The following is a 98,028-nucleotide window of genomic DNA, read 5'->3' as shown; positions in this document are numbered from 1 at the left end:
TAAAAAAAAAATTGGGATCATGAATTTGATTTTTTTTTAAATTTGTGACACCCTCTCAATTTAAATAAAAAAAAATAAGAGTTTTTATTAAAATAAACTATATTTAGATAAAAAATCCATTATATGACTAAAATATTAATGGAAAAAAACATAAAAAACCACTATTTTTCATGAGCTTCCAGAAAATCATTCTGTATCTTTACAACTTCTTCACTTGTTTTTACATCGCTATAAGCTTCCAGCAAGTCAAAATTCATTTCAATAAATGAATGACCCCATTTAAACCCATCCATAATATGATGGGCCTCTTCTTTAAATCCAGTTATATAAAAGGTAGCTGCAATAGCTTCATTTGTTGATAGGATACAAGGCTTTCCAAAATTAACAGGATTTGCAGCAATCAAAAATGGAAGAGACCTATGGTATTTGGATAAGCTAAAAAAACTAGCAGAACTGGATACCTTATTCCAGGAACAGTCTAGTCCTACAATTCCCTTATTCTCAACAAGTGGCCTATCCTCATAGGAAACTGCCTTTTCGGAAAATGGATTTAAAACAACAGCACCTCTTGGAATTTGGTGAATCTTATATACAATTCTGCATTTTCCTTGCTTTTCCATTTTAAAAGCAGTACATTTCCTTTTATCACATTCATTAGCATGAAAAACAGTAACTTTCATAAAATCACTTAATTTTAAATAAAAATAAAAAATGAATAAATAGTTATTCTTTTAATCTTGAATAAATTAGTTATTCCTTAATCTAGAATAAATTTATTTCTTTTAATCTGAATAAATAGTTATTCTCTTAATCTAGAATAAATTTATATTCTTTTAATCTTGAATAAATAGTTATTCTCTTAATCTTAAATAAAATAAATAAAACGAATAAAATAATTGTTCTTTTAATCAAATAAAATAAAAAAACAGAATAATATTAATTATTCTGTCTTAACTATGTCCTATTGTTGAAGTTGATTTGGATCAATGGTTCCATTTAAAATACCATTTACATATTCCTGATTGAATTTAAACTCTTCTTTAGATAAATTCAATACTTCATACATTTCTGGAGCTTTTTTAGCATCTTTAAATTGAATGCTCTTAATTAAAGGATCAAGATAATCCTCAAACAATGGACAGAACATACTGCCGTCACATTCAGTCTTATTGTCATAAGCCATTACATTGATTGTATAAGCAGTTCCATTAATGTCCGCCTCACAAATGTATACATTGATTGTACTGTTGTCTCCAGATGAATTCTTCTTAGTGTCATTTGTACCATTTACAGTAGGAACAGCTTGTGAATAAAAGATTTTCCATGGTTGGTCATTGTATTTTCTCACTTCTGGTGCTCCTAATCCTTGCAATTGATATAAATCAGTGATAAATGAACCTTCTCTTACACAGGACATATTATAGGTTATATTATGTTCCTTATCTTCATAGGAATCAGTCCATCCTTTTACAGTGGCATCAGCATCCTTGATTTCATTTTGACTTACATTTCCAGTAAATGTACCTGACATGAACTTATTGTCAAAATCTGTGGTAGGGCCTCCGAAAAAGTCCATTCCAAATAATTCAAATGCTGAAGCAGGGCCTACTGATGCAATAATAAGTACTGCAATTGCTGTAGCCAGAATAGCTATTTTTTTGTTATTCATTCTTTTCCTCCATAATTTTTATAGAAAAAAATCATTTAGATTAATAAAATATTTTTATTAATATTATTAATTTTGATTGCTATTATAAATAAGTTTTTACTTTAGGATAAAAATGAAGATAAAAGATAAGAAATAATTTAAAAAATATAAGAAAAATTTAAAATATAAAATACAAATAATGGAAAAAATTTTAAAAAAAAATGAGACTGTAAAATTTTATAGGAGTATTTTAATTTTATTAGAGTTAATTATAAGTAAAAATTAATTTTGTGATTTTAAGCCTAAACTTTTTTACAAACTCAAAAAAAAAGAAAAAAAAGAAGTAGAGTTAATTAGAATCCTCTACAGTAAATTTAGGTCGGAATTTAGAACTTCTTTTAAGGTTTTTAAGTTCTACTTTAGTAGGACATTTATATTCTTCCAGCATCAAGATCTTATAATCATAGTCTACTGGCAATGAATCATCTTTTCCATCAATAAGTCCTCTGAAGTTTGCACCAATCCAACCAGTTCCACCAATATCATAGTTGATTCTATCTATTGCATTAAAGCTATCAAAAAACATTTCCAATTCAATTGTTCTTTCTATAGGAGCTTTATAATGAATCGCAATAACCTTATCTGAATTAGACCTGATTTTAATATATTTTTGATCCATTTTTAATTCATCTCCAGCCCTTACTTTCTTTATTGTAAAAAATGGGCTTATTTCACTTTCTGACATGTTCCACCTCAATTGATTTTTATAATTTTGACATCAAATTATGTAATTTCTTAATTTAATTATATTTTTGCATTTGTTAAATTTTCAATTGTTATATTGTTCAATTATTATTTAATTATTCTTAATATATAAAACTATTGTAATTTCAAATAACTAAATAATCAAAAATAGAAAAAATAGAAAGAATAGAAAATAGAAAGAATAGAAAAATAGAAAGAGAGATTTTTTGAAATTATTTTAACATAGAACCTACAGTTTCATACTTATAATCAATGTCCCTAACAACTAAAACATCTTTTAAGCCAGAACCTAATGATCGGTTTTCTACAATTTCACATTCAAATGTTTCATTTATAAAAGCATCATTTGCATTTAATACATGTATTTTTCCAATTTCTCCTTTGCTTATGACAACAAAAGCATTTGAAGATGATAAAATTTGATAATTATCATATTTATCAAGCCATTCTACAGTTTCATTATCATATCCTTTATAATAGGGATGTGTTCGAACTTCCTGGCAAAATTTGTCAACATCATAAGGCCCTTCTGATGCAACAGTTAATGTAACTTTTTGTTTTGAAGAAATAGGGTTGTCAGAAGGATTTTCATCCATTAAATAAAATAAGTATAAACCACCAACGACGAGTAAAATTATTAAAATTACAATCAAAACAACTTTAAAGTATTTATTTTCCATAATAATCCCCCATAACAATTATTATTGAAAACTATAATGAATAGATTATTGAAAATGATTATCGAATAGATTATTGTAATGAAAATTGTAATGATTATTGAATAGCTTATTTACTTGGCTTAATTTCCAAATCATCATCAATAGCTTCGCTATCATTTAACTGTTTCTTCTGTTCATCCCTGAATTCATAATAGCCTATTGTTTCAAGAACCTTTGAAACATCAACCTTTGTCTCAAAACAGCCAGAGGGGGAAAGCAATACTCCCTGAGGAGAGAATTTTTCCAATGCCATCATTGTTTGATTCAAGTCTACATGACAAGCTACACCAACAACTCCCTTGAATTTGTTCTGCTGAACAATCTTTTTAACGAAACTGGATCCAGGTACAATGAATACCTTATATCCCATTGGTTCAGCCTTTTCCTTAATGATTCCAATTGCACATTTGCCGCAGTAGGTACATTTAATTCCAGTTTCCTTTAAACTGGCTTCACATTGAGCTGATCTGAGACAATGTGGCAATACAATGATCTTATCTTCAGGAGGTATCTCATCGAATTTGGACTTATTAACCTTATTTCTCACTTCTATTCCAATATTGTCAACTAAAGCATCGTCTAAGCCTAAAAGCCCTACAAAACTTTTAAATGGAGAATAAAGGACATTTACTATGAAGATAATAAGTGATGGAAACAGCATCTTATTTCTTCTTACAAGAATAAAACCTAAAATAAGCCCTATAATTAAAATAATAACTATAAGGAATACTAAAAGTACAATACCTTCTCCAATTAATTGGAATGCTTGTTCATGGAGCAACATAATTCGTCAATCTTTAATTTTTTTTAATAATAATATTTTATTATTTTATTTTAATGTATATAAACTTTTTTTATATATTTATAAGCAATCAATAAAAAGATTAGCTATTTTTAAAAAGGATATATATAAGCAAACAATAAGAGATTATCTATTTTTAAAATCGGACAATATTAGAATGGCTCTATTTTATAGTTCTTCACTTCTCCTTCGATAACCACACCATCCTTTGATTTGACTATATTCAAACCTGATAGGTTGTCACATGAACATAAAATGTCCTGTTCTGGGTGAGTTCCAGGGACTATTCCACAGTCAAGCCTTACATTTTCACCTACTGACAAAACCATTTTAAGTCTTTTTGAAGAAGGATGGTCTTTAGGAAGAACAAGTATTGGTGATTCTATATCTCTTGTAAGATAAGCAAGTGATCTTATTCCCTTTTCATATTTTTCACCTAAATTAAAGGAAGAAACAGCTATTAAATCATCTTCTTCAAGATATTGTACGATTTCATCACTGTCTGGAGTTCCTATAAAGAGCATTTTATCCTCTCCAGCCTTAACTATTCCAACCATACCGCTTTCACCAAACAAAAACAGTATTTCATCCTTTGTAAATTTAATCTCTGTTTGCATAATATCACCAATAATTGATTATAATCCTTGAAAACAATAAAAGATAATCATAAAAAATTTTAAAAAATAGTCTAATTTAAGTTAAAATTAATAAAAAAAGTTAAGAGAAAATAAATTTACTCTTAACAATTAAAATAGCAATTCGTTTATTCTTGTGCTTCTACATTGTCACTTTGACAAGAAGGACAGATAACTTTTTTACCTAATCCCTTAAAGTCATTTCCACAATCTAAGCATTTGTATTTTTTGGTTTTCAATTTTTTCATTGAAAGGTCAGCCATTGGGCCTCCAGAACTACACATAATATCACCTAATATAGCTATAAAATATAACTATTGTTTTAAGTAATTGATATTATGTTCATTTTAGTAGTTAAAAACAATGCAATCATACTAAATATTAATTCTTAAAAAATGAGTTAAAAACAATGCAATCATACTAAATATTAATTCTTAAAAAATGAGTTAAAATCAATACAATCTTACTAAATATTGATTATTGAAAAAAAGTCAATATATTATTTTTGATACATTTATGAAAATACATCATTTTTCATAATATTTCATCAATTCATCAGATTCTTCAGTTGATTTGAATTCTTCAATAAATTCTCTCAAATCATTAAAGAATTCTTCCTTTCTTATATCAAAATCCTCAATTTTAGAATAATCTTTTTTAATGACTAAATTGATTAGAATATCATCGGTTTCAAGAGCAATGTTAGGAAAACTGCCATTTGAATCATAATAAAAATTGCTTAAATCATTTCCTGAATTGGAAAAATCCTCATTTTCAGATAATGAAATCAAATTATCAAAATCATTAAACTCAATGGAATCATCATCAAACATAGGTTTGCTCTTTTCCAATTCCTTTTTAAATTCTTCAAATTCCTTTTTAAAATCAATATACTCCTTCTCAGACATTTTAATCATCAGACAAAATTATAAAAACAGTGCATAAAAAACATTAAAAAATTTAAAAAACTTGAAATTTTCCATTTATAAAAAATTAATAAATAAAAAAGATAATTAAAAAATAATTATCTTCCAAGCTCTTGGTGAGCTTTAGCTAAATGACCTGCAGATATTGCAGCAATTAAAGATAATTCACCTGCTAAAACAGTTGAAATAACAATTTCAGCAAATTTGTTTACCTTGCCAGTTCCTGCACAGTCAATGATCTTTAATCCTTCATTAGCGGTTTCAAGCCTTGTTCCACCACCAACGGTAGCAATTGGCAAATCAGGCATATTTACAGAGAAATACAAGTCCCCATCCCTGTCTTCAGCAGTTGTGATTCCAAGGGAACCTTCAACTACATGAGCTTCATCCTGACCTGTTGCAAGGAAAATAGCTCCAATCATATTGGCAAAATGAGCATTGTAAGCCATGCTTCCTGCTGCAACAGAACCGATTAGGTTCTTAGCAACATTAACCTCTTCTATGGATTTTGCAGTTGTCTTAAGCTTTGCCCTTACAATCGCTTCTGGAATTATAATATCAGCAACAACTGTTTTTCCTCTTCCTTCTATAATATTGATTGCTGCAGGCTTCTTATCTACACATAAGTTTCCGCTTAATGCCAAAGCATGAACCCCTAAATCCTCATGCAATTTAGCCAAAACCTTTTCTGTAGCTATGGTAACCATATTCATACCCATACTGTCCCCAGTTGAGTAAACAAATCTTGGATAAACGTTATTTCCTACAATGATAATAGGATCTATCTTAACAAGCTTTCCATGGCTTGTAGTTGATTCTGCTATTTCCTTAAGCTCTTGGAAATTATCTTCAAACCATTGCTTTACCTCTACTGCTTCAACAACAGATTCAGTTTTAATAGCTGGAGCCCTTGTCATCTTATCTCCTATCACCCTTGCATTAACTCCTCCAGCTGCAGTGATAGCTGAAAAACCTCTATTGATTGATGCAATCAATGCACCTTCAGATGTTGCAAGAGGGACAAAGAAATCATCTTTTGCATATTCCCCATTGATTGTAACAGGTCCTGCTACACCAATAGGTATCTGTACAGTTCCAATAGGATTTTCAATGTTTTTATCAAAGGCCAATTCCATGTCCAATGTATAATTGGCTATTTGATTAAGTTCACAGTTAGAATATTTTTCTATAAACTCTCTTCTGATATCTAAAGCTTCTGTATGGTCATTTGTAAACTTATCAATTTGATAAAGTTTCATTTCACCAGCCAATAGTTTTTCAATGATTTCTTCCTTATCCATAATATCACTCAAGAATGGTTAATTTTAAAAAAATAGTAATTTGAATAGTAATTGAAATAATAATTTGAAATAGTGTTTTTGAAATAGTAATTGAAATAATAATTTGAAATAGTATTTTTGAAATATTGGTTTTTGCAAATTTTAAATTTCAGATTTTGTCTTTTATCAATGAATAAAAATAAAAAAAGTAAGGAGAAATATTATTCTCCACGAGCTTCTTTAATATAATCTACGATTTCAGAAGGCTTTTGTGCCACTTTTACACCAGCAGCAGTTAAAGCTTCCATTTTACTTTTTGCAGTACCTGAATTTCCAGCAATGATAGCACCTGCGTGACCCATCCTTTTTCCAGGTGGTGCAGAAATACCTGCAATATAAGCTACAACAGGTTTGCTAATGTTGTCCTTAATGTATTCAGCAGCAGCTTCTTCAGCTCCTCCACCGATTTCACCTATTAAAACGATTTCTTTTGTGTCAGGATCATTTTCAAACATTTCCAATACTTCAATGTATGGAGTACCGATAACAGGGTCTCCTCCAATACCGACACAGGTACTTTGTCCAATTCCTGCACGAGTCAATTGGCTTGCAATTTCATAAGTTAAGGTACCGCTTCTGGAAATAACTCCTACATCTCCTTCAGAGAAGATATGGATTGGCATGATACCAAGCTTACCTACTTTAGGAGAGATTACGCCAGGAGTGTTTGGTCCAATGACAGTAACTCCTTTTGCCTTTGCATATGCCATGATTTCCATAGTGTCATGAATAGGGATGTGTTCAGTAATTATAATGACTAAATCCAAATGGTCAATTGATTCAAATGCAGCATCCTTAGCAAAAGGTGCCGGTACAAAAATAATTGATGCATTTACATCAACATTTTCTTTAGCTTCTTCAATGGAATCAAAAACAGGAACTCCACATACTTCTTGTCCGCCTTTACCTGGAGTAACACCTGCTACAATGTTTGTATTATATTTTATCATTTGTTCAGTATGGAATTGACCTTGCTTTCCAGTAATTCCTTGAACTAAACATTTTGTATTTTCATTTAATATTATCATGTAAACCACATTCAAATTTATATTAAATAATTTTTAAGTAAATGTAAATAGTTAACAATTCTATAAAATTATTAATCAATATTATATATAGACTTTAAATATTAAATAGTTAACCATTTATTTCACACTATAACAGTGAAATATTTATTTCAAATAGCCATTTTAGAGAAAAATTGAAAATTTGGATTGAATTTGGATATAACTTAATTAAATTAAGAAATAATTAGTGCTAAATGTATATATTCATCAGTGAAAACTATTATATAAAGAAAAAGGAGCCTTTACAATGAAAAAATTTTTAAACATAAATGATATTGAAATATGCATAGATGATACAGAGCATGGTGAAAATGCATTGCTATTGATTCATGGACTTACAGGAGATAAAACTACAATGTATCCTGTAAGAGACATGTTTAAGGATGAATATCGTGTAATAACAATCGATACAAGAGGACATGGGGAATCAACACATCCAAAGGAATACACAATTGATGATCATGCAGATGACATACATGCAATAATCAAGGAATTGAATTTGGAAAAAGTGGATATCATAGGCTATTCCATGGGTTCATATATTGCCCTTAGGGCAGCTGAAGCAAAATGTGATGACATCAAGCACCTTGTTTTGGCCTGCACAAAGCCAAATGGAAAAACCTCCTCTGTTGCAAGGATTCTTAAGGAAGCAAATCTTGACATAACCCAAATCTCTCAAGAGGAAATGATGGGAGTCATATTGAAGGCAAGCCTTGCTCCAAGTTCATTTGAAAAGGTTGCAAAGGGAGAATTGAATGTTGAAGAATTCTTAAGTGGTGAAGAAAGCATAGAATTGAATGAAGAGGAAAAGGCTGCTGAAGATGCATCACTTGCTAACTTTGACAATTCAAATGATTATGATAAAGTCACTTGCAAAACATTGGTTATAGCTGCTAAATATGATGGCATAAATCCTCCTGAATTAGGTCGTGAAGTTGCTGATGGAATAAAGGATGCCAAATATGAATTTATTGAAGATGCTGGACATTTGGTAGTAATAGAACAGCCAGAACAATTCAAGAAAGTCATAAGCGACTTTTTAAATGAATAAAAAATTGAAATAATTCTTTAGATATATTGAAAATAGTTATTTATTAAAAATTATTTAATAATAAAAATTGTTTTTTGTGAATTGAATAAAAAATTATTTAAAAAAAACAGTTTTTCTTGAAAAAAATAATTAAAAAAATTAGTTTTTAGTGAATTAAATAAAAAAAAATAATTAAAAAAATATATTTTAAAGAATTAAAGAAAACAATTAAAAAATATTTTTTTGAAATGAAGTATTAAAATAATTAATTAAATAATTTAATTAGTTACTTTTAATATTTTCACTTTTCTTTAATGCTTTTTTGTAATTCGAATTGCACCAGCACTATGAATGCGAACTGTAGGATTCTCATCATTTTCTGCAACATATTCCAACTTTTCCAAATAAGGTTTTACGCAATTCGGCCTTGTTTTGCCGATCACCCTAAACATTTCAGGAGCTTCTATCCTAACCTTTTCTCCAGGGTCTGAAATCATTTCATAAAAGATTTCAAGCTTTTCACAGAATAGGTCAGGAGCATTTGTTGCTATATTTTCACAAGCCCAAATGAAAGCATGGCGGACATTGGCAGATTCATCATTTCTCATTTTCATCAATTTGTCCATATAATCGATTACTAAATCCTTATCTGCACGCCCTATTCTTCCAATTGCATTAGCAGATCTTTCCCTCAATTTAGGATTCTCATCCTCTAAATAGATTCCAATATCCTTAACATATAGTCCTATTTCCTTAGGATATTTCAAACCCATTTCTCCAAGAAGCCATAATGCCTTTGCCTTAACTGAATCGGAATAATCACCATTCAATATAAGTGCAACATCATCTAAATTAGTTTTCCAGCACTCCTTATCCTTTGTCAATTGCCTTAATTCCTTTAGAATCTCTTCATCATCCATATTTTCAAACATATTATTGACTCTTAAATGAATTCTTATTATTAAAACTTGGATTTAATCAACTTATTAAACATTATGAAATTTTTAAAACTTGGATTTAAACCTATTAATAATGATATTATTAAAAATAGGATTTAAACCTATAAATAATGATATTATTAAAAATAGGATTTAAACCTATAAATAATGATATTATTAAAAATAGGATTTTACCTATTAATAATGATATTATTAAAAATAGGATTTTACCTATTAATAATGATATTATTAAAAATAGGATTTAGAACCTATTAACATTATTATGAGGAATCATTAATCCAAGGCAAATATTTTCCTAAAACACGTACAATGATTACTGCAGATATTACTCCTATTACTCCACCGCCGATTATATCAATCGGATAGTGAACTCCACCGTACATCACTACAAATGCCAACATAAGCAAATAAATGATTGCTAAAACAATCAATTGATTTTTATACTTGTCTGCCTTCAATAAGATAACAGAAATCACAGTAGTTGAAATTCCAAAATGGCCTGAAGGGAAAGAATAAAATCCATTATCATGCACAGTTAATCGAATTCCTTCCAAAGCAATAAAAGGCCTTGGGCTTGGATAGAAAGTTTTAGAAATCATTATCAAAATAATGGAAAAACCATAAGCAAGAAGGCATAAGAGTGCAATCTTCTTAACCTTATCATTTTTCAATATCCAAGAGGCTATTAAAGCCAATATGATCAAACCCAATATCACTCTCACATCAGTAAGAGAATATATGATAGGTACTATCTTGTCTAAAATGGGATTTTGCAATCCATTATTTATAAAATATAATAAGTCTATCTGTATATTACTCATATTATCTCCAATACATAAAAATAATTCATATTATGAAATGATGCTAATTATAAGAAAAAATAAGAAAAAATTTCAATAAAGAATAATCTAATCTATGCATTATTAAATCAATACTTTATTAAAAAAAATAAAAATAATCATATCTAAAATCAATTAAAATGATACTTAACCTAAAATTCTTGTTTTGTTTTCAAATGGTATAGATAAGTCTATCATATTTCCATTCATTAGTGCAGTTACAGATACCAAGACACTTCCTGGAAGCACATTGCATGCTGTGTGCCTTCTTACAAGATAAGTGTTTTTATGTCCTAAAGCTGCTCCAATCATTGTACTTGCAACTACAGCAATCTGTTCCAATTCATTGACGGAAACCACTACTACAGGATCATCTGTATCGTTGGAGGACACATATCCAACACCAGGAATATCTGTTCTACTTCCTATCTTATCGCTTACTCCAGTAACTGCATTCATGCCACTTGCCGCTTCAATGGCAGAGTTTGCAACATCTGCTACAAAGGCTTCTCCACCATAGGTGTCAAAAGCCATTACTATTGCATCTTGATATAGTCCATCTTCAAGATTTGCTTCTGCATAGGAGATTCCTTCTCCTCCTTTATTTGGATCTTGTGATATTCCATCCAAATCGCCGGAATCCTCTGCATTATCCCTTAGGATTTTTACAATTCCTGCATTGACTGTTTCTAAAAGTTCATCTTCAACAAATGCTGTAATGACTATATCATCACCGGTTATATTTGTTAAAGCGGCTTTTCTTGCTCCCAATTCCAATAGATTTGGAATGTCTCTTTCAATATTTTCAACTAATGAGGGAGAAACAGAAACATCATTATTTGAAATATCCGCACCAATAGCTACCACTTTCATAATATCAATTATATCTTTTGATTTTATAGTTAATAATTATTTTTATAAATTCAATAAATTATTTAATACATAAATAAAGTGGAAAAAAGTTTTTACTTAAAATCCAGTTCAAAATTAATCAATAGTTCCAGAACTAAAATATTAATTAATAAAATAAAGTTTTTTCTTAAAATCAGTCTAAAATTAATCAATCAGTGTTAGAAATAGAATAATAATATTTAATAAAAAAATAGGAAAAAATTTTAAAAAAAGTAAAAGATGAAATTATTTTAAGTCATCTGTATTGATTAAATCGCTGTTCATTAATGATTTCATTGTGTCAATGTCTATTTGCCCTGGAGCAGTATTGTCATTGACTACAGCAAATGCGAATGGAGCATTGAATTTAGATGCAATCACTCTTGTATAGCTTCCTAATTCCCCCATGGAAATGGCTATAGTGTTATCAAAGTGAGATAAGATAGGAAGAATGGTTAAGATGTCTTCTAATGTGTTAGGCATTACAGCTATTTTTGCAATGTCTCCAATTTCCTTTTCCTGAATGACAATGTCCATCAATATATCCAGTTCTGGAGTTAGCTTAAAGTTGTGATATGAAATGATTGAGGTCACTCCAGTTTCAGTAATAGATTCAATAAGCTTCCTATCTGTTTGAAGCTCAACATCAACATAATCAGCTACATCACAGCATTCTCTAAGTATGGCTATTCTGTCTTCTTCACTTCCTCTAAAGGATCCTCCCTCTTTCATGGTCCTATTTGTAGCTATTGTAGGAAAATTGATTTCCTCTATAATCTCCTTAACGATTTGTGGATTAGGACTATCCATTCCATCTATTCTAAGCTCAAGAATATCTGCACCTTTAATTATGCATTCATTAGCCACTTTTAAGATATCCTCTTTGTTTCTTTGAAAAATTGGAATAGCTATTTTAGTTTCACTATACACGTTGTTACCTCATAAAATAAAAATATTGATGGGTTTTTGTTAAATGTTTTTTCGTTTAAATATTTTAAGTATTATTATATTGATTTTTATAAATAATAAACTTATTTAATTTAAATTATGAATTAATAAAAAAGCTTAATTATTCTTTAATAAAAAAATAGATTTTCAATTAATTAAAAAAAAAACATAATAAGAAATGAAAATTAGAATAAATAAATTAAAACAAAAATATTAAAAATAAATTTAAAATTCCTAAAAAAAGAAATTAAATCAAAATATAGATACATAAAAAAAGAATTTGAAAAAAATCATTTAAAAAAAAAAGAAATTAAGAGAAATAATTCTCTTAAATTTTAATTAAAACTTTCTACTTATTTTGTTACAGTCATAGTCTTAGTAAGGCTTTTTGCAGAATAAAGTTTGGTTGCAGGATTAGTAAGAACTATCTTATGTTTTCCTACACTTTGAACAACCTTTAAGTTTGCAATTCCTTTCTTATTGGTCTTAATAGTGTAGACCTTAGACTTTTTACCAGTGTATACTCTTACTTTGATCTTTACGGCAGAAAGCACTTTTTTGGTTTTTAAGCTAATTACTTTTACTTTAAAGTAGTTTCCTTTTTTGACTTTATAAGCAACTGGAGCAAATTTGATAGGATGTTTGTAAACTTTAATTTGACCGGTTACAGCTTTTGCAGTGTATCCTTTGTCATTATTGCTTACAACTACCTTATAAGTTCCAGGTTTGTAATTAACTTTAATGTTGATTTTACCGTATCCATCAGTTACACCAGTGTAGTTGTAGAATCTGTATTTGGAAATGTATACTTTGATGTTTACACTTGCACCATAGATATTAGCCTTGTTTTTAGTGTTGGTTAATCTAATGGAATAGATTCTACCGGATCTGTAGTATGTACCTATTTTAGGAGCAGTAAATTTACCAGATGCCTTTTTAACAGTAACATATCTTGTAATGCTGCTTGCAGTATAATTGCTGTCACCACTGCTGATGATAAGCTTGTGTACACCAACAGGTAATGCCATATTGAATTTGAATTGACCTGTTTTATTGGTGTAGAATGCTAAATCAGCGTATTTTTTGGAAGTAATGTATACTCTTACCTTTACGATTCCTCTGTTGATGTATTTACCAGTTGCTTTATCAGTGAATCTTACAATGGTAGTTGGAGCGGAACCGAAATAGATGGTTCTATTGTATGCAGTTAAAACTGCAGGTTTTTTGGTAAGGGTCATGTTTCTGCTTACAGAGTTCTTTACAAGGTTTGCACTGTTGGTTGCAATAATCACTGGATAGGTACCACCTGCTAAATTAATGGTAAATCCAGATTCACCAGACATGTTTGTGGTTGTGTTGTAAGTACTATAAGCTGAGCCTATTTTTACTTTAAATTGCATAGAAACTAATTTTACAGCTTCGCCGGTTTTTTTGTTAATAACTTTGAAAGTGTATTTTACACCGCTTCCTATTTGTTGCTTATAGTTTTTAGCTATAATGTCAACTGCAATAGGATTTACAGTGATTTCAGCATTTTCATTGGTGATATTATAATTACCACCACTAGTGTCGTTAAAAGTTAAATTATATTTTCCAGCAGCAAGAGCTGTGAAGTTGTAAATAAATGAGGTAAACTCATATTCTGAATTCAAATTAAGATTTTCAATAACTATGAGGCCGTTTGCATCAGTAGTGAAATCCTTACTTGGACTAAGGGAAGAACCATTAACAAAAGAGTAGAACTTTACTCCTTTGATTGTAATAGTGACATTAGGTAAAGTTGCATTTGTTTCAGCATCTTTCAATACAAAAGTGAAGTTTCCAGTTTGGAAATCTACAACAGCATTTTTTACCTCAATTAACACATTAGTAAATCTTGTAAATTTAATGGTCTTGTTTGCCTCACTAAGAGTGTCGTTTTTGTAGATGATTGTAAGTTCACCGTCATCTTTTAAGGTATCATTAGTGAAGCTAATTGTATAATTACCTGGTTGACCAGTTAAATTAAAATTACCTATAGGAATCACTTCAGTGATGTTTTCAGTTCCATTATTGTATTTGAATATTAAAGTTAAATCTTCTTTTTCTACAGTAAGGTTAGTTACAATTGTCTTATTGGTTTCAACATCAAAATATCCATTGGTAATGACTATAGGAATATTAATGTCTTTACTATCATGCACAGTCTTATTCAATGTATCATTAGCTTTAATTGTATTGTTATCAACAATAATGATTTTAATGATTTTTTCACAGCCAGTACTGATATTGGTTCCATTAAATACAACTTTGATATTGTGTTCACCCATTTCAGTTATGTTAGCTATTGTAATTTTTTTGTCCTTAAGAACAAATGTAAGCTTTTCTTCAGTTTCTGTAATATGATAAACTTTAATATCATTTTTGGTGAATGGAACATCGAAATCGTTTTCACCTTTGATGATAAGGTCAAAGCTTACTGTAGTACCATTTTTGATTTTTTCTTCAAAATTTACAATGGTAGTGTTGGTTTTCTCAATAGTTAAATTAACAGAGGTTGATGCGGCATTGTAAGTAGCATTACCTAAATATTTAATGTTAATTACATATTCTCCTAAATCTAATTGATTCAAGACAACATTGGATTCATTATCAAATGTAAAATTAATTGCTTCATTGCCTTTAGATACATTAAGATCCTTTTTTGCAATGGTTACATTATTGCTTTGTTTGTCTTTAACGATTACTGGGATTTTAATATCTTCACCATATTTATAGGTTTTATTCTCAGATTCGATGGTTGTATCGATTTTTCCACTATCCCCAGTAGAGTTAGCAATAATTTCTGTATTTTCTCCTTGAGATAATATATTATTATCTTTGCTATTATCACTAATATCATCAATATCCATATCATCAATAGTCATATCTGAAGCAGAATCAGCCATGACATGATTATCCATATCATCTGCAGCGGAAGCTGCACTAATACTTAACAATAGGAAAATAGATATCAATGAAATTAAGATAAAGGATTTATTTAATTTCATAAATTTTTATCCTCCTTAGAATAATTTCTAGATTTCATAAATTCTTAAATTAGGATTTTATATAATCTCTAATATCATAGTAATACAAGTGAATTTTAACATATTAATCCCGATTTTTAATATATAAAAATAGTTCACTTAATATTATATTATATTATATAATTTTTTATTATATATATCCTTTTTGCTTTATGATTTTAAAATTCAATGGATAAGAGCAAATATTATGGACAAATATCCATTTTCCATCAAGATAAGTTTAAAATAAATAGAAAAAAATCACTATATGGCCTTAAAATATTAGATTGAAGCAATATTAAAAGGTTTATTAAATATATTCATGATAAAAAATCTAATAAATGAAAATAAGATAATAAAACTAAATTTAAGAATTATAATTATTAATAATCTTAAAAATATTAAATAATAAAGAGCAATAATTAAAAATAAAGCCATATTTTCTTTAAAAATTAAAATAAAGTTAATTAAATCATTTTTTAAAAATTGATAAATTAAACAATAAATAATTAAAATCTATAAATTAAAATGAATATTCAAAATCAATAAAATTAAGAAAAAACAATAAAATCCCTAAATTAAAATGAATATTCAAAATCAATAAAATTAAGAAAAAACAATAAAATCCATAAATTAAAATCATTATTCAAAATCAATAAAATTAAGAAAAAACAATAAAATCTAAAAATTAAAATCATTATTCAAAAATAATAAAATTCACAAAAATAATAAAATAAATTCATTTAAAATATAGATAAAATTAATAAGAAACAATACTAAAATATATAATACTAATCTAATTGAAAATAAAAACCATCAAAAATTTGGTGATAAATTGAAAGAATTTAAACTGAAATCTCCATATAAGCCACTTGGTGACCAACCACAAGCGATTGAATCCTTATCTGAAGGAATAAAAAAAGGATTGCGTGAGCAAACACTATTAGGTGTTACAGGTTCTGGAAAAACATATACAATGGCTAACATTATAGAAAATGTGCAAAAGCCAACACTTATCATATCACATAACAAGACATTAGCTGCACAGTTATATGAAGAATTCAAGGTCTTTTTCCCTGACAATGCAGTTGAATACTTTGTCAGCTATTATGATTACTACCAGCCTGAAGCTTATGTGCCAAGAACTGACACATTCATTGACAAGGAAGCGTCAATCAATGAAGAGATAGACATAATGAGGCACTCTGCCACACAATCACTTTTGTCTCGGGATGATGTGATTGTAGTTAGCAGCGTAAGCTGCATATATGGTATAGGTTCACCTGAAGATTATGGTGAATTCGCATTTTCCATAGCTGTAGGTGACATTTATGACCGTTCCGACATACTTAGAAAGCTTATTTTCATGCAGTATGAAAGGAATGACATTGCCTTTGAAAGGGGTCAATTCAGAGTTAGGGGAGATGTTATTGAAATCAATCCGGTTCATGGAACTCCTCCAATCAGAATCGAATTGTTTGGTGATGAGATTGATGCAATTGGCTTAATCAATCCTGTAACCGGTGTCAAGGAAGAGTCTCTTCTAAGATACATGATATTTCCAGCAAAGCACTTCGTTGTAGGTGCTGACAGAATGGATCAAGCATTAAAGGACATTAATGATGAACTTGAATCAAGGCTTAGAGAGTTGAATCTCAATGGAAAATATGTTGAAGCTCAAAGATTAGAGCAAAGAACCCGTTTTGATATAGAGATGCTCCAGGAAATGGGCTATTGTCCGGGAATCGAAAACTATTCCATGCACTTGTCTGGAAGAAACTGGGGAGACATGCCATATTCATTGCTTAAGTATTTCCCAGATGACTATTTGACTATCATTGATGAATCCCACGTAACAGTTCCCCAAATCAGAGGAATGTACAATGGGGACAGGGCAAGAAAGGAAACTCTTGTAGAATATGGTTTCAGATTGCCTTCTGCAAAGGAAAACAGACCATTGAGATTTGATGAGTTCGAAGCTTCTCAAAATCAGGTTCTTTATGTTTCAGCTACTCCAGGACCATATGAAATGTCAAGAAGCCAAAATGTAGTTGAGCAGATCATTAGGCCAACAGGACTTGTTGACCCTAAAATCACAATCAGACCAGTTCAAGGACAAGTTGAAGACCTTCTCGGTGAAGTGCGAAAGAAGGTGGCTAATGACCAAAGGATTCTTGTTACAACACTTACCAAAAGAATGGCTGAAGACCTGACTGACTATTATGCTAAGATAGGAATCAAGGTAAGGTATCTCCACTCAGAGATTGATACATTAGAGAGGGTGGAGATCATTGATGACTTAAGGCGTGGAGAGTTTGACGTTCTTGTAGGAGTAAACCTCTTAAGGGAAGGTCTTGACCTGCCTGAAGTGGGACTTGTTGCCATATTGGATGCAGATAAGGAAGGATTCCTAAGATCTGAAACCTCTCTCATTCAGACAATAGGAAGAGCTGCAAGGAACGTTGAAGGTGAAGTGCTTATGTATGTTGATGACATGACAGATTCCGTTAGAAATGCTGTTGACATTACAAACAAAAGAAGAAAGCTTCAGATGGCATACAATGAAAAGTACAACATCACTCCTCAATCCACTTCAAGAACCCTTAAGGAGAAAAAGGCATCTGCTAAAAGGACTCCTTCAAGAGACGACCTTAAAGGAATGCCTAAGGATGAACTTAAATTGTTGATTAAAGACTTGGAGGCAGAAATGAAAGAGGCTGCCAACGACTTGGACTTTGAAAGAGCAGCAGTTTTAAGAGATCAAATAGTTGCCTTAAAAAGCATAAAGAGGGTTGATTAAAATCAGAATATTAATTGTTTTTAAGATTATAAAAAAAGTTTAAATTACTTAAAAATAGTTAAATATTTAATTGTTTTTAAGTTGAAAATAGCGAAAAAAGTAATAAATACTTAAAAATAGTTAAAATAGATTTAATAAAAACTAAAAATTAATAAAAAAAGAGTTGTACGATTAAATCGTACGACTTAATTACTTATTTTTTCATATTGCAAAAGCCAATAATTTTAAAATTACATTTCTTCTTTTTCTATAGCTTCTACAACAGTATGCCTAAATACAAGGATGGATTCGTCATCTGGATTTAATTCCAATGCATTGTCTAAGCATTTTAAGGCGTCTGCATTGTGATTCAATTGACTTAAGACCATTCCCTCATATTTCCAATAGGTAGGATTGTGAGGGTCTAAATTGATTGCCCTATCAAATGATGAGTCTGCTTCATTAAAACGATTTACAGCAAATAGGGTCATTCCCTTTAAAAACCAAGTCTGATCATTTTCCCATTCAATCTCCAATGATTTGTCAAAGCATTCGATTGCTTTGTCGGTCTCATTTAAAAGACCTAAAGTACTTGCTTTCATATTCCAAGCTTCAGTACGTCTACTGTCAAACTTAAGTGCAGCTTGGTATGCATCTAAAGCTTCTTCATACTTGTTTTCTTTTCTTAATTGATTTCCTTTCTCCATCAATTCCTCGAATTTCATAGAATCACCTGGAATAAGAATTATAAATAAAAATATAATCTTAAGATATTTTTCTATAATTAATTATGTTAACACGTGTTAATAAAATTTATCATTATATCGGAATATTTATTTTATGAACAATTACTCAAAATAAACTTTCAATTAAAATTAATGATATATTAAAAAAGAGAAAACTAGAAATCCTTGAAAAATGTTTAAAATAATAAATTGAAAAAAATTAAAGAAAAAAATTAAAGAAAAAAATTAAAGAAAAAAATTAAAGAAAAAAATTAAAGAAAAAATTTAAAAGATTGAAAAAAAATTAAAGAATCAATTAAGAGTATCAAATGAAATAATCATTAGGAGTATCCAAATAATGAAAAATCAATTATTTTGGAATTAAAATACGACCTCTTACAGGAGGTTCAGTCATTGTAACGAATTTATAAACTTCCTTATTGATTTGATGCTGATAATAGATTATATCAATCATTTCATCAGTTACATCATTTACTTTAATGAATTTTCTAAGAATTGGGTCTTCAAAAGGATTTTCAATTTGTATTTCATCCCCTGGTTCATAATTATTTTCTAAATGATTGTCCAATATCTCTTGAGCAGAAATCATTTTATCCCTTATTTCTTCTCCTTGCAATTCACCTAATAGAAATTCCTGATCCAAATCAAAAGTATAATATTCATATTCATCATTAAACTTTAAATTGCTCCCGGTTTTCATAGTCATATTATCACTCAAATTAGTTCAATAGAATATTTATTTTCAATATTTAATATATTTTAGTATTTGATTAAATTAAAGTGAAAATTTAAATTAGCTAAAAATATTTAAAATCATAAAAAGGATAGCACAAGTAAAAATAGGTAAAAATAAGTAAAAATAGGTAAAAATAAGTAAAAATAAGTAAAAATAAGTAAAAATAAGTAAAAATAAGTAAAAATAAGTAAAAATAGGTAAAAATAGGTAAAAATATGTTAAAATAGGTAAAAATAAGTAAAAATAGGTTAAAATATAAAAAATATGTAAAAATACTAAAATAATAAAAAAATAGGATATAAAAAATATAAAAATAAAAAAATAAAAAATTTATTCTTTATTTAAAAAATGAATAAAATAATTAAAAATAATTATTTATTCATAAGCTTTTACAGAACTGGTAACTCTTGAAAAGTCTTCAAATAGGTTTTCCAATTCAGTATCTGATTCTGATTCAACTTTTGAAATGTTTAAAACCAATTCTTCAGAGAGTTTATCCAACCCTTGAATAATTGAATTCAATACAAGAACCTTATTTTTAAGTTCATCTTCAACTTTTGTGCTGTATTCAGTACTTAAGTCAAGGATCTTTCTACCAGCATCCAATTGGCTGTAAAAGGTTTCATGTGAATCATCCACAACTTGCTTAAATCTTGTATAAGTCAATTGAGGAGGAGCAAAACGTTTTTCGATTAATTCCATAGCATTTTTCTCTTTTGCTGGATAGATTTCAGCTAATTCATTGAATTTTTTCTCATAGAATTTAAATGCTGGAACGACTCCTTCCTGTACATTGACAGTGCCTTTTTCTTCCCTTTCTTTTTTAACTTCAACTTTTTGCTCTTTTTTCTCTTTGAATTTAGCATCCTGAGCAAATGAATCCCTTTTTGCATGCAATGGTTTTGGTTCTGTAGCAACCATGATTGATCTGATAATGGATATGAAATAGAACACAAATGCCACTTCAAATGCAACGAATCTTACAGGTTGGAAACCAATGCCTATCAATCCAATTATCCATGGAAGTTCATAGACAATTCCTTCAACAAATAAAGATTTCTTAGGAATGGATTTTCCCTTATACATCAATCCAGCACCATTGAAGAATGGAATGAATGAAGCAAAAACCCATAAGGAAGAGATAAAGTCATTCACCTTATTTTCAAAGGATTTATCTGGAAGATTAGATTGATCCAATTGCTTTTGAAGAGTGAAATCAACCATAATACTGCGAATAATACAAACAATTGATGTTAAAAAGCCAAGTGTGAAAAATCCTGTTGCAAGTGCAATGTTAGGTATTGTAATCACACCGAGAATCAAAGGCAGTTCATACAATATGCCCTCTGCAAACCACTTGGAATTAGCGTATTTATTCCCAATATAAACAAATCCCAATCCATTGAATAATGGAAGGAATGAAACCAAAACCCATAAAGAGCTTGTAATTTTTTGTAAAATAGTTCGAGCCATAACACCCACCTTCTTACTATTTTAATCAAAATTTCTTAAATTTCTATAACTATAATATTTTAATGTATTTGTTAGGATATTATTATTTCCTAAAGTTACTTTAATATTTGTAGCATATAAGGTTTTGTATTTATTTTTTAAAAATGTATACTTTTTTATGAAAAAAGGGATTTTCTTATTAATAAACCATCGATTTTTGATGAAAAGTTATTACTTTTTTAATGATGATTCCAAAATTAAAAAATGTATACAATTTAATAGAGATAAAATTAATTATTTAAAGAACAAATAATAAAATAATTATTGAATTTTTTAAAAATTTAAATAAAATATATGTCAAAATTCAAAATTATTTTTAAAAAAAGCAGTGAAAGAGGCAATTATGAGCATTAGTCTAAATAATAAGTTTAATATGTTTTTATCCATATGATTATAATCGATTTGATTCTGATTACATTAACATTGATTTCCAATGTTCCTCAAGACATTTACTATGGAATCGTTGCCTTTGACACCGTTTTATGTATAATACTGTTTTTTGAATTCTTTACAAGACTAATGAGTTCTGATAACAAGAAACTATTCTTTTTAAAGAATTGGACTGAACTGATTGCTGCAATACCATTTGATTTGCTTATACTGCCATTTGTAATTAATTACGCACGTTTCATCAGACTTCTTAAAGTATTGAAGTTCATTAAGGTAATTGCTCTCTTTTCACAATTCTTTGAAACCATTGACTTTTTCCTGAAAAAGACACATTTAGATGAAATCTTAGGTGTAGCTCTCCTTGTTGTGCTTGCTTCTACACTTGGATTATATCTTTTTGATCCAAGCATAAACAACTTATTTGACAGCTTATGGTTTGTTCTCTCAACAATTACAACAGTAGGATATGGTGACATTTTGCCTCAATCCGGTGTTGGAAGGATTATCGGATTAATCATCCTAATCATTGGCGTATTGATATTCAGTACAGTTACAGGGGCAATGGCAACTTATTTTGCAAGAAGAGCATTTGTAAATGATGATTTCAATATCACTGAAAACGATGAGAACATTGAACTATTAAAGGATGACTTAAGCTCCAATAAGAAAAACCTTAATGAAGTACATGAAAAAGTGGATAAAATAGACAATGATGTAGAGTCTCTTAAAAAAGAATTGAATGAAATAAAAGAAGAATTGAAAGAGTCTAAAGAATTGAATAAGGAATTGAAAGAGGAAATTAGAACTTTAAATGAGAATTTGAATAAATAGCTGTTTTTAAAAAAAAAGTCTAATGAATCAAATAACTTAAAATAATAATTATAAAAAAAGTTAAGGAATTAATTAATTTCAATTTATTTAATTCCTTTTTATATTTTGTTGATTAAATTACTTATAATCCTTTAAATAACTTATCGAACATTTAAATTAGAATAAATTATTTATCATCTTTTAAATAACTTATCAATCAATTAAATAAGAATAATTATTTAAAATCATTTAAATTAGAATAAATTATTTAAAATCATTTAAATTAGAATAAATTATTTATAATCCTTTACAGAATTTATTAAACTATCCATATTAGAGAACAATTCATTTAAATCCTCTTTAGATTGTTCATCAGAACCATCATGGATAATAAACTCTTCAATAAGATTATTCATTTCCTTAATAATCCCTTCCAATGTACTGATTTTATCTTTAACACTTTCATCTAACCTTTCACTATATTCAGGGGCTAAATGAATTATGATTAAAGCTGAATTTGCTTGATGGTCAAATAGCTTACGGCAATTTTTTATAACTGATATAAACATATCATAGGTCAATTCTTCAGGATTAAACCTTTTATTGATTAAGCCAATGAGATTATCTTCCTTTTGATCAAATTCTTTCTTCAAATCATTTATTTGAGTATTGTAAGACTGGAATTCAGGTATTATTTCAGCACCAGCATTATCAACAATAGATTCTTCAATTTTAGGGCTTTCAATAGGCTTTGGAATTTCGGTAATAGTATTCAATGTAGAATAGCTGTCAGTTACCATTTTTCATCTTCAAAGTAGATTTTAAATGATAGTACAATGCCTAATATCAATCCTATCATGCCTAAAGATACAAAGAATGTTGTGTTGCCACCTAATCCTATTACAAGGAATACTAATGCCCATAGGAATTCAAAGAACATCCCTATGAAAAACCAATTTTGAACCTTTCTCTTATATCCCATATAGATTATTCCCAAACCGCTTAAATATGGAATGAATGATAATATAATCCATAAAGAATTGACGGATTTTTCAACATCAACTCTGCTTTCGTCATCATCATCAATCAAAACATCCTTATTTTGGGAATAAACAATAAATGATCTTAAAATGGACACTACCTGCATTAATAATCCAAGTCCTGCAAACATTGTAGCAGAATCATGATCTAAAACTAAGAACATTAAAAACCAAGGAGCCTCATAGATTAAACCTTCCTTAATCCAACTGTTATTGAATTCCTTTGCTCCGATATAGGCAAAGCCTAATCCATTTATACATGGAATAAATGAAACCAAAATCCATAAGGACTTTACTATTTTACTGAATATTGAATTTGCCATATAAATTCCCCCATGTTTTTTTTTAAAATAAAAAAGTCTAAATAATAATTTGTATTTCAATCTATAAAATTTTTTATGATTTTATTCTCATTGATTATCAAAAAATTCATATTTTATGATTTTCACCACTTCTTAAAAAAAAAAACATCTATAATCAATTATTTCCCACACCAAAAAAAAAAAAACATTTATATTCTAATGATTTCTCCATTCATTAAAATAAAGAGTTAAAATCTTATGATTTTTTCTAACTCTATAAATCAAAAAGATTTATATAAAATAAAAATCATTATAAGTTAAGAATAATCAAAATAATATTAAATAAAATCAAATAAGTTAAGAATGATATATAATTAATAAAAATCATAAAATATCAAGGTAAAATCATGTCAACTAAAGTAAACTCACCAGATGAACTTCCTCAAAAGCCAGGAATTTACATAATGAAGGATAAGAATGAGGAAATCATCTATGTAGGAAAATCCAAATCTCTTAGAAACAGAGTGAGGTCCTATTTTCAAAAAAACCTTGATAGGCCTAAGACTCAGGTATTGATGAGTCATTTCAACAGCCTCGAATACATTGTAACCAATACTGAAAAAGAGGCTCTTATTCTTGAAGCTAACCTAATCAAAAAGCATAAGCCAAGGTATAACATCAACCTAAAGGATGACAAGAGATACCCTTATGTTAAAATAACTGAAGAGGATTATCCTAAGATAGTCATTACAAGGGATATAGGTAAAAACGGTACATACTATGGCCCATTTACAGATGTGACTGCAGTGCGCCAAATCGTTAAGTTCCTAAAGCAGCTATTCAGGATAAGAACCTGCAAGAGAATGGATGGACCATGCCTAAACAGTCAGATTGACATTTGCTATGCTCCTTGCAGTGATAATATCTCCAAGGAAGAGTATCAGGAACACATCAAAAAAATAGACCTTTTCTTCCAAGGAAAATACAATAAAATCATAAGGGACTTGGAAGTTGAAATGAAAGATGCCGCTTCAAAACAGGAATTTGAAAAGGCAGCAGTCATTAGAGACCAGATCAATTCCATTGATGAAGTTATGAAAAAGCAGTTTGTTGAGCTTAACAATGAGCTTGACCAAGACATAATTGCAATAGTATACACCACTCAAAATGCTGTTGTAGTGGTTATGAACATTAGAAACGGAAAGATTATTGGAAAGGATGACTTCCTGATGGATGGTTCACAGCATACAACTTCTGATGAAGTCATTTCTGCATTCATAAAGCAATTCTATGGAATCAATAGACATATCCCAAAAGAGATATTGATTGAAGAGGAGATTCCGGATGCTAAACTAATTGAGGAATGGTTAGGAGATTTAAGAGGAAACAAGGTATCAATCAAAGTTCCTCAAAAGGGAAACAAGCTAAGGCTTGTTAGAATGGCTGGAAAAAATGCAGACATCATCAAAAATCAAAAACAAAAGATGGAAAACTCAATGATTGAACTTAAAAAGTACCTTAAGCTTGAAAAGCTGCCAAGAGTCATTGAAGGATACGACATTTCAAACATTTCAGGAAAACTGGCAGTTGGATCAAAGGTTTCATTCTTGGATGGAAAGCCTAACAAGAAGCAATACAAGAAGTTTAGGATGAACACTCCAGGACCTAACGACTTTGCAATGATGAAGGAACTATTAGAGAGACGTCTCAAGCCTCTTAAGGAACATTATGACAAGATAAGGATTAATGATGAGCATATAAAAAACAATGAGGCTGCAAATGAAATAGTCGAGCCATTAAAATTAGGTGAAGAGCCTAATCTTATCGTTATCGATGGTGGAAAAGGACAATTAGGTATGGCTGTAGATGTTTTGAAAGAGTATAAGCTTACACATATACCTATTATCGGACTTGCTAAGGAATTTGAGGAAATCTATATTCCAAACAGCAGTTTCCCAATAAGGATTCCTCAAAACAATGAGGCACTTCATCTCCTACAGCAAGTCAGAGACGAATCCCACAGGTTTGCTGTTACATATCATAGAAAATTAAGGTCTAAAAAAATTGAAGAATCTCCATTGGATAGCATTGAAGGTATAGGTCAAAAGAGAAAAATAGAGCTTTTAAAACACTTTGGAGATATAGAATCAATTAAAAAGGCAAGTGTCGATGAGATCAGGGAAGTTAAGGGAATGAACGAAAAGGTATCTACCAATGTTTATAATTACTTCCATAATGGGGATAATGAATAGAAACGTTATTTTCTATTTATTACTCTTTTTTTAAAATAAATTAAAATTAGAATATTTTTTTGTTTGATTTTTTTAACCAGTGCAATAATTTAAACTCATTTTCAATTTATTTAACTTTTTTAGCTATTTAACATTGTTTAAATAATCAAAAAAGAGATTAGCTAAGTTCTTATTAGTGAACATAACTTTATAAGCCACTTCATCACAGATAATATCAACTTTCTTTCCATCAATCCTGCAATCGATTATATCCTCCAAATTGATGATAATATCTGCTTTTTCCTTAAAAATCAACTCTTTTTTAGTAAGAAAGGCATATGTGCGAAGCCTTTTTGATTCATCATTTATTTGAAGAAGGCATTTTAAATCCATGTTTAAAAACCAATCGGAATTCAGGAACTCATTTACAAGTTTAGGGATTGTATTGAAATGATTGATTCCCTTTTTGTCCATAAACATATTCAGAAGGAATCTGTCTACATTATTTTCCTTAATAATGATTTCTGCTTCATTATGGGCTTTTAAAACTTCTTCACTAGGTTTCTTAACCATCAAATCATTGTTTTTTCTTCTTAGTCTGCTAAACATTAGTTTAACCTTCTTCAGCATGATAAAAATAGCAATTATTCTTTTTTTAAAAAATAGTTAAAATAATAACTGAAAATTAAAATTAAAAAAATAAATAAAAAAAATGAAAGATTAATAAATTTTAATTAATTTTCATTTAATGATTGTGACTTGGATCAGTACAGTTAGGATCATCACATGTTTCCACATCAAATAGCTCTAAAATAGATTTAATAGGAATCTCTACAGCATTTTCATGGAATGGATTAATGACAACTGCATCAAAATCATCATCAATGATTTCATGGAGGAAACTAGCCAGGTCTTCAGAAGAAATAACTAAACCGTATACATCAAAGTCCTCTTCATCATTTAGTTTTTCAATTTCATCATCATCTGTATAAATAGGGAATAGGATGCCCCCATCTTCGTCCTCAAGTTTCATGATTTCAAGGTCAATCTCTTCATCTAAAGCTATTTCCTCATCGGTTTTTCCTTCAAGAGCTTCAGCATCTGAATTTAATTCAGCAGGAATAATGAAAGTAGCTTCCATAAAAGCATCTACAAATGCTTCTAATTGTTCTTCATTCATTTCTTCAGGTTTAGTTTTCATGATTTCTTTTAATTCTGGATTTTCAATTCTTTCATCCATACATAATTCTCCTTAGAATAATTTTTTGAATTATTTAATAGTATATAATTTCTCATATAAATACAATACAATGATTAATTCAATATATTTTAGATTCAAATTAACTATAATTTTATTAATCCATTTAAATATAATATATAGCATGATACCAAAAACTCATCCACGTTATGAATCATTATTATTGAGAGACAAAGTAAAGAACGCATTTAAGGAAGGATACTTGGCAGATTCCGGCATGATTGCCCATGGAAGAGGAGAAACCTTTGACTATTTGATTGGAGAGAAAACTACAGAAACTGCCAAAAAAGCATGTGAAGCTGCTGTTGCAACAATATTGCTTGCTGAAAATCCAGTATTGTCAGTTAATGGAAATACAACAGCACTTGCAATTGATGAAATAATCGAACTTGCAAAGGCAACAGATTCCAAAATTGAAATAAACCTTTTCTATAGGACTCCAGAAAGAGTGGAAATCATTACAAGAATGTTTAAGGAAAGAGGTTGGGATGACATTTTAGGTACAAATGATGAAGAATTAGCCTATATTGACAACCTCAATAGCCCAAGAGCCACAGCAAGTAAGGAAGGAAGTTATATTGCAGATGTTATGCTTGTTCCTCTTGAAGACGGAGATAGAGCAGAAGTTTTAGTTCAAAACGGCAAGAAGATCATAGCAATTGACTTGAATCCAGTATCAAGAACAGCTAAAATGTCTACCATAACCATTGTAGACAATATTGTAAGAGCTGTGCCATTGATGACTAAAATAGCTAAGGAATTCAAAGAGTCTGGAAAAGCAGATGATAGGGAATTTTTAGAAAATATAGTTAATAATTTCTCTAATGAACAAAATCTTAAAGATTCTTTAGCAGCGATTAAATTAAAATAATAAATTATTTTTATTTAATTTAATTTTTTTAATTATTCTTATTTTATGGGTTTAAAAGATATATTTAATAATAATTAAAAATATAAATATTATTTTAATCTTAAAAAATTTAATAAATCAAAAAAAAACTAACAAAATATATTTTAAATGGGATTATAATGAAAGTAATAGGAGTGACAGGATTACAAGGTTCTGGAAAAAGCATATTTTTCGATACTGCGAAGGAAAAAGGTGCATTAGTAGTTAGCATGGGCGATATAATTAGAGAAAAAGCTGCAGAAAGAGGAGAAGATACAGGCACTACTGCTAGAACCTTAAGAGAAGAATTTGGACAATATATTGTAGCTGAATTAACAGTTCAAAAAATAAAGGAACTTTTAGAAAAGGAAGGAGATATAAAAACCATTTTAGTAGATGGAATAAGAAGTCCATATGAAATTGAATTGTTTAAGGAAAGCTTTGAAAATTTCATCTCTGTTTCAATTTATGCTAGCCCTCAAACCAGATTTGAAAGAATTTCCTTAAGGGGAAGAGAAGACGATACAACTGATTTTGATGAATTCATGGTTAGAGAGAATAGGGAATTAGGTTTTGGAATAGGAAATGTAGTTTCAACTACAGATTACCTAATTGAAAATGAATGTTCTCTTGAAGAGTTCAAGCAAAAAGTTGCTGAATTTGTAGAAAAAGAAATGGATTAATCCATTTTTATTACTTTTTTTATTTTTATTTCTATTTTTTTTATTCTATTTACATAAATTCGATTTTTAAGAACTTAAAACTTATTTTAAATATGATATTAATTTAATATTTGCAATTTTAAACCATCAAAAGCCGAATAATAAATTTTGGTTTTTATTTTTATTTTTAATTAAAAAAAAGAGTTAAATAATTATTTTTACTTCTTAGGCTCATTTAATAATTTTTCATCCAATTCATCTAAAATAACTTCAATTCTGCCAAAGATCTCTTCAGGTGAATCGTTGGCAGGAATGACATGCCAATTATACAAAACAGGTTCTGCTTTAGCTCTTACCTTAACGAAATCTTCGTAATTTTCAAATACCTCTTCCTTATCATTTCTTTTTTCTACACGTTCCATCAATATTTCAGGAGAAACATCCAAATAGAAGAAATATTCAGAAACAGGAAGTGCAAAGCATACAAGCTTATAAACTGGAACAGAAATAGACTTTTTCAAATAGGAAACAGCTAATGTATACCTTACAAAAATAACTGTATCTGCCTTTCCATAATATTTTATAACAGATCTGATTGCATCTGCACCATAGCATAAGGTTGCAATAATCTTATTCAATTTTGACTTCTTGCTTTGCAATGCAGATTTTGACTTGCGTCCAAAAAAGTTGTCTGATGTAGGATGTGAACGAATAATGACGGTTCCTTCCTTTTCATATTTTTCCTTGATAAGTCTAGCTTGTGTATCTTTACCAGAACCATCAAGTCCATCTATAGCAATAAACCTCTTCATTGTAACATCTCTCAGACAATTAAAATAAATAAAATTGTAATTGATTAAAATACATTGAATATTTATAAATATTAAAATAATTAATCATAAAGTTAATTAAATTGATTATGTTTCCAATCCATATTTTCAATCAAAAATCATCCATAAATCGGAATAATAACCTAATTAACTATTTATTGATAATATATTATAAAGTTTTATAAATTTATATCATAAATAGATAAAATCAAGCTTAAAAAGACCAAATATACAATCATTTAAACAATTTATAAAAAATGGAAAAAATTAAATATTTAAGAAAAGTATAGAAAAAGAAAAAAATTTTAATCAAACTTTTTTCAAAAGTTATAACCTTTTTATTAAACTTTCTAAAATGTGAAAAAGGTTTTGATCAAACTTTTTCAAAAAGTTTGAGAGAATATTCTAAAAGTTTAAATTTTAATGTTGACCGTTAAAAATACTGAATAAGGTATTAAACAGTCCATCTAATGAAAATCCTAAATCGGACCCGTTGCTGATGTTTGAAACTGAACTGTCTACAAAGTCGCTGATTTGATCTTTGTAAGCATTTGCATCATCTTGAGCCATTTGGATTTGTTGTATTGTTTCTGCAAGGTTTTCAATATCGCTATCTGAAATATTGATATTGTAATTTGTGCTGTAATCATTGATAATGTTTACAATCTGTGCATGATCTGTAATTTTTTCATCATTAACCTTTTCCTTAACATCGTCTACTAAATTAGACAAGTCATCAGCACTGACATTGGAATTGTTTAGGATTTCAGCTTCAGTGGAGATTTCCTGATTTGCAGCTTCCTTAACGTTTTCTGGAATTTCTACATCAGTTGCCAATTCATAACAATCCATAATTCCTGCAAGGGCAGATTCCCCTGTAGCGCTAACTGGGCTTGTTACATAGACATGTCCTCCTTGAATACCTGCAGTCTTAAGAGCAGACATATACATTTTAGGAGTGATTGTAGTGATTGAATTATCCACATCTACAGTAATTTCACCGTTTTGATTCAAATCCAGCAAAGCACATGAAACAATTTGATTAGAATTATATGATTTGCCTGAAAATCCACTGGAAATTGCATTTACATCTCCAGCAGTGATCACTTTTGATTCTACATCATTTAAGTTTACATCAATTTTACCAGCAAAGAAATCATCAACAAGTGATTTGTATTGCTGATTTGCATATGTAGTTTCACCATAGGTAATTACTACTTGGTCTGAAGTTCCAGCAAAAGTTGGAAGAACAGACATTGTTATGAACAATGTTTACTAAGCCTATAGCTAGAATTCTTTTGTGCATATTATCACCTCATATAAATTCCTAAATTTTATTTTGTCAAACTAGTATATAAATGTAATGTATTTTTTACATAATCGAAAGTTTTATAAGCATTTGACTGTTTTTTGTCAAAAAATAAGGAAAATAGGTTATGATAATAGTGCATATTTTTTAAAGAAATAGTTTTAAAAAAGCTTTTTTAAATAAAATAAGGACAATTGTCAATCTTTTATAAAAACAATAAGTTTTTATTAAAAAGATACATAAATATTATCTAAATCAATGCAAAATGTGAAAGAAATGAAATCATCCATTAGAAAAAAAGATTACTTGAAGATTTATAACATGACCAATAATGCCTCTCCTTTAGGTGAGTTTAACTGTGGAGAACTTTGTGATTCCATTTGCTGTACAGTTGAAAGCCAAAACAAAGAGGACATATATTCAGAAATGGTATTATATCTGCTTCCTGGAGAAGAAGAGATGCTGGAACATGAATCAGGTTGGTTTGAAATGTATTATGAAACCACTGATGAAATTGAATACCCTGACTCATGGGATGGTGAAGTATATTATATTAAATGCACCAATCCACCTTATTGCAATAGAAAATTAAGGCCAATCCAGTGTAGATCTTTCCCTGTTAGCCCACATTTGGATAAGGACAATAACCTGCATCTGATTTTTGATGTTGATGATGTAACTTACCAATGTCCTATCATTAGCGATAAGCTTGATTTGGATGAGGATTTTTTAAGAAAAATATATAAGATGTGGGAAAGTTAATTAAAGATAAATTAATCCTGGATTTAGTTAAAATGGATTCTGAAAAAAGGGAAAAGAATAAAATAGAATATAAGATAGTTTATTAATTATAATAAATGAATTGTTATTTTATTAAAAAAAAGAGAAAATAGAACTAAAATAATTGACATTTTTCTAAAATAAGAGAAATGGAACTAAAATAATTGACATTTTGCTAAAAAAAAGAGAAAATGGAATATGAAATATTATTTATATTCCTATTCACCACCTATAATTGTAATATGAAGCATCATCAAATGAATCGTCAAAAGAGTCATTATAAGCGTCTGATTCATAATAGGCATCATCATCAAAGTCATACTCACTGTTATGATATGGCTTATAGTCTCTCTGAGTTATTGAAGAGACAACATTAGATATCTTTACTCCTTTTACATGCAAATAAATCATATCGTCTTCAGATGCAAAAACAAAAGTCTTAACCTTATTTCTTTCATTATAAAATCCTGTAATGCCATTGATGGAAGTCTTATATAATTTTTCATCATTTAGATTAAATGAGCTGAATCCATCCATAACATTTTTATTGAAGCTGTTGGAATGTCTCTCCAAGATAATGTTTACAAATTTTTTGCCCTTTTGGAAATTCATGTAATTCAAATGATTAACTTCATCCCATCCTTCATTAACCTGTTTGAATGAACTTGGAACATTGAATCCATATCCCCTCATATAGTAAGTTTCAAATCCTTTTGGTGCATTGTCTGCAGCTGAAACTGAGTCTATAATCATCACTGTTGATAAAAGAATAGATGAAATGATAAAAATAGTTAAAATGCTTTTTCTAAAACCTTTTATTTGAATAATAACACCCCAATTGATTATCTATATAAATAAATGTCAATTGTAGAATATAAATCTTTGCAAATAATTTTGGCCAATATCCTCATTAAAACAGTTGTAATCATTGCAAAAATAAAAACAATAGAAAAATAATTAAAAAATGAAAAAATTATAGAAATAATAATAGAAAAATAATAGAAAAAGTAATAGAAAAATAAAAAAATATTAATTGATTGTGAAAGCAATCAGACTATTCCTTATCAACTAATTTTGCATTAATAACAGTATAAGTACCATTATCCAAGTGCCAATCTGTTTCAGCTTCTAAAATTTCAATTCTCCTTTTAAAAATAGGACCATCAATAACCAATGTTTCTGCTTCTCCACCTTCAAAAGCAAGATGCAGATAAGTTTTTTCACTTATCTTTTCAAGTTCTGACAATGCTTCCTTATCAATAAGCCTGCCTAGCCATGATTCATCAATCCCATAAGCAAACACTCCACTTATGATGACCTTGAATCCAGAGTCAATAACCAAATCCATATACTCCTTTGGATCCATATGCCAATATGGTGAAATGGCTTTCATATCCAGTTCATCAGTCAATTTCTCTATTCTTGACTTTTGATAAGTAGAAAACAATGCTCCAGTGTAAATGGCTTCAATTCCAAGACTTTTTAACTGCTTAAATCCTTCCTTCAAGTCTTCCAATTCCTCTTCCTTTACACCTGCTGTCTTAACTTCAATAAGAGAAATTTCCACAGCCTGTGATATAAGATCAGTCAAATGAATATTAGGAACATGAAACATATATGACTCATCGTTTTCAGATTTGATTGAGAGAAGATACTTTACATCATCCCCATTGTTTATGGCATAATTCAAAGCCATTACACTATCTTTTCCACCTGAAAATAAAACTGCAGATTTCATTTTTTTCACCATTGAATAATAAGAACATTTTGATTTCTATAAACTATAAAATTAAATAAAATTAAATTAAATAAATCACATTTTTACTGTTAAATCATATATTAAATAACTCACAGCATAATTAAATATCTAATGAATCGTTAGAACCATAACTTAAATAAATAAGACATAACCAAATCTTCTATGAACTATTAGAATCATAACTTAAATAAATAAGACATAACCAAATCTTCTATGAACTATTAGAATCATAACTTAAATAATTATAGATTGAATCATCATTACTAGAGCGATTATCATTAAGCTCTTCCATAATTGAAGACATGACATAATTGCCTGAACTATCCATAAATGAAGTTAATCCATTGTCTGAAGTAGGCTCTGTTTGAGTTGCATTGCCTATGAATCCAATAAGAAATAGAAGTATAAAAAGTATTGCAAATGCTAAAAAGCATTTGTTAAAGGATAAATTTGAAAGAAATCCATCAGAACCATTATTTGCATTATTTCGGCTATTGGAATATGAAGTCCTATTAGTTGAACTGGAATTGTTTTGATTATTTACATTAGAATAAGCTTGGGAATTAGGCCTATTTGCTTTAGAAACAGAAGAATTATTTTGACTGGAATTATCGAAAGCGTTAGGCTTGGAAACAGTAGACCCCTCATTAGAATCAATAGGCACAATGATTGAATCTGCATTCCTATTATCTATTTGAGAAAAGTCAAAACCGCAGTTTGAACAAAAATGAGTATTGTCATCACGTTGTTTAGTACCACATTCCGGACAGAATTTAGTCATTTAATCCCCTTTAATAATTTTTATCAATTATCAATAAATGAAAGTTAAAAAAAAATAAAAAAAAGTTAATTAACGTCTTCGAGACCGTCTATTAACACTTTTTTTCTTAAATCTTCTGGCGAATTTTGTTAAAGGTTCAACAAAAACACCTGCAATTGTAACAGCTACACCAATAATACCCGTGATAATCATAATTATATAATCAGGAAGCAAATTATCCTTCAAATAATGGATAGTGTTTTGAACAGGTCCTTCAATTGATATTATTGTAAAGCCTTCCTCTTTTAAATAATCCCTAACATCAACAAGGTCATTTGGATTTACAGAAACTTTAATATGAACAAATGCAAATTCAGAGCCTATTCCTGCTTCATTAGATAGCCATGTAACAAGTGAACCTAATGTTGTTGTTGAACTTGCATCATTTTTCAAGTCTACAGAAATTGAATTGTTAGTGATCTTATAAGACTCGATTTCTGAATCAGACTTTAAATGATACTCCACTGCATCCTTCGTACTGTTTTTAATGAATCCTGTTTTCAGCTCAAATCCATTGGTAGTGACAGAATGGACTCCTTTTAGATTTTTAATCTTATTTGTTATGTCAGTGATGTTAGAAGTTGATGGAATATTCAGATTAATTACTTCATCATCCATTGAAAACAGTCCCTGGAAATTTCCAACCACATAAGGACTTTCTTCATACATAGGGTAAATAAAGAAATATCCTCCAATAGCACCAAGAACAAATCCTATTACAACAATGGACACTATTTCCTTTCTACCTACATATGGAGATAAAAGCCCCATTGAGAAAGCAAATACCATTATTATAATGAAAAGGATTAAAAATATAATTCCAGTAATTAAATCCATATAATCAACTCTTTTCACAAAATTTCAATAAATCTATTTTTATTTAGTTTTTAATCTTTAAAATAAATTTATTTATTACTATAAATCAATAATAATCCCTAATTTATAAAAATAAATAAAATTATTAAATTTAATTAAGTTTTTAAACAATTTTAATTTAAAATTTGAAAAATTAAGAATTATTATCACTATAATTATATTTAAAATAATAATTTATAAATTTTATGAAATAAAACTAAAAAATCATAGCAGTGATTATTTTAATAAAATAACTTAAAGAAAAGGGAATGATAATTTTATAAAATTTACTTAAAGAAAAGGGAATGATAATTTTATAAAATTAACTTAAAGAAAAATGGAATGAATATTTAAATAAAATTAACTTTTAGAATAGGAATGATTATTATTTTAAAAAAAACTTTAGAGATGAAAAATTAATCCAAAACTCTTCTTATTTCAATATTATTTGAATCCTCATTCCACTCCACCATAATTTTATTAAAACCCTTTGTTAAGTGAATATTTTCATTTAAGCCTGCATAATCATATTCATCAATGATTTCCATAGAATCATCAGACAAATTTAGATTGATTGATGCAAATCCCTTTTTTTCCATCATTATATAATTTCATATTTGCATTTTGATTAAAATCCACCAAAACTATCTTTTTTGACCCTTTTCCAGAAGCATAACAGAAATCAATGGCTTCAGTAATCTTTGACATCTCATTTTTTGAATCAATAGAATCAATAATATCATTGGAATAATCTATTGTAGTCAATAATACTGGAACTGAAATAAGGCTGATTATTAAAATTATTATCATAGAGCTTAAGATATATTCAAGTGACAATTGGCCCTTATTATCTAAACAAGTTTTTTTCATACTAACCACCATATCTAATAAGTCTTTTTTATGATATATTCCTACTAATGATTAATTAAGATCATTTAATTTTTCATATGCTGATGATCTTTAAGATTCATTTAAGGAAAAAGCTTAAAAATATTTGAAATAACTGAAATGAAATCTCCAAAGACTAAAAAGCAGAAATATCCTAATGTTAAGAAAGGAACAAATGGGATTGCCCTTTTAACTTTAAAATTAGGATTCTTGATTAAACCTTCATAATAAAATTTATTTATTAATTCAATGTCATACTCAGTTAATCCCATTTTATTTGAAGAGGAAAAATAGAAAATTTCCTCATCTGAATAAGCATATAAATTGCAGATTAACACTTTTTCTTCTAAATCATCATCTTCCCCATAGTTTTCGTTAGTCTTCTTATTGATCATATTTATTCTGTCAAAAACTTTCTTGTCAGCAAAATAATATTTATCTAAAACCATTCCTTCACATAAATCATCAATAGATATGGATTGTGTAGTCAATTGATTAAACATTGATTTGAAATCAGCAATGGACAAAAGGGAATAGTATTTTAGCCTTTTAGTTATTAGAATATTGCAAATCAGCATTAATGCAATAATTATGAAAGCAATTAGAATTCCATTAAAAAGTATTGAAAAAACCTTAGGATAAAGGACATATTGGTTGATTATCGCTAAATTAAAGTCATTTAAGCAATTATTTAATGCAAAATAACTAATGTCATTGAAATAGTAAATATTCAATTCATTAAAGTCTAAAAAGGACAATCCCAATGACAATCCAATGAATAGCTTAAGGTCTCCTCCACCCCAGAATCCAATATGCCATAAAACAAATGCAATTATTGAAACTAAAGCAGTTAAGGCTATTGAAAAGATGAGAATGAATGAATTGTTAAACATAATGGCTAAAATCAAGTTAAAGATTAAACCATAGATAAATAGAGTTAAGCTTAATTTATTAGGGATTATTCCAGATTTTAAATCATAATATGAGGCAATTGATAAAAACAAGGATATTATTAATAAATTTACTACTAAATATGAGCCGATAAAACAATGCTTTTCGAGGACAAAAAAAGTATCTGGGTTAGTGCCATTTATGAACAAATCCAAAATAATCCTAATAAACGTGTAGTTATACAAGATGAAACCTCCAATAAGCAAATTCATTAATTAGAAACTTATAATCCTATTTAGGACCCTATTTTAAAAATTTAATATAGAATCGGGATCTTCTAATTAAATAGAATTATATTAATGGAGAATGTCTTAATAAAACCAGTTGAAATCATTCTATTAAGACAATTAAATATTAAAATTTTCTAATATTTAAATATAATGGTTTTTAAGACTAATGGAGCATTATATGATTGTTATATTAAAATTAGATAATAAAATTTAGTTATATTGAAAAATTAAGATTAAATAATTAGATTATAATGAAACTGTAAAATTTAAATAAAGAAAAAAATAAAATTCCATTAAAAATTCTAATGAAAATGTAAAATTTAATTAGATAAAAAAATTCAAATTCATTAAGATTTATAATAAAAAAAGAATATTTAGTCAAACTGTAAAATTTAATGAAATATAAAAAAAGTAAAGGGAAAAGAAGATAAAAAATAGAATTGAAATTAGATTGAAAAGCAATCATTTTACAAATGAATACCTTTGAGACAAGATTACAGTTGCATTATCAACAACTAATCCATTATTCTTAAAAATAGTTCCATAATTGCTGTTATTTCTTATGCTGATAAATTCATAATCCTTATCTCTTGATTCAATGATTATACGTTTTCCATCAACTTTCAGAATATTTTTTCTGTTTTTAGAATAATCGAAATCCTCATTCTTTATCATTCTCCCTTCAAAAAGGTCATCATCTGAAATTGCAACGACTTGGCCTTCTAAAATCAGGTCATTAATAATATTAAAGACCAATTCAAAATCCAACTCCAAATCAACTGCAATTTCATCCAGATAGCAATCATTATATTTTATAAAATAGCTAAGAACTTCCTTTTTAGCTTTAAAATAATTTATTTCCCTAAAGTTAGCTATTTTATAGGTTTTCAATTGCTCTCGAATCGCTTCTCTTAAAAAATCTGATATGCTTAAATAAGCGCCGCTTTCTATTAAATTGATTAATTGGTTATGTATATTTATTGGAACTTTTGTAGCTATTGTTTTTCCAATTTCTTTATTATTTTTATTTATTTCAGTCATATTACCCCTTTAATAATTTTTTTAATAAAATATGTTATTAAATAGTTTTTAATTCAATATAAAATGATTTGAAATGCGAAAAAAATAAAAATCTGAAAAACACAATTACACAAAATCACAATTGTGTAAAATCACACCAAATAAATATCTTAATAAATAGCTAAAATAAGAACAAATATCTTAAAATAGCAAAAAGAATGACAAATATTTTAAAAAATACTTAAATAAAGACAAATATCTCGGAAAATAGGAATAAAATTATAAAAATTATAAGATTAGAATAAAAAGGAATATAGGAATAAAATTTATAAAAATTATAAGAATAGAACAAAAAGGAATATAGGAATAAAATTTATAAAAATTATAAGAATAGAACAAAAGAGAAGTTAAAAAATAATTAAAATAAGTAAAAAGTAAAAAAAGTAAGTAAAAAGTAAGTAAAAAGTAAGTATAAAAACTTACAATAAAAATATTTTTCTTAAGCTTCTACCGACTGAAGTCGTTGAAAACTTGTTTATTTGTTTTCAAAAGAAGCCTTTACAAATGAAGCGAATAATGGATGTGCATTATTTGGTCTTGATTTAAACTCTGGATGGAATTGACATCCAATAAACCAAGGATGATCAGGCAATTCCACAATTTCAACCAAGAAATCATCAGGAGTTGTTCCTGCAATAACAAGACCGTTTTCAGTAAGAACATCCCTATATTCATTATTGAATTCATATCTGTGCCTATGCCTTTCTTGAATTAGGTCTTCACAATATGCATCTTTGGTTTTGGTGCCGTCTATCAATTTACATTCATAAGCACCTAAACGCATAGTTCCACCCATATTCTTGATTTTCTTTTGCTCTTCCATCATATCAATGACTGGGTACTTAATGTCTGTTCTGAATTCACTGCTGTTTGCATCATCCATACCCATTCTTCTTGCAAACTGAATGACCATACATTGCATACCTAAGCAAATACCGAAAATAGGAACTTCATTTTCTATTGCATAATCTACAGCCTGAAGCTTTCCTTCAACTCCACGGTCTCCAAATCCTCCAGGAATGAGAATACCGTCAAGCTTTGAAAGGGCTTCTTGGAAAGCCTTTAGCTCTTCTGCATTATTTACATCAACATCAGAGCTGAGATATTCAATATTCATCTTAGCTCCTATTTTAGCTGCAGCATGATGCAATGATTCTCTAATACTGATATAAGCATCTTCAAGCTCTACATATTTTCCTACAATACCAATGGTTACAACTGGATCTTGTATTTTAAGGGAATCTACAATTTCTTCCCAGTCATGAAGAGTATTTTTGTCATTTTCAAAATCAATTCCAAGGTTTATTCTATCTGAAATAAATTGTCCAGCGTTTTCTCTGTCTAATACTAATGGAACTTTGTAGATTGATTGAGCATCAGGAGTGTTTACAACAGCTTTTGGCTCTACATCACAGAAGTGAGCAATCTTTTTCTTGATGTCATCATCAATTGGCTTTTGACTTCTTAAAACAATCATAGTTGGGTTTATACCCATGCTTCTAAGTTCTTTTGTAGAGTGTTGAGTTGGTTTTGTCTTGAATTCACCAGCAGCCTGCAGATATGGAACAAAGGTTACATGAACAAACATTACATTATCAGAGCCTTCCTCATTTCTTAATTGTCTTAAAGCTTCTAAGAATGGTTGGCTTTCAATATCCCCTACAGTACCTCCTAATTCAACAAGGACAACGTCGTAATCATCTTTTGCAGAGATTTCACGTACCATTTCCTTGATTTCATTAGTGATATGAGGGATAATCTGTACACATGCACCTAAGAAATCGCCTTTTCTTTCCTTGCTAATAACTGATTGATATACTTTACCAGTGGTTATATTTGAAATTCCTGGAAGCTCTACGTCTAGGAACCTTTCATAGTGACCTAAGTCTAGATCGGTTTCCATACCATCATAAGTTACAAAGACCTCACCATGCTGATATGGGTTTAAGGTACCAGAATCCCAGTTCAAATAAGGGTCAATCTTAATAGCTGCAACTTTCAAGCCGTAGGAACGTAATATACGGCCGATAGATGCAGAAGTAATTCCTTTTCCAATGGAACTAACTACTCCACCAGTTATTATAATATATTTAGTCAGACAAATCCACTCCTAATAATTTAAATTGATTTTTTTAAATGAATTTACTTAATTTTTTATATATTAAATTCATTAAACAATACTCATTAAAATATTAGTTTAATTTATTATATAAAATTTATCTTAAAATTTAAGTTTTCAAAAAAAAATCCAAGATGAATTTGAAAATTCCTAAAAAAATCAGCAAATTTTCATACATTAAAAAACTAATAAAAGGGCTTAAAATTTAAAATAAAAGCAAAACAAGAAATTATTATAAAATTAATAATAGCTGAAAAAAATAAAAAAAAAGAAAATAAGAAAAAGAAGTTTTAAGAAGTAAACATATTTAAGGCTTGAGAAGAATTTACCCCATCTGATTCCACGCTTATGAGCTTGAACCTTCATTTCATAACTTTCATCAATGGTACCGTATTCCTTTTCCAGGATTTTAGCCTTAGCATCATAATCGTATTCGTCATTTGAAATTTTCTTAACGACTTCCAATTCCTTGTTTACCTTTTCCAATTCTGCAGATACATCCTTATCAGATTGCTCATTTTCCAATCTTTCTTTTTTGATATTTAATTGTGCAAGCCTTTCTTCAAGGAGTTGTTCATTACGTACACCATATTGATCACGCAAGTAAAAAATCAACTCTATAGCTTCACCAATGCTCAAACCATTTTCCTGCATAATCCGATAGTGTTTATATTGTTCATCTGTTAATTCCACAGTAATTTCCTTAGCCATAATAAAACCTCTAAAAATTAATTAGATTAATTTTATAATTAATTAAGTATATATTTTTTATTCTATTTAAACTATGATTAATTGATTTTGTTGATTGGTTGAATAAACAATCAAAAAAAATTATCAAATGACTATTTTTGATGAGTTTCCAAAAATGAAGAAGCTGCAAGGACATTTTCCTTAAACTGTGGATTGATTTCTCCTAAAAATCCCATAAACGATTCTGCAATATCTTCATTTTCGTAATCAATTTTATATTCCTTTTCAATTCCTAAAAAGTCATTTATCCATTCTTCTGGAACATTTATAAATGGAAAAACAATGTTCTTATCTTCAAAATCAGTATTGTAAACATTGGATAAATCAAATTTTCTATCCCAATCTATTCCCTTTCCTTCAAAGATATCATTTAAAATGTGATTTACCTCTTGATTTAGATTTAATGGAGAAATGACTGAATCAAAATCATCAACATTAATATCTTCATCATATTCGACAAATTCAATCCCATACTTTCTTGAATAGGGTTCTAATACAATGTACAATAGCTCATCGTATTCATTGTCAACAGGAGGGATAAGAACAGAATCTTTAGGATTTAGAGAATTTGCCAATGTTTTGGATGCTCTTGAACATATCTTTTGAAAAAGGGAAGATCTGACAACTTCTATATTAGGATAATATTTATTGAAAAGGTCTGTTCTCTTTTTGGAAAACTTGGAAAACCTTAAGTTTTCTATATATAGCTTTACAGTATCATCAATGATAGAATCATCTTCGATTGTATCCTTTTGATAGAAACTGACAAATCGAGTATCTACTCCAATCTGTTTTAAGAACTTCAATAAGTCCTTTTTAGTTTCCACCTTTTCTTCTTCCATGTTTTCCACTGTAAAGTTTGATAAAAAGTCTAAATCCATAAAATCACTTAAATTTAATAAAAAATCATATCATTTTAGTCATATTAACAAAACAATTAAATTAAAATCATTTTTTAATTCTTCTTAGCAAAAACAATTAATTTAAAATCATTTTTATAGACATCATAATAAAATAATTAATTTAAATTAAAATTAACTAATAAATTAATCAAATACCTAAAACATCCAATAATGCCTTTTCCATAACATCTACAGGTGCCTCACGACCTAACCATATTTCAAAGCTGCGGATTCCCTGATACAATAGCATCTTATATCCAGGAACAACTGTTGCATTTGCCAATTTAGCCTCTTTTATCAAGCTTGTTTCCATTGGAGTGTAAACAATGTCATTGACAAGCAAGTCTTCATGAAACATATCAGCACTTGCTATAGCCTTATCATCTACATTAGGATACATTCCAATAGGTGTTGTATCTATAAAGATGTCTGAATCAGACAACTCTCTTTTCAAATCATCAATCCCATAGGCATTAATACCAATGTCAATGCCAATAGATGCTAAATTAGTCTTTAAATCAGCTACAAGAGATTCTGCCTTGCTTAAATTACGGTTTAATAATGATAGCTCTTCAATTCCAGAACTTGCTATCTGAAATGCAACTGCTCTTGATGCTCCGCCAGCACCGGTTATGGTAACTTTTTTATTCTTTATTGAAGTTTTTTCTTCAATTGCACGAACACATCCATATCCATCAGTGTTAAACCCTTTTGTTGTAACATTGATTTCATTATCTTGATTGGATGATTCAATATCTTCATCATAAATAAATTGAATAGTGTTTACTGCACCAATCATTGAAGCTACTTGATCAATTTGATTAAGGTGTTTCATGACATTGGTTTTATGTGGAATTGTCACATTAAAACCTTGTATGCCTAAAGCCTTTGCACCATCTATTGCAAAGGATAATCTTTCAGGCTTAACATGAAATGGAAGATAAATGTAATTCATACCTAATTCTTTTAGTCCTGCATTATGCATTGCAGGTGAAAACGTATGTTCTATAGGATCTCCCATAACTCCCAATATCTTTGTTTTGCCATCAATCACATTATCACCTAATTACTTTAAATAATTAATCCTAATCAAATTATATTTTCTTTTAAAAATCCAACTGTTCAGCTATGCAAAGTCGGCATACAGAATTTGGAGTATCCATATTTGCCTCTTTAACAGGACAATAATAAACTCCATTTTCCATTATAACCTCTAAAGAACCTGGGAAAGGAGTTCCAATAGGATGAATAGGCTCATCAAGGACAAATGTAGTGTAAAGGGATACCACCAAATTAATAAGTGGGCTTTTGTTTTTTCTATCTGTAGAAATATGTTTGTAAATATCCTTTAGGTCTTTTAATTTTTCTACAAAGTCATCTCTATCTAAATAATCATTATAAACTGTATCATTGCTTCTTATTTCCTTAACTCTGTTTAAGAAAAAGTCTATGTAAATCTTTTTGCTTTTTTCCTGATAGGACTCTTGCACATATTTGTTGTTTTCAATGATTTCAGCAGATATAATCATCAAGTCAAAAACAGACACATCACTAAGTTCATCCTTTAGGACAACCATAAGATCGTCCTTTGATATTTTATCCTTTTCACTTACCAAAGCATCAAAATTCTCAAACATGCTATCACAAAGTATATTATATGTATTAAAATGATTCTTTTTAAAAAATATCCTTAACTGCTGGGATTTAATTTAGGATCATAATCAATCTCTCGTGAAATGCAGATATTGCAAACTGCACCTTTAGTATTCTTTTGAGATGCCTTAACAGGACAATAATAAAACTTGCCTAACTTTTTAATCTTCAAATTGCCAGGGAAAGGAGTATCCAGTGAATGAATAGGTTCATCCAATATAAAAGTGGCATATAAAGAGACTAAACAGTAAATGAGCCGTACCTTATCCTTGTCAAAGTCCACACCATCATAAACAATATGCAAATCATCTAATGACTTTTCAAACTGTTTCTTATCAATTCTTTCCTTTCTGCCTCTGCTGTCATAATCGGCATTGTCATTTTTAATATTGTTTATATGGCCAATGAATTGCTTAACATAAGCTTGACGGAAGTCATCTTGATACTTATCCTGTACAAACTCCACATCCTGAAGTATATATTGATTAGCATCCATCAAATCAAAAACAGAGATTTTTTGAGCTTTTTCCTTTAAAATAGCCAACAAATCATTCTTTGAAATCCTTTTATCATCTAACAGTTCATGCAATTCTTCAAACATAATTCACACTTAATTTTTTTATAATAAATTATAGTATTTTATCATTTAAAATTTTATGTATTATTAGATTTAATAAAAATAGCTAAAAACTCTTAAAAAAATAGATTTGAAAAAAAAATAGTAAAAACTCTTAAAAAAATAGAATTGAAAAAAAATAGCTAAAAACTCTTAAAAAAATAGAATTGAAAAAAAATAGCTAAAAACTCTTAAAAAAATAGAATTGAAAAAAATAGCTAAAAACTCTTAAAAAAATAGAATTGAAAAAAATAGCTAAAAACTCTTAAAAAATAAGATTTAAAAAAAGAAAAGGTAGTAGATGTGAAACATCTACTTTATAACAGTTATTATTGCTTTTTCTGCTTAATTTGTTGTAGTAGTTGCTTCCTGCATATTTGATAACTGCAGTGAATTTGCCTTTTTTCTTCAAATTAGTGATTTTAAAGGTAGCTATTCCTTTGCTGTTGGTTTTTGCAGTAAAGGTTTTCTTGTTAACTGTTAAAGTCACTCTGGTGTTTTTCATAACTTTGCCTAAATTGTTTTTAAGAGCAATAGAGTACTTTTTGGTTTTTACTTTAACCTTAAATGTCTTAGCCTTGGCAGTCATTTTAGGACTTGCCTTTTTGACTACAACTTTAACGCTCTTGCTGACAGCTGCAGCAGTGGCATTTCCAGCATAAGCAATCTTAACTGTGTAAGTTTTTGGCACCAAATTAGCCACATTTATCTTAATCTGACCATTCTTATCAGTAATGTAATTTTTAGCAGTTCCCAATGTGAAAGTGACCTTAACTCCACTTAGCTTATTGCCTTTACCATCAGTTAAACTGATAACAAGGTATTTGTTAACATTGTAAGTTGCAGAAACAGCACTTGCAGTGATCTTGGTAGGATCTTTAGCTACAATGATAGTCCTATTTAAAGGAGCCACATCAGATTCAGGAACGCTCAATACAGCAGTATAAGTGCCTATAGGCAAATCGACTCTCCAACCTTGACCTGAAAAGGCAGAATAATTAGCTACAAATGCACCATCTTTGTAAATGATGACAGTGGTATTTACACCATTAAATACTTGATCGCCAACTATTGTGAAATTGAACTTATCTCCATAATTATAATAGGTCTTAAGGTCAGATGCAGAGAATAAAGGAATAATGACCTTATAAATATCATAAGTCACATTATACATATCCCTATTTTCTGCAGCAGTATTAAGTCTGAATGTACAGTTTTTGCATTTCCCTCATACATAGCTCCACCATTCCCAGCATGGTTTTCTATGAAGTTACAATTGGTAGCATTGACTAATTTTGTTGCTCCACCTTCCTTAGCATTATTTTTAGTGAAGTTACAATTGGTAGAATTACCAGCATAAATTGCTCCACCGAAATCTGCATTATTGCCAGTGAATGTACAATTGGTAGCAGTACCATCATATATGGCACCACCCTTTTTAGCAGTGTTATTAGTGAATATACAGTTAGTAGCATTTGATTTATAGATTGCTCCACCATCATTTTTTGCAATATTGCCTATGAATGTACAATTGACAGCAGTACTGTTAGTCATTGCAGCACCACGACCTAAGCCAGCATCAATTCCATCATAAAGATGACAATTAATGAAAGTAGAGTTGATGGCAGTACCTTGATCTATTCCTGCAGCACAACTAAAAGCATAGTTATCGAGGAATAAGCAGTTGATTGCATTACCCTTAAATATTGTACCATAATACTCAGCAAGGTTACTAATGAAAATACAATTTTCACAATCAACAGTAGAAACATCACCACCAGCAACTGCGGAACCATAATCCGCTTGGTTATTAATGAATGTACAGTTAATGACTTTTACAGTAGAACCCTCATTCCAAATAGCACCACCGTAACTATATCTTCCACATTTTGCATTAACAAAAGTTATATCCTTGAATGTAACTACCGCATTGTTAGATATATGGAAAATACGACCAGCACCATTCCCATCTATAGTATGATTAAATCCATTAATAATTAAATCCTTATTAATGCCAATATCATCATTATATGATTCTGTATCAGTATGATTAATATCAGATATCAAATCAATCTCATTTCCCTCTTTTTGGATAAGATTATCCAAATATGCAAAATCCGGTTCCATATGAGAAGGATCATCTTTTAAAATTTCCTCATCATTTTGACTGTCTGCAAGAGCAGCATCATCGATGCTTTCCTCTAAGACAGTTGCATCATTCACATCTGCATCGGCAATAACATCAGTTGCTGCATCATCTACAGCGCTTACTGCTGAAATGCACAGCAAGTTAACAAGGAATATTAATGCCATAAATATAAACTTATTTTTCCTCATGAAATCATCCTAAATAAAAATTTAATCCCAATTTTATGAAAAGAGAGATGAATTATCATCTACTTTTAATCCCAATTTTATGAAAAGAGAGATGAATTATCATCTACTTTTAATCCCAATTTTATGAAAAGAGAGATGAATTATCATCTACTTCTTAACGATTATTATTACTTTTTTGCTTAATTTGTTGTAGTATTTGCTACCTGCATATTTGATTACGGCAGTGAATTTACCTTTTTTCTTCAAGTTGGTTATCTTAAAGGTAGCTACTCCTTTGCTGTTTGTTGTTGCCTTAAAGGTTTTCTTGTTTACTGTAATGGTAACTTTAGTCTTTTTCATTACTTTACCTAAATTGTTTTTAAGAGTAATGGCATAGTTTTTGGTTTTAACTTTAACCTTAAAGGTCTTAGCCTTAACAGTCATTTTAGGAGTTGCTTTCTTGACTACAACTTTAGCTGTTGTTGAAGAAGCAAGATAAATGTCATTTCCAGCAAAACTTATTTTAGCAGAGTAGGTTTTAGGGACCAATTTACCGACATCAATCTTAATTTGACCGTTCTTATCTGTTGTGTAAGTTTTTGCAGCAGCTAAAGTTACTTTAACTTTAACTCCATTTAATGCCTTTCCTTTTTCATCCACCAATTTAATTACTAAGTATTTGTTATTATTGTAGACTGCAGTAACAGCACTTGCAGTGATCTTAGTTGGGATTTTAGATACGGTTATTGTTTTATTTACTGGAGCTATTTCGGAACCTGCAATGCTCAATTCAGCAGTATAGGTACCTGCAGGCAAATCAACTGTCCATCCTTGGCCTGAAAAGGCAGAATAATTAGCGAATGATACTCCATTTTTGTAAATGCTGATAGTTGCATTTACATCATTGAAGAATTGACTGCCTGAACTTAATGTGAAATTGAACTTATCTCCATAACCATATTTGGTGTTAAGGTCATATGCAGAGAATACTGGGATGATGACCTTAAAGGATTCAATGACCTTGATGAAGCAACAGAGTCATATGCAGAGAATACTGGGATGATGACCTTACAAATATCATAAGCTACATCATACATATCGCTATCTTCTGCAGCAGTATTGAGTTGGAAAGTACAATTTATAGCTTTACCAACATACATTGCTCCAGCCTTGTTTACAGCATTATTAGTTATGAAGATACAGTTGTCAGCATCAACATAATATGTTGCCCCACCTTCATCAGCCATATTTTTAGTGAAGTTACAATTGCTAGCATTACCATGACTTATTGCTCCACCTGTTTTTGCAGAGTTTTGTGTAAAGGTAGAATCAATAACATTACCATGGTATATTGCACCTCCAGTGTCTTCTGCATTGTTGCTTATGAAATTACAAGAGGTAGCATTATATCCTAATATTGCTCCACCCATAAATGCAGAGTTTTCAGTGAAATTACATTCAATAGCGCTACCATTACTTATAGCACCACCGCCAACATTAGCTTTATTGCCAGTGAAGGCACAATCAGTAGCAGTACCATTAAATATAGCACCACCATATTTAGCAGAGTTATTGGTGAAAATACAGTTTTCAGCGGAACAATAGGCCATTGCTCCACCATTCTCTACAGCTAGATTATTTGTGAATTTACAAGCATTTGCAGTAACATTGTATATAGCTCCCCCATTAGTTCCTGCAGAGTTTCCAGTGAAATTACAATCACGAGCATTACCATTAAATATAGCAGCACCATTAGCACCTGCAGAGTTATTGGTGAAATCACATTTGATAGCATTACCATTAAATATAGCAGCACCATTAGCACCTGCAGAGTTTCCAGTGAAATTACAATCACTAGCGCTACCATTAAATATAGCACCACCATTACGACCTGCAGAGTTATTGGTGAAATCACAGTTAGTAGCAGTACCATTAAATATAGCACCACCATTCATATTTCTGACTGCATTACCTATGAAAGTACAATTTTTAGTATTTCCATTATAAATAGCTCCACCTTCATTATTAGCGGAATTGTCAATAAATTTACAATTTATAGCAACGTACTCATTTTTATCAGCCCACATAACTCCACCCATATATTGGGCATTATTACTTTTGAAAGTACAGTTGGTAGCATTACTCTTGAAGAGAACACCACCTTGAGCACCATAGTTATCATTGAAAATACAATTTTCAACATTAACTTGTGAAACAACACCACCATAATAAGCTTCATTTTCTGTAAAGTTACAGTTTATAGCTTTTGCTGCACATCCATTATCTGCCCAAATGGCAGCACCGTAGCCCTGACCAGTAGCACTGCCTTTTACAAAACTAATGTCCTTGAATGGTACTGCTGCATTGGAAGTTACATGGAAAATACGTGCCTGCTTATTTCCATCTATTTTATGACCCTTTCCATTAATGGTCAAATCATGGTTAATAGCAATACCATCTATTAAATTTTCTTGTCCATTATAAATATAATCAAATTCCAATTCAATCTCATTTTCACCGCTATCTATAAGGCTTTTTAATTCAGTGAAATTTTTAGACTGCACTGGATCTTCAGTTAAAACGTTCTCCTCATTTTGACTGTCTGTAATAATAGCATCATCAATGATTTTCTCCAAGACAGTTAAATCATTTGTATCTGTATCGGCAACAATATCCCTTGCAGCATCATCTGCAGCACTTACTGCAGAAATGCATAATAAGCTTACAAGGATTATTAATGCCATAAATATAAAATTATTTTTCCTCATGAATATCATCTTAAATAAAAAAATTAGAATGTTAATATATTTAATTTGAACATATATAAAATTTACATACATATAAACGAGTATATAAATTGTTATTAAATTCATAATAAAAATTAAAAAATATATAATAAAATTAGAGTTTATTAAAATAATGTACAGAAAAAACATTAAAAAAAATAGTGTCAATTAAAATATTGAACAGAAAAAAACATTAAAAAAAAAATAATATCAATTAAAAAATTGAACAGAAAAAAACATTAAAAAAAGATAAAAATAAAAACAAAGAAATGCCTAAAAAAAAGAAAAAGTAGTAGATGTGTCATACATCTACTTTTTAACTGTTATTATTGCTTTTCTGCTTAATTTGTTGTAGTATTTGCTTCCTGCAAATTTGACAACTGCAGTGAATTTGCCTTTTTTCTTCAAATTAGTGATTTTAAAGGTAGCTATACCTTTGCTGTTAGTTTTAGCAGTAAAGGTTTTCTTGTTAACTGTTAAAGTCACTTTGGTGTTTTTCATAACTTTGCCTAAATTGTTTTTAAGAACAATGGCATACTTTTTAATATTTACACCAACTCTAAAGGATTTCGCTTTAGCAGACATTTTAGGAGTTGCCTTTTTGACTACAACTTTAGCAGTTGTTGAAGATGCCAAGTAATTGGCGTTTCCGGCAAATACTATTTTAGCAGTGTAAGTTTTAGGAACTAATTTGCCTATATTGATCTTAATTTGACCATTTTTATTTGTTGTGTATGTTTTAGCACTTGCTAATGTAACAGTTACTTTTGCACCGCTCATTGCTTTACCATATGCATCTTTTAAGGTAATGACTAAGTATTTATTGTTATTATAAATAGCTGTAACAGCCTTGGAAGTAATTGTAGATTTTGCTTTGTTTACTAATATCAATCCTTGAACAGAATCAATATCAAAGTCCTCTGCAATATAAGTGGCCTTGTAAGATCCTGCTTTAAAAGGAACTTTCCAGCCCACATTACTTAAAGCATTATAATTACCAATAAATGCCCCAGCAGCAGTGTATACACTAATTATAATTTTTCCACCAATAATTGGCATACCGCTATTTGTTTTGAGGTCAACTACCAATTTATCACCAGAATTATAAGTTGATGTGAATTTACTTACAGTTAAAGTAGGAAGATAAATTATTACATCCTTACATGAATCTCCATTGAAAACACAACTATCAGCAGCACCAAGATATATAGCACCATCATTGTCATCTCCTTCCATACCAAAAGTAGGTGCAACATTACCACTAAAAATACAATTGGTAGCATAGCAACGCTCATTGGTGAAAATACTACCAGCCATTGCTCCTCCTCTAAATTCTGCTCCATTATTAGTAAATGTAGAATTGAATGCAGAACCTAAATAAATAGCTCCTCCATCAGAAGCATAATTATTAGTGAAAGTACAATTCACAGCAGTGCCTCCATACATCGCACCACCGCCACTATATTGGGCTTTATTATTTTCGAAATAACAATTTGTAGCATCAGAATTATAAATAGCGCCACCACTACTATATAATGCATTATTGGAAGTAAAATTACAATTTATAGCTTTACCTTCATAAATGGCACCACCATTATTGTTTGCAGAATTGTCAGTTAAAAGAGAATTGGTAGCATTTCCATTAGCAATAGCACCACCATTATTAGCAGAATTTCCTATGAAATTACAATTCATAGCAGAACCACCATAAGCAGCACCGCCAGCTTCATTTGCAGAATTTCCAGTGAAATTACAATTAGTAGCTACACAATTATAAATAGCTCCACCACAATGATCTGCATGGTTATCTGTGAAAATACACTTCTCAACATTAGCATTATAAACAGCTCCACCATCATAAGCCGCATTATTACTAAAAGTACAATTTACAGCAGAACCACCATTAATAGCACTGCCAAGGCGACCTATCTCATTTGCAAAACTAGAATCAGAAACTGTTAAACTAGATTCAAATGATTGTATTGCAGCAATAGGATTATTTTCAAAATTATTATTGTCAAATATAGATTTGCTAATAACTAAATTACATCCTCGGTATACTAGTATCGCGTCACCGCCACAACCATCCAACTCAATATTTTCCATTACACCATTTTCAGAGAAAGTGGAATTGAAAATATTTATATTACAATCATAAAATCCAGCGATAGCACCACCAGAAGCATTTGCTATGTTATGATAAAACTTAGAATCAATTACATTACAATTGGAATTATAATGCACATAGACTGCACCACCATAAGGAATATTAATACCTCCTTGAGGTTCTTCTTTCAAATCTGCAGTATTATTTGCAAAAGTACAATTAATTAAAGTTAAGCTGGAACCACCATAAACATAGATAGCACCACCTTCACTTGAAAATCCTCTTTCCAATATTAAGTTTTTAAGGGTCACATCCGCACCATTGCTAATGTAAAATATTCTGCCTCTGTCATAACCATCTATATAATGTCCATTTCCATCAATAGTTAGACTGCGAGTGATACTTACACCCTCATCATATCCATCATCAAGATAAACGTAACTACGCTCTAAAGTAATAAGAGTGTCATCATTACCATTAATATCCTCATCCAACATACTAAATGATGGAGGTGCAGGTATGCCTAATGTTGCTTCATCATCAGCACTGTCTAAAACCTTCTCACCATTTCATCCAATTCATCATTCTGACTGTCTGTGAGATCAGCATCAATAGTGCTTTCATCCAAGACAGATGCATCATTTGTATAGGCAACAATATCACTTGCAGCATCATCTGCAGCATTTACAGCTGAAATACAGACTAAGCTTACAATGAATATTAATGCAATGAATAATATCTTCCCTTTCTTCATAAGCTTTCCTCCTAAAAAAAATTCAGAGTTAAAAATATATTTGTAAATATACATTTATATTATTTTCTAAACTATTGAAAATATGTATTTAAAATAGTAAAAAGATGAATATTATTCAAACAAATTATTCATTTAATTGGAAATGTGTTTAGATAAATTTTCTTAAAAAAAGTGCCCACATCAACAACTATTATATAAAATAAATATTATATATAATAATGTTAAACGATTTACTATTAAAATATTTTAAAACCTAAATTTTTTAAAATATTATATTATAAAAATTTAATCTGATTAAATCATTTAAAAAGATGGGAGAGTCTAAAATGGAATTTGAAAGACCAAGAGGAACAAGAGATTTCCTCATTGAAGAAATGCGAGAAAGAAAACATGCTGAAGACATTTTAAGAAATGTATTTGAAAACTATGGTTTTGGTGAAGTTCAGACACCTTTATTTGAAGACTTAAAATTATTCACCACTAAATCAGGTGAGGAGATTGTGGATCAACTATACAACTTTAAGGACAAAGGAGACAGAGACCTTGCACTTAGACCTGAAATCACCGCTCCTATCGCAAGATTATACTTGAATGAGCTTCAAAAAACCTCAAAACCTATTAAGATTTACTACTATGGAAGCTGCTTCAGATATGAAAGACCTCAAAAGGGAAGATTCAGACAATTCTGGCAATTCGGATGTGAATTGATTGGTGCTAAGACTCCTGAAGGTGAAGCTGAAGCAATAGCTATGTGTAACAATGCCATTGAAGAGCTTGGAATCACAACTGCAGAATTCAATGTTAACCATTTGGGAATCATTAGAGGATTGTTTGCCCACTTTGACATTGATGCTGCTACCCAAAGGGAGATTATGGTAGTTATAGATAAGGGAGATAAAGAACTATTAAAAGAATCTCTTGTTGGAGACAACCCTATAATTAAGGATAAGCCAGAATTAAATGAAGTCTTATTTAAATTGATGGATATGGTTGGTGACGCATCAATAATTGCAGACATAAGAGAATTGGTTGCTCCATATGAAGAAACCCAAGAAGCCCTTGAAGAATTTGAAGAACTTGTAAAAACCCTTGAAAGCTTCCAAGTATTCAACTACAAACTAAATCTTGGAGTGGCTAGAGGCCTTGACTATTATACTGGAATCGTCTTTGAGGTATATGTAGAAGGACTTGGTGCACAAAAGCAGGTTTGTGGTGGAGGAACCTACAATCTCGTAAAACTATTCGGTGGAGAAAACGTTGTCTCTACTGGATTTGCATTAGGTTTCGACAGATTGATGAATGCTATCGAGGAACTGAATGGAAAGCCTGAGCTTGAGCCTATTGTAAGCACATATGTTGCAGCAATCTCAGACTCAACAAGACATGATGCATTCAGCATTGCCCAAACTCTAAGAAAAGCAGACATTCCAACTGAAGTTGACTTGTCTAGAAAGAAATTCAAGAAGATATTGGCTTATGCAAATAAGATAGATGTTAAATACACTGTTTTAGTTGGAGAACGTGACCTTGAAGAAGGAAAGGTTACTGTAAAGGATATGCTATCTGGAGAACAGGAATTGGTAGCTATTGATGAAGTTGTTGACTATATTAAAGAAAAATTACAATAGAAATTCAATTTTAATATTTTTAAATTTTTAAATTTTTAAATTTTTTAAAGTTTTAAAGTTTTAAATTATTAAAAAATATCTCAAATTATTTAAAAAAATATTTAAATCATTAAAAATATTAGATTATTAAAAATTATAATTATTTTCATGCATAAAGGTGAAAAAATGGAATTAAACTTCAGACTTAATATGGGTGGAGAAGACTTGGTTATAGGAATCGCACAAGACTACCAAACAAATGAAGTATTAATGGTGGCTTTCATGAATAAGGAAGCTGTTGAACAGACCTTAAAGACTAAAAAGGCTCATTATTACTCTACATCAAGACAAAAGCAATGGCTAAAGGGAGAAAGCTCTGGAAATGTCCAAACTGTTAAAGAAATGTATATTGACTGTGATGCAGATGCTATCATCATGAAGGTGGATCAGATTGGGGCAGCCTGTCACGAAGGATACAGATCTTGCTTCTTTAGGCAAATCGACATTGACAAGGAAAATATTGACATTGACAATATTACTGATGAAGATATAGAAATCATTTCTGAAAGATTGTTTGATCCAAAGGAAATGTATGGATAAAATAAATTATAATAATAAATATTGAAATAGACCTCAATGGAGGTGAAAATATGGATTTTAACGAATATGACTATGATAGCGCATATAATGATGAATATGATTACAGTGATGAAATCAAAAGAATTGTACCTGATACAAGTGCAATCATAGAAGGAAGTGTAGAAAAGATCATTAAGGAAAAAGGATTGAACTATCCTGAAATAATCATACCTGAAGCTGTAATCGCTGAACTTGAACATCAAGCAAACAATCAAAGACCTACAGGAATAAGAGGTCTTGAAAATATAAAGAAACTACAGGATTTAGCTGAAATTGGAAAATTATCCATAAGAATCACTGGAAGAAGACCTACCAAGTTTGAAAAGGACAATGCAAAGCTTGGAGAAATAGATGGATTAATCCGAGATGTAGCTAAAGATGAATTGGCATTATTATTAACAAGCGATAAGATTCAAGCTAAAACTGCTTAAGCACAAGGAATACCTGTAATCTACTATGCACAGGAATACAAAGGTGCAATTGACTTAAAGATAGTTAAATTCTTTGATAAAGACACAATGAGTGTCCATTTAAAGGAAAATGTTGTTTCTATGGCTAAAAAAGGAAAGCCAGGACATATTGAACTTGTAAAGCTTGCAGATGAAAAATTCACATACAAGCAATTGGAAAACATTGCTGAAGAGATTTTGGAAAAGGAAAGATACGATCCAAAAACCTATCTTGAAGTAGATAAGGAAGGAGCCATCGTTGTACAATCAAGAGACCTTAGAATATCAATAGCAAGACCTCCATTCTCTGAAGCTCTTGAAATCACTGCAGTAAGACCTGTTGCTGAAGTATCACTAGACAAATACCATTTATCAAATAAGCTGATTGAAAGATTGACAAACAGTGCAAGGGGAATTCTCATTTCAGGTTCTCCGGGAGCAGGTAAAAGTACATTTGCTCAAGCAATAGCTAAATTTTACGATGAAGACCTAAACAAAGTTGTAAAGACCATGGAATCTCCAAGAGATTTGCAGGTGGGAGATACAATAACCCAGTATGCTCCTCTTGAAGGGGATATGGAAAATACAGCAGACATACTTCTTCTTGTAAGGCCAGACTTTACCATTTACGATGAGCTTAGGAAAAACCATGACTTCAAGATATTTGCAGACATGAGGCTTGCAGGTGTTGGAATGATTGGAGTCGTTCATGCTACAAGACCTATTGATGCAATTCAAAGGATTGCAAGCAGAGTGGACTTAGGTACAATTCCATCAATTGTAGACACTACAATATATATTGAAAATAAGCAAATACGAAAGTTTGCTTGTTCCAAGTGTTGCATTGTAGACACTACAATATATATTGAAAATGGTGAAATATCTGCAATCTATGAAAACAAGCTTACTGTAAAGGTTCCAAGTGGAATGGAAGAGAGAGACTTGGCAAGGCCAGTTATTGAAGTTAGAGACTTTGAAACAGGAACACTTGTAAATGAGATCTACACCTATGGTGAACAGACCATTGTAATGGATATTGGAATGGTTGAAAAATCCAAACAGGCAAAAATGGAAAAGGAAAAGACTCCAGTCCAATTGATAGCAGAGCGTGAAATCTTAAGAACCATGAAAAGAATTGCCCCTAAAGCAGCAATTGAAGTAAGCATGGAAAACGATAGAAGAGTAAACGTTTACATGACTGAAAAGTACATTGCAAAAATCATTGGAAAGGGAGGCAAAAGAATTGCAGAGCTTGAAGAGGATATTGGAATCAGCATAAATGTTGAGCCTCTTGAAAAGGCACCTGACAGCTTTGCAGAAAGGCTTTCAAAAAAATCCAAGAAATCTAAATCCAAAAAGGAAAAGAAAGACAAGCATAAGAAGTCTAAAAAATCCCAATTGAAAGAATATAATGACCATATAAAGGATTATGCAATTGATGAAAGCAAAAAGGATTACAGCAAGGAAAATTATATTGACTTAATGGAAGAGACAGAAGAATATGATGATGAGTATGATGAAGGAGAAACTTCAGAATTCTATTACGAAGTCTTCGAATTGTTTCCAGAAATGAGAAAAGACCACCTTGTATTGCCTATTGGCAAGAAATTCGTAGGAAGTTCATTTGATATCCTTTTGGAAGACAAATATTTGTTTACAGCAACTGTAGGCAAAAGAGGTTATGTGAAGTTAAATAAGAACCTTGACTTAACTGATGAAATCTTAGATGGTTTGGATAAAGGTTTAAGGGTTGTTGCAAGAGTTAGAGACTAATTAAAGACATTAAATGATTGAAATACTCTTGCAAAAATAAATACAAAATATAAATATTCAAAGTGCCATTGGCAAAAAAGAGTGGAGATATAATGAAATTAGGAGCTTCAATATTCCCTAGAAAGTTAATTCCAATAGAAGAGTCATTAGATTACTTCGAATCTAACAGATATATTGATTATATGGAAATATTTCATGATTATCCTAACAGGGAAATTAATGATGAAAAGGAGCTTATTGATTTAATAAACTCTTATAACTTAAAATATACAGTTCATGCTCCATTTATTGAAGTAAATCCCGCTTCTATTAATCCTGCTCTTTCAAAAGATTCAATCAATGAAATAAAAAGATCAATTGACCTTGCAAATGAACTGGACAGTGATATTGTTGTAATTCATCCTGGAAGAAGCATTTTCGATAATGACAATGAATATATGGATGAAGTCTATGCTATCGCAGAAGATAGCTTAAAGACCATAGGAGATTATGCAAAGGACAATGGAGTTATTACCTGCATTGAAAACCTTCCAAAAATAAGAGGATTTATGTATCAGGACATATATCAATTGCAGGAATCATTGGAAAGAATCAATCTTCCAATGACATTGGACATTGGTCATGCATACACAGCAGGATTTGCTGTTGATGACCTATACTTTAAAAACATCAAACATATCCATATCCATGACAATGATGGAGTTCATGACTCCCATCTTCCATGGGGAGAGGGAATAATAGACTTTAAAAGATTCTTTGAAATATTTTCCAAAAATGGCTATGATGGAATATATAACCTTGAATTGAGTTCCAAGGATTATGTGGAAAAAAGCATCCAATACTTGAAAGGATTAAAATTGATTTAATGATTTCATATAAATCATATTATTAAAATAAAAAAAAGCATTTAAAAAATCTTAAAAAGATCATAGGAATCATTAATGCTTTGAATAAAAAAAATATTTAAAAACTCTTAAAAATTTATAATTATAAATTAATGAGGTAAAAAAATGAAAATAGGAGCTTCAATGTTAGCAACAGAAGACAGAACAATTGAAGAAGCTTTAGAATACTTCGATAGCAATAAATATATTGATTATGTTGAAATAGTGCATGATTATCCTTATAGAGGAATTAATGAGGATACTGAATTAATAGACATCATTAACTCATATGACTTGAAATATACTGTTCATGCTCCATTTATTGACATCAATATCGCTTCCTTAAATCCTGCCATTGCTGATTTTTCCGTTAGCGAAATAAACAGGTCAATCGACCTTGCAAACATGATTGACAGCAATCTTGTTGTTGTTCATCCAGGAATTCTCGGATTTCATGGAAGGGGAAGGGAAGACATTGTTTATAAAATATCAGAAGAACATCTGAAAGTCATTGGTGACTATGCTAAGGATAATGGAGTTGATGCATGTATAGAAAATCTTCCAAACATTACTGACTTCATGTTTATGGATGTGAATCAAATGAATGACACATTGCTGAAGCTTGACCTTCCAATGACAATGGATATAGGCCATGCCCATACAAATGGCTTCACTCCTGATGAAATTTACTTCGACTCAATTAAACACATACATGTGCATGATAATCCAGGGGATGATGACACACACCTTGCATTAGGTGATGGGACTTTTGATGTAAATGGGTTCTTTGATGTTTTTACTAAAAATAAGTATGATGGCATCTACATGTTAGAGTTAATGTCTATAGATTTCATTGAAAAAAGTTTGGAATATATGAAAAATTTAGGTTTGATATAAATAAAACTTAAAAAAAGCATTATACAAATTAGCATATATGTAAAATAAGAAAATAAATTATAATTATAACAATTACAAAAATTACATAAAAACAAAAAGGTTAGAATATGTGGAATGAAGAAATTGAATGCATGTCAAGAGAAGACATTTTTGAACTTCAATTGAAGAAGTTGCAGGCAACTGTTAAAAGGGCATTTGACAAGATTCCCTTTTATAATGAAAAGTACACCAATGCAAATGTCTTCCCAGAAGATATAGAAACTTTAAAGAACATTGAAAAATTGCCATTCCTTACTAAAGATGACTTAAGGGCATGTTATCCATTTGGAATGTTTGCAGTTGATAGAAAGGAAATCATTGAAGTACACTCATCTTCAGGAACTACTGGAAAACCTGTAGTTAGCGGATACACCCAAAAAGAGATTGACAATTGGGGAGAAATCGTTGCAAGAGGACTTACAATGATGGGTCTTGATAGTGATGACATTATCCAAAACACACACGGTTACGGTTTGTTTACTGGAGGATTCGGGGTTCATTATGGAGCTCACAGATTAGGAGCAACAATCATCCCTATTTCAACTGGACAGACAAGAAGACAAGTTGAAATCATGGCAGACTTTGGAAGCACATGCCTTATATTCACTCCATCCTATGGTATCTACTTAGGTGAAGTTGCTAAAGAGGAAGGAATAGACTTTGATGAGCTAGGGCTTAAGGCAATTGGTTTTGGAGCTGAAATGTGGACTGCAGAAATGAGAGACAGAATCGAAGAAACATTCAAGACTAAAGCATATAATATCTATGGCCTTACAGAATTGATGGGTCCAGGTATTGGTATGGAATGCTGTGCACAAAATGGTTTGCACATTGCTGAAGATTTCTTCTATCCTGAAATCATTAATCCAAAAACAGGAATCAGATTGCCTGAAGGAAGTCATGGAGAGTTGGTATTGACCAATCTTGAAAGGGAAAGTATGCCTGTAATCAGATTTAGAACCAAAGACCTTACAGCACTCCACTATGATACCTGCGAATGTGGAAGAACACTTGCAAGAATGGAAAGGATTACTGGAAGGTCAGATGACATGCTTAAGGTCAAGGGAGTTGCTGTATTCCCATCACAAATCGAAAAGGCACTTCTTAAGGTCAGCAACATAGAGCCTCACTACCAAATCATTGTTACAAGACCTGACATAATGGATGAAATTGAAATCAAGGTTGAAGCTTCTGAATCTCTTTTCTCAGATGACATCAAGGAAATGATAAGTGTAAAACGAAAAATAGGCGAATACATTCAAAATGAAATTGGAATTGCAGTTAATGTTAGCTTAGTGGCTCCTAAGAGCATTCCAAGAAGCACAAAAGGTAAGATTCAAAGAGTTATCGATAAACGTAATTTACATTAAACGGGGAGATAATAATGTATAAAATAACACAATTGTCTATATTTTTAGAAAATAAAAGGGGAAAATTATATCGTGTTTTAGATTTGCTTGCAAAAAATGACATTAACATCAGAGCATTGTTTTTAGCAGACACCACTGAATTCGGCATATTAAGATTAGTTGTTCAAGATCCTATAAAAGCTAAGGAAGTTCTTGAAAGCAATGATTACATTGTTAAAAACACTCCAATTATTGGAGCTGAACTTGATGACACTCCAGGCGGACTTTCATCTGTTTTAAAAATCTTAAAAGATGAAGGAATAGACCTTGAATATCTATATGCTTTTACTCATGAAAAGTCTGATAGCGCAATTCTCCTATTGCAAGCCAAAGATTTGGATGAATTGATTGGTATTTTAAATGCTTATAAGGTGCCTTTAGTACCTGCAGAAGAAGTTTATAATTTATAATAATTATAAACTCTTTTTTTCTTTTTTTAATAAATAATACTTATAACAACTTCTTTTAATAATTAATCAAAAAATAATCAATGTTATTATTAAACAATTAATAAAACAACTTCTTTTAATAATTAATCAAAAAATAATCAATTTTATTATTAAACAATTAATAAAACAACTTTTTTTAATAATTAATCAAAAAATAAACTTTTTTAAAATGTAAAACACTATTTTTAAAGAAAACAATCCAATATGTGAAATTAGTATGAAAAAATAGAAAAAATATTTAAAATATTAAAAATAGTAAAAAAATTAAAAAAATTAAAAATAGTGAAAAAGTAAAAAAGTAAAAATTAAAAAAGAGTTAAAAATCAAATAAATAAAAAAATATTAAATTTTTTTAAAGTTTAATTATCTGATTTTAAGCTTTCTCTTACTTCATCTGTAAGCTTTCTTATTTCTTCAGCAGCCTTTTGGAACTTGACTGTTTCATAATCATTCATGCGAATAGGAACAATCATTGCGATTCCCTTCTTGTACATGACTGCTGGAACTCCTAAGGCCACTCCATTAACATCTGTTATTTCACCATCCAGATACAAACTTACAGTCAATATCTTATGAGTATTGGTTATTACTGTTGTAATCAAGTTGGAAATAGCATAAGCAGGACCATATTCAGTAGCTCCCTTTTTAGAAATAATGGTGTTTCCTGCATTCCTAAGAGTTCTTATAATCTCCTTAACATCCAATTCCACTTCCCTTATGAAATACTTCAATGGAATACCACCAATAGTAGTTGAACTTAAAAGAGGAACCATATTGTCTCCATGCTCACCGATAACCCTTGTATGGACTTCACTACTATTAATATTCAATCGTCTAGCAAAGTAATTCTTTAATCTTAGGGAATCTAAGTGATTTCCAACACCAATAACCTTTCTTCTGCTAAATCCAGAGGCATCTAATGCAATTGTAGTCATTACATCCACAGGATTTGTAGCAACTAAAATAACAGCATCTGGAGCATATTTTGCCACTTGTTTAGCATATTTAGATACAATTTTTGCATTTTCAAATGCTAAATCCCTTCTGCTCATGCCCTCTTGTCTAGGAGCACCTGCAGTAATCAATACAATGTGAGATCCTGCCAAATCTTCATAATTGCAGGATGGAGTGAGTCTACAATCAATATCTTCAGCAGCCAATGCATCATACATATCATAGCTTTGGCCCTTTGCCTTATCAATGCTTTCAGGTCTTGAGAACAGTATAACTTCACTTACTGTATCTGCTCTAGCTATATTAAAAGTAACGTTTTTACCTATTATGCCTGTTGAGCCCATTACACTTACCTTTACCATATTTAACCTCCTTAAATCTTATTCCATTAACCATTCGTAAGTAATTAAATTAATTATTTTAATATTTTTACCGAATAAAAAAAAAAATTCTAAAAATTAAAACTCATAAATATATAAAATTAAATTTCTTTTCTTATTATTTAAAATAAAAATATATTATACGTATTATTATATTTTAAAAAACTTATATTTAAGTATTAGTATTTTTAAACAGTTTCTTAACGATTTAAATGGAATATTCAATTTAAAATAGAAAATATGATTAACTTGCAGTAATAGGATAATTAAATGAAAAAAATTTAATAAATAAAATTAAAAAATAAAAAAAATAAACTTAAAAAATTTAAAATGTCTGAAAGGTCTTAAAGAAATTAAAAATTAAAAAAAATAAAATATTAAAAAATTTAAAAGACCTAAAAGGTCTAAAAGAAATTAAAAATTAAAAAAAATAAAATATTAAAAAATTTAAAAGACCTAAAAGGTCTAAAAGATAATAAAAATTAAAAAAAAAGAATTAAAAATTAATCTCCCTTAAATATTTAGCGGTTATGCTTTCTTTTGAATCAAGAATATCCTCTAAAGTACCACAAGCTAAAACATCTCCACCACAATGATTCTCATCAATTCCAATATCTATAATATAATCTGCATTGGAAATGATATCCAAATCATGTTCAATGACTATTACAGTAGCACCATTGTCTATTAATGTTTGGAAAACACTTAATAAAACCCTTACATCTAAAGGATGAAGACCTATTGAAGGCTCATCAAATATGAAAATGGAATTCCTTTGGGATTTTCCAATTTCAGAAGCTAATTTAAGCCTTTGTGCCTCTCCTCCAGATAAGCTTGGAGTGGCTTCTCCTATAGTCAAATATCCTAAACCTAAATTAGAGAATTTTCCCAGCTTATTATTAACCTTTTCCAATCCAATCAATTCATCAAGAGCTTGATCGATTGTCAATCCCATTATTTGGGAAATGGATAATCCATTAAGCAGGATTTCATCAACATCTTCACCATATCTTAATCCATCACAATCAGGGCAAGTTATCTCAACATCAGGCAAGAACTGAACATCCATGGAAATTGTACCGGTTCCATTGCAAGTAGGACATCTTAAGCTTCCAGTATTGTATGAAAAGTCAGAAGCATTGTATCCTTTTTCCTTAGAAATATCCAATTTAGCAAATTCCTTTCTTAAATCATCTAAAACTCCGCTGTATGTTGCAACAGTGCTTCTAACATTTTTGCCTATTGGAACACTATCAATCAGTTCTATCTTTTTAATTGAATCGCAATTGATGTAATCGATATTATTTGGCAATTTCTCATCATTTATCAATGATTTAACCCCAGGATATAAGCTTTCCAAAAGCATTGTGGTTTTTCCGCTTCCTGAAACTCCGCTTACAACAGTTAATTTTCCTTTAGGTATTTTTACATTCAATGGCTTTACATTATGGATTTCCCTTGTGGAAAGTTCTATTTCACCATTTTCAAACAAGTCTTCCCTATTTGACTTTTCCCTAATTATGATTTTCTCTTCATTAGATAGGAATTTGCCTATAATTGAGTTAACATTATCTTCAATTTCATCAATGGTTCCTTCTGCAATAACATTACTACTATTGTGACCTGCTTGAGGACCCATTTCTATCATATAGTCTGCCACTTTAAGTATCCTAACATCATGATCCACTAAAACGATACTGTTTCCATCTTCAATCAATCGCTCCATAACAGAAATCAGCCCATCCACATTTGATGGATGAAGACCAATGGATGGCTCATCTAAAACATATAAAACTCCAGTTGTAGGGTTTCTCAAAGTTCTAGCCAGCTGCACCCTTTGCAATTCTCCAGTAGACAAGGTATTGCTTGGCCTATCAAGGGAAATATAGCTTAAGCCTAAATCAAGAATAATATTGGCATTGTCCATAAATTCCTCTGCAATGTTTTTAGCCATATCCTGCATTTCCAAAGGCAGATCATTAATTATCTTTGGAATCCAATTGACCAAATCCTTTAAAGTCATTTTAGAGGCTTCGCTTATGTTTATTCCACCTAATAAAGTGGAGTTTGCCCTTTTGTTTAATCTTGTGCCGTTGCACTCTCGACAAACTTCAGTTTTCAAATATTTATTTATTCTTTGAAGGCCTTTTTCTGTTTTAGCCTTTTTCAAAGCTTCTTCAACTGCTTTGTGAGCATTTCTATATTCTGCATTCAATTCAAATAATTTTCCATTTTTAGAAGGTATGTTAATATATCTCTTTACTGAAGGTCCATTATAAACGATTTCCTTCTCCTCATCACTTAAATCCTTAAATGGGACATCCACTCTAACTCCAAGCTCTCCAGCTACATGATACATCCAACTGATACTTTTTCATAAGCATGTTCCTTATTTGTGATAGTATGCTCCAGCTACATGATACATCCAACTGATACCGAACATATTCCATGATTCAACTGCCCCTTCCTCTAATGTCTTGTTTTCATTTGAAACAAGAGTTGAATCATCAATAACTCTTTCTATACCGGTTCCTCCACAGTTAGGGCATGCACCATCTGAATTGAAGGCATACTCTTCTGCTCCAAGACCATAAAATTTCTCACCACATTCTTCACATTCCAATTCAATTTCACGGGCTACATTAAGTGAAGGCTTGAGAATATGCCCATTTGGACAAATGTAATTTCCACAACGGGAGTATAATAATCTTAAGGAATTTAAAAGTTCTGTAGATGTGCCAAATGTACTTCTGATATTAGGAACATTTGGCCTTTGATGAAGTGCAAGAGCTTCTGGAACAAATTGAACTGATTCAACATTTGCCTTCTCAGCTTGAGTGATTCGCCGTCTTGTATATGTGGATAATGCTTCCAAATACCTTCTGGATCCTTCTGCATACAATACCCCAAGTGCCAATGAGGATTTGCCGCTGCCAGATACGCCAGAAATCGCCACTATCTTTCCAAGAGGAATATCCACATCAATGTTCTTTAAATTGTGTACTTTTGCTCCCCTAACTAAAATTGCATCCTTATACATAATAAAACCTTAAAACAAAGAGAATGAAAAAAAAAAAAAAAAAAAAAAAAAAAAAAAAAAAGTTCCAGTTAAAATAACTGGAAATGCTTTAATCAAAATTCACTTAGAAATTTCGATAGCTTGAAACTTATTCTTCAGTTCCACGACCAGCAAACTCTTCATTGAGTTTGTATAAAATAGATTTGTCGTCACCAGCTAATTTAAGTTTAGCTAAGTTTTCCATAGCATTTTCTTCTTCTTCAACTTGTTCTTCAACGAACCATTGTAAGAAGTTGTTGGTTGCATGGTCTTTTTCTTCAATAGCTAAATCGACTAAATCATTAATTAAGCCAGTAACCATTTGTTCATGTTCTAAAACATGAGTGAATGCTGCAAGAGGAGAATCCCATTCAGTTTGTGGAGCGTCAATTGCAGTAAGGGTGACGCTTGCTCCTCTCCTAATGATGTAATCATAGAATTTCATTCCATGTTCAAGTTCTTCTGCAGCTTGAACTCTCATCCAGTTAGCAAATCCTGCTAAGTCGATGTCTTCAAAGTAAGCTGCCATAGATAAGTATAAGTATCCGGAATATACTTCTGCGTTTAATTGAGCATTTAATGCTGCTTCCATTTTTTCGTTTACCATTATAACACCTAATATTAAAAAAATATTTTTTATTAAATTAAACATTGAAAATGATAATTTAATAAATGATTTAAAAAATTTATTTATTCATCTACGAAATCTTCTATTGCTGCACCACATAATGGGCAAACCCAATCATCAGGTAAGTCTTCAAATGCAGTTCCTGGTTCCACACCATTATCTGGGTCACCAACATCAGGATTATATTCGTATCCGCAAATATCACATACAAAAACCATATTTTCACCTTTTTTTAGAATTTAAAAAAATAAAAATCAGTATGCATAAGATTCAATTTAAAAATCTAAGAATTTATTGTTCTCTGAACATTCTTTTGATAGCACCGCATAAAGGACATTTGAAATCTTCAGGTACGTCATCCCAAGCAGTTCCTGGAGCAACATCTCTTCTTGATTCGACTTTTTCAGTGTCAAATATGTATCCACAAACAGTACATTTGTATTCTGCCATGATTTTACCTCCAATAAATAATTAATAATATTTATGCTATTAATGATATATAAAATGTTTTATTTTATTACAACTTATTTTATTAAAGATTGAAAAGTAATAATTGATTTAATAAAAGAATTGAACAATGCTGGAATTAATGCTAAAAACTGATTTTCCTTGGAGAAAATTAAATAAAGAGCAGAAAGAGAAAATAAAATTAAAAAAATTAAAATTAATTATTAGAAAAAAATAGAAAAAATACAAAAAAGCATTATGAACATTAAAATCAAATAAAAATAGAAAAAAAGAAAAAATGAATAGTATAATTATTTAACTAAGATTACAGGAACCTTAGAAACTTTCAATGCATTTTTTGCTACACTTCCTATCTTAGAGTAATCAATGTTTTCTTCCTTTTCTGTTGATTTGCCAAATGCTCCAAAAACAGCAATATCTGGATTTATTTTTCTAATCATGGTTGCCATGTCTTGAATAGGATCTGCAGTGATGATATGCTCCACTACAACTACATCATTTTCCTTTCCTTTAGCTGTAATATCATCCAAAACTGCTCCACCAGCATCATCCATGTCATCATATGTGAAATCAAGGCCAAAATCCATTACATATAAAGCAGAGATTTTTGCACCATATTTGCTTGCCAAATCAATGGCTAAATCTACAGCATTATCTCCACATTTGGAACCATCACTAGCAACTAAAATATTCTTAAACATATTATCATCTTTAAAAGAAAAAATTACTATTTAATTGATTATAAAAAATCATTTTATTGAATTTTAAAAAATAAAAAAATTAAAAACAATTAATAATTAAAAATATTCAAACTATTTAATCTATTTAAAATAATTAAAAATATTAAAATAATAAATTTTTTAAATTAATTTAAAAATTAAAATGATTAAATTTATTAAAATAATTTAAAAATTAAAATAATTAAATAAAATACTGATTACATTAAGTAATCAGCTTTACAGAATCCAATAAAGTCATCCACTAATCTGTCAACATCTTCAGTGTCATCCTTAAGCAATCCTTGGTCAATGAATATTGCCCTATTACTTAATTCCCTAATGAAGTCTGTATTATGTGAAACCATTACGATAGTGGTTCCAAACTCTTTGCATATTTTCTTAAGTGAGTTTGTAACTGTTCTTAAGGTTTTTGGATCCAAGTCTCCAAATGGCTCATCTAAAAGCAAAATGTCTGGTTTAGAGACAAGAACAAGAGCAAGCATAGCCCTTACCTTTTGACCACCAGATAATTCAAAGGATTTTCTTCCTAAAATGTCCAAAGGCAAGTCAAGAGCTTCAAACAAGTCTTCAACTTGTTCCTTGATTTCAGTTTCAGGGAATTTAGGGAATAACTCATCTAAAATGCTTGGTTCAAGTCCTATTTGTTCAAGACGGGCTTTTGCTTCCCTTTCTGGAAGGTCTGTTAATTGATATAATGCATCAAGGAGTATATCTGGCAAGCCTTCTTCCTTAGCTCTTGCTTTAGCTTCTTGAACCATATCCCATCTTTTATATCCTAATTTAACAGCTAATTGACTTTGAACAGTTGCCCAGTAATCCAATGCAAATTCCTGATGCATGAAACCTAAGTTTCTTCTGACTTCCATCCTATCAAGGCTTGCTTTTCTAATGTCTATCCATTTGGTTACAGTTTCTCCATCCTCTTCCTTTTCAAGCTTGAATATGACATCACCTTCATCAGGTACATCCATACCACCTAACATACGAAGAAGAATTGTCTTTCCTGCACCACTTGGACCTACCAAAGCAAGGACATTTCCTCTTTTTACTTCAAAGCTAACGTCCTTCATATGCAAAACGTTTTTGCCTTTAAGCAAATAGAATCTTTTATCTAAATCACATGCTTTTATAAGAGTTTCATCAGTTGATTCAAGCTCAATGTCAATAGGGTCTTCAATATCAGAAAGGAACTCATCTATAATTTCATCAACATCTCCTTCTTTTGCAATTTCTCCATTCTGCAATAGAATTACCCTATCAGCAAGGAACTTATGAATTTCAGGTAAGTGAGACACTAAAATAATGGTGATTCCCAATTCTTCATTTATCTTTTTGACAGCATCCAAGATTTCCTGTTTTGTTTTAGGACATGCCATTGTAGCAGGCTCATCAAGAAGCATTACTTTAGGTTTTTTTGCAAGTTGCCTTGCCATAATGAGTCTTTGCTTTTCCCCACCACTTAATACAGAAGCCAAATGGCCGGATTTTTCCTTTAAACCTACAAGATCCAATATTTCATATGCTTCCTTGTCAAACTGATCGTGAGCCAATTCAAAATCAGTTCCTGCTTCATCACCATATTTGGCACCATATAATTTTCTTACAACATTATCTAATGCAGTTTCAGGCCAAATACCAAAGGACCTTTGCAAGTGAATTGCAGTTTCCTTTTTGACTTGATTGAAATAAAATTGAGAGGAATCAGGCTTTAAGGTGTATCTATCTACTCTAACTTCACCTTCATCGAATTTTTCCACCCCTCTTAAAATTCTCAAAAGAGTTGTCTTTCCAGAACCGCTTGTTCCTAAAATACCTACAATCTCTCCTTCTTTAACATCAAGATTAATATTATTTAGGGCTATTACTTTTTCCCCGTTAGCTAATTCATATGATTTAGTAAGATTTTTAATACTTATCATTTTACCACGATTTAAATTTTTAAAATGATTATTATTTAATTAGAATAATTAATTGATTTATTAATTACTTATTAAAACATTTATACATAGTATAATATTATAAGTACCTATATTTAAAACCTTTTCAAAAATATTTTACTTAAAAAAGCAAGAAGTGAAAAAATCCATTCAAGTAATTAATTTTCCAATTCCTTTAATTTTTTACAAAAAATCTCATTGGATTTAAGCAATATAATCAAATTTTTCCATAGATTCAGATAAGATTCTCTTAAATTGTTAAAATCCTTTAAAAATAATTTATATAGACTATGATTAGCTTCTAATGACTTTTCTTCATTGATTATATAAATTACTAAATTGCTAAGATTTTCAAATTCCGGATCATTGACTAAATGCAAATAATTTTTTGAATTTGGAAAATATGTATTTACTAATCTTAAAGTTTCATTTACTAAACCTTCCATTTCATAATTTTTTTCAATATAATTGCAAATTTCATTAGGATTTATTAATTCCGGACTGAATTTATCATTTTCACAATAAATGGTATTAGACAACATTATTTCTGAATTATCTAATGATTTTTCCTTTTTTCTAAATTCATACATCTTTTTTCCTCCATTTAATCAAAATTATATTTAATATTCAAATTAAAACCGTTTTTCATTAAATCAAATAAAAAAAATCAATGTAAATAATTTAAATTTAATTTTAACCACAAATAATGATTTATTCTTATCATATATAAATATTTTAGGTTTATATTAATTAAAAACTATTATTTAATTGTTATATCATAATTAAACTCTTAAAAATTAGTTTTAATTTTCATAAATAGTTAACTATACATAAAAAAATAATTAAATATAAAAATAAAAATTTATAAAATATCACTAAAAAATATTAAAAAGATTCTAAGCAATCAATAAATTTTAAAATAATTAAAATATAAAAAAGGAGATAAAACATGTCATTTAGTTTAGAAAGCATTAGAATTAAGGCTGGAGGAAAATATGAAACCATCTATACCACCATGAATAAGGCAGGTGAAATGGATGCAGCCCCAATAGGATTGAAATGTGTAGATGACTATGCAGTTCTTGCTCGCATATTCGAAGGAAGCAAAACATTGGAAAACATTAGGGAAACCGGCATTTTTGTAGTAAACATTACAAGCGATCCAAGTGTCTTTGCACGTTCATTATATGGCAATTTAGAGGAAGATGAGTTTGTTCGTGATGATGACATAGTTTATATGAAAAATGCAGATGCATACTTCATAGCACTTGTAAAATCAATTGAAGATAAGGAAATAGGCAAGGACCATGTAAATGATGGTGCTATGTTCAGCATTATCAATGCAGAATCCATTAAGATCATAATCAATAAGCCAGGAACAAAAGCTCTTAACAGAGGAATCTTTGCATTTTTAGAATCTCTTGTTGACTATTCAAGAATTGATATCATCGATGATGAGAAAAAGGATGAATACATCAAAAAGTTCAAGGAAAATGAAAGGCTGATTGATGTAGTTGCAGAGGATGATGTAAAAGAAGCAATGAATGATTTAAAGAAAAGATTAATCGAAATGGGAGTTGAATTATAGAAAAAAATATTTTAAATAAAAAAAAGGAGTTAAATTATAGAAAAAAAAATATTTTAAATGAAAAAAAGGAGTTAAATTATAGAAAAAAATATTTTAAATGAAAAAAAGGAGTTAAATTATAGAAAAAAATATTTTAAATGAAAAAAGGAGTTGAATTTTAGAAAAAAATTTAAATGAAAAAATAAAAAAATTAAAATTCAACAGGGTAAAACTCAGTATACATAGAGTTCCTTTCTATAGGTTCCCTACCTAAGTTTTTAATTAATTTAGTTAGGTCTCTAATACTTGCATTCACACCATCTGGAGCTCCAGAAGCTGCAGATAATTCATCGCCACCTAAAGTTCCACCTAAATCATTTCCACCAGCCATAAGAGCCACTTGTGAAAATCTGAAACCTAATTTTACCCAGGAAATTTGAATGTTTGGAATTATGTCCCTAAACATTAGTCTTGCCACTGCATAAAGCTTAAGGTCTTGACTTCCAGTTGCTCCCAAATCCCTTTGACCTTCAAGGAATATTGGTGAGTGCTCATGCATAAATGTCATAGGAATGAATTCATTGAAACCGCATGTATCAAGTTGAATCTGTCTTAGAATATCCAAATGCTCAACTCTCTCTTCAATAGTCTCTATATGACCATACATCATAGTTGCAGAACCGGTTATTCCTGCCTTTTGAGCTATTTTCACTACATCAATCCATTCCTGTGTAGTTACCTTTTTTGGACAGATTATCTCTCTTGACCTATCTGTCAATATTTCAGCTGCAGTTCCAGGCAAAGTATCCAAACCTGCCTTTTTCAATACCTTAAATGCCTCATCTACTGGCATTTCACTATTTAATGCAGCATCTCTAATCATGGTTGGTGAAAATCCATGAATCTCAACTTTAGGATAATGAGACTTGAGAAGTTTTAGAATATGCTCATAATAGTCAACTGTTGCATCTTCAAGCACTCCACCCATTACAGTGAATTCACGAGCTCCATCACGATAGCCACCTTCAGCTTTCTCCAAAATGCCTTCATCATCCAGAAGGTAAGCTTCAGGATCATCTGGATCCTTGCCAAAAGCACAAAATCCACAACGGACATGACAGATGTTTGTAAAGTTAATGTTGCAGTTATTGATAAAGCTAACCTTATCCCCAACTATCTCTTCACGAACTGCATCTGCAGTAGCTAAAAGCGGATAGATTTCTGAACCCTTTAGATTCATTAAGTAATTCCCATCTTCAACTGAGATAGGCTCATCAAAAGCACTATCTAATATTTTCTTAGTTTTGGATGCCACATTAATTCTATTGTTCATAATTTTAAATCAGTTCTATATAACATATAAACTTTTCTATGAAAATTTAAAAATAATTAATTAAAACTATTTAAATTTATTAATTTTAATTAAAAATTGATTAAATTATTAATAAAGATATTTTAATTATTATTAATTAAATTAAGTCAAAAAATATTTAATATTAATCCAAATGTCTATTTTTATACATTATTTAATATTGAATTTAGATTAATATTAATAATTAGATAAATTATATTTATTAGATTAAATTAGATTAATAAGATTAAATTAACTAAATTAGTTAAATTAAACTAAATTAGTTAAATTAGATTAAATTAGACTAAAATAGACTAAAATAGACTAAAATAGACTAAAATAGACTAAAATAGACTAAAATAGACAAAATTGTAATTGGGAATTAAATGAAAAATACTAATAATATAAATTAAATGATAAATACTAATAATATAAAAAATAAATAAGTATACAATGAAAAAAGTAACACGTGGCTTATTAATTGGAAGAATGCAACCTGTTCACAATGGCCATATACAGATTATAGAAAAGACATTGAATTATGTTGATGAAGTTGTAATCGGTATTGGAAGCGCTCAATTAAGCCATGAGCTAAAAGATCCATTTACTGCAGGTGAAAGAGTAATGATGATGTCCCAAGCATTGGATGATTATGATATCGATCCTAAAAGGTATTATATCATTCCTATTGAGGATGTCAATAGAAATGCATTATGGGTTGCTCAAGTCAAAATGTTAACTCCTCCTTTTTCTAAAGTCTATAGCGGAAATGCACTTGTTAAAAGATTATTTAAAGAGGATGGCTATGAAATCTATCAACCAGAGCTGTTTGACCGTGAAGTATTGTCAGGAACAGAAGTCCGAAATAGAATCCTAAATGATGGCGATTGGAAATCTCTTGTTCCTAAAGCTACCATTGATGTGATTGAAGAGATTGATGGAGTTAATAGAATTAAGGAATTGAGCATAAAAGAATTAAGTGAAAAATAATTCATACAATTTCTATTTTTTTAGGATAATTTTATAACAATAGTTATATTTATTAGCCAATAAATTAAATATATTAATAAAAATAGACAAAATATCTTTAAGTTAAAACTTAATTATATTTATTAAATATTTTTTTAAATTAGGATGATAAAATGGTAATTAAAATTGTAGAAAAAGATGAAGAATACTTTACTATTGGAGATTTAATTGAAGAGATAAAAAAATCACAAAGAGTAGATGAAGCAGGAGCCATTTACAGTTTTGAAGGAATTGTAAGAGGTACTGAAGAAAATAAAACTGTAGACAAACTTACCTTAAGTCTTCCAGATAAGGAAAAGGGATTAGCTGAAATTGAATCAATTGTAGAAACAGCTAAAGTCAAACATGGAGTATTTGAAATAAGCGTAATCCATTACATTGGAGAGTTTTACACAGGAGACCAATTGTTTTTAGTGGTTGTTCTTGGTCCTCATAGAGGAGAAACCTTAGATGCTCTTACTGAAGTTATTGAAAGAGTAAAACATGAAATCGACTTTAAAAAAGAAGAGCTTTCCAATGAAGGAACAAAAGTGATTATGGCTGGAGGTTAATTCCTCTTTCCACTATTTTTTTTAAAAAAAAACTAAAAAACTAAAAATATTACATTATAATAATATTAATACTTAAAATTTCTTTTATTCTAAAAACATAAAATACTATTTTTAAAAAAGATTTTACCTTAAAAAAAAAAGATTTGAGACTTTTAAAAAGATTTGAGTTAAAATTAAAAAAAAGATTAAAAGACTTTTAAAAAGATTTGAATTAAAATTAAAAAAAAAGATTAAAAGACTTTTAAAAATGAGCATACTTGAAATTAAAAAATATTAAAAAAAGATAGATCTAAAAATCTATAAATACATAAAACTTATTTTAATTGAATAATCCTATTAAATAATTAAAAATAAATTATAATATGATATTCCATTAAAACTAACTAAATACTATAAAACTAATTTTAAAAAGTTGATAAAGTAAATAGAATAAATCTATTTAGCTACCATAACTTCAGTAGATTTGATAATAGCTTTTACTTCATCACCAACAGCTATTTCTAAATCTTCAACAGATTCTTTAGTAATTGCTGCAGTAATTAAAGCTGGATCTTCTACTTTTATTTTAATGCTTGCCATTACAGCACCTAATTTTACACTTTCAACGGTACCTTTGATTCCATTTCTAGCACTAATTTCCATTATATCACCATTAAATTAAAAATATTTATTTAAATAAAATCGTTAAAGTAGAAAATCTATTTAGCTACCATAACTTCAGTAGATTTGATAATAGCTTTTACTTCGTCTCCTTCTTTTAAACCTAATTCTTCAGCAGATTCTCTTGTGATAACAGCAGTGATTACACCAGGTTCGGTTACTTCAATCTTTATACTTGTCATTACTTCACCTAATTTTACGTCTGCTACTTTTCCGGTTAATCCGTTTCTTGCACTAATTTCCATAATTATACCTCGATATGAATTTTACTTAAAATATGCAATTCGAAAATTGCATATATTATAATAGTTCTTTTTAGTATTTAAATATTACTATAAATAGATAAAAATAGTTTTTTTCGATTACCATATAATATACATATCGATAAATAAAATAAATCTTTTTTTATTCGATAATCAGCTAATGTAACAAGGTTAAACATTTTAAAAACCAAAAGCTATGCTAATTAACAAATTGTTCAATTAATTGTAAAAACATATTGAAATTAAAATATTATTAAGCTTATAGTTGAATATTAAAAAATAATTGAAATATTAAAAAAAATCATAAAATTATAATCAAATCATTGAAAAATCAATAAAAATGCTAAAATTAATCTAAATTTTAGAAAACTTTATTTAATAAGTTTTTTATAAATATCATTAGATTATTATGGAATATTGCGAAATTTAAAAATTTGAATAAAGTGAAATAAAAAATAAAGAACAAATACGAAAAAATAAAAAAAATTAAAAATAAAAATTGAAAATCAATATTGAAATCATTGATTTGATTAATTTTAAAAAGAGTGGTCAACATGTCACGCCAAAAATTCATAAGAGACAGCATACATGGCAATTTGCCATTAACTGATTTTGAAGTGGAGGTACTTGATTATCCCCAATTACAAAGATTAAGAAGAGTAAAGCAATTAGGATTCATTTCCTTAATTTATCCTGGAGCAAACCATTCACGTTTTGAACACTCAATAGGAACAATGCATCTTGCATCAAAGCTTGCTGAACAATTGGAATTGGAAGAGGATGAAAAGGAATTGGTCAGAATAGCGGGATTACTGCACGATGCAGGACATGGTCCATTTTCACATGTATCAGAAGCAGTATTTGATGTTCCTCATGAAGAGCTAACCGCAATTGTTGTAAAGGAAACCTCTCTTGCAGACAAACTTTCCGAAAGATTTGACACTAAAGAAATCATTGACATAATAAACGGCGAAGGCAAATTAGGTCCAATAATCTCTGGAGAATTGGATATGGACCGTATGGATTACCTTATCAGGGATTCCCATTATACTGGAGTGGCTTATGGTGTAATCGATACAGAAAGAATCATCAGCAACTTGAAATTAAAAAGGGAACTGATTTTAGACATTAAAGGAGTTCAAGCTGCTGAAGCTGCACTGACTGCTCGTTATCTAATGTACCCAAGCGTTTATCAGCATCACACTACAAGAATCATCAATGCAATGTTTAGAAGATGCCTTAGGCATATGATTAGCCAAGACATAATAAATCCTAATGAGATATACAAATACGACGATTCCGATATGATCAGCATGTGCAGAAGCTCTGAAGGATTTTCAAGAGACATTATGCAAAGGATTGACAACAGGAATCTTCTGAAGGTAGCTAAATCTGAGGCAGTCAATAGTTTTGACACACCTGAAAAGATATTTAAGATTGAAAAGGACAAATTGCATAAGGCTGAAGAGGAAATCAGCGAAGATTTCAACTTAGATAGAAACTATGTCATCTTAAGCATTCCTGAGTATCCAAGATTTGATGAGATGAAAACATGGGTTTCATTTGGAGAGAACCTATACCATTTAAATGAAATCTCAAGCATTGTAGGAGCATTAAGCAGTGCAAGATTCAATTCAGCAGACATTTGCCTATATGTTCCTAAGGAAGACTTGGGAAAATTAAACAGACTAAAGCTAGACCATTATATTGACTTGCCTGAAAGGGTGAAAAAATTTGATACAATACACTTTGAACAATCTAAATTATTATAATTTTTAAAATACCATTATTAAATGAATTAGTAGATGATAAAAATGATTCTTATAGCTATTACAGGTGCAAGCGGAGTAATCTATGGAGTGGAATTACTCAAGGCACTTAAAAAACTCAATATGGAAACAGGGCTATTGATCAGTGAGCCTGGAAAAATCGTAATCAATTATGAAATGAATGAGGATTTGGAAGAAATCAAATCATTGGCAGACCATTACTTTGAGGCAAATGAAATAGATTCATCTGTAAACAGCGGCTCATTTAAGTTTGATTCATTGGTCATTATCCCATGTTCAATGAAGACATTATCTGCAATAGCTAATGGATATGCATCAAATTCAATCACCCGTGTAGCTGATGTGGCATTAAAGGAAAGAAGAGAACTTATTTTAGTTCCAAGGGAAACTCCTCTTAGAGCTGTTCATCTTGAAAATATGCTTAGAATATCTAAGGAAGGAGGAATAATCCTACCTGCAATGCCTGCATTTTATCATGAACCTGAAAGCATCAAAGACATTACAGACTTCATTGTAGGAAAGGTATTGGATGTATTGAAGATAGAAAATGAAATGTTTAAAAGATGGGAAAAACCACAATAAGACTGCATAAACCACAAAAAACATACCAAAAAAAATTATCTATTGAGTTGAAAATATGATTAATGACTTTGATTTTAGAACAACATGCGACATTTCCGGATTTTTAAAAGAGGAAATCAGATCCATTGTACTCTATAAATCTGATGTAAAGGATTCAGATATTGTTTTAGACATTAATTGCGGTGTTGGAGAAATATCTACAGAATTTTCCAAACTTGCTCAAAAGGTATATGCAATTGATGAAAGTGAGCAAGCTGCCACAATAAGCCAAGAGAATATTAGAAAGCATGGAAACATTGATAAAGTTGAAATAATCAATGAGGATGAACTGTCTGCAATAGAAAAAATAGAGAATTTTGACATTGGCATTATAAAGGCAAAAAAAGACAATTATATTGAAGTCATTTTTAAAGTCCATGAAAAAATCAATTCAAAAGGAAGAATAGTCATTTTAACCAATATACTGGACTTTGAAGTCAATATAGTCAATGAATTATCACAGATGAATTATAATCCTAAAATCACCCAAATCAACATATCCAATGGAATATTATTAAATAAGGGAATAAAAATGGAAAGCCAAAATCCAATGACCATCATTTCCATTAAAAAAAGATAATTTAAAAAGAGAATTTTAAAAAAAGATAGTTCTAAAAAAAGATAATAATAGAAAAGATAATAATAGAAAAGATAATAATAGAAAAGATAATAATAGAAAAGATAATTCTAAAAAAAGATAATAATAGAAAAGATAATTATAGAAAAAATAGTGAAAAGAGATAATTGTTAAAAAATAGTTGAAGATGAATACTTTTTAAAAAGATAATTTAAAAAGATAATTTAAAAAGATAATTTAAAAAGATAATTTAAAAAGATAATTTTAAAATAGATATTCAAAAAATCATATTTCCAAATCTTCAAGATCTTCTTTTCTGTTGAAGTTTCTAAAGTCCTTATCAAAGAGTATCTTATTGTCCACTTCTACAAAACAAGGATTGTTTAAGCTTCTAATAAATGACTTGACATATAAGTTATCTTCATTTAATAAATCCTTTATATTATTCAAATTCCCTTTTTTATAAATTGAATGCAAAGGTTCGCTATTTTGAATCTTCATATCAATAGTCATTTCACCAGCATCATCAAAGTTAAATTCTTCATTATCCTTGAATTTGTCCTTGTTTGACTTTATGTGAAATGGAATGATTGCATCTATATCATTATTTGAACCTAAATTTTTTTCAAGCAAATCAAACATTGCATCTATATTATCATCACTTATAAAAGGGGAATCACATGGCAAAACAAGTGCATAATCTGTTTTTACATTCTTTAGTCCAGTCATGATTCCTGATATAGGACCTTTTCCCTTAATCTCATCTTCGACAAATTCCAATGAATAATCAAAATTGTCTTCAATTTCACCATCACAATATTGATTAAGCAATGAGTGATAATCAGCTATCCTTTTGCTATCATTTAAAACAATTATAACATCATTTATTTTATAGTTTAGTCTTTCAAGTATGTGTAAAATCATAGGTTTCTCTTGAATAATCATAGATCCCTTATCTTGACCCATTCTTCTACTCATCCCTCCTGATAAAACTATGCAAGAATACAATTTTTGACCATTCATAACAATCATCTGTTAAAATAAACTAAACAACTTAAATAATTAAATTAAAAAATAAAAAAAAATAAAAAAAAATAAAAAAAAGAAGAAATTGATTGATAGAAATCAAATCAATTAGCCATAATCTGAAATAAATCTATTCTTTTACATGAACATCTGCTTCGGTATCAAATGGATTGGTACGGATAGCAAGGGAAATCATGTAAGGATAGTATTTATAGAGATATTTTAAATAACAAACCCATTCATATACTAATTTAGAGTAAACCCTTTTCATATCACCATTCAAATGATTGAAATCAACATCTCTAATGTCTGAGAATTCTCCTCTACGGGAAAGCTCTTCATCTAAATGTAATAAAGCAAGCAAAAGTGATGAGAATTCATCTTTTTCCAATAGATTAGGGTTATTGATAAGGTTTACTAAAAATTCTCTCCTTTCAACAAGAATTGAGTAAATCCTATTTAAAAACTCCTCTCTTTCTTCCTTAGGAATATCCGCCTTAAAATCTACACCTACAGATTTTAATTCCTTCATCTTGTTATCATAATCCTTTTCATCCCAATTCCTGATGTCCTTTAGGTTTTCAGTATTGATCTTATTGGCATTAACTTTACTTAATTCTGCAATCAAATCATTTCCAATTTCTGAGAAAAAGGTTCCCATAAGCATGTCAATTTTTTCCAAAACAGCTTCATGTTCCTTTTTACCCATAATTCCTTCAAGCAAAAAGCCAACAATCAATATATCAATTGGAATGAAACCTATATGTTTCCATAAATAAGCAATAATCTCTTTCCCATCTCCGAAGATAAGATATCTTGCTAGAAATATAATGATTGCTAAAGCAAACATTATTATTGCAAATCTTATTTTCCAACTCCTATCGTTGTTTTCTCTCATTTTATAAACTCCAAAAATATTACAAATTATCCAAATTATAAATTACTTAAATAGAGCCAATACTTAATTAATTTATACAAATAGTTTATTTTTCAAATATAATAAATTATTCTTTTTATTATATAGAAATTAATTTTGTTAAGTTTTGAGAAAACAAATGAAAACATAGATTAGTATCCTGGATCAAAATGAAAAACTTTTGCAGCTAGCTTTAAACCAGTATCCTTTACAAATGTATTGATTAATAAATAAGCCACTAACCATCTTAATGGCCATAGAATCAAACAGTTTTCAATTGATATGCCATTTCCATATAAGTAATATGGAATTACTCCAAAAATAATTGGCATTATAATACTCATCATTAAACTGATCCAAAATGCAACAGGGTTCCAAAGTCTTTTAATAAAATCTAACATTATTTAACTCTCCATAATAGATATTTAAAAATATTTTATAAAACCTGTTAAAAATAGAATAAATAATAATTTATTTCATATCTATCGTTTAAAGACTTTAAAAAGCAATTCTGTTTTAGAATTGTAAAAAAAATTAACTTGATAAATAATTAACGAGTTTAACTATTTATCATATATAATTTTATTTTTTAAATTTATAAATTCTTCGTTTAATGAATTCAAATTTAATTTATGATAAATTAGAGAATATGATTTAAATCTAAAAAAAAAGATATGAAAACTAAAAATTTAACAAAAAAGCAAAAAACATAATTTAAATCTAAAAAAAGATATGAAAACTAAAAATTTATCAAAAAAGCAAAAAACATGATTAAAATCTAAAAAAAAGATATGAAAACTAAAAATTTAAAAATATAAAATAATAATAAAATTAATAAAAATAGTGCTATAACAAATAAAATTAAAAATAAAAATAAAAATAAAAAAGATAAGTTTTAAAACTAATAAAAAAAGAAGAAATGAAAAGATAGAATTAATATAATTTAAATTAAATTATATTAACATTATGAGCAGTTAACTCTTCAGATACTTCCAATGGCCATACAGAAGACTGAACTTCAGCAATATGAGCTCTCTGTAAGAAAAACATGATTAGTCCTGATTGGCCAATTCCACCACCTATACTGTAAGGCAATACTTCATCTATAACATTTTTATGATAAGGTAAAACTGCTCTCTCTTCACAATGAGACATTTCAAGCTGTTTTTGAAGGGAATTTTCATCTACACGAATTCCCATGGAAGAAAGTTCCAAAGCCATATCCAATATTGGATAATAAACCAATATATCTCCATTCAATTCCCAATCATCATAATCTGGAGCACGGCCATCATGAGGTTCACCGCTATCCAAAGGAGCTCCAATTTTCATTAAAAATACAGCACCCTTTTCCTTAGCGATTAAATTTTCTCTTTCTTTAGGTATTTTATCAGGCCAACGATCCTCCAATTCCTGGGCAGTGATAAAGCAAATTTCATTAGGAAGAAATGGATTCATGAAATGATATTTGCCACACATATAGTATTCAGTCTGTTTAAGAACCATGTAAATTCTAAAAACTATCTCCTTTAAAAACTCAATATTCCTTTCTGACTTATCGATAACCATTTCCCAGTCCCATTGATCTACATAAACAGAATGGATATTGTCAGTTTCCTCATCCCTTCTGATAGCTGTCATATTGGTATATAATCCTTGTCCTTTTTCAAATCCATACCTATACAAAGCCAATCTTTTCCATTTTGCTAATGAATGGACAATTTCAACCTCTTTTTGCTGTTCTGTAATGCAAAATCTAACTGGTTCCTCAATACCATTTAAATCATCATTGATCCCGCTTCCTGTTGTTACAAATATAGGTGCAGAAACACGGGTTAAACTAAGTGCCTCTGAAAGAGCTGTTTCAAAATAATCCTGTACCTCTTTAATAGCTTTTTGAGTATCCTTCATGCTCTGTGGACTTTCATACCCTTCTGGAATATAAATTTTCTCCATATAATCATCCTTCTAAAAAAATCATAAATAATAAGTAATTGTTCTATTCTCATTTACACTAAACAAATAACATATATAATTTAAATATAAAAAAATTCTATCAAAACCTCAAATAAATATCCTGTTTTAAAAATAAAAAATAAATACCCTCTATTATCAAAACCTCAAATAAATATCCTGTTTTAAAAATAAAAAATAAATACCCTCTATCAAAACCTCAAATAAATATCCTGTTTTAAAAATAAAAAATAAAAGCTTTCTATGAAATCTTAAATATTTCATTAGTTTTTAGATGCAATAATCGTGTCATATAAACCATAAGGCGGAAGCACAATTTTCAAACCAGCAGCTTTAATTAACACTTCCATACTGTTCTTTCCACCAACAAACAGTTCATAAGTATTTTCTGGAATAAAAATTAAGCCGTTCTTTTTAATTTTTGAAAAACTTCCCCACATTGATTCAATTACATCTTTTGATGGTTTATTAAAAATAATTTTATTTAAATTAATTACAATAAAGTCAAATGTTCCGGTAATATTTTCTACATCCTGAGGCTTGACCTGAAGAATATCAATATCATCAATGAACTGATCAGTTACCAAAAGACCAATACCGAATCTTTCACAGTTTTCCACCAATGGCCTGATATCATTTATATATGTATCATCATCTTTAAGTTCTGCATCATGTGTTTCACTACTTAATACCATTGAAAAAGCATTTTTCTCAATGTTTCTAATAAATTCAATGTCCTTTTGAACTACAGATAGGTCTTCATGAACCAAATACATGGTACCTGGACTAGTATCCAGATCTTCAGTCTTGACATAATATTTGGAATTTCCATAGTCTATATCATCTAAACTTGTCCTTAAATGGCTTTTCAACTTAAGGCTAATATTTTTCATAGGAGCAGATCTAGCAACAATGCCTTTAGGAACAATGAAAAATTTCAATGAAGCATGTGCATACAATTGGTATTGTTTTTTCAATTGCTCTTTAAATAAGTCTGGCTTTAGATAAGCATATAAAATACTGTCTGTTTCATGCTGACCTGAAACCCTGTCTAAAAATTCTACAGACATATCCCCACCCATTGGGCGACAATTAACTTCTATAAGCACAGGACCCTTTTCATCAATCATATATTCTCCATGAACCGACCCATATTTAATTCCAAGTGCATCAGCCACTTTATAAGCATATTCAATCATTTTAGCTTCGCCAATGCTCAATTCATTAACAGAATCCATAGAGTCATATAATATAGCACCATCATTGGTTTTAATCTTATGGTATTTCCATACAGTTGTTACACGATGTATGCCTTCAGAGGATACTGTATTAACAATATACTCTTCACCGTTAATACGTTCTTGAATTAAGAACTCCTCATTTTCATCTCCATATTGGTTGGTTCTAGTAGCCAATAGCTTGAATACATTTATGAATTCTTCTCTGCTTTCACAAATCCTTACACTGGTAGATCCTGCACCATAAACAGGTTTAATGACCACATCAGTTAATTCTTCACTATCATAAAATTCCAATGCATCTTCAAGATGTGTAACCTTTTTACCCCTAATGTGTCTAAGTCCGCATTCAGCTATACGATTTTGCATTGCATCCTTTAGGGTCATTGCATCTAAATTTGCAACATCATTGCACAAAAGGTCTAAATCATAAGCCAATTTGGAAGCTAATATAACTTCCCTTTCATTTGCAGGCAAAACTAAAAGCGGATCATATTCTTTTACCATTTCCAGAGTTTCTTCATAAGTATCTTTCTCATGAATTAATTCAAAATCATGCTTAAGAGAATCTAAACCATTTCTAATGGCTTGTAAATAGGATTTTCCTTCTTCAGTATTCGCAACTCTTGTTTGTAAAATAATAGGATTATAACCCATATTTGCAATATCTTCAATAAAATTTTTTCCAGTAGACTTACATTCTACAACAACTATGTTCTTCATGATCATCCCGATTTAAATTTTTTTTATATGTTTTTTTATTTGTTGATATTAGCAAAAAAAAAGTATTGAATAAAATTTTCGAAATAATGTTAATAAACTAACATCTAAGAATACAAATGAATAAAATAATTTAAAAAATTTTATTCAATACTTAATCTCATTTATATCAATATAAGATTTGAAAAGGAATGTATATAAATATTTTCGAATGTAAGTGCTTACTTACAGTGAAAATTTAAAAAAATATAATTAATTAAGGGTTTTACTAAAAAAGAAGATGATTAAACAATTTTTAATCAAATAATATTTTTGTAAGAAAATTAGATAGATAATAATTTAAAAAATGAAAAGTGTAAAATTGAAAAAATCACTAAAAATAAACTAAAAATAGAAAAAATCACTAAAACTAATAATAGAAAAAATCACTAAAAATAAACTAAAAATAAACTAAAAATAAACTAAAAATAAACTAAAAATAGAAAAAAGAAAATTAGAATAATTAAAAATTATTCTAAAATATCAAACTTATTCAAAAGTTGGATAATTTGGACTTTCGTTAGTAATCATCAATTCATGAGGATGTGATTCCTTAATACCGCTTGAAGTAATTCTAACGAAACGAGCAACTTTCTTCATGGTTGGAATGTCAATAGCTCCACAGTAACCCATAGATGATTTTAATCCACCTACTAATTGGAATACTACTTCAGCTACAGTTCCCTTATATGGAACTACACCTTCCACACCTTCAGCAACTAATTTTGAATGTTTCATATGGGTGCCTTTATCCACTTCTTGGAAGTATCTGTCTGCTCCACCGCCAGATCCACCAGTCATTGCACCAATGGATCCCATTCCACGGTATGTTTTGTATTTTCTACCATTCATGGTTACAATATCACCAGGAGCCTCCAAAGTTCCAGCAAGCAAGTTACCAAGCATTACGACATCTGCACCAGCACCAATAGCTTTTGCAATGTCACCAGAGTATCTAAGTCCACCATCTGCAATAACAGGAACACCTACGTCGCTTGCAATATCTGCAACTTCTGCAATGGCAGTTACTTGTGGCACACCGATACCTGCAACAATACGGGTAGTACAAATGGAACCAGGACCGATACCTACCTTAAGTCCATCAGCTCCATGAGCAATCAAATCTTCTGCAGCTTCACGAGTTGCAATATTACCCATACATAAATCAGCATCAATATTGTCCTTAATTGTTTCTGCAAATTTAACTACATTCATGTTATGAGCGTGAGCACAGTCAACGGAAATAATGTCTGCACCTGCTTGATCCAATGCCATAGCTCTGTCTAAGTCAAAAGGACCGCAAGCGGCAGCAACAAGGTATTTTCCTTTTTTATCAACTGCAGCATTAGGATGTTGATCTTGGTTTAAAATATCTTTGATAGTGAGAATACCTACTAATGAACCATCTTCACTAACGACAGGTAATCTTTCCACCTTATTCTCATAAGCAATGTCCAATGCTTCTTCAGATGTAATATTCTCTTTAATAGTCACTACTTCAGAAGTCATTATATCCTTAACTAAATGTTTAGATTCAGTTTTTAAGAATGGTCTTACATCTCTTTTAGAGATGATTCCCACAATCTTATCATTTTCCATTACAGGAAGGCCACTTACAGATTCATTCTCCATAATGTCTTGAACAGTTTCAATGGAAGATTCAGGACTGATGGTTACTACATCACGTACAGTAATATCCTCAGCACTTTTAACCTTTTTAACTTCCTCAACTTGTGCCTCTTGAGTGATGTTACGGTGAATAACACCTACTCCACCTTCTTGAGCAAGTGCAATAGCTAAATTAGCTTCAGTTACAGTATCCATAGCAGCACTCATTATAGGAATGTTCAATTTAATATCTTTAGTTAAGCTGACTTTAGTATTTACATCTTTAGCTTCTATCCATGAAGCATTAGGAACTAATAAAAAATCATCATAAGTATAACCAGGTTTTGCATTATAAATCTTATCTGAAAATTGCAATTTTTATACCTCCTTAAAAATTGTAAAAAAGTAAAATAAAAATAATAAATAATTTAAAAAATTATTCTATTAATAAATAGAACAATCAGACATCAAAATCAAAAATTAAAGAATTTTATTCTTCAAATGATTGTACAAGTGCTTTTAAATCAGCTACTGCAGTACGGTCAATATGACCTGTGTTTCTGTCTCCACCTACACAAGCAGCTCCTCTAACACCTACTACATCACAGCCAATATCATATAATGGTTTTAATTGATCCTTTTTAACGGAACCTGCTAAAGCTACTTTTAATCCATAGCTATGAGCCTCTTCTGTGAATTTCTTACAATCATCAATATCTAAGTAATCAAATAAGGTATGGCCATCCTTTACAGCAGTGTCTAACATAGCAATATCAGAACCAGAATCCTTTGCTATTTTAGGAATATCCCAAGGACTTACAGCTCCAACTCTATGAGCATCAGCATAACCAGAAGCAACAACAGTAGCATCAGGATTGTTGTCCTTTACTGCTTTGACTACTCCTTTCATTACTTCTAATCCTTCTTCATAGTTGCTTGGACCATATAATCCTACTTTAATGTAATCTGCACCTGAAACCAATGCACCCATAGCAGCTAAAGCAACAGTTCCAGGCTTATATGGAACATCTCCTAAAGTCGCACTTACAAGCATGTCATCAGGGGTAAGTTCTCTAATATCTTTGATTACCCAAGGGAAATTTGCTCCAAGGGATCCTTCTTTAGGATTTTTTACATCCACTATGTCTGCACCACCTTCAATGGATTCGACAGCTTCGTCATGATTTATAGGACTAATTAATAAAAGCAATCATATTCCTCCAATAATACTATATCAATTATCATTCATTACTTAATAATCTTTAAAATTAATTATTAATTTTAAGCTTAAATTTCTATCTTTAATTTTTTAATTTAAAATATTCTTAAAATATCCATTTTTAGAATAATATTAATTTTAATAATATATATTCTATAAATATTTTAGATTATTTATACTTTTATAAATAATAATATAAATACTTTTTATATTTAATAGTATTTTTAACTATTTTTTAATAAAAAAATAAAAGAAACCATAAGAAAAACAATATAAGAAAAATGAATATTAAATCAATGAAAAATAATTATAAAATAGCTAAAAATAAAAAAAGAGGAAAAAATACAGTCTTTTCCAAACAGATTTTTTTGATTTTGAAAAAGCAATCAAATGAGAATAAACAAAATTTAAAAAAGAAAAAAAATGACGAATCAGCAAAAGAAAAAAAAAAATAAAAAAGAAAAAAAAATAACAAAAACAACCAAAAGAAAAAAAAGCAAAAAATAAAAATTTCAATGAAATGAAAGTATCTTAATTTATCTAAGATAATCCCTCATTTTTACCTTTTAACCTTAACAGTTCTTTTGACTATCTTTTTACCATACTTGACTTGGTATTTTACTTTCTTTCAGACTTTAAGCTTTTTAAGCACTTTCTTCTTGATTGTTATCCTTGCAATTCCATTCTTATTGGTCTTTGCAGCGTATTTTTGCCTTTAAATCTAAATAGGAGCTTTTTGCCTTTAGCCTTTTTGCCATCAATCTTTAAGATTGCAGTGATTCTTAGCTTTTTGGCAGACCTTTTGACTTTGACCTTCTTAAGACTTAATCTGATAAGATGTGGCTTTACCTTGAATTTAGTTGTTTTTGTGTTAGCCTTAAATGCCTTTGTTGCATATAATCTTGCTGTTGCCTTATATGTGCCTACCTTAAGTCCTTTGACTGCTTTGCTTCCTTTTCCTTTAACAACATTAACTGTATAGGTTTTAGAGCCTATCTTAACCTTGACTTTACCAGAGAACTTTTTGACTGTTGTAATTTTGATTAATGCCTTTTTCCCTACCCTAATGCTTGAAACCACTATCTTCAAGTTTGGATTGATCTTTTTAACCGCTGGAGTAGGCAAATTAGCATTTCCTGTAGAATTTAAATTTGCAGAAGCAGGACAAACATTAAAGGCTGCTAAGGCAATTTCACCATCAAAGATATCTGTTGCCTGGAAGACTGCTCTTGCAACATATGTGCCAACAGGCAAATTACTGAATGAAACAGAACCATATCCATTAAGAACAACTGCATAATTCAATTCGATTACATTATCCAAATCATCAGCATTCATAATATAAATAGGAATCAATCCCTTAACAGTATCATTAATCCTAATCTCAATAAATGCATCCTCCCCAACAGTAATGTTATCAACAGTAAGGATTAATCCAGGGGTTGGCTTAGAATAAACTTCAAAATCAACAGATTTCATAACATAAGCATACTTATCTATAAGTTTATAACTTAGTGTAGCTGTATAAACACCTGGACTTAAACCATCAATTGTTAGGTTGCCATATCCATCAGTTAGGTTTACATTATAATTCACATTATCGATTTCAATGGTTACAAAGTTTGAAGTAGTGTCATTGGTACTGACTTCAATAAATGCAGGGCTATCAAAAATGACATTATTTGCTGTTATATTCAAATCGGAATAAATTTGAGTAACATTAAAAATGCGTCCACGATCTACATAATAAGGCTCTCCTGGAGAATCTGCCCAATTAGATTCAAAAGTGACATTATCAAGAACCAAGTTCCCATTGGCATATACTGCTCTAGCATGAACAGCATGATTATGGTCAAAAGAACAATTCATCAATATTCCATCTGATGAAAAATAGATTGCCCCTCCGCTCCAAGCATCATTTTCACTAAAAGTGCAGTTTTTCACTGTTCCTAATCTATCGAAATATATTGCACCACCATCAAAAACAGTGGATGACTCAAATTTTGCATAGCCTTTGACAAAATTAATGTTTACAAAAGTTACATTATTCGCCTTAACATTAAAGATTCTTGATTTTTCATCTCCGCTGATTATGTGACCTTGACCATCGATGACAATATTGTCACGAGTAATATTAATGCCTGCATATCTATTATTAAGGTCAGCATCAGATTCATAAACTTTATAGTCACGATTTAATTTAATAATTGAATCAGGGCTATTGTCAATTAAGCTTTGCAAAGAAGTGAAATTAACAAACCTATCATCGAGAACATCCAGTTCAGCACCATTTTCCAAATAATAGTCATTAATAAGATCCTCAGCATAATTATCCTTAAAGACCGCATAATAGTTTAAGTGCAAATCTTTCTTTGAATATATTGCACCTCCAAGATGTGATGCATTATTCCTTGTTAAATCTGAATCGTAAACTGTTGCCTCACTAAAGAAGTAAAGTGCACCACCGTCTTTGGCATGATTATCATCAAATATGCATTCTTTTACAGTTGCCATTCCATCAATAGCAGCAGCACCACCACAATCAGATGCAGAATTATTTATGAAGGTAGATTGATAAATTTCGCTTCCCATATAATCAACCAATCTAATGGCACCGCCACTACCATTTGCATAATTATTCAAGAAACTACAGTTAAATATAGCTCCATTAGCCAAATAAATCGCACCACCATCATTTATAGCAACATTATTGATGAATTTGCAATCATATAACTTTAAGCCTTGAACATGATTTGCATTGATTGCAGCACCATAATCTGAAAATCCATTTACAAAGACAATGTTCTTTAAAGTGACGTATCTGGCTTGAACATTAATTAATCCGGAGACAGATTTTCCATCAATGAAATGACCTTGACCATCAATTACAAGATAGTCACGAGTGAGATTGATGCAACTCATATCCTTATCTAATTTTTCGTTGTAAGCATAATCACGAGTCAATAAATGTTTCATTGAAATTTATTGCCCTTTGCAGGAAACTCAAAGGATATGCGATATCAACTTGGCTTGGACCTAGGTGAATATCCAAATCTGAATAATAAATGTCCGGAGATCCCTTTTTCACCAAAATAGGTTCATTTTCAAAATCAACAAAGCCATCATCCCAACAATTATATATGATTTCAAGATAGTCTCCACAATTATAAACAGCAGTGCCAGTTCCCCATAAAACATTATTATAAGCGAAGACATTGGAATTCAAGTTTAAATCCAAATTAGTGTTATTGATATAAATGGCTCCACCATCATAAAGGGCTCTGTTATTTAAAAAATTAATTCCTGAAACATTCAAAATATAACTGCCATTGCCATCTAAAAAGACTGCACCACCATAATTTGCACCATTTTCCAAAAATGTTGTATTGGACATGGCAAGCTCATAAGCATAAATAGCACCACCAAGATCATATGCAGTATTAGACATGAAACTACAATTCTCAACTGACAGTACCTTTGAATATATTGCACCGCCAGTTCCAGCCTTGTTTAAAAAGGAATTGCCTTCAAAAATGCAGTTAACTGCATTAACCTTATTCTCACTGTAAATGGCACCACCCTTGTCTGTGACAAAATTATATGCTAAGGAGGAATTCATAAGATTGCAAACTCCAGAATCAAAAACGGATATTGCTGCACCCTTTTTACCATAATTATTTGATAAGGTAGAATTCAATATATTGCAAACACCAGAATCATAAACAGATATGATTCCTCTATCCCCTTCATTCCATGAGAATGTACAATTTATAAAATTGCAAATTCCATGATTGCGAATTGAAAATAAATCATTTAAATTATTAAATACCACATTTTCAAATCTAAGGTTACCATAAATTTTAATTTCGAAATCCCTATTCTTATGGCCTTGAATTGCATGCCCTTGACCATCAATAGTTAAATTCCTATCTGCATGAACTTCAATTAAAATAGGACAATAGACCTCATAATCTCTATCTAAAATCACTTTTGAAGCATTAGACAAATATAACAAGTCAGCCAATTTACTGATGTCAGAACTGTAATCCCATAAAATAGTAACAGGACAGATGTCAGTATATATGCGATCTTTTCCTTTAGCTCCTAAAACACTAGGGTCTTTACCATTTTCATTATAATAATTGCCAATTAGCTCAAAAGGCCCCTTACTATAAATAGCATAACCATAATCATAATCTTCATATAAATAGTCAATATCTATGAAATTGTTTTTTTTATCAGGGAAATACTAACATTTTCATCACGACAGTAAATTGTTCCCCCAGCTAAGTCAATATCCTTATCAGGTCCAAATTGAACCTCTTTCTTACCCACAGCATAATTTCTTATGAATATGCAATTAGCTACAACAAGGTCATGAACTGTGTAAATGGCTCCTCCACCAGCACCTTCACATATATTTTGTGAAAAAAATGCGTTTTCAATTAATGATTTAGGCCTGGTTGTACCAACAACAGCTATCGCACCACCATGACCATATCCAGAAACTTTATTTCCTAAAAAACTCACCCCGGTGTCAAAGTCAAACTCACCAAAGTGCATTATTGCACCACCGAAGCCAGCAATATTTATTTCATCTTCATCATCGTAATAACTATATGCCTCATTTTCAAAGAAACTTGTTGGGGCACCTATGCATTGCAAGGTACCGAAACTATAAATTGCACCACCATAATTTGCAGAGTTAGACATGAACGTACAGCCATCAAGACATAGTGTGGCACGATCATCGTCTATTCCATAAGCAACTGCTCCAGCCCATCCATATTTTAGGGCTTTGTTAGATATGAAAGTACAGTTGACAAGATGCAATATATATTGGCCACCATATATAAATGGATTATCTTCACATAAGCCATGAATAGCGCCTCCTGCGCCCTCTTCAGCAATATTATTTTCAAAATAAAGATTATTTACAGAAGTGTTAATGAAAATCAGCTGTATTGCTCCACCCCACTTTGATGCAGTGTTGGAAATGAAAGAGGAACCTGCATCTGAAAACATTAGATTGCTTGTAACATATGCTCTGATTGCACCTCCTAAATTAGCATGATTTTTCTTGAATGTGCAGTTGTCAATATAAGCAAATGCTCCAACCTGTATTGCAGCAGCACTTTCAGCAGCACTGTTCTCTTCAAAAACACTGTTTCTGACAAATACCATGCTCAAAGGATATGTACCTGTAACAGCTCCCCCCACTAACATTAGGCAAAGGCATATCATGGTTATCATCAGGTGTTGTTTGGGTATTTTTATTGAAGTAACAGTTATTCAGTTCCAAATGACCATCTGTTAATATGGCTCCCCCATAATATTCAGCTGTGTTGTTTATGAATTTGGAATTGTTAATGGTTATGTATGACTCTTCTGAACTGTATATTGCACCACCACGATCAGCATTTCCATTCTTAAAGATTATTCCATCAATATTTACGGCAACGTCAAAAAGCCTCCAAATAAAATTCTTTCCTTGAGCATCAAAGATCACTTCACCATCGCCATAAAGATTGAAATTCTTCTCAATAATCAAGCCTATATTGTCTGCTCCTTTATATGTTCCAGAATTGATTAGTATGTTCTCATTATTTTTGCAGTTTTCTATAGCATCGTTCAAGGTTTTCCAAGGCTTAAATAGGGACCCATCACCAGAACTTGTAACGCTTCCATCAATATAGGATGCCTTGAAATCCAATGTTCTTCTAGAGTAAATGGCCTCAGATTCATTGTCAAAATAATTAAGGACACTTGCAAGGATATTTCTACAGTATATTGAATTGGCTAAACCTAATGTAACTTTATTTCCACTGAAATTACTGCTGATGCTTCACCATTAAAACCTAAATAAATTGCCCCACCATTGTTTACAGCTGTGTTGTCCATAAAAGCAGAGTTTTGAACAGATCCTATATTAGAGCAGTACATTGCTCCTCCATCATCAGCAATATTATTTTGGAAACTGCAGGTATCTACCATCACCATGGTACTGGAATATATTGCTCCCCCTTGCAAGTTTGCAAGATTTTGGCTAAAATTAGAATTGATTACCCTTCCATCATATAGGCTGATTGCTCCACCAGCATCTGCACTGTTTTTGACAAAAGTGGAATTGCTTAGGAATAGATAGCCTTCAGCAGCGCGAATTGCCCCTCCAAGATTTGCAGAATTGCTTTCAAAATGACAGGCATCAACAAATAATTCACCAGATGAACTATAGATTGCACCTCCTATATCTGCATGATTGCCTTCAAATATGGAATTGACAACAGTCCCATCAGATTTGAATCTTACCCCGCCACCATAAGTGGCATTATTTTCTGAAAAACAGCAGCCATCAATCAAACCGGCAGATTGGAAATACACCATATTTCCATCAAGTGCAGAATTATTATTGAATCTAGAGTTAGTGATTGTTCCTTCATTATCAAAGAGCACTAAATCACTTTGGTTTGCATAGCAATTTATGAATGTGCAGTTTTCAATTGTTCCGCTCATTGAAAAGTGAATTAGTGGACCTCTACTTGAATTTCCATTAATAAAATTGATATTCTTAAAGTCACATTATTGCCTGAAATCATAAAAAAATGTGCACTATTAGCAGCATCTATGGTGTGACCTTGTCCGTCTATTAGATAATTTTCATAATAATCAGGAATGCTCAATACAGTCAATGACAAGTCTAAGTCAGGATTGAAAGTGTAATCATCTGCCAATGTAAAATTATTCTCATTGAGCACAATGCCCATATACATATCCCTATAAGACTTTCCAGCATCATCACCGTAAGTCTCTTCATCAAGAGACCGACTTTCGACTAAGCTTTCCTCTTCAATTAAGTCTGTATGCATTAATCCTTCTTCATCATATGCATCGCTTTCTAAACATATCTGATTAATATTTTTATTAAGATTACTTTCAACAAATCCATCAGCCAAATAATCTGTGTTCTCTGCATAAGCTGATGAAAATGAACATAAAACAAGTAAAATAAGTAAAAATAATGAAAATATTTTTACTCCCCTTCCCATTAATTATTCCTCATTTTATTTATATTATATATATTTATATAAAACATAATATATAAATGAATAGGTTTATTTTGAGATTAGTATATGTATATGGATAAGTAAATAAACTGTGTATAAAACAGATGAAATTATTTAACTCCTTTAATGATTAACTAAATTAATAGAATTGATAAGAACATTAATTTAAAAATAGCTAGAATCAATATTATCATAGTCTTTTACAAATTAGTATTTTGACTTTTAAAAAAGCAAACAAATATATGAAAAAAATAATGAAAACTAAATAACAAAAAAAATTAAAAGAACTAAAAATATAAAAAATTAAAAAAAAAAAATAATGAAATGAGATAAAAAAATCCAATCAACTTATTTTACAGATATTGTAGCTTTTTTGCTGATTGCATTAAAGTATCTATTGCCTTTGAACCTAATTATTGCTTGATATTTGCCTTTTTTATTTAATTTTTTAATATTGAAGATAATCTTTCCTTTTTTGTTTGTTTTTCCATAATAGGTTTTTCCATTAATCCTTAAGGAAATCCTTGCATTTCTAATAGCTTTTCCTTTGCTGTTTTTCAAGAAAACACTGTATTTCTTGGTTTTAAGAGATTTCTTGAAAGATTTTTTCTTAGCAATCAATCGGACCTTTTCTTTCTTTATTGTTACTATGGCTGTTTTGCTTGCCAACTTATACTTATTATCCCCAGCAAATTTAATAACAATCCTTTTCTCACCTGCCTTAATCTTTTTAAGGATATTTGGACTTAATTTAATTGTAGCAACACCTTTAGAATTAGTCTTGGCAAATCCAATGCTTTTACCTGCTAAAACAAATGTAATCTTCCTATTGGAAATGGCCTTCCCTTGAGCATCTTTTAGAGTTACACTGTATTTGCCACCATAATTGATTACATAAGCCTTGCTTTTAGCAGCGATTAATGATTTCACTTTGGCACTGACAGTAGATCCTGCAGGTTTTGAAACATTAGTAAGCTGACTTGAAGCATTGCCATATGGATTAAAATCTGAAAGGTCCTGACCATCCACTTTAAATTCCATAGAAACAGTGCTCTCTTTAAATACATCAGTGGAATAGGCTGTTGCAATTATAGTGTAAATCCCTCCAAACAAACCATTCAAGGTTATTTTCTTATATCCATCATCAATATTAGTCATATAATCAATGAATGGATCTATTTGAATACGGAAATCACCGGAATAACTACGATTTGCAAAGAATTCAATTATTATAGGCTTATCAATACCTTGAGCGGTGACGTTAATGGCCAACATAGGGTCAATCAAGCTATCATCCTCATAAACTTCAAAGTCAGTGCTATCAGAACTTGCATCAAAATCATCAATGGCATCACAATATGCCATAGCAGTATAGCATCCTGGATTCAATTTGCCAATGATTGCATTACCATAACCATTAACTACATTTACTGTAAAAAGTTTGGAAGAGTCATAATTAAGCATAACGGAAACATTTCCAGAATAGTTTGGAGTGGCATGTATCTCTATCAAAACCGGTTGGGTTGAAGTAACGTTAGCAACAGAAATCCTTAAATCAGGATCAATGAGTTCCTTAGCATGCACTTCAAATTCAGTTGTGATTGTGCTGATTTTATATTTTTCACTGCCTCTGAAAATTGCAGTTGCAATATAAATCCCAGGATTTAAATTAATTGATGCATTACCATAGCCATCAACGACATTTACATGATAGCAAAAATCATTGACTTCAACAAATACCAATCCGGAATAACTGCTGTCAGTAGTGATTTCCATAAAGACAGATTCACCTTCATTGACATCATTAATGCTAAAGCCTAAATTAGGATCAGCTGTTCCAACAACAAAAATATTGCTTCCCTCTTTGGCATCATTGCTCTCAAAAGCAATGTCTTTCTTGCTTAAATCACCTACTTGGAATATTGCTCCTCCACGGTCAGCCTTGTTATAACTAAAGGTATCATTTCCAATCACACATCCATTTGAGAAATATATTGTTCCTCCATCATATTCAGCAACATTGTGAGTGAACAGACTGGCATTTATGTTTGCTCCAGTTGATGCGAAATAGATTGCTCCACCATTTGCAGCCTTATTGTTAATGAAATTGGCTATGATTGTACTATTGTCAAGAGGCTTGTTGAAATTCAAGGCAGCTCCATCACCATCAGTATATCCATTGATGAAAGTAAATCCTAAAATTGTAATATTTGTAGCGCTGATATTCCATATCCATGATTTGCCCTCACCATCAATCACCACATCCCCTGTTTTGTTAGGCTCACTCATCAGGAAAATGTTCTTATTGATGTTAAGTCCAACATTATCAATCCCATGATAAACTCCAGGAGGAATCATAATGGCAACACCATCTTCTGCATGATCAATTGCATCTTTAATTGACTTGAAATAAACATAATCCCCGTCATCTGATCCATTGGAAGGCAGGTCATCATCATCAACTATCTTATATATCGTAAGGACAGTGACCAATATAGTAATTCCTCCAATAGCTCAAATATTTTCTTCCACTCAGAATTTCTTCCAATGACATTTAAAGTATAATCAATACTTTGCTTATCAAATTTAACTTTTAACCTAGCGGTTCCATTATGACGAGGAGTGAAATATGCACTTTTGAAATTAGCGTCATGAGTAGAGTCTCCAACTCTTACTACACCATCTGATGAAGAGCAGCTTATGTCAATGCCAAATGGGAAGAAATCCACTTCAACATCCTCTCCATTTTTACTACAGTAAGTCCCAAATCTCAATTCACTTTCTTGCAAATTCGGAATCTCCAAAGGCACATCCATACGTAAATAAAGTGGACTACGATCTATAGAACATTTGTATGACATCCCATTTACCTCAATTTCATATGAGGAATCTAAATGAGGATTATTTTTACCCCACCAATTCTCATTAATCTCACACCGACTGATGTTCTCAATTTTCATAAAAGTGTAGGTTCCCAAATCCATAGGAACAAATGAATTGTGATTAATTTCCAATCTCATTTCACTAGGATATTGTGTGGCCAAATAGAGTGAAGGGATAAAAGTCTGACTGTTCTTAAAATAATTTTTATTTAAGCTATAATGGTTCTCCTCCGTTTGGAAATTAATATACAATTCAGAGGCAAGTTCATTTGCATCATTATTGACAAAACGATTATTTATAAATGAAGTTTGAGAGGTAGGTGAGTTGAAATAACTCAAATAAGCCCCTCCACCTCTTAAAGCCCTGTTGTTTGTGAGATTAGATTTTATCAATTCTACACTAGAATCAATATATAGGGCTCCTCCAGACTCTCCAGCAACATTTAGAGAGAAATATCCCTCGATAATCCTTACCTTTAAAGAAGAACTTCTTTCCACAGCGATTGCTCCTCCATTATATAGTGCAGTATTGCCAATGAATGTACAGTGATGTAATGTACTATCGGAATCATCTTGGTCCAAAATGGAAGATTGGACATAAATGGCAGCTCCATCTTCCTTAGCATTATTGTTAATAAAGTGACAGTTAGAAATATCAAAATGACAACTGGTATCCATAGTAATGGCAGCACCATGAGTTGCTTGATTTGATTCAAAACTGCAGTTCTGCATTATCATATTAGTTTTTTTCCGAAGAGATAATGCACCATTAACAGGACAATTATTGCTAATGAATTTGCAGTTATAAAAATTAATATAGATGTTTGAAGCACATACTGCATTAAATACTTTCTTATAATTTTCAACTTCTCCTGGAGGCGCCTGTTCTTCATAGCAATCCATCATATCCTCGCTAAAGCCTACATTCTTAAAAATTACATTTTGGAATGTGATTGAAGGTCTGAATTCCATATATGGATCAGTGAAAACATGGAATATTCCAGCTTGAAAGTTACCATCGATATAATGGCCATGACCATCAAAAACAGTAAAAGTTGAAGGACATATGACCAAACCAAATATGTTTACAGCATCAGTCTCGTAATTAAACTTGTAATCGGATGTCAAATCTATATGACCCAAAGACAAACTAGCCACTATAAGCACGCCTAAATCATGAAAAGATAACTCATAAGCACCAAGTGAATTTTCATTTAAATCAGCAGCCAATGAATCAGTATTCTCATTAGAAGACAATAAAAGATTCTTGTCCTTTCCATCTATATCATAAGATAATCCTAAATTATCATCTAAACTTTCATCAGAACTTTCATCAGAACTTTCATCACGACTTTCATCACGACTTTCATCAGAACTTTCAATATGATTCAATTGATTAGAATCACTGTCTATACTTATATCAGTATTGTCCGTAGCGAAATTATCATCTGAAACAATACAGGCATTAGACAAATCATCATCTATTGACTTGTCGCTTTCCAAAGCATCCACAATATTTTCATTATTACTTTCCACTACACCATCAGCCAGAATTGTATCATCTGCATTGACTGATGAAAAAGAGCATAAAACAAGTAAAATAAGTAAAAATAATGAAAATATCTTAAATCCCCTTTTCATTAAAATTTCCCCATTTATATACTTTATATATAAAGCAAAATATATAAATTTATTGAATTCTATTATATAAATCAGTAGGTTTAAGGATAAAATTTGATGATTTGAATTAAAAATAATGCAAATTTTAGACAAAATCATAAAATTTTTGTTTAAAAAAACCTTAAACAAAATAATAAAAAATATTAAACTTGGATATTGGAATGACGATTATCTTGCTTAAAATGAAAAAAAGAAAAAATAAACTAATAATTATTTTAAAAAAAAAGTGGCTGTAAAATTTTATAGGTTTATTATAATTTTATTAGATTTCTTTATAAGTGAAAATCAATATTATGATTTTAAGCCTAAACTTTTTTACAAACTCAAAAAAAAAAGAAAATCATAAATTAATAATTATTTTAAAAAGAGAGAGGGTGTCACAAATTTAAAAAAAAAAAAAATCAAATCCATGACCCCAAATTTTTTTTAATTTTTTCCAAAATCCCAAAAAAAAAAATCTTTTACT

At 30.0% G+C, this 98,028-nt stretch carries 91 protein-coding genes and 1 pseudogene; 21 read left to right on the top strand and 71 right to left on the bottom strand.

What is annotated here, in order from left to right:
* Positions 1-161: 161 nt before the first annotated feature.
* The 10 genes from QZV12_RS05535 to sucD form a co-directional block, all read right to left on the bottom strand.
* Positions 162-680, bottom strand: a complete 519-nt coding sequence (locus QZV12_RS05535) for a DUF367 family protein (RefSeq protein ID WP_295618496.1) — start codon at positions 678-680, stop codon at positions 162-164.
* A gap of 281 nt (positions 681-961) precedes the next feature.
* The gene (locus tag QZV12_RS05530; RefSeq protein ID WP_295618493.1) at positions 962-1,669 is read right to left on the bottom strand and encodes a hypothetical protein; all 708 of its coding nucleotides are present in this window, start codon (positions 1,667-1,669) and stop codon (positions 962-964) included.
* Between the two features lie 328 nt (positions 1,670-1,997).
* Positions 1,998-2,393, bottom strand: a complete 396-nt coding sequence (locus tag QZV12_RS05525; RefSeq protein WP_295618490.1) for a hypothetical protein — start codon at positions 2,391-2,393, stop codon at positions 1,998-2,000.
* Positions 2,394-2,625: 232 nt separating this feature from the next.
* Positions 2,626-3,009: a hypothetical protein gene (locus QZV12_RS05520; RefSeq protein ID WP_295618487.1), complete on the bottom strand. Its 384-nt coding sequence runs from the start codon at positions 3,007-3,009 to the stop codon at positions 2,626-2,628.
* A gap of 190 nt (positions 3,010-3,199) precedes the next feature.
* On the bottom strand, positions 3,200-3,916 hold the full coding sequence (locus QZV12_RS05515) for a DUF116 domain-containing protein (protein WP_295618484.1): 717 nt from the start codon (positions 3,914-3,916) through the stop codon (positions 3,200-3,202).
* 170 nt (positions 3,917-4,086) lie between these two features.
* Positions 4,087-4,551, bottom strand: a complete 465-nt coding sequence (locus tag QZV12_RS05510; RefSeq protein ID WP_295618481.1) for a hypothetical protein — start codon at positions 4,549-4,551, stop codon at positions 4,087-4,089.
* Positions 4,552-4,697: 146 nt separating this feature from the next.
* Positions 4,698-4,853 carry a hypothetical protein gene (locus QZV12_RS05505; RefSeq protein ID WP_295618478.1) on the bottom strand — a complete coding sequence of 52 codons (156 nt, stop codon included), beginning with the start codon at positions 4,851-4,853 and terminating at the stop codon, positions 4,698-4,700.
* A 243-nt stretch (positions 4,854-5,096) separates the two neighbouring features.
* The gene (locus QZV12_RS05500; protein WP_295618475.1) at positions 5,097-5,477 is read right to left on the bottom strand and encodes a hypothetical protein; all 381 of its coding nucleotides are present in this window, start codon (positions 5,475-5,477) and stop codon (positions 5,097-5,099) included.
* A 116-nt stretch (positions 5,478-5,593) separates the two neighbouring features.
* Positions 5,594-6,796 carry a hydroxymethylglutaryl-CoA reductase (NADPH) gene (gene hmgA, locus QZV12_RS05495; RefSeq protein WP_295618472.1) on the bottom strand — a complete coding sequence of 401 codons (1,203 nt, stop codon included), beginning with the start codon at positions 6,794-6,796 and terminating at the stop codon, positions 5,594-5,596.
* Positions 6,797-6,996: 200 nt separating this feature from the next.
* The gene (sucD, locus tag QZV12_RS05490) at positions 6,997-7,863 is read right to left on the bottom strand and encodes a succinate--CoA ligase subunit alpha (protein WP_295618469.1); all 867 of its coding nucleotides are present in this window, start codon (positions 7,861-7,863) and stop codon (positions 6,997-6,999) included.
* A 286-nt stretch (positions 7,864-8,149) separates the two neighbouring features.
* Between sucD and QZV12_RS05485 the strand changes: the two genes are divergently transcribed.
* On the top strand, positions 8,150-8,953 hold the full coding sequence (locus QZV12_RS05485; RefSeq protein ID WP_295618466.1) for an alpha/beta fold hydrolase: 804 nt from the start codon (positions 8,150-8,152) through the stop codon (positions 8,951-8,953).
* A 290-nt stretch (positions 8,954-9,243) separates the two neighbouring features.
* Here QZV12_RS05485 and QZV12_RS05480 read toward each other — a convergent pair whose 3' ends face one another.
* From QZV12_RS05480 to QZV12_RS05460, 5 genes are all read right to left on the bottom strand, one after another.
* Entirely contained in the window at positions 9,244-9,864 is a 621-nt protein-coding gene (locus QZV12_RS05480; protein WP_295618463.1) for a sister chromatid cohesion protein PDS5, read from the bottom strand.
* A 287-nt stretch (positions 9,865-10,151) separates the two neighbouring features.
* A complete protein-coding gene (locus tag QZV12_RS05475) occupies positions 10,152-10,712 on the bottom strand; it encodes a phosphatase PAP2 family protein (protein ID WP_295618460.1) in 561 nt (186 codons plus the stop codon).
* 165 nt (positions 10,713-10,877) lie between these two features.
* Positions 10,878-11,603: a hypothetical protein gene (locus QZV12_RS05470; protein ID WP_295618457.1), complete on the bottom strand. Its 726-nt coding sequence runs from the start codon at positions 11,601-11,603 to the stop codon at positions 10,878-10,880.
* A 264-nt stretch (positions 11,604-11,867) separates the two neighbouring features.
* Entirely contained in the window at positions 11,868-12,551 is a 684-nt protein-coding gene (gene aroD / locus QZV12_RS05465) for a type I 3-dehydroquinate dehydratase (RefSeq protein ID WP_295618454.1), read from the bottom strand.
* A 371-nt stretch (positions 12,552-12,922) separates the two neighbouring features.
* Positions 12,923-15,598: a hypothetical protein gene (locus tag QZV12_RS05460; RefSeq protein WP_295618451.1), complete on the bottom strand. Its 2,676-nt coding sequence runs from the start codon at positions 15,596-15,598 to the stop codon at positions 12,923-12,925.
* 853 nt (positions 15,599-16,451) lie between these two features.
* Between QZV12_RS05460 and uvrB the strand changes: the two genes are divergently transcribed.
* Positions 16,452-18,416 carry an excinuclease ABC subunit UvrB gene (uvrB, locus tag QZV12_RS05455; RefSeq protein WP_295618448.1) on the top strand — a complete coding sequence of 655 codons (1,965 nt, stop codon included), beginning with the start codon at positions 16,452-16,454 and terminating at the stop codon, positions 18,414-18,416.
* Between the two features lie 230 nt (positions 18,417-18,646).
* Here uvrB and QZV12_RS05450 read toward each other — a convergent pair whose 3' ends face one another.
* The 3 genes from QZV12_RS05450 to QZV12_RS05440 form a co-directional block, all read right to left on the bottom strand.
* Complete coding sequence (locus QZV12_RS05450; protein WP_295618444.1) at positions 18,647-19,120, bottom strand: tetratricopeptide repeat protein; 474 nt, start codon at positions 19,118-19,120, stop codon at positions 18,647-18,649.
* A gap of 370 nt (positions 19,121-19,490) precedes the next feature.
* Positions 19,491-19,847: a hypothetical protein gene (locus tag QZV12_RS05445; RefSeq protein ID WP_295618441.1), complete on the bottom strand. Its 357-nt coding sequence runs from the start codon at positions 19,845-19,847 to the stop codon at positions 19,491-19,493.
* Between the two features lie 405 nt (positions 19,848-20,252).
* The gene (locus tag QZV12_RS05440; protein ID WP_295618438.1) at positions 20,253-21,350 is read right to left on the bottom strand and encodes a hypothetical protein; all 1,098 of its coding nucleotides are present in this window, start codon (positions 21,348-21,350) and stop codon (positions 20,253-20,255) included.
* Positions 21,351-21,776: 426 nt separating this feature from the next.
* Here QZV12_RS05440 and QZV12_RS05435 point away from each other — a divergent pair, with 426 nt between their 5' ends.
* Positions 21,777-22,610 (top strand): ion channel, encoded by an 834-nt coding sequence (locus QZV12_RS05435; RefSeq protein ID WP_295618437.1) that lies wholly within the window; start codon positions 21,777-21,779, stop codon positions 22,608-22,610.
* 272 nt (positions 22,611-22,882) lie between these two features.
* Here the strand turns inward: QZV12_RS05435 and QZV12_RS05430 are convergent, their stop codons facing one another.
* Complete coding sequence (locus QZV12_RS05430) at positions 22,883-23,389, bottom strand: hypothetical protein (protein ID WP_295618435.1); 507 nt, start codon at positions 23,387-23,389, stop codon at positions 22,883-22,885.
* On the bottom strand, positions 23,383-23,952 hold the full coding sequence (locus QZV12_RS05425; RefSeq protein ID WP_295618432.1) for a hypothetical protein: 570 nt from the start codon (positions 23,950-23,952) through the stop codon (positions 23,383-23,385). Before QZV12_RS05425 ends, QZV12_RS05430 begins: the two co-directional genes overlap by 7 nt.
* Before the next feature lie 386 nt (positions 23,953-24,338).
* On the opposite strand from QZV12_RS05425, the gene uvrC reads away from it, so the two are divergent.
* Positions 24,339-26,183 carry an excinuclease ABC subunit UvrC gene (gene uvrC, locus QZV12_RS05420; RefSeq protein ID WP_295618429.1) on the top strand — a complete coding sequence of 615 codons (1,845 nt, stop codon included), beginning with the start codon at positions 24,339-24,341 and terminating at the stop codon, positions 26,181-26,183.
* A 123-nt stretch (positions 26,184-26,306) separates the two neighbouring features.
* Here uvrC and QZV12_RS05415 read toward each other — a convergent pair whose 3' ends face one another.
* Positions 26,307-26,771 carry a hypothetical protein gene (locus QZV12_RS05415; protein ID WP_295618426.1) on the bottom strand — a complete coding sequence of 155 codons (465 nt, stop codon included), beginning with the start codon at positions 26,769-26,771 and terminating at the stop codon, positions 26,307-26,309.
* A 136-nt stretch (positions 26,772-26,907) separates the two neighbouring features.
* Positions 26,908-27,402: an SseB family protein gene (locus tag QZV12_RS05410; RefSeq protein ID WP_295618423.1), complete on the bottom strand. Its 495-nt coding sequence runs from the start codon at positions 27,400-27,402 to the stop codon at positions 26,908-26,910.
* Between the two features lie 142 nt (positions 27,403-27,544).
* On the opposite strand from QZV12_RS05410, the gene QZV12_RS05405 reads away from it, so the two are divergent.
* Both QZV12_RS05405 and QZV12_RS05400 read left to right on the top strand, forming a co-directional pair.
* A complete protein-coding gene (locus tag QZV12_RS05405; protein WP_295618419.1) occupies positions 27,545-28,291 on the top strand; it encodes a 4-phosphopantoate--beta-alanine ligase in 747 nt (248 codons plus the stop codon).
* Between the two features lie 158 nt (positions 28,292-28,449).
* A complete protein-coding gene (locus QZV12_RS05400; protein ID WP_295618417.1) occupies positions 28,450-28,992 on the top strand; it encodes an AAA family ATPase in 543 nt (180 codons plus the stop codon).
* Between the two features lie 197 nt (positions 28,993-29,189).
* Here QZV12_RS05400 and QZV12_RS05395 read toward each other — a convergent pair whose 3' ends face one another.
* Complete coding sequence (locus tag QZV12_RS05395; protein ID WP_295618414.1) at positions 29,190-29,783, bottom strand: thymidylate kinase; 594 nt, start codon at positions 29,781-29,783, stop codon at positions 29,190-29,192.
* 438 nt (positions 29,784-30,221) lie between these two features.
* Positions 30,222-31,058, bottom strand: a complete 837-nt coding sequence (locus QZV12_RS05390; RefSeq protein ID WP_295618412.1) for a DUF1002 domain-containing protein — start codon at positions 31,056-31,058, stop codon at positions 30,222-30,224.
* Between the two features lie 328 nt (positions 31,059-31,386).
* On the opposite strand from QZV12_RS05390, the gene QZV12_RS05385 reads away from it, so the two are divergent.
* Positions 31,387-31,872 (top strand): hypothetical protein, encoded by a 486-nt coding sequence (locus QZV12_RS05385; RefSeq protein ID WP_295618410.1) that lies wholly within the window; start codon positions 31,387-31,389, stop codon positions 31,870-31,872.
* A 240-nt stretch (positions 31,873-32,112) separates the two neighbouring features.
* On the opposite strand, the gene QZV12_RS05380 is transcribed toward QZV12_RS05385, so the two are convergent.
* The 20 genes from QZV12_RS05380 to QZV12_RS05285 form a co-directional block, all read right to left on the bottom strand.
* Positions 32,113-32,643 carry a hypothetical protein gene (locus QZV12_RS05380; RefSeq protein ID WP_295618407.1) on the bottom strand — a complete coding sequence of 177 codons (531 nt, stop codon included), beginning with the start codon at positions 32,641-32,643 and terminating at the stop codon, positions 32,113-32,115.
* Between the two features lie 301 nt (positions 32,644-32,944).
* Positions 32,945-33,628, bottom strand: coding sequence for a TIGR00289 family protein (locus tag QZV12_RS05375; protein WP_295618404.1), 684 nt, complete (start codon positions 33,626-33,628; stop codon positions 32,945-32,947).
* A 232-nt stretch (positions 33,629-33,860) separates the two neighbouring features.
* The gene (locus QZV12_RS05370; RefSeq protein WP_295618401.1) at positions 33,861-34,430 is read right to left on the bottom strand and encodes a zinc ribbon domain-containing protein; all 570 of its coding nucleotides are present in this window, start codon (positions 34,428-34,430) and stop codon (positions 33,861-33,863) included.
* Positions 34,431-34,499: 69 nt separating this feature from the next.
* Positions 34,500-35,306, bottom strand: a complete 807-nt coding sequence (locus QZV12_RS05365; protein ID WP_295618398.1) for a hypothetical protein — start codon at positions 35,304-35,306, stop codon at positions 34,500-34,502.
* A gap of 434 nt (positions 35,307-35,740) precedes the next feature.
* Positions 35,741-35,887, bottom strand: a complete 147-nt coding sequence (locus QZV12_RS05360; RefSeq protein WP_295618395.1) for a hypothetical protein — start codon at positions 35,885-35,887, stop codon at positions 35,741-35,743.
* Entirely contained in the window at positions 35,880-36,194 is a 315-nt protein-coding gene (locus QZV12_RS05355; RefSeq protein WP_295618392.1) for a hypothetical protein, read from the bottom strand. The genes QZV12_RS05360 and QZV12_RS05355 overlap by 8 nt, the downstream gene beginning before the upstream one ends.
* 101 nt (positions 36,195-36,295) lie before the next feature.
* Entirely contained in the window at positions 36,296-37,375 is a 1,080-nt protein-coding gene (locus QZV12_RS05350; protein ID WP_295618389.1) for an A24 family peptidase, read from the bottom strand.
* A gap of 480 nt (positions 37,376-37,855) precedes the next feature.
* A complete protein-coding gene (locus tag QZV12_RS05345) occupies positions 37,856-38,434 on the bottom strand; it encodes a ribbon-helix-helix domain-containing protein (protein ID WP_295618387.1) in 579 nt (192 codons plus the stop codon).
* A gap of 514 nt (positions 38,435-38,948) precedes the next feature.
* Positions 38,949-40,571, bottom strand: coding sequence for a glutamine hydrolyzing CTP synthase (gene pyrG, locus QZV12_RS05340; protein WP_295618502.1), 1,623 nt, complete (start codon positions 40,569-40,571; stop codon positions 38,949-38,951).
* Between the two features lie 261 nt (positions 40,572-40,832).
* Positions 40,833-41,303, bottom strand: a complete 471-nt coding sequence (locus QZV12_RS05335) for a hypothetical protein (RefSeq protein WP_295618384.1) — start codon at positions 41,301-41,303, stop codon at positions 40,833-40,835.
* A gap of 131 nt (positions 41,304-41,434) precedes the next feature.
* Complete coding sequence (locus tag QZV12_RS05330) at positions 41,435-42,223, bottom strand: ATPase (protein ID WP_295618381.1); 789 nt, start codon at positions 42,221-42,223, stop codon at positions 41,435-41,437.
* A 169-nt stretch (positions 42,224-42,392) separates the two neighbouring features.
* Positions 42,393-43,298 (bottom strand): shikimate dehydrogenase, encoded by a 906-nt coding sequence (gene aroE / locus QZV12_RS05325; RefSeq protein ID WP_295618379.1) that lies wholly within the window; start codon positions 43,296-43,298, stop codon positions 42,393-42,395.
* Between the two features lie 52 nt (positions 43,299-43,350).
* Positions 43,351-43,881 carry a DUF2115 family protein gene (locus QZV12_RS05320; RefSeq protein WP_295618377.1) on the bottom strand — a complete coding sequence of 177 codons (531 nt, stop codon included), beginning with the start codon at positions 43,879-43,881 and terminating at the stop codon, positions 43,351-43,353.
* Between the two features lie 53 nt (positions 43,882-43,934).
* Positions 43,935-44,498 (bottom strand): DUF2115 domain-containing protein, encoded by a 564-nt coding sequence (locus QZV12_RS05315; RefSeq protein WP_295618374.1) that lies wholly within the window; start codon positions 44,496-44,498, stop codon positions 43,935-43,937.
* A 280-nt stretch (positions 44,499-44,778) separates the two neighbouring features.
* Complete coding sequence (locus QZV12_RS05310) at positions 44,779-45,678, bottom strand: hypothetical protein (RefSeq protein ID WP_295618371.1); 900 nt, start codon at positions 45,676-45,678, stop codon at positions 44,779-44,781.
* Positions 45,675-46,826 (bottom strand): hypothetical protein, encoded by a 1,152-nt coding sequence (locus QZV12_RS05305; protein ID WP_295618368.1) that lies wholly within the window; start codon positions 46,824-46,826, stop codon positions 45,675-45,677. Before QZV12_RS05305 ends, QZV12_RS05310 begins: the two co-directional genes overlap by 4 nt.
* 171 nt (positions 46,827-46,997) lie before the next feature.
* Complete coding sequence (locus tag QZV12_RS05300) at positions 46,998-47,645, bottom strand: hypothetical protein (protein WP_295618366.1); 648 nt, start codon at positions 47,643-47,645, stop codon at positions 46,998-47,000.
* A gap of 110 nt (positions 47,646-47,755) precedes the next feature.
* Complete coding sequence (locus QZV12_RS05295; protein ID WP_295618363.1) at positions 47,756-49,573, bottom strand: hypothetical protein; 1,818 nt, start codon at positions 49,571-49,573, stop codon at positions 47,756-47,758.
* A 351-nt stretch (positions 49,574-49,924) separates the two neighbouring features.
* Entirely contained in the window at positions 49,925-52,219 is a 2,295-nt protein-coding gene (locus QZV12_RS05290; RefSeq protein ID WP_295618360.1) for a right-handed parallel beta-helix repeat-containing protein, read from the bottom strand.
* 53 nt (positions 52,220-52,272) lie between these two features.
* The gene (locus QZV12_RS05285; protein ID WP_295618358.1) at positions 52,273-52,476 is read right to left on the bottom strand and encodes a hypothetical protein; all 204 of its coding nucleotides are present in this window, start codon (positions 52,474-52,476) and stop codon (positions 52,273-52,275) included.
* 326 nt (positions 52,477-52,802) lie between these two features.
* On the opposite strand from QZV12_RS05285, the gene hisS reads away from it, so the two are divergent.
* The 7 genes and pseudogenes from hisS to QZV12_RS05250 all read left to right on the top strand — a co-directional run bounded on the left by hisS (position 52,803) and on the right by QZV12_RS05250 (position 60,583).
* Entirely contained in the window at positions 52,803-54,104 is a 1,302-nt protein-coding gene (hisS, locus tag QZV12_RS05280) for a histidine--tRNA ligase (protein WP_295618355.1), read from the top strand.
* Between the two features lie 165 nt (positions 54,105-54,269).
* Positions 54,270-54,683, top strand: coding sequence for a phosphoribosyl-AMP cyclohydrolase (hisI, locus tag QZV12_RS05275; protein WP_295618353.1), 414 nt, complete (start codon positions 54,270-54,272; stop codon positions 54,681-54,683).
* Positions 54,684-54,796: 113 nt separating this feature from the next.
* Positions 54,797-56,944: pseudogene (locus QZV12_RS05270) on the top strand (PINc/VapC family ATPase).
* A 92-nt stretch (positions 56,945-57,036) separates the two neighbouring features.
* Positions 57,037-57,810, top strand: coding sequence for a sugar phosphate isomerase/epimerase (locus QZV12_RS05265; RefSeq protein ID WP_295618350.1), 774 nt, complete (start codon positions 57,037-57,039; stop codon positions 57,808-57,810).
* Between the two features lie 144 nt (positions 57,811-57,954).
* Positions 57,955-58,725 carry a sugar phosphate isomerase/epimerase gene (locus QZV12_RS05260; RefSeq protein ID WP_295618348.1) on the top strand — a complete coding sequence of 257 codons (771 nt, stop codon included), beginning with the start codon at positions 57,955-57,957 and terminating at the stop codon, positions 58,723-58,725.
* A 107-nt stretch (positions 58,726-58,832) separates the two neighbouring features.
* On the top strand, positions 58,833-60,134 hold the full coding sequence (locus tag QZV12_RS05255) for a phenylacetate--CoA ligase family protein (RefSeq protein WP_295618345.1): 1,302 nt from the start codon (positions 58,833-58,835) through the stop codon (positions 60,132-60,134).
* 14 nt (positions 60,135-60,148) lie between these two features.
* Positions 60,149-60,583, top strand: a complete 435-nt coding sequence (locus QZV12_RS05250; protein ID WP_394350723.1) for an acetolactate synthase — start codon at positions 60,149-60,151, stop codon at positions 60,581-60,583.
* Between the two features lie 398 nt (positions 60,584-60,981).
* Here the strand turns inward: QZV12_RS05250 and QZV12_RS05245 are convergent, their stop codons facing one another.
* The 9 genes from QZV12_RS05245 to QZV12_RS05205 all read right to left on the bottom strand — a co-directional run bounded on the left by QZV12_RS05245 (position 60,982) and on the right by QZV12_RS05205 (position 69,377).
* Complete coding sequence (locus QZV12_RS05245; protein ID WP_295618342.1) at positions 60,982-61,938, bottom strand: malate dehydrogenase; 957 nt, start codon at positions 61,936-61,938, stop codon at positions 60,982-60,984.
* 514 nt (positions 61,939-62,452) lie between these two features.
* A complete protein-coding gene (locus QZV12_RS05240; RefSeq protein ID WP_295618339.1) occupies positions 62,453-64,315 on the bottom strand; it encodes an excinuclease ABC subunit UvrA in 1,863 nt (620 codons plus the stop codon).
* A gap of 30 nt (positions 64,316-64,345) precedes the next feature.
* Positions 64,346-64,996 (bottom strand): hypothetical protein, encoded by a 651-nt coding sequence (locus QZV12_RS05235; protein ID WP_295618337.1) that lies wholly within the window; start codon positions 64,994-64,996, stop codon positions 64,346-64,348.
* A gap of 127 nt (positions 64,997-65,123) precedes the next feature.
* Positions 65,124-65,621 carry a ferritin gene (locus QZV12_RS05230; RefSeq protein ID WP_295618335.1) on the bottom strand — a complete coding sequence of 166 codons (498 nt, stop codon included), beginning with the start codon at positions 65,619-65,621 and terminating at the stop codon, positions 65,124-65,126.
* An 83-nt stretch (positions 65,622-65,704) separates the two neighbouring features.
* Entirely contained in the window at positions 65,705-65,860 is a 156-nt protein-coding gene (locus tag QZV12_RS05225; protein ID WP_295618332.1) for a rubredoxin, read from the bottom strand.
* 73 nt (positions 65,861-65,933) lie between these two features.
* Complete coding sequence (locus QZV12_RS05220; RefSeq protein WP_295618329.1) at positions 65,934-66,092, bottom strand: rubredoxin; 159 nt, start codon at positions 66,090-66,092, stop codon at positions 65,934-65,936.
* A 308-nt stretch (positions 66,093-66,400) separates the two neighbouring features.
* Positions 66,401-66,811 carry a universal stress protein gene (locus QZV12_RS05215; protein ID WP_295618327.1) on the bottom strand — a complete coding sequence of 137 codons (411 nt, stop codon included), beginning with the start codon at positions 66,809-66,811 and terminating at the stop codon, positions 66,401-66,403.
* Positions 66,812-67,047: 236 nt separating this feature from the next.
* Complete coding sequence (locus QZV12_RS05210) at positions 67,048-68,769, bottom strand: ATP-binding cassette domain-containing protein (RefSeq protein ID WP_295618324.1); 1,722 nt, start codon at positions 68,767-68,769, stop codon at positions 67,048-67,050.
* A 176-nt stretch (positions 68,770-68,945) separates the two neighbouring features.
* On the bottom strand, positions 68,946-69,377 hold the full coding sequence (locus QZV12_RS05205; protein WP_295618321.1) for a hypothetical protein: 432 nt from the start codon (positions 69,375-69,377) through the stop codon (positions 68,946-68,948).
* Between the two features lie 359 nt (positions 69,378-69,736).
* On the opposite strand from QZV12_RS05205, the gene QZV12_RS05200 reads away from it, so the two are divergent.
* On the top strand, positions 69,737-70,375 hold the full coding sequence (locus QZV12_RS05200) for a DUF447 domain-containing protein (RefSeq protein ID WP_295618318.1): 639 nt from the start codon (positions 69,737-69,739) through the stop codon (positions 70,373-70,375).
* A gap of 190 nt (positions 70,376-70,565) precedes the next feature.
* On the opposite strand, the gene cofH is transcribed toward QZV12_RS05200, so the two are convergent.
* Positions 70,566-71,687 carry a 5-amino-6-(D-ribitylamino)uracil--L-tyrosine 4-hydroxyphenyl transferase CofH gene (gene cofH / locus QZV12_RS05195; RefSeq protein ID WP_295618314.1) on the bottom strand — a complete coding sequence of 374 codons (1,122 nt, stop codon included), beginning with the start codon at positions 71,685-71,687 and terminating at the stop codon, positions 70,566-70,568.
* A 471-nt stretch (positions 71,688-72,158) separates the two neighbouring features.
* On the opposite strand from cofH, the gene QZV12_RS05190 reads away from it, so the two are divergent.
* A complete protein-coding gene (locus tag QZV12_RS05190; protein WP_295618311.1) occupies positions 72,159-72,695 on the top strand; it encodes a nicotinamide-nucleotide adenylyltransferase in 537 nt (178 codons plus the stop codon).
* 152 nt (positions 72,696-72,847) lie between these two features.
* Complete coding sequence (locus QZV12_RS05185; protein WP_295618309.1) at positions 72,848-73,285, top strand: molybdenum cofactor biosynthesis protein MoaE; 438 nt, start codon at positions 72,848-72,850, stop codon at positions 73,283-73,285.
* Positions 73,286-73,720: 435 nt separating this feature from the next.
* Here QZV12_RS05185 and QZV12_RS05180 read toward each other — a convergent pair whose 3' ends face one another.
* Together QZV12_RS05180 and QZV12_RS05175 are read right to left on the bottom strand one after the other, a co-directional pair.
* Complete coding sequence (locus QZV12_RS05180) at positions 73,721-73,927, bottom strand: molybdopterin-binding protein (RefSeq protein WP_295618306.1); 207 nt, start codon at positions 73,925-73,927, stop codon at positions 73,721-73,723.
* A 56-nt stretch (positions 73,928-73,983) separates the two neighbouring features.
* Entirely contained in the window at positions 73,984-74,190 is a 207-nt protein-coding gene (locus QZV12_RS05175; RefSeq protein ID WP_295618302.1) for a molybdopterin-binding protein, read from the bottom strand.
* Positions 74,191-74,762: 572 nt separating this feature from the next.
* Here QZV12_RS05175 and QZV12_RS05170 point away from each other — a divergent pair.
* From QZV12_RS05170 to QZV12_RS05160, 3 genes are read left to right on the top strand one after another with little or no spacing between them, the layout of a single operon-like run.
* Entirely contained in the window at positions 74,763-75,980 is a 1,218-nt protein-coding gene (locus tag QZV12_RS05170; protein WP_295618299.1) for an HD domain-containing protein, read from the top strand.
* 42 nt (positions 75,981-76,022) lie between these two features.
* Positions 76,023-76,580, top strand: coding sequence for a UbiX family flavin prenyltransferase (locus QZV12_RS05165; RefSeq protein WP_295618296.1), 558 nt, complete (start codon positions 76,023-76,025; stop codon positions 76,578-76,580).
* Between the two features lie 55 nt (positions 76,581-76,635).
* A complete protein-coding gene (locus QZV12_RS05160; protein ID WP_295618294.1) occupies positions 76,636-77,199 on the top strand; it encodes a methyltransferase in 564 nt (187 codons plus the stop codon).
* A gap of 282 nt (positions 77,200-77,481) precedes the next feature.
* On the opposite strand, the gene QZV12_RS05155 is transcribed toward QZV12_RS05160, so the two are convergent.
* The 7 genes from QZV12_RS05155 to QZV12_RS05125 form a co-directional block, all read right to left on the bottom strand.
* Positions 77,482-78,219 carry a molybdenum cofactor guanylyltransferase gene (locus tag QZV12_RS05155; protein WP_295618292.1) on the bottom strand — a complete coding sequence of 246 codons (738 nt, stop codon included), beginning with the start codon at positions 78,217-78,219 and terminating at the stop codon, positions 77,482-77,484.
* A gap of 133 nt (positions 78,220-78,352) precedes the next feature.
* Positions 78,353-79,120: a hypothetical protein gene (locus tag QZV12_RS05150; RefSeq protein ID WP_295618290.1), complete on the bottom strand. Its 768-nt coding sequence runs from the start codon at positions 79,118-79,120 to the stop codon at positions 78,353-78,355.
* Positions 79,121-79,290: 170 nt separating this feature from the next.
* Complete coding sequence (locus QZV12_RS05145) at positions 79,291-79,470, bottom strand: hypothetical protein (RefSeq protein ID WP_295618287.1); 180 nt, start codon at positions 79,468-79,470, stop codon at positions 79,291-79,293.
* A 616-nt stretch (positions 79,471-80,086) separates the two neighbouring features.
* Positions 80,087-81,094, bottom strand: a complete 1,008-nt coding sequence (gene asnA / locus QZV12_RS05140; RefSeq protein WP_295618284.1) for an aspartate--ammonia ligase — start codon at positions 81,092-81,094, stop codon at positions 80,087-80,089.
* 281 nt (positions 81,095-81,375) lie between these two features.
* Entirely contained in the window at positions 81,376-83,073 is a 1,698-nt protein-coding gene (locus QZV12_RS05135; protein WP_295618281.1) for an ATP-grasp domain-containing protein, read from the bottom strand.
* 525 nt (positions 83,074-83,598) lie between these two features.
* Complete coding sequence (gene guaB, locus QZV12_RS05130) at positions 83,599-85,092, bottom strand: IMP dehydrogenase (protein WP_295618278.1); 1,494 nt, start codon at positions 85,090-85,092, stop codon at positions 83,599-83,601.
* A 115-nt stretch (positions 85,093-85,207) separates the two neighbouring features.
* Entirely contained in the window at positions 85,208-85,927 is a 720-nt protein-coding gene (locus QZV12_RS05125) for a (5-formylfuran-3-yl)methyl phosphate synthase (protein ID WP_295618274.1), read from the bottom strand.
* 290 nt (positions 85,928-86,217) lie between these two features.
* Here QZV12_RS05125 and QZV12_RS05120 point away from each other — a divergent pair, with 290 nt between their 5' ends.
* On the top strand, positions 86,218-86,391 hold the full coding sequence (locus QZV12_RS05120; protein WP_295618271.1) for a hypothetical protein: 174 nt from the start codon (positions 86,218-86,220) through the stop codon (positions 86,389-86,391).
* 211 nt (positions 86,392-86,602) lie between these two features.
* Here the strand turns inward: QZV12_RS05120 and QZV12_RS05115 are convergent, their stop codons facing one another.
* The 8 genes from QZV12_RS05115 to QZV12_RS05080 form a co-directional block, all read right to left on the bottom strand.
* A complete protein-coding gene (locus tag QZV12_RS05115) occupies positions 86,603-88,912 on the bottom strand; it encodes a hypothetical protein (protein ID WP_295618268.1) in 2,310 nt (769 codons plus the stop codon).
* The gene (locus tag QZV12_RS05110; RefSeq protein ID WP_295618265.1) at positions 88,890-89,960 is read right to left on the bottom strand and encodes a hypothetical protein; all 1,071 of its coding nucleotides are present in this window, start codon (positions 89,958-89,960) and stop codon (positions 88,890-88,892) included. Before QZV12_RS05110 ends, QZV12_RS05115 begins: the two co-directional genes overlap by 23 nt.
* Positions 89,961-90,154: 194 nt before the next feature.
* On the bottom strand, positions 90,155-91,120 hold the full coding sequence (locus QZV12_RS05105) for a hypothetical protein (RefSeq protein WP_295618261.1): 966 nt from the start codon (positions 91,118-91,120) through the stop codon (positions 90,155-90,157).
* Positions 91,092-91,649, bottom strand: a complete 558-nt coding sequence (locus QZV12_RS05100) for a hypothetical protein (protein ID WP_295618258.1) — start codon at positions 91,647-91,649, stop codon at positions 91,092-91,094. Before QZV12_RS05100 ends, QZV12_RS05105 begins: the two co-directional genes overlap by 29 nt.
* A gap of 92 nt (positions 91,650-91,741) precedes the next feature.
* Positions 91,742-92,449 (bottom strand): hypothetical protein, encoded by a 708-nt coding sequence (locus tag QZV12_RS05095; RefSeq protein ID WP_295618254.1) that lies wholly within the window; start codon positions 92,447-92,449, stop codon positions 91,742-91,744.
* 11 nt (positions 92,450-92,460) lie between these two features.
* A complete protein-coding gene (locus tag QZV12_RS05090; protein ID WP_295618251.1) occupies positions 92,461-92,982 on the bottom strand; it encodes a hypothetical protein in 522 nt (173 codons plus the stop codon).
* A gap of 366 nt (positions 92,983-93,348) precedes the next feature.
* Positions 93,349-95,493 (bottom strand): hypothetical protein, encoded by a 2,145-nt coding sequence (locus tag QZV12_RS05085; RefSeq protein WP_295618249.1) that lies wholly within the window; start codon positions 95,491-95,493, stop codon positions 93,349-93,351.
* Positions 95,463-97,523 (bottom strand): right-handed parallel beta-helix repeat-containing protein, encoded by a 2,061-nt coding sequence (locus tag QZV12_RS05080; RefSeq protein ID WP_295618246.1) that lies wholly within the window; start codon positions 97,521-97,523, stop codon positions 95,463-95,465. The genes QZV12_RS05085 and QZV12_RS05080 overlap by 31 nt, the downstream gene beginning before the upstream one ends.
* Positions 97,524-98,028 lie beyond the last annotated feature (505 nt).

Origin of the sequence: uncultured Methanobrevibacter sp. (assembly GCF_902769175.1) — an archaeon.
Lineage (GTDB): Archaea > Methanobacteriota > Methanobacteria > Methanobacteriales > Methanobacteriaceae > Methanobrevibacter.
The sequence above is the reverse complement of the archived record's forward strand: the minus strand, read 5'-3'. Positions and strand labels throughout refer to the sequence as shown.

Bases quoted from the DNA above. Each gene is read 5' to 3' on its own strand.
- QZV12_RS05330 (WP_295618381.1), bottom strand. From the start codon at position 42,223: ATGGATTTAGACTTTTTATCAAACTTTACAGTGGAAAACATGGAAGAA.
- QZV12_RS05535 (WP_295618496.1), bottom strand. From the start codon at position 680: ATGAAAGTTACTGTTTTTCATGCTAATGAATGTGATAAAAGGAAATGT.
- QZV12_RS05475 (WP_295618460.1), bottom strand. From the start codon at position 10,712: ATGAGTAATATACAGATAGACTTATTATATTTTATAAATAATGGATTG.
- QZV12_RS05450 (WP_295618444.1), bottom strand. From the start codon at position 19,120: ATGAAATTCGAGGAATTGATGGAGAAAGGAAATCAATTAAGAAAAGAA.
- QZV12_RS05315 (WP_295618374.1), bottom strand. From the start codon at position 44,498: ATGTTTGAAGAATTGCATGAACTGTTAGATGATAAAAGGATTTCAAAG.
- QZV12_RS05220 (WP_295618329.1), bottom strand. From the start codon at position 66,092: ATGGCAGAATACAAATGTACTGTTTGTGGATACATATTTGACACTGAA.
- QZV12_RS05290 (WP_295618360.1), bottom strand. From the start codon at position 52,219: ATGTTGGATGAGGATATTAATGGTAATGATGACACTCTTATTACTTTA.
- QZV12_RS05135 (WP_295618281.1), bottom strand. From the start codon at position 83,073: ATGAAGAACATAGTTGTTGTAGAATGTAAGTCTACTGGAAAAAATTTT.
- QZV12_RS05240 (WP_295618339.1), bottom strand. From the start codon at position 64,315: ATGTATCATGTAGCTGGAGAGCTTGGAGTTAGAGTGGATGTCCCATTT.
- QZV12_RS05415 (WP_295618426.1), bottom strand. From the start codon at position 26,771: ATGTTTAGCAGACTAAGAAGAAAAAACAATGATTTGATGGTTAAGAAA.
- QZV12_RS05355 (WP_295618392.1), bottom strand. From the start codon at position 36,194: ATGAAAAAAACTTGTTTAGATAATAAGGGCCAATTGTCACTTGAATAT.
- QZV12_RS05160 (WP_295618294.1), top strand. From the start codon at position 76,636: ATGATTAATGACTTTGATTTTAGAACAACATGCGACATTTCCGGATTT.
- QZV12_RS05230 (WP_295618335.1), bottom strand. From the start codon at position 65,621: ATGGTAAACGAAAAAATGGAAGCAGCATTAAATGCTCAATTAAACGCA.
- QZV12_RS05505 (WP_295618478.1), bottom strand. From the start codon at position 4,853: ATGTGTAGTTCTGGAGGCCCAATGGCTGACCTTTCAATGAAAAAATTG.
- QZV12_RS05400 (WP_295618417.1), top strand. From the start codon at position 28,450: ATGAAAGTAATAGGAGTGACAGGATTACAAGGTTCTGGAAAAAGCATA.
- QZV12_RS05165 (WP_295618296.1), top strand. From the start codon at position 76,023: ATGATTCTTATAGCTATTACAGGTGCAAGCGGAGTAATCTATGGAGTG.
- QZV12_RS05435 (WP_295618437.1), top strand. From the start codon at position 21,777: ATGATTATAATCGATTTGATTCTGATTACATTAACATTGATTTCCAAT.
- QZV12_RS05120 (WP_295618271.1), top strand. From the start codon at position 86,218: ATGAATATTAAATCAATGAAAAATAATTATAAAATAGCTAAAAATAAA.
- QZV12_RS05180 (WP_295618306.1), bottom strand. From the start codon at position 73,927: ATGGAAATTAGTGCTAGAAATGGAATCAAAGGTACCGTTGAAAGTGTA.
- QZV12_RS05185 (WP_295618309.1), top strand. From the start codon at position 72,848: ATGGTAATTAAAATTGTAGAAAAAGATGAAGAATACTTTACTATTGGA.
- QZV12_RS05350 (WP_295618389.1), bottom strand. From the start codon at position 37,375: ATGAATTTGCTTATTGGAGGTTTCATCTTGTATAACTACACGTTTATT.
- QZV12_RS05080 (WP_295618246.1), bottom strand. From the start codon at position 97,523: ATGAAAAGGGGATTTAAGATATTTTCATTATTTTTACTTATTTTACTT.
- QZV12_RS05285 (WP_295618358.1), bottom strand. From the start codon at position 52,476: ATGAAGAAAGGGAAGATATTATTCATTGCATTAATATTCATTGTAAGC.
- QZV12_RS05235 (WP_295618337.1), bottom strand. From the start codon at position 64,996: ATGTATAAGGATGCAATTTTAGTTAGGGGAGCAAAAGTACACAATTTA.
- QZV12_RS05225 (WP_295618332.1), bottom strand. From the start codon at position 65,860: ATGGTTTTTGTATGTGATATTTGCGGATACGAATATAATCCTGATGTT.
- QZV12_RS05485 (WP_295618466.1), top strand. From the start codon at position 8,150: ATGAAAAAATTTTTAAACATAAATGATATTGAAATATGCATAGATGAT.
- hisS (WP_295618355.1), top strand. From the start codon at position 52,803: ATGGAATTTGAAAGACCAAGAGGAACAAGAGATTTCCTCATTGAAGAA.
- QZV12_RS05445 (WP_295618441.1), bottom strand. From the start codon at position 19,847: ATGACTATGAAAACCGGGAGCAATTTAAAGTTTAATGATGAATATGAA.
- QZV12_RS05410 (WP_295618423.1), bottom strand. From the start codon at position 27,402: ATGGATGAAAGAATTGAAAATCCAGAATTAAAAGAAATCATGAAAACT.
- QZV12_RS05205 (WP_295618321.1), bottom strand. From the start codon at position 69,377: ATGTATGAATTTAGAAAAAAGGAAAAATCATTAGATAATTCAGAAATA.
- hmgA (WP_295618472.1), bottom strand. From the start codon at position 6,796: ATGGATAAGGAAGAAATCATTGAAAAACTATTGGCTGGTGAAATGAAA.
- uvrC (WP_295618429.1), top strand. From the start codon at position 24,339: ATGTCAACTAAAGTAAACTCACCAGATGAACTTCCTCAAAAGCCAGGA.
- hisI (WP_295618353.1), top strand. From the start codon at position 54,270: ATGGAATTAAACTTCAGACTTAATATGGGTGGAGAAGACTTGGTTATA.
- QZV12_RS05430 (WP_295618435.1), bottom strand. From the start codon at position 23,389: ATGGTAACTGACAGCTATTCTACATTGAATACTATTACCGAAATTCCA.
- QZV12_RS05190 (WP_295618311.1), top strand. From the start codon at position 72,159: ATGAAAAAAGTAACACGTGGCTTATTAATTGGAAGAATGCAACCTGTT.
- QZV12_RS05200 (WP_295618318.1), top strand. From the start codon at position 69,737: ATGTCATTTAGTTTAGAAAGCATTAGAATTAAGGCTGGAGGAAAATAT.
- QZV12_RS05520 (WP_295618487.1), bottom strand. From the start codon at position 3,009: ATGGATGAAAATCCTTCTGACAACCCTATTTCTTCAAAACAAAAAGTT.
- QZV12_RS05380 (WP_295618407.1), bottom strand. From the start codon at position 32,643: ATGATTATAGACTCAGTTTCAGCTGCAGACAATGCACCAAAAGGATTT.
- QZV12_RS05530 (WP_295618493.1), bottom strand. From the start codon at position 1,669: ATGAATAACAAAAAAATAGCTATTCTGGCTACAGCAATTGCAGTACTT.
- QZV12_RS05115 (WP_295618268.1), bottom strand. From the start codon at position 88,912: ATGAAACATTTATTGACTCGTGATTATGCTTACAACGAAAAATTAGAT.
- QZV12_RS05295 (WP_295618363.1), bottom strand. From the start codon at position 49,573: ATGGCATTAATAATCCTTGTAAGCTTATTATGCATTTCTGCAGTAAGT.
- QZV12_RS05255 (WP_295618345.1), top strand. From the start codon at position 58,833: ATGTGGAATGAAGAAATTGAATGCATGTCAAGAGAAGACATTTTTGAA.
- QZV12_RS05500 (WP_295618475.1), bottom strand. From the start codon at position 5,477: ATGTCTGAGAAGGAGTATATTGATTTTAAAAAGGAATTTGAAGAATTT.
- QZV12_RS05105 (WP_295618261.1), bottom strand. From the start codon at position 91,120: ATGGTATTTGTCAGAAACAGTGTTTTTGAAGAGAACAGTGCTGCTGAA.
- QZV12_RS05390 (WP_295618412.1), bottom strand. From the start codon at position 31,058: ATGTCTGTTCTTCCAACTTTTGCTGGAACTTCAGACCAAGTAGTAATT.
- QZV12_RS05245 (WP_295618342.1), bottom strand. From the start codon at position 61,938: ATGGTAAAGGTAAGTGTAATGGGCTCAACAGGCATAATAGGTAAAAAC.
- QZV12_RS05515 (WP_295618484.1), bottom strand. From the start codon at position 3,916: ATGTTGCTCCATGAACAAGCATTCCAATTAATTGGAGAAGGTATTGTA.
- QZV12_RS05095 (WP_295618254.1), bottom strand. From the start codon at position 92,449: ATGAGCGGAACAATTGAAAACTGCACATTCATAAATTGCTATGCAAAC.
- QZV12_RS05385 (WP_295618410.1), top strand. From the start codon at position 31,387: ATGAAATCATCCATTAGAAAAAAAGATTACTTGAAGATTTATAACATG.
- QZV12_RS05170 (WP_295618299.1), top strand. From the start codon at position 74,763: ATGTCACGCCAAAAATTCATAAGAGACAGCATACATGGCAATTTGCCA.
- QZV12_RS05250 (WP_394350723.1), top strand. From the start codon at position 60,149: ATGTATAAAATAACACAATTGTCTATATTTTTAGAAAATAAAAGGGGA.
- QZV12_RS05150 (WP_295618290.1), bottom strand. From the start codon at position 79,120: ATGAGAGAAAACAACGATAGGAGTTGGAAAATAAGATTTGCAATAATA.
- QZV12_RS05425 (WP_295618432.1), bottom strand. From the start codon at position 23,952: ATGGCAAATTCAATATTCAGTAAAATAGTAAAGTCCTTATGGATTTTG.
- QZV12_RS05405 (WP_295618419.1), top strand. From the start codon at position 27,545: ATGATACCAAAAACTCATCCACGTTATGAATCATTATTATTGAGAGAC.
- QZV12_RS05215 (WP_295618327.1), bottom strand. From the start codon at position 66,811: ATGTTTAAGAATATTTTAGTTGCTAGTGATGGTTCCAAATGTGGAGAT.
- QZV12_RS05145 (WP_295618287.1), bottom strand. From the start codon at position 79,470: ATGCCAATTATTTTTGGAGTAATTCCATATTACTTATATGGAAATGGC.
- QZV12_RS05440 (WP_295618438.1), bottom strand. From the start codon at position 21,350: ATGGCTCGAACTATTTTACAAAAAATTACAAGCTCTTTATGGGTTTTG.
- QZV12_RS05265 (WP_295618350.1), top strand. From the start codon at position 57,037: ATGAAATTAGGAGCTTCAATATTCCCTAGAAAGTTAATTCCAATAGAA.
- QZV12_RS05210 (WP_295618324.1), bottom strand. From the start codon at position 68,769: ATGATAAGTATTAAAAATCTTACTAAATCATATGAATTAGCTAACGGG.
- QZV12_RS05375 (WP_295618404.1), bottom strand. From the start codon at position 33,628: ATGAAATCTGCAGTTTTATTTTCAGGTGGAAAAGATAGTGTAATGGCT.
- cofH (WP_295618314.1), bottom strand. From the start codon at position 71,687: ATGAACAATAGAATTAATGTGGCATCCAAAACTAAGAAAATATTAGAT.
- QZV12_RS05395 (WP_295618414.1), bottom strand. From the start codon at position 29,783: ATGAAGAGGTTTATTGCTATAGATGGACTTGATGGTTCTGGTAAAGAT.
- QZV12_RS05335 (WP_295618384.1), bottom strand. From the start codon at position 41,303: ATGGCTAAGGAAATTACTGTGGAATTAACAGATGAACAATATAAACAC.
- QZV12_RS05175 (WP_295618302.1), bottom strand. From the start codon at position 74,190: ATGGAAATTAGTGCAAGAAACGGATTAACCGGAAAAGTAGCAGACGTA.
- QZV12_RS05525 (WP_295618490.1), bottom strand. From the start codon at position 2,393: ATGTCAGAAAGTGAAATAAGCCCATTTTTTACAATAAAGAAAGTAAGG.
- QZV12_RS05090 (WP_295618251.1), bottom strand. From the start codon at position 92,982: ATGGGAAGGGGAGTAAAAATATTTTCATTATTTTTACTTATTTTACTT.
- sucD (WP_295618469.1), bottom strand. From the start codon at position 7,863: ATGATAATATTAAATGAAAATACAAAATGTTTAGTTCAAGGAATTACT.
- QZV12_RS05155 (WP_295618292.1), bottom strand. From the start codon at position 78,219: ATGAATGGTCAAAAATTGTATTCTTGCATAGTTTTATCAGGAGGGATG.
- QZV12_RS05510 (WP_295618481.1), bottom strand. From the start codon at position 4,551: ATGCAAACAGAGATTAAATTTACAAAGGATGAAATACTGTTTTTGTTT.
- QZV12_RS05305 (WP_295618368.1), bottom strand. From the start codon at position 46,826: ATGGCATTAATATTCCTTGTTAACTTGCTGTGCATTTCAGCAGTAAGC.
- asnA (WP_295618284.1), bottom strand. From the start codon at position 81,094: ATGGAGAAAATTTATATTCCAGAAGGGTATGAAAGTCCACAGAGCATG.
- QZV12_RS05320 (WP_295618377.1), bottom strand. From the start codon at position 43,881: ATGTTTGAGAATTTTGATGCTTTGGTAAGTGAAAAGGATAAAATATCA.
- QZV12_RS05470 (WP_295618457.1), bottom strand. From the start codon at position 11,603: ATGAAAGTGGTAGCTATTGGTGCGGATATTTCAAATAATGATGTTTCT.
- QZV12_RS05460 (WP_295618451.1), bottom strand. From the start codon at position 15,598: ATGAAATTAAATAAATCCTTTATCTTAATTTCATTGATATCTATTTTC.
- QZV12_RS05370 (WP_295618401.1), bottom strand. From the start codon at position 34,430: ATGACTAAATTCTGTCCGGAATGTGGTACTAAACAACGTGATGACAAT.
- QZV12_RS05260 (WP_295618348.1), top strand. From the start codon at position 57,955: ATGAAAATAGGAGCTTCAATGTTAGCAACAGAAGACAGAACAATTGAA.
- QZV12_RS05345 (WP_295618387.1), bottom strand. From the start codon at position 38,434: ATGACTGAAATAAATAAAAATAATAAAGAAATTGGAAAAACAATAGCT.
- QZV12_RS05365 (WP_295618398.1), bottom strand. From the start codon at position 35,306: ATGGATTTAATTACTGGAATTATATTTTTAATCCTTTTCATTATAATA.
- QZV12_RS05480 (WP_295618463.1), bottom strand. From the start codon at position 9,864: ATGTTTGAAAATATGGATGATGAAGAGATTCTAAAGGAATTAAGGCAA.